We start from the raw sequence: 85,915 nt of genomic DNA, 5'->3' as shown, positions 1-85,915 counted from the left end.
CATTCGCTCGACTTGCATGTATTAGGCACGCCGCCAGCGTTCATCCTGAGCCAGGATCAAACTCTCCAATAAAGTTAGTTTGTCTAGCATCTAAAAATAAAAATTGACGTTTCACGTTGTTTGTTTCGTTTAGTTTTCAAAGTTCAACATCGCGTTTCAGCGACTTTCATAATATATCATAGTATATTATTTTCGTCAACAAGTTTTTTTCGATAACTTGTATCTCTCATTTGCTGACTCTGCCTATTATATACACTTCCCTATTGCTATGCAAGTATTATTATAAAAAAATAAGAGGGGGAGAAATCCCCACTCTTATTCTTCAGAAGAAACCTCTTCGCTAATTTCTTCTTCTTCATCCTTTTGTGCTTTTGCTACTGTCGCTACCTCTTGCTCATCCCCTAATCGAATTAGACGAACACCTTGTGTATTACGCCCCATTTGAGAGATTTGATCAACTGGCATACGAATAATAACACCCGCTACTGTAATTAACATAATGTCTTCTTCACCTGTTACAGACTTAACCGCTACTAATTTACCGTTCTTGTCTGTAATGTTACAAGTCTTCAGACCTTTACCACCACGACTCTGTAGTCGATACTCTTCAACCGGCGTACGCTTACCATACCCGTTCTTCGTTACGATTAAGACATTCGTATCCTCTTCAACAATTTCCATACCTACTACTTGGTCCTCTTCGCCTAGTGTAATAGCTTTTACACCAGCTGCATTACGGCCCATAGAACGTACATCCTGTTCATTGAAGCGAATTAACATACCATTGCTGGTCCCTACGATAATATCTTTATCACCAGATGTTAAACGTACAGAAATTAATTCATCTTCTTCACGAAGCGAAATTGCAATTAAACCGTTCGTACGTATATTTGCAAATGATGAGAGCGGCGTTCTCTTAGAAATACCTTGTTTCGTTGTAAAGAATAAGAACTGGTCGTCACCAAATTCACGAATTGGAATAATAGCGTTGATCCACTCACCCTTATCTACCCCTAATAGATTAATAATCGGTATGCCTTTTGCTGTACGACTATACTCTGGAATTTCATATCCTTTTGTACGGTATACTTTACCCTTGTTTGTGAAGAATAAAATATGATCATGAGTAGACGTTGTTAATAAATGTTCAACAAAGTCATCATCATTCGTACCCATTCCTTGTACACCACGTCCCCCACGGTTCTGTGTTTTGTACGTAGAAGCCGGTAACCTCTTAATATAACCATTATGAGTAAGTGTAATTGCGATATTTTGTTCTGGGATTAAATCTTCATCCTCTATAGCTTCCATACCGCCAATTGTAATTTCTGTTCTTCTCTTATCATTAAAACGTTCTTTTACTTCAGCTAATTCCTCGCGAATAATTTCAAGAACTTTTTCTTCGTCTGCTAAAATTGCTTTTAACTCTGCAATTAGCTTCATTAAGTCTTGATATTCTTGTTCAATTTTTTCACGTTCTAATCCGGTTAAACGTTGCAAACGCATATCTAAAATCGCTTGCGCTTGTTTCTCACTTAAGCCGAAACGTTCCATTAAACCTTGTTTTGCAATATCAGCTGTTTTGGAACTACGGATTAAAGTAATAACTTCATCAAGATGATCTAAAGCAATTCGTAATCCCTCTAAAATATGAGCACGCGCTTCTGCTTTCTCTAATTCATAAGCAGTACGTCTACGAATTACTACCTTTTGATGCTCTAAATAATAATATAGATTTTGTTTTAAATTTAGGACTTGTGGCTCTCCATTTACTAGAGACAACATATTAATACCGAAACTTGTTTGAAGTGCTGTATGCTTATATAGATTATTTAATAGTACATTGGCATTGGCATCACGACGTACTTCCATAACAATACGCATACCATTTCGATCCGATTCATCGCGTAAATCTGTAATGCCTTCAATTTTCTTATCACGAACTAATTCTGCAATCTTTTCAATTAATCGCGCCTTATTAACTTGATAAGGTAGTTCTGTTACGATAATAGATTGTTTACCATTTGCTCTCTCTTCAATTTCAACTTTAGCACGAAGTATAATAGAACCGCGACCCGTTTCGTAAGCTCTTCGAATTCCACTTCGCCCTAAGATTAAACCTGATGTTGGGAAGTCTGGCCCGGGAATATATTCCATTAATTCCGCGATAGTGATATCTGGGTTATGACTTAATGCCAACACACCATCAATTACTTCTCCAAGTTGATGCGGTGGAATATTTGTTGCCATACCTACCGCAATACCCGTTGTACCATTTACTAATAAGTTAGGGAAACGCGCTGGTAATACAACTGGTTCCCTTTCAGAACCATCGTAGTTATCTTGATAATCAATTGTATTCTTTGTAATATCACGTATTAATTCCATAGAAATCTTAGACATTCTTGCTTCTGTATAACGCATTGCTGCAGCTGAATCTCCATCAACAGAACCGAAATTACCATGTCCATCAACAAGCATGTAACGTTGACTAAAATCTTGCGCCATACGTACCATTGTTTCATAAACAGCTGAATCACCGTGCGGGTGATACTTACCAATTACTTCGCCGACAATACGTGCCGACTTCTTATATGCTTTATCAGCTGTAATTCCTAAATCATTCATCGCATATAAAACCCTACGATGAACTGGTTTTAATCCATCACGAACATCTGGTAATGCACGAGATACGATAACACTCATTGCGTAATCTAAAAATGAGGTACGCATTTCATGACTAATATTAATTTCTCGAATTCGTGCTTGTTGTTGATTGTCTGACATCAACGAGCACCTCCTCTTACATTTCCGTTACACATACATTGATTTATATGTAGAAGACAGGAATACTTAGATTCCTGTCATTACTCACTTAAATATCAAGGTTTTTCACGTATTTTGCATTTTCTTGGATAAAGTTACGACGCGGCTCTACTTTATCACCCATTAAAATTTCAAATGTTTCATCCGCTTCAATTGCATCTTGAAGGGAAACTTGAAGTAACGAACGTACTTCTGGGTCCATTGTCGTCTCCCACAGCTGGGTTGGATTCATTTCCCCTAAACCTTTATAACGCTGAATCCCAGGCTTAGGTTGAGTTGGTAATTCAGCTAGTATTTTTTCAAGTTCTTTATTATTGTAAGCATATTGAATTTTTTTACCTTGCTGTACTTTAAACAATGGTGGTTGCGCAATATATATATAACCACACTCAATTATTTGACGCATATAACGATAGAAGAACGTTAATAATAGGGTACGAATATGTGCACCATCCACGTCCGCATCTGTCATAATAATAATTTTATGATAACGGGCCTTCTCAATATCGAAATCCCCACCAATATTTGTACCGATTGCTGTAATAATTGTACGCACTTCATCATTAGATAAAATTTTATCTAATCGCGCCTTTTCAACGTTAATAATTTTACCTTTAAGTGGTAAAATCGCTTGAAAATGACGGTCACGCCCTTGTTTCGCAGATCCGCCGGCAGAGTCACCCTCTACGATGTAAATTTCACTGATTGCTGGATCTTTCGAAGAACAATCCGCTAATTTACCTGGTAAACTCGAAACTTCTAACGCACTCTTTCTACGTGTCAATTCACGAGCCTTTTTAGCGGCTACGCGCGCGCGCGCTGCCATAGTCCCTTTATCTATAATTTTACGTGCAACATTGGGGTTTTCCAGTAAGAACTTTTCAAAGGCCTCTGAGAATACAGATTCTGTAATCGTTCTCGCTTCACTATTTCCAAGTTTCGTCTTCGTTTGCCCTTCAAATTGTGGATTTGGATGTTTAATTGATACGATTGCTGTTAAGCCTTCACGAACATCTTCACCAGTTAAATTACTATCCGCATCTTTTAAAATGTTATTTTTACGACCATAATCGTTGATTACACGTGTTAGGGCAGTTTTAAATCCTACCTCATGTGTACCACCTTCATACGTATGAATATTATTTGTAAATGAGTAAATATGATTTGTATATCCTTCGTTATATTGAAGCGCAACTTCAACCTGAATTCCATCTTTTGAACCTTCAACATATACAGGCTCTTCATGGATTGGTTGTTTTGAACGATTTAAATGTTCCACATAAGATTTAATTCCACCTTCGTAATGGAATTCTTTCTTTTGCTTATGTTCACGCTTATCTTCAATTGTTAATTTAATATTACGATTTAAAAACGCCAACTCACGCATACGAGTAGCTAATGTATCAAATTCGTATTCTGTCGTCTCTGTAAAAATTTCTGCATCTGGCTTAAAGCGTGTGATCGTTCCTGTATGATCGGTTTCACCTATTACTTTTAAATCCGCAGCCGGGATCCCACGTTCATATTTTTGATAGTGTATTTTTCCATCTCGATGTACAAATACCTCTAATTCTGTTGATAAAGCATTTACAACAGATGCACCAACACCATGCAAACCACCAGAAACTTTATAACCGCCACCGCCAAATTTACCACCAGCATGGAGTACCGTCATAATAACTTCTACAGCAGGACGTCCCATTTTTTCTTGTATACCTACAGGAATACCACGGCCGTCATCTGTTACAACAATACTATTATCTTCTTCAATACTGACATTAATTTCATCACAATATCCTGCTAAAGCTTCGTCAATACTGTTATCAACAATTTCCCATACAAGATGATGAAGACCTTTTCCACTTGTAGAACCGATATACATACCAGGACGCTTTCGAACTGCCTCCAGTCCTTCTAACACCTGAATCTGACTTTCATCATATGCGTTTTCCTGCATTTGTTTTTGTTCCATTGACACAAAGATCACCTACTTTTCCATTTAAACAGAAATTATTTTCTGTCTATTTCACAATCTACCGTGCCGTTCGTTACATGAATTGTTTTCGCTTCTTTCAATGTTTCGTGTTCAATTCCGTCGACACTCGTCGTGGTCACAAATGTTTGTACTTTTCCTTGAATTGTATTTAAAAGATGTGATTGACGATAATCATCTAGTTCTGATAACACATCATCTAATAAAAGGATTGGATATTCCTTAACCTCTGAATAAATTAATTCAATTTCAGCTAATTTTAGGGACAGTGCGGTTGTTCGTTGTTGCCCTTGTGAACCAAAGACCTGAACATTTTTACCATTAACGAAGAATTGTAAATCATCACGATGAGGACCAATTAAAGTTGTACCACGGAAAATTTCACGTTGTTTCACAGATTGAAAACTTTCATAGTATACTTCTTTTATTTTCGACAAATCCATTGATTCTGATACATCTACACTTGGTTTATAGATGATTTCTAACTCCTCTAATCCTCTGCTAATTCCCCGGTGAATTGGAGCAGCCCATTCTTGTAGTAAATGCAAAAACTCAAAACGTTTTCGCAAAATTTTCGCACCATGCTCAATAAGTTGAAGTGTAAATACATCCAACATCGTTTCCTCATTTTTACTATTCCCTTGCATCTTCTTAAGTAAATGATTTCGTTGCATGAGTACCTTTTGATATTGACTTAATTCATACAAATAGACAGGAGCTATTTGTCCAAGTTCCATATCTAAAAAGCGTCTTCGTACTTGAGGGCTTCCTTTTACAAGGTTTAAATCTTCTGGGGCAAACATAACAACATTCATTTCACCAATATACTGGCTCAATTTTTGCTGTTCTAACTGATTTAACTTTGCCTTTTTACCTTTTTTTGAAATGTTTAATTCTAAGGATAAAGAACTATTTCGCCTTTGTAATCTACCTTTTATATTACCATAATCCTCATCCCAACGAATGAGTTCACGATCGTTCGAAGTTCTATGGGATTTCGCCATCGCCAATACATAAATAGCTTCCATTAGATTCGTTTTCCCTTGCGCATTTTCACCAATAATTACATTGACTTTATCCTCAAAGGAAAGCTCTAAATGCTCATAATTGCGATAGTTTTTTAATTGTATTTCTGTAATAAACAAAGGGATCCCCCTTTATGCCTGAACTTGGAAAGTTCCGCTTCCCGGAATTTCAACAATATCATTTGCATATAGCTTTCGGCCTCTTCTATTTTCAAGTTCTTGATTCACGTATACTTCATATTCTTGTAAGAACCATTTCACAGCGCCACCTGTATCAATTACATCAGCTAACTTTAAAAATTGTCCTAGTGTAATGTATTCTGTTGAAATCTTAATAAGTTTCATAAAATCGCTCACTTTCTGAAAGTGTTCATTCTTTCATTGTACTAAATAAACTAGCATTAGGAAAGTAATACCCTACAAATCAAATAGGGGTCACTAGTACCTTTACACTAGCAACCCTCAGCCCTTACTTAGTAAGTACGTACCGGTAAAATTAATTGAATGATGGAATCATCATTCACTGTGCGAATTAAAAACGGTCTCATCGCTCCAGTAAAACTAACTTTAATTTCTGTACTGTCTAAAGCTTTTAATGCGTCCATCATATATTTTGCACTAAAAGATATTTTTAATTCTTCTCCATCTACATTTTCACATTGAACCTCTTCTACTACTTTTCCGATTTCTGGTGCATTCGAAGAAATCTCTAACATCTGTTGTTCTAATGTTGATAATTTAACAACGTTGTTACGACCGTCTCTTGCTAATAGCGACGCACGATCAATTGCTTGTAAAAATTCTTTTGTATTTACAAAGATATCAGTCTTACTCTCGGCTGGAATTAAACGCGTTGTATCTGGATAATTCCCTTCTAACAATCTTGAGAAGAATAATAAATGTTTTGTACGGAATAATACTTGATACTCCGTAATAACGATATCTACCATTTCTTCAGATTCATCTAGAATTTTACTTAATTCACTTAAGCTCTTACCAGGAATAACGACATTCGCTTGAAATTCATCGGCAATATTATACCCTTCGATTTTTGCTTTACGAAGTGCTAGCCTGTGACTATCTGTTGCAATGCAAGTTAATTCGCTGTTATATACTTTCCAGTTTACACCTGTCAAGATCGGCCTTGTTTCAGAAGTTGAAACTGCAAATACAGTTTGCCTGATCATGTGTTTAAGTAAATCTGTTGGAATCTTAAATACATGATGTTCTTCAATCTGTGGCAATAACGGATATTCAGCAGAATCTAAACCATTTAAATTAAACTCTGATTTTCCAGATTTTATTTTTGTCATAAAATGATTTTCCACAGAAATTTCAACAATTTCTTTAGGCAATTTTTTTACGATCTCACTAAAATATTTTGCTTGTAAAACAATACTTCCTGATTGTTCGATTTCAACAATTTCTTTTCCAGCATCTTCGACTGGGATAAATGATTCGATAGAGATGTCTGCATCACTACCTGTTAAGGTAACTCCTTCTTCAGTTGCTACAACTTTAATTCCTGTAAGAATTGGAATTGTTGTACGAGAAGAAACTGCCTTCATTACATCTTGTACGCTTCTTACAAGATAGTCTTTTTGTATTGTAAAACGCATAACGAAAAACCTCCGGTAAGTATAAGATTTTATTTATTTAATAAAGATAAAAAAGTAGTAGTAATAGTAATAGGGCTTGTGGATATGTGGATAACCCTGTTTAAAGATGTAAAAACAGTCTATCTATATGTGGATAGACTGTGTGTAAAATAAGCTAAGTTATTCACACTATTCAGCTACTACTATTTTAAAATATCCTTAATTTCTTCAACGTGTTTCTGTAATTGAGTATCCGTTTTTAATAGTTTCGAAATTTTTTCGTGAGCATGGATTACTGTTGTATGATCGCGGCCACCAAATTCTTCACCTATTTTTGGCAAAGATGAGTCCGTAAGTTCACGTGATAAATACATCGCAATTTGGCGAGGGAATGCAACGGATTTTGTCCGTTTTTTTGCTTTGAAATCTTCTAACTTTACTTGATAGACGCCTCCAACAGCCTTTTGAATATCAGAAATAGCAATAATTCTAGGTATAGAGTTTGGAATAATATTTTTAAGCGCTTCAGCCGCTAAATCAGCATTCATATCTTTATTAATTAAAGATGAATAAGCTACAACTCGAATAAGTGCACCTTCTAGTTCACGAATGTTTGAATCGATTTGATTTGCGATATAAAGCATAACTTCATTTGGTATATCAAGACCTTCTGCTTTTGCTTTTTTACGTAAAATTGCGATTCTAGTTTCTAGATCTGGTGGTGTAATGTCCGTAATTAACCCCCATTCAAAGCGAGAACGAAGGCGATCTTCTAAAGTTGGGATTTCTTTTGGTGGTCTATCGCTTGAAATCACAATTTGTTTACTTTCTTCATGTAACGCATTAAATGTATGGAAAAACTCTTCCTGTGTTTGTTCTTTTCCAGCAAGAAATTGAATATCATCTATCAATAAGACATCTACATTACGATATTTATTACGAAAATCGACAGCTTTATTATCACGAATTGAGTTAATAAATTCATTTGTAAATTTTTCAGATGATAAATATACAACTTTTGCATTCGGGTTGTGTTCAATTACATAATGCCCAATTGCGTGCATTAAATGTGTTTTTCCAAGTCCAACGCCCCCGTAAATAAAGAGCGGATTATAGGCTTTAGCTGGTGCCTCAGCTACAGCTAAAGAAGCAGCATGTGCAAAACGATTACCAGAGCCAATAACAAATGTATCAAATGTATATTTTGGGTTTAACATGCTCTGTGGTAAGTGATTAGACTCATCATGTGCGTGTTTTTGCTTAACAGAAGGGAGATCTATGTCCTCTTCTGCCTGACTTTGGGGAATGATAAAACGAATAGCTAGTTTTGCACCTGTTAAATCATAAAGTGTTTCGGAGATTAGTTCCGAATAATGAGATTCTAGCCAGTCACGAGCAAATTCATTTGGAGCTGTAATAGTTAATACATCTTTTTTCAAGTTATGAGCAGTTGTTGATTTTAACCAGGTTTCATAACTTGGCTTGCTTACCTTTTTTTCTAATTCTTTTAAGGCACTATTCCATAAATCAGAGATATTTTCCAAAGGTGTCCCTCCTTTACAAAGATGGTAAAAGAATAAGGTTGCGCAACAATTGTACAACCTATAAATATTTTTAATGCATATTTATACGAAACGTATTTTAAAATATAAAAACGTCGTTAGTATCCGAGATAGAGTTTTCGACAAAAAAACAAATGTGGACAACTATTTACCCACATGTGATTTAAACTATCCACATGTTATACACAAATTGTGGATAAAATAAAGGTGTGAAAAACTTATTCAAAGTGAAAACACAACTATAATATCAAAAAAAAGCAGCTATAGCAATGAATTTAAGAAAGTTATCCACAAAATCAATACCTTGTGGAATAAACTTGTCCACAATACGATATACTGTGTAAAAGTAAAAAAAGAGTTTGTGGACAAAAAAAAGAGAAAAAATATTTATCCACAAGGAAATATAGGGACTGTGAAAAAGTGTGTGAATAGGTTAAAAATGAATATTTGATGAAAATTTCGAGAACCATTGACATTTTCCTATTTGATTTACTATAATTTATTAGACTGTCTTTAACAGATATTCCTCAGGGAGGTGTCATATAATGAAAAGAACTTACCAACCAAATAAACGTAAGCGCAGCAAAGTACATGGTTTCCGCAGCCGTATGAGCACAGCAAACGGACGTAAAGTGCTAGCAGCTCGTCGTCGTAAAGGAAGAAAAGTATTATCTGCGTAGACCACTGATCGTTCAGTGGTCTTTTTTTCTAATAATAATGAGTTTCCGCTGATGAAATACAGGAGTGTCAATTGATATGAAGAAAAAAAATCGTATAAAAAAGAATGATGAATTCCAGGCTGTTTTCCAAAAAGGACAATCGAATGCCAATCGCCAGTTTGTTGTATACAAATTAGATAAAGAAAAACAGCCGCATTTTCGCATTGGTCTTTCTGTTAGTAAGAAAATAGGAAATGCAGTAGTTCGTAATCGAATTAAGCGTATGATTCGCCAATCGATTATAGAATTAAAAGATGAGATAGATTCTGGAAAAGATTTTGTTATAATAGCAAGGAAGCCTTGTGCAGAGATGACATATGAAGAGTTAAAGAAAAGCTTAATTCATGTCTTTAAACGCTCTGGTATGAAAAGAATGAAAAGTAGCGTAAGGAAATGAATTACACTATATACATACCGAAACAAGGAGGAGCAGGCTTTGAAAAAGAAAATAGGTTTATTAGCCATGGTTATTATGTTAATGGCAATTGCTACCGGCTGTAGTGAAACAAATCAGCCGATTACACCGAAAAGCACTGGGATTTGGAATGAATATTTCGTATACCCGCTTTCTCAGTTAATCACGTATTTTGCAAATTTATTTGGTAGTAATTACGGTTTAGCAATCGTTGTTACAACTCTTATCATTCGTTTTGCATTATTACCATTAATGATTAAACAAACGAAGAGTACGAAAGCAATGCAGGCGTTACAACCAGAAATGGTGAGATTAAAAGAAAAGTACAGCTCAAAAGATCAAGCAACACAACAAAAATTACAACAAGAAATGATGCAGTTGTATCAAAAAAATGGAGTAAATCCATTAGCAGGATGTTTACCAATATTTGTTCAGATGCCTATCCTATTTGCTTTTTATCATGCGATTATGAGAACGGCAGAAATTAGTAAACATACATTTTTATGGTTTGATTTAGGACAGGCAGATCCTTACTATATCCTTCCAATTGTTGCGGCTATTACGACTTTTATTCAGCAAAAGCTTGCAATGGCAGGAACGGCTGGACAAAATCCGCAAATGGCAATGATGATTTGGCTTATGCCAATTATGATTTTAGTCTTTGCAATTAACTTCCCAGCAGCACTATCATTGTACTGGGTAGTTGGTAATATCTTTGGTATCGCTCAAATGTATATGATCAAAGGGCCTGAAATTAAGGCTAGTAAGGCAGGAGGATCAAGCAAGTGAGTATAATTACTGCTAAAGGACAAACAGTCGAGCTGGCAGTACAAGATGCTTTAAGACAATTAAATGCTTCGAAAGATCGAGTAGATATAAATATTATCGATGAGGGTAAGAGGGGATTCCTAGGTTTATTTGGGAATCGTCCCGCTGTAGTAGAAGTTGTATTGAAAAAAGATCCAATCCAAGAATGTGAAGAATATTTAAAAAATGTTATTCGAAATATGGGTGTGGAAGTTGAGATTAGAAAAATTGTAAAAGGACGCGAAGTTGAATTTACAATTTCTGGTGAAAATATCGGTATTTTAATTGGTAAAAGAGGTAATACGTTGAATTCTTTACAGTATTTAACAAAACTTGTTGCGAATCGTAATACAAAGCAATATATTGGTATTACACTGGATGCTGAAAACTATCGTAGTAAAAGAAAAAATACGTTAGAATCTCTTTCTTATCGATTAGCAAAACAAGTAGTGAGTACGAAAAAAAGAGTTGTTCTAGAACCAATGCCTTCTTTCGAACGAAAAATTATTCATCAAGCATTATCTAATCATCAAAATATTATTACAACTTCTGAAGGGAAAGAACCACATCGGTATGTTGTAATATCTTCCAAGTGACCGGTTACTCAATTGAGTGCCGGTTTTTTTGAGGAGAAAATAAATGTGGATAACTAAAAAACACTAAACTTATCCACTGTGAATAAGTTTAGTGCTTTTTACATAAGGACATAATAAAATGAGTTATTATTCTTTTGTAGATAGGTTCGTTATGGTATCCTAATAATTTAGTGACGGAAAAAATTCATGTTGAAATAGAGATAAATAAGCAAGTGAGGTGAAAGGACATGGAATTTGATACAATTGCCGCAATTTCCACAGCACTTGGGGAAGGTGCAATTGCCATTGTTCGAGTAAGTGGGGATGATGCGATTGAGAAAGTCGATCGTATTTTTAAAGGGAAGGATTTAACACAGGTTTCTTCCCATACAATTCATTATGGTCATATTGTCGATTTAGATACAAATCAAGTTATTGAAGAGGTTATGGTGTCCATTATGCGTGCACCAAGGACTTTTACGCGTGAAAATATAGTAGAAATTAACTGTCATGGTGGACTTGTTTCGGTAAATAAAGTATTACAGCTTATTTTAGCACAAGGAGTACGACTGGCAGAGCCTGGTGAATTTACAAAACGTGCTTTTTTAAATGGACGTATTGATTTGTCACAGGCAGAAGCTGTTATGGACTTAATCCGTGCGAAAACAGATCGTGCTATGAACGTAGCGATTAACCAAATGGAAGGAAGATTATCTAAATTAATCGGCCGTCTGCGTCAAGAAATATTAGAAATATTAGCTCATATTGAGGTGAATATAGATTACCCGGAATATGATGATGTAGAAGAGATGACGCATAATATTTTAATTGAGAAGGCTACACATGTCCGTGCTGAAATTAAAAAGATATTAGAAACATCGAAGCAAGGAAAGATTTTACGTGAAGGGATTTCTACCGCGATTATCGGTAGACCTAACGTTGGGAAATCATCGCTATTAAATAGTCTTGTTCAGGAGAAAAAGGCAATTGTAACTGATATTGCAGGAACAACTCGTGATGTTATTGAAGAGTACGTTAATGTGCGTGGTGTACCACTTAAACTTATAGATACAGCCGGAATTCGTGAAACGGAAGATGTTGTTGAACGAATTGGTGTAGAGCGTTCGAAAGAAATGATGAGCCAAGCAGACTTAGTGTTAATTGTAGTGAACTATAGCGAGGCTTTAACAAATGAAGATGAGGATCTATTCCGTGCCGTACAAGGAAAAGATTTCATTGTCATTGTAAATAAGACAGATTTACCGCAAGAAATTGATATGGAACGTGTTACAGATTTAGCGGTAGGCAATCGTGTTATTACAACATCTTTAATTGAGGAGCAAGGAATAGATGAGCTTGAAAAGGCAATAGCTGATTTATTCTTTGAAGGAACAATTGATTCTGCGGATATGACATACGTGTCTAATGCGAGACATATCGGATTATTAACCCAAGCAGGAAAAACAATTAATGATGCAATTGAAGCGATAGAAAATAGTGTTCCGATTGATATGGTTCAAATTGATTTAACAAGAACGTGGGAAATACTTGGTGAAATTACTGGTGATACTGTCCATGAAAGCTTAATTGACCAATTGTTCTCTCAATTTTGTTTAGGAAAATAAAGTGAAACTTTAATCAGAGATGCTTTAGTAAGATAGAGGTTATTAGGAGGAATAAACAATGGGATACAATGCCGGTTCATACGATGTCATAGTAATCGGTGCAGGCCATGCAGGATGTGAAGCTGGTCTTGCGGCAGCACGAATGGGCTCAAAAACATTAATGTTAACAATTAACTTAGATATGGTAGCGTTCATGCCATGCAACCCTTCTGTTGGTGGACCAGCAAAAGGGATTGTTGTTCGTGAAATTGATGCATTAGGCGGAGAAATGGGACGCAATATTGATAAAACACATATTCAAATGCGTATGTTAAATACGGGTAAAGGACCAGCTGTACGCGCGCTTCGTGCACAGGCTGATAAATTCTCTTACCAGCATGAGTTAAAGAAAACAATTGAAGAAACACCAAACTTAACGTTGTTTCAAGGTCTGGTAGAGCGTTTAATTGTTGAAGATGGTGTATGTAAAGGGGTAATTACACAAGCTGGTGCTGAATACACAGCGAAAACAGTTGTAATTACAACTGGAACATTTTTACGTGGTGAGATTATTATGGGAGATTTAAAATATTCAAGTGGTCCAAATAATCAGCAACCATCTATTACATTATCTGAACACTTAGAGGAACTTGGTTTTGATCTTGTTAGATTTAAAACAGGTACACCTCCGCGTGTAAACAGTAATACGATTGATTATAGTAAAACAGAAATTCAACCAGGTGATGATAAGCCACGTGCTTTCTCTTTTGAAACGACAAAATTTATTATGGATCAAATTCCATGTTGGTTAACGTATACAAGTACAGAAACACATCGTTTAATAGATGAAAACTTACATCGCTCAGCTATGTATTCTGGTATGATTAAAGGAACAGGGCCTAGATATTGCCCTTCAATTGAAGACAAGGTAGTAAGATTTAATGATAAACCACGTCATCAAATTTTCTTAGAGCCAGAAGGACGTAATACGCAAGAAGTATATGTACAAGGCTTATCGACGAGCTTACCAGAAGATGTACAGCGTGCAATGCTTAGAACAATTCCTGGCCTGGAAAATGTCGAAATGATGCGTACGGGTTATGCAATTGAATATGATGCAATTGTACCAACTCAGCTATGGCCAACACTTGAAACGAAAAAAATTAAAAATTTATATACAGCAGGACAAATTAATGGAACTTCTGGTTACGAAGAAGCGGCAGGACAAGGGCTTATGGCTGGAATTAATGCGGCGTGTCGTTCTTTAGGTAAAAAAGAAGTTATTTTAGGTCGCGCTGATGCATATATTGGTGTCTTAATTGATGATCTTGTAACAAAAGGTACAAATGAACCATACCGTTTATTAACGTCTCGTGCAGAATATCGTTTATTATTACGCCATGATAATGCAGATCTTCGTCTAACTGAGGTTGGGCGTGAAATTGGTTTAATTAAAGAAGATCGTTATGAGAGATTTACAAATAAAAAACTACAAATTGATCAGGAAAAGGAACGGTTAGAGAGTATTTTTATTAAACCGCGTCCTGAAGTTCAAGAATTAATTCGTAGTATTGGTGGAAGCGAATTGAAAGATGGAATACGTGCAAGTGATTTATTACGTCGTCCAGAGATGACATATGAGCATATTCATCTTTTAGTACCAAGTGAATTAGAATTAAATGATGAAATTACAGAACAAGTTGAAATTCAGATTAAGTACGAAGGATATATCGAGAAATCTTTACAGCAAGTAGAACGTATGAAGAAAATGGAAAACAAAAAAATCCCTGTAAATATTGATTATGATGCGATTTCTGGACTTGCATCAGAAGCTAGACAGAAATTGAAAGATGTTCGTCCGCTTTCGATGGGGCAAGCTTCACGTATTTCTGGCGTAAATCCAGCTGATGTTTCCATTTTGCTTATTTACATTGAACAAGGAAAAATTGCACGAGTATCGAACCAATAACATAGTAAGGAGATATTGCTAGATGAACATAGAACAATTTCAATCTATGCTAGAAGAGAAGGGTATTTCCCTCTCTTCTAGACAGTTAGAGCAGTTCAAAATCTACTTTGAAACGTTAGTAGAGTGGAATGAAAAAATGAACTTAACGGCTATTACGGAGAAAGAAGAAGTATACTTAAAACACTTTTTTGATTCTGTTACAGCGGCTTTTTATTATGATTTTTCGAAACCATTTTCTATTTGTGATGTTGGAGCCGGAGCCGGATTCCCAAGTATCCCTTTAAAGATCTGTTTCCCGCACTTAAAAGTAACGATTGTGGATTCATTACAAAAACGTATTAATTTCTTAAATAACTTAGCGCAAAAGTTAGAATTAAGTGATGTTGCATTTTGTCATGATCGTGCTGAAACATTTGGAAAAAAAGAAGGTGTACGTGAAGCATACGATATTGTAATGGCACGTGCAGTTGCACGTCTTTCTGTATTAAGTGAGCTATGTTTACCACTTGTAAAAGTAGGGGGAACATTCATTGCAATGAAAGGTGCAGCGGCGAACGAAGAAATCGAAAATGGCAAATATGCTTTAGAGGTACTTGGCGGAGAATTAAAAGAAATGTCTACGTTCCAATTACCGTTTGAAGAAAGTGAGCGTAACATTTTATTAATCGAGAAAAAGCGCAAGACACCAAAGAAATATCCACGCAAACCGGGAACGCCCAATAAATTGCCTATTGAAAAATAAATCTTATTAGACGTAAGATTAAATTATATAAATGAAAGCGTAAATGTTTCATAGGAAACATTTTATGTAGAATAGTCAATAGGCCTAAAAGGTGGTGGAATATGTATGAAAAATACGTTTTCTCGTTTATTTGGCTTTGGAGATAAAGAGAGCGAATTCGAATTACAAGACGAAAGCCATGAAGAAATAGATAAAAAGGTATATGAAGAAATACAGGAAATTCCGATAGTAAACATTACCCCTAACCGTTATCAACCACGAACAGTTTTTGACGATGCACGTATTGATGAGCTAGCGTTAACGATCCGTACACATGGGCTTATCCAGCCGATTGTTGTGAGACAGTATGAGGATGATAAGTACGAGATTATTGCCGGGGAAAGGCGTTTCCGCGCAGCAACAAAGTTAGGGTGGGAAAAAGTTCCTGCAATAATAAAGAATTTAAATGATACTGAGACAGCTTCTGTAGCGTTAATTGAAAATTTGCAACGTGAGGAATTAACAGCAATTGAGGAAGCTGTGGCATATCAAAAGCTGATTGAGTTACATAATTTAACACAAGAAGCATTGGCACAACGACTTGGAAAAGGACAATCGACAGTCGCAAATAAATTGCGATTATTAAAGTTGCCTGAAGAAATCAAAAGTAAATTATTAGAAAAAAGTATTACAGAACGGCATGCTCGCGCCCTTATTCCTTTGAAAAATGAGGAATTACAACTGAAGGTTTTACAAGAGATTGTGGAGAAGCAATTGAATGTAAAGCAAACAGAAGAGCGAATTGCAAAGTTACTAGAAGAAGTAAAACCAAAGCGCAAAGCGAAGCAAAAAGCAGTAAGTCGAGATGCGAGAATTGCTATGAACACAATTAGACAATCATTACAAATGGTTACTAACAGTGGTTTGAATGTTAATTCTGCGGAAGAAGAGTTTGATGAATACTATCAAATTACGATTAAAATTCCGAAGAAAAAATAGTTACGTGCTAGAGACCTTATCCTATTGGAGAGGTCTCTTTTACTATATTTTCTTGTTAAAGCAAGAAGGAGTTTAGAAATAAATTTTGAAGTTTAATAAGGACGTAAAAGAAAAACTTTTATTTCATGTTACAATAAACGTAATTGTTTCTAGAATAAGAAAGAAAGGTTGAAAGTAGGTGACATCATGGGAAAAATCATTGCTATTGCTAATCAAAAAGGCGGTGTTGGAAAAACAACAACATCCGTTAATTTAGGGGCTGGATTGGCACAAGTAGGAAAAAAAGTCCTTCTCGTAGATATTGATGCTCAAGGAAATGCAACGACTGGTGTAGGAATTGAAAAGTCTGAATTAGATCAATGTATTTATAATGTTCTTGTAGAAGATGCAGATGTTCAAGGCGTTATACGGAAAACCGCAACTGAAAACTTAGATGTTCTACCCGCTACAATTCAATTGGCTGGTGCTGAAATTGAATTGGTACCAACCATTTCCCGGGAAGTACGCTTGCAAAGAGCATTACAACCAATTCGTGATGAATATGAGTATATTATTATTGACTGTCCCCCATCCTTAGGATTATTAACGATTAATGCATTAACAGCAGCAGATTCTGTTATTATTCCTGTACAGTGTGAATATTACGCGCTGGAAGGGTTAAGTCAGCTATTAAATACAGTTCGACTTGTGCAAAAGCATTTAAATAAAAATTTAGCAATTCAAGGTGTATTGTTAACGATGTTGGATGCTCGTACAAATTTAGGAATTCAAGTTATAGATGAAGTGAAAAAATACTTTAGGGATAAAGTATATCGTTCGATTATTCCTCGTAATGTTCGCTTAAGTGAGGCACCAAGTCATGGAAAACCAATTATGCAGTATGACGCTAAATCAAGAGGAGCAGAAGTATATTTAGATTTAGCAGAGGAAGTGATTGCAGGTGGCTAAGGGATTAGGAAGAGGAATCAATGTGTTTTTTCCAGATTTAGATGTGAAAGAAGAAGAAACAATTCAGGAGATTATAGTAACTGAATTAAGGCCGAATCCATATCAACCACGTAAACATTTCAATAAAGAAGCGATTCAGGAATTAGCGGCTTCTATTAAAGAGCACGGTATATTGCAACCGTTAATTGCTCGAAAGAGTATTAAAGGATATGAAATAGTTGCAGGTGAAAGAAGATATCGTGCTGCTAAAGAGGCCGGACTTGAGAAAGTGCCTGCTGTCGTAAGGCAATTAAATGAGCAGCAAATGATGGAATTTGCTTTGCTTGAAAACTTACAACGAGAAGATTTAAATCCTATGGAAGAGGCAATGGCATATCAGATGTTAATGAACGAGCTAAATGTAACACAAGAACAATTAGCAAAACGTCTTGGTAAAAGCAGACCTTATATCGCAAATTATACTCGATTGTTAAGCCTCCCTTCATTCGTTCAAGATATGATTGCAAACGGTCAGCTTTCAATGGCTCATGGAAGAACTTTACTTACAATAAAAGATGAAGAACAGTTGAAATCTTTATTGAAGCGAATTGAAAAAGAAGGACTGAATGTTCGCCAATTGGAACAAATTGTTCAGGAAATTAATCAACGTGTTTCACGTGAAACACAACAAGTGAAAAAAGAAAGAAATATATTTTTTGTAGAGCGTGAAACGTTTTTAAGAGAAAAGTTTGGTACGGATGTAAAGATCAAAGAAACGAAAAAAGAAAAAGGTAAAATCGAAATCGAATTTTTTAATAAAGAAGATTTAAATCGAATTTTAGAATTATTATCAAAGGGAAATTAAAAAGCAAACCATCTTATTGTTTATAGATGGTTTGCTTTTTTTAATGCAGATAATTTTTGGTCTGTTTCTTTTATACTTTGTGCAATTACATCAGCCATCTTCATGACTAAACTTAGTCTTGTATTTTGAAGCACGAAAAACTCCATGAAACCATTTAAATTTACGATGCCATGAATATGCAAATCACCAATTTCAGGTAAGTTCTTATTCATCGCAGCTCCAGGTTTACTGGGGCCCTTTCCGGTAGTTATAGAACCGATACTTTGAGATTTTCCTAAACATGCATCAACAGCAATAATAAATGAAGTAGGGTTTTCTTCCTGAATATTTTGAATTTTTTCTTCTAAATTTAGTGCATGTATTGGTTCGTCTAGTGTGCCGAATACTTGAAGGTTTTTGATTTCAATTTGTTCTAGTTTAGTGCCAACTAATGGACCAAGTGCATCACCGGTAGAACGGTCCGTTCCGATACAAACAAGAATGAGTGGCATATTAGTCTTAATGGGAATATGGGAAAGTAAGAAATTACTGATTGTCTCGGAGGCTTCTAAGTCATGATGCATAACATTTTGAGTTTCTTTTTCAAAAAAAGGTAAGCGAAAACTTCTAATATTCATGAAGAACCCATCCTTTTAATAAATTTTCACAATATGTTATATGGTGTGTGAAATGGAAAATTATAAGTGCATACTTTTTGCAAACTGTGAATGAAAACGGAAATAATAGTACTAGTATATATATATTCGTTTCATTTTATACCTGAATGGAAGTTAACAAATGGAATTAAAGTCATAAATTTTTTTCAGAAATCAGAGAGAGTTCTGATACAATAATAAGGATAACTAAAAAGAAATTTTAGCTGGAGAGGTAGAGGGACATGGATTTAGCGTTGAAATGGTTTGAGTCCGTTGATTGGACGAATATAGGTGTGAAATCACTAAAAATAATCGTTATTTTAATACTTGGTGCAATCGTTGTGCGAGTTGCAAGAGCAATTGTACGAAATGCGTTTCGTATGGGAAGCCGTTCGCCGATTCAAATTTCAGAACGTCGTACAGTTACGGTAGCGAAGTTGCTTGAAAATATTGTGGCATACGTTGTTATGTTCATTATGTTAATTGCGATTTTGGGTGTGTTTGATATTAATGCGTCAGGTCTATTAGCCGGTGCTGGGGTAATTGGTTTAGCAGTCGGTTTTGGTGCACAAAGTTTAGTTAAAGATGTTATTACAGGATTATTTATTTTGTTAGAGGATCAATTTTCAGTAGGTGATTATGTAAGAATAGGTCAATTTGAAGGAACTGTTTTGGAAATCGGACTGCGCACAACGAAGATGAAAAGCTGGACAGGTGAAATTCATATAATACCAAATGGTAGTATTGTACAAGTAACGAACTTTTCCGTTAGTAATAGTGTAGCATTTGTTGATGTATCTATTTCTTATGAAAGTGATATAGTACGAGCGGAGCAAGTTATTGAAGATTTATTAGTGGAATTACCAGAAAAATATGAGAAAATGGTAACAACACCTCAATTGCTAGGTGTTCAAACATTGGCAGCGTCTGAAGTTGTATTACGTGTTATTGCTGAAGTTGAGCCGATGCAGCATGCAGTTATTGCGAGGGCTCTTCGCAAAGAGATTAAAAATCGTCTTGATTTACATGGGATTGAAATTCCATACCCACGTATGGTTTTATATAGTCGCGAAGAATTAGTTAGTGAAAAAGCAATTTAATAGTGGGAGGGATTTAGAGAATGGAGCAAAAGCAATATAACTTGTACGATGTTGTGGAAATGAAGAAAGCCCATCCATGCGGTGAAAATCGCTGGAAGATTATTCGTATGGGAATGGATATCCGCGTTAAGTGCGAGGGGTGTGACCATTCGGTAATGATTCCTCGAAGAGAGTTTGATCGCAAGGTGAAAAAAATACTTGTGAAGCATGAAGAATAGTGAAAAAGCAACGGCTGCGGTAGACAGCCGTTGCTTTTTTTCATTTGGTGGAAACTTGTCATTTTTTTCGTTACTATCTATAATGATGAAAGATTGAGACATAGGAGTGAAAAATATGGGATTAACGGCTGGGATTGTTGGATTACCTAACGTAGGGAAGTCCACTTTATTTAATGCAATTACACAAGCAGGAGCAGAATCTGCGAACTATCCATTCTGTACAATCGATCCAAACGTAGGGATTGTAGAAGTACCTGATGAGCGTTTAAATAAATTAACGGAATTAGTAGAACCGAAAAAAACTGTTCCGACTGTATTCGAATTTACTGATATCGCAGGTATCGTAAAAGGTGCGAGTAAAGGTGAAGGGTTAGGAAATAAATTCTTATCTCACATTCGTCAAGTAGATGCAATTTGCCAAGTTGTTCGTTGTTTTGAAGATGAAAATATTACGCACGTTTCAGGAAAAGTAGATCCAATTGATGACATTGAAACAATCAACTTAGAGCTAATCTTAGCGGATTTGGAATCTGTTGATAAACGTATCGAACGAGTTGCGAAGTTAGCAAGACAAAAAGATAAAGAAGCTGTATATGAGCATGAAATTTTAGTTCGTTTAAAAGAAGCTTTTGAAGAGGGAAAACCAGCTCGTACTGTTGAATTTACAGAAGAGCAAATGAAGATTGTTAAAGGCCTTCATTTACTTACAACGAAAGAAATGCTATACGTAGCAAACGTAAGTGAAGATGATATTATGGATCCTTCTGAAAATAAATATGTACAAATGGTAAAAGAATTTGCAGCAAATGAAAATTCACAAGTAATTGTTGTATGTGCAAAAATCGAATCAGAAATTGCTGAGTTAGATGAGGAAGAGAAGAAAGTATTCCTTGAAGAACTAGGTATTGAAGAATCTGGTTTAGATCAATTAATTCGTGCTGCATATGACTTGTTAGGACTTGCTACTTACTTCACAGCTGGTGTGCAAGAAGTACGTGCATGGACGTTTAAACAAGGTATGAAAGCACCACAATGTGCTGGTGTTATTCATACGGACTTTGAGCGTGGATTTATTCGTGCGGAAACAGTTTCTTATGCTGATTTAATGACAAATGGCTCTATGACAGCTGCAAAAGAAGCTGGTAAAGTACGTTTAGAAGGAAAAGAGTATATCGTAAAAGACGGAGATGTTATGCACTTCCGTTTTAATGTGTAATAACGATATTTCCTAGGAAAAATAAAGATATGAACTTGGCAAATATATGATATGTTTGCCAAGCTTTTTATTTATCGGTTAGTTGATTCATCTAACTTACTATGATATAATCTAAACTCGTGAGTAATTACTATATAATTAATTGCTCCTTGCCCATTATGGGCCGTTTAGACCAAAAGGAGGTGAAAGTGTAATGAGAAAGTACGAAATTATGTACATCATTCGTCCTGGCGTTGAAGAAGAAGCTCAAAAAGCTTTAGTTGAACGTTTCGCAGGTGTTTTAACAAACAATGGTGCAGAAATCATTAACACAAAAGAGTGGGGTAAGCGTCGTTTAGCTTACGAAATCAACGACTTACGTGAAGGTTTCTACATGATCTTAAACGTGAACTCTAACGCAGAAGCGATTAACGAATTCGACCGTTTAGCTAAGATCAACGAAGATATCCTTCGTCATATCGTTGTTAAAGAAGAAGAAAAATAATTAAGATATATAGGGAGAGTGGTTCGATTGATGAATCGTGTTATCCTCGTTGGTCGCTTAACTAAGGACCCTGACTTACGTTACACGCCTAATGGTGTTGCGGTAGCTACTTTTACGTTAGCTGTGAATCGCGCATTTGCGAATCAACAAGGTGAGCGTGAAGCTGACTTTATTAATTGTGTAATATGGCGTAAACAAGCAGAAAACGTGGCAAATTATTTGAAAAAAGGTAGCTTAGCAGGCGTAGATGGACGTCTTCAAACTCGTAATTACGATGGACAAGATGGTAAACGTGTATATGTAACAGAAGTTCTTGCGGAGAGCGTACAATTTTTAGAGCCGCGTAATGGCGGTGGGGAGCAACGAGGTTCGTTCAATCAGCAACCATCAGGAGCTGGTTACGGTAACCAAGGCTCTAACCCATTTGATCAGTCTAGTAATCCGGGTAACTCAGGTAACACTGGTAACTCTGGATTTACAAAGAATGATGATCCATTTTCGAATGTTGGTCAACCGATTGACATTTCGGACGACGATTTACCATTTTAATGGTATGAATCGGTTATTTTTAACAAAGAATGGAGGGAATAGACATGGCAGGACGCAAAGGTGGACGTGCGAAACGTCGTAAGGTGTGTTTCTTCACATCTAACGGCATCACTCGCATTGACTATAAAGATGTTGATTTATTAAAACGTTTCGTTTCTGAGCGTGGTAAAATTTTACCTCGTCGTGTAACAGGAACAAGCGCAAAATACCAACGCAAACTTACAGTTGCAATTAAACGTGCTCGTCAAATGGCACTTTTACCATATGTTGGTGAATAATAGCGTATGAAATGCACAGTAGAGTCGGACTCTACTGTGCATTTTGCTATGCTTTTCTTTTTTGAGAGAGAGGTTGGATGATGAAAAACACGAAATTTATTACTGAAGGTGCAGCGTTATTGGCTATATATGCCATTTTGTTACTTATATCTAGGTATGTTCCAATTTTAGGTACAATGGTAACGTTTGTGCTGCCGTTACCATTTATATTATTAACAGTAAGACATAAACTATCTAATATGCTTGTGATTTTTGTAGCGGCACTTTTTATTACAGTTATTGTGAGTCAGCCGATTAGTCTCATAAAGACGGTGATGTTTGGATTAATAGGCGTTGTATTAGGATATATGTATAAAAAAGGGAAAAAACCAGTGGAGATATTGATAGCTGGAACGCTTGCGTATTTAATTGGTATAATGCTCATTTATGTTGGAAGTATAAAGTTTTTCAACATAGATTTAATGAAGCAAATGCAAAATATGTTTAGTGAAAGTATGGTGCAAAGTGAAAAGATAGCAAATGCTGCTGGTATGCCAGTTAGTAAGGAACAAAAAGAGTTGTTTGCACAAATGAATGATATATTACAAACGTTATTTCCAAGTATACTTGTGCTAGTTTCTGTATGTTTTTCTTGGATCACAGTGCTAATATCCGGTAGTGTTTTGAGAAAGTTAAAGCACGACGTTACACCTTGGCCTAAATTTAAAGATATACAATTGCCAAAGAGTATTGTCTGGTATTACGTCATATTTATTTTGTTAGCAACTTTTCTAAAAGTAGAACCAACATCATATTTACATATGGTATTTTCTAACCTATATGTAATCTTTGCTTTGCTGCTCGTATTGCAAGGATTAACGTTTATCACCTTTTTAGCACACAGAAAAGGTTTTACTAGAGGTATTCCTATTATTAGTTTTATTGTATGTATGTTTATTCCAATGCTGTTTCCTCTTGTGACAATCTTAGGTATAATTGATTTAGGGATTTCATTGCGTTCTAAAATAGGGGAATAAAATAATATTCCTTACACTATTTTAATTTGTTTAACTAACTGGAAGGTGAGTTAGTTTTACTTTATAGGAGTTGTATACATGCCTGAATTTTATAAGAAACAGTGGTTTTTATATCCTGTTTACGTATTGGCATTTTTTGTGTTGGTGCTAATCTCGATTCTCTGTTATTTCCACTTAATCATGGGGATATCTTCCTTTTTTATTTTTAGCATCGTTTTCTTTTTAGTTATACGATTTGAACTTACCTTTCAAAGGAACTTTGAAAAGTATACGACAGATATGATTACTAGGGTAAAAAAAGTGAGTAACGAAGCATTCAACCAGATGCCAATCGGTATATTGTTATACAATAAGGAGTATGGGATTGATTGGGCAAATCCTTACTTGTCTTCATGCTTGGGGCAACATGCATTAGCTGGGTGGCATCTGTACGATGTATCAGAAACATTACTCCTTTTTATTAAAGGAGAGACTTCTGATGATATAGTATCTTTAAATAGTCGAAAGTTCCGTGTGTTTGTAAGGAAAGAAGAAAAACTAATTTATTTTTTTGATGTAACTGAGCAAACAGAGATTGAAAAAATGTATGAGGATCAGCGCACTGTTTTAGCTGTTATTTATTTAGATAATTACGATGAAGTTACACAAGGGTTAGATGATCAATTACGTACGAATATAACAAGTCTTGTGACGTCACGTCTAAATGAATGGGCCGTTAAGTATGGTGCATATTTGAAACGTGCATCTTCAGAAAGATTCTTCGTTGTACTAAATGAAAGTATTTTAGCGCAAATGGAGAAAGGGAAATTTAGTATTTTGGATCAAGTGCGTGAAGAAACATCAAAAAGGAATATACCACTTACATTAAGTGTTGGTGTTGGATCAGGTGATTTACCTTTATCAGAGCTTGGAGCGATGGCTCAATCTGGTTTAGACCTTGCGTTAGGAAGAGGAGGAGACCAAGTAGCTATTAAACAAGCGACGGGTAAAGTTAAGTTTTACGGTGGTAAGACGAATCCGGTTGAAAAGCGTACTCGTGTACGTGCTAGAGTTATTTCGCATGCATTAAAGGATTTAGTATTAGAAAGCAGTAATGTCATTATAATGGGGCATAGAGCTCCTGATATGGATGCGATTGGTGCAGCGATTGGTATTTTAAAGGTAGCTCAATTAAATGAGCGCAAAGGATATATTGTATTAGATGAAAATGATTCTGATAAAGGAATCAAACGTTTGATGGATAAAGTGAAACAAAATGAAGAGTTATGGTCACACTTTATTACACCAGGGCAAGCGATGGAATTTGCAAATGACGATTCATTACTTGTTGTTGTTGACACGCATAAACCTTCAATGGTGATGGAGGAAAAACTGTTACATAAGATTGAAAATGTAGTAGTTATTGACCATCATCGCCGTGGAGAAGATTTCATTGAGGACCCATTGCTTGTTTATATGGAGCCATACGCTTCTTCAACGGCAGAGCTTGTTACAGAATTACTTGAGTATCAACCTAAAAATTTAAAGATGACAATGTTAGAAGCAACAGCATTGTTAGCTGGTATTATTGTTGATACGAAAAGTTTTACATTCCGTACAGGCGCTCGCACATTTGATGCCGCTTCTTATTTACGCTCGCATGGCGCAGACACTGTACTTGTACAAGAACTTTTAAAAGAAGATATGGGTCAGTATTTACGAGTTGCAAAAGCCATTAAAAATGCGTACATTTATAAAAATGGAATTGCGATTGCTAAAGTTGATGGTGATGAATATTATGACCAAGTACTTATTGCACAATCAGCAGACACATTATTGACAATGACAGGTATCATTGCATCGTTTGTTATTGCAAAACGTGGAGAAAATTTCATTGGAATTAGTGGTAGATCTTTAGGTGAATTGAATGTACAGCTAATTATGGAGAATTTAGGAGGTGGCGGGCATTTAACAAATGCAGCCACACAAATGAAAAATGTTACAGTAGATGAAGCAGAGGAGAAGCTTCGATTTGTTATTGATGACTATTTACAGGGAGGCACACAATCATGAAAGTAATTTTTCTAAAAGACGTAAAAGGTAAAGGTAAAAAAGGAGAAATAAAAAACGTACCAGACGGTTATGCAAATAATTTCTTACTAAAACAAGGGTTAGCTGCCGAAGCGACAAACAGCAGTATGAAAACTTTGGATGCTCAAAAGCGTAAAGAGGAAAAAGATGCAGCAGCAGAGCTTGAAAATGCAAAACAATTAAAAGAAACATTAGAGAAATTAACTGTAGAATTAAAGGCGAAATCTGGAGAAGGTGGCCGTTTATTTGGTTCTATTACAAGCAAACAAATTGTAGATGCAATGCAAAAATCACACAAGATTAAACTTGATAAACGTAAATTTGAAATGGACGATGCAATACGTGCATTAGGTTATACAAACGTCACTGTAAAATTGCATCCGCAAGTAACAGCGGCAGTAAAAGTTCATGTTAGTGAACAATAAAAATAAATTAAGCAAGGAGGATTGCGCATGAGTGATGTACTGGCTGATCGTACCCCTCCGCATAATATAGAAGCAGAGCAGGCGGTTTTAGGGGCTATATTGATTGATCAAGATGCATTAACGTCAGCATCAGAGCTGTTGCTACCTGACTCGTTCTATCGAACGAAACATCAAAAGATTTTTGAAGTCATGCTTGGGTTGTCTGATAAGGGAGAACCAATCGACTTAGTAATAATGACATCAGCGATGGCTGATCAAGGGTTACTAGAAGAAGTTGGTGGGGTTTCTTATCTAGCAGAATTAGCAGAAGTTGTTCCAACAGCTGCAAACGTAGAATATTATGCACGCATCATCGCTGAAAAGGCACTTTTACGTCGTTTAATTCGAACGGCGACTCATATTGTATCGGATGGATACGAGCGAGAAGATGATGTGGACGGCCTTTTAAATGAGGCTGAGAAAAAAATATTAGAAGTATCACATCAAACAAATGCAAAAGCATTCCAAAACATTAAAGATGTTCTTGTAGATGCTTATGATAAAATTGAACTTTTGCATAATCAAAAAGGTGAAGTTACCGGGATACCAACTGGATTTACTGAATTAGATAAGATGACCGCGGGTTTTCAGCGAAATGATTTAATCATCGTAGCAGCGCGTCCGTCGGTGGGGAAAACTGCATTTTCATTAAATATCGCACAAAACGTAGCGACGAAAACGGATGAAAATGTAGCGATTTTTAGTTTGGAGATGGGCTCTGATCAGCTTGTTATGCGTATGCTTTGTGCAGAAGGAAATATTGATGCGCAAAGACTCCGTACCGGTTCATTAACTTCTGATGATTGGGCGAAATTAACAATGGCGATGGGTAGCCTTTCTAATGCTGGTATATATATTGATGATACACCAGGGATTAAAGTAAATGAAATTCGAGCAAAATGTCGTAGATTAAAGCAAGAACAAGGTCTTGGGATGGTTTTGATTGACTATTTACAGCTTATTCAAGGAAGTGGGAAATCAGGAGAAAACCGTCAGCAGGAAGTATCTGAGATTTCTCGTACATTAAAAGGGATTGCACGTGAATTGCAAGTACCTGTTATCGCCTTGTCACAGTTATCTCGTGGTGTAGAATCTCGTCAAGATAAACGTCCGATGATGTCTGACATTCGTGAATCAGGAAGTATCGAGCAGGATGCTGACATTGTAGCCTTCCTATATCGTGAAGATTACTATGATCGTGAAACAGAAAATAAAAATACAATTGAAATTATCATTGCAAAACAACGTAATGGTCCGGTAGGTTCAGTAGAGCTTGCGTTTGTTAAGGAATTTAATAAATTCGTCAACTTAGAACGCCGTTTTGAGGGTGGACATGCACCGCACGCATAAAGGCAGTATAAAAAAGAAACACATTTCTTATAATAAGATGTGTTTCTTTTTTTTTATATGAAAGATAGGGCTTTCATAAGGTGAATATGTAATTCTTACGAACGAAAACGTTTTTCGATAAAAAAATGTTCGCTTTTTGGTTGACTTCTCTTTCTGTTTTGGTACAATTATATTGTTTGAATAGATCGTTTGAAAATTGCGGAGGTGCTTTAATAATGTCTTCAGTAGTAGTTGTAGGAACACAATGGGGCGACGAAGGAAAAGGTAAAATCACTGATTTTCTTTCTGAGCATGCGGAAGTAGTTGCAAGATATCAAGGTGGAAATAACGCGGGACATACAATTGTTTTCGGCGGAGTTAAATATAAATTACACTTAATTCCATCTGGTATTTTCTATAAAGAGAAAATTTGTGTAATCGGAAACGGCTTAGTAGTAGATCCGAAAGCATTACTTGAAGAGTTAAAATATTTACATGATCGTGGTGTAAGTACTGATAATTTACGTGTAAGTAACCGTGCGCACGTTATCTTACCTTATCACTTAAAACAAGATGAGTTAGAAGAAGCGAGTAAAGGTGATAACAAAATCGGTACAACGAAAAAAGGTATCGGTCCTGCATATATGGATAAAGCTGCTCGTATCGGTATCCGTATGGCTGATCTTTTAGACCGTGAAGCATTTAAAGAGAAGCTTGAGCGCAATTTAGTAGAAAAAAATCGTTTATTTGAAAAAATGTACGATACAGAAGGTTTCAGCGTAGAAGAAATCTTTGAAGAGTACTTCGAATATGGACAACAAATCGCACAATATGTATGCGACACATCTGTTGTATTAAATGATGCACTAGATAACAATCACCGTGTATTATTTGAAGGTGCACAAGGTGTTATGCTTGATATTGACCACGGTACGTACCCATTCGTTACATCTTCTAACCCGATTGCTGGTGGTGTAACAGTTGGAACTGGAGTTGGTCCTGCGAAAGTTACTCGCGTTGTAGGTGTATGTAAAGCATATACAAGCCGTGTTGGTGACGGTCCATTTCCTACTGAACTTAATGATGAAATTGGTCATCAAATTCGTGAAGTTGGTCGTGAATATGGAACAACAACTGGTCGTCCGCGCCGCGTAGGTTGGTTCGATAGTGTTGTTGTAAGACATGCACGTCGCGTTAGTGGTTTAACAGATTTATCATTAAACTCTATCGATGTATTAACAGGTATTCCAACTCTTAAAATCTGTGTTGCTTACAAATATAACGGAGAAGTTTTAGATGAAGTTCCAGCAAACTTAAACATTTTAGCGAAATGTGAGCCTGTATATGAAGAGCTTCCAGGTTGGACAGAAGATGTTACTGCTGTGAAATCATTGGATGAACTTCCTGAAAATGCAAGAAAATACATAGAGCGTGTTTCTGAATTAACAGGAATCCAATTATCTATGTTCTCGGTTGGACCAGATCGTAATCAAACAAATATCGTTCGTAATGTATACGAAGCTTAATTGATATAAGAAATTGATTTTTTTAAGAAAAAACTCATGTTTTCATGAGTTTTTTCTTATCTTTTATAAAAAAATAAAAAAAGGTATTGCAAAAACAAAGGATAACATGTTATGATATGTCTTGTCGTCACGAAAATATGACGTTGGTGAGTATGAGCCATTAGCTCAGTTGGTAGAGCATCTGACTTTTAATCAGAGGGTCGAAGGTTCGAATCCTTCATGGCTCACCATTTTATTTTTCGTGGCCCGTTGGTCAAGTGGTTAAGACACCGCCCTTTCACGGCGGTAACACGGGTTCGAATCCCGTACGGGTCATGTTTTTTTATGTTCATTTTTGGTCCCGTGGTGTAGTGGTTAACATGCCTGCCTGTCACGCAGGAGATCGCCGGTTCGACCCCGGTCGGGACCGCCACTTTTGTTTATACCACCATTAGTGGTTTTATATATAGTTTTGGCTCGGTAGCTCAGTCGGTAGAGCAGAGGACTGAAAATCCTCGTGTCGGCGGTTCGATTCCGTCCCGAGCCACTCTCAGGATATTAAGTGGGCCCACTTAATATCCTTTTTATTTATGTAATTTTACAAAATTGAGTAGTTATTTTAAAATAGAATGAGGAGCCTCTAGCAGTTGAAGCTAGAGGTTTTTCTATAGATCGTATAAGATTCCATGTAAAAGTGGATCGTATATGAGTCTATGAGAATAGAGGAGAAAATAATTAAACAGAGGGCGCGGTCATATAGGGACATACTATATAAGCGTCAATGTGTTTAGGGATGATTGACCATATTTTTATAAGGAGGAAATAGGCGATGATGGGAAAGAAAATTTTAGTAGTTGATGATGAAAAGCCGATTGCGGATATTTTGAAGTTCAACCTAGAAAAAGAAGGTTTTGAAATTGTAATGGCGCATGATGGTGATGAGGCGATTGCAAAAGCAAATGAAGAACAGCCAGATATGGTTTTATTAGATATTATGTTACCGGGAAAAGACGGTTTAGAGGTATGTCGTGAAATACGTAAAAGCTCAGAAATGCCAATTATTATGCTTACAGCAAAAGACTCTGAAATTGATAAAGTATTAGGGCTTGAGCTTGGGGCAGATGATTATGTAACGAAGCCATTTAGTACGAGGGAGTTACTTGCTCGTGTGAAAGCGAATTTACGTCGCCATCAGCAGGGTGGTGCTGCAGAGAAAGAAGAAAATACCGAAATGGTTATTGGACCAATCGTTATCAATTCGAACGCTTATAGTGTAACGAAGCGTGAAGAAAGCATTGAGCTTACACATCGTGAATTTGAATTACTACATTATTTAGCGAAGCATTTAGGTCAAGTTATGACTCGTGAACATTTATTACAAACAGTTTGGGGTTATGATTATTTTGGAGATGTACGTACAGTAGACGTAACGGTACGTCGTTTACGCGAAAAAATTGAAGATAATCCAAGTCATCCTACTTTAATTGTAACTAGACGTGGGGTAGGGTATTACTTGCGTGACCCAGAACAGGAATAGTATATGAAGAAAGTTGGTTTTTTTCAATCTATTCATTTAAAATTTGTGCTCATATATATGCTGTTAATATTAATAGCAATGCAAGTAATTGGTGTATATTTCGTCAGGGAATTAGAAAAAAGCCTTGTAAAAGGCTTTCAAGATTCCTTAACGCAGCAAACAAACTTACTTTCTTATAACCTGAAGCAAGAGTTTGTAAAAGAACGTCCTAAAACAGAATCAGTAGATAAAGCTATTAATGATTCGATTCAAAAATTCGCGTCAGATCGTAAGAGAGATATTCAAGAAGTAAGTGTAATTGATTCTACTAAAAAATTAATGGCAATTTCAGACGCGTCTAAGCAAAACAAGGTAGGACGAACGTCAGCAGACACAGCTGTACAACGGGTAATGGTACAAAAAAAACCAGAGTCAAAGGTTGAGAAAGACGTGAAAACGGGTCATCGGGTTCAAGTGATGATTACTCCTATTCTAAAAGAGCAAGAAGGAGAGGTACTTGGCGTCATTCGTATTGTTGCATCTATGGAAGATGTGTATAAACAAATGAAGGATATAAACCAAATTTTCGCGACAGGGACAGTAATTGCTTTATTAGTAACAGCTGTACTTGGAATTTTATTGGCTCAAACAATCACGAGACCAATTTCAGATATGCGAAGACAAGCAATTGAAATGGCGAAAGGAAATTATTCGCGAAAAGTAAAGGTGCATAGTCATGATGAGATTGGACAATTAGCATTATCTTTTAATAATTTATCTAAAAAATTACAACAAGCTCGTTCCTCCACAGAAAGTGAAAGACGAAAATTATCATCCGTTTTATCACATATGACAGATGGAGTAATTGCTACTGATCGAAAAGGCGACATCATTTTATTAAATGATCCTGCGGAAAAAATGTTAAATGTTTCGCGTGAAACGGCACTAGATCAATCAGTCTTAGAAGTGTTAGGGATACAAGAAGAATTTACGTTGGATCATTTATATGAAGAACCTGATTCAGTTTTATTAGATTTTAGTACGAGAAATGAACCATATATTTTACGTGCTAGTTTCTCTGTCATTCAAAAAGAAACAGGGAAGGCAAATGGTTTAATTGCTGTATTATATGATGTAACGGAGCAGGAGCGTATAGAGCGAGAACGTCGTGAGTTTGTTGCAAACGTATCTCATGAGCTAAGAACACCGTTAACAACGATGCGCAGTTACTTAGAAGCACTTACGGATGGTGCATGGCAAGATCCGAATATCGCACCGCAATTTTTAACGGTTACACAAGAAGAAACAGAAAGAATGATCAGACTTGTAAATGCATTGTTACAACTATCTAAACTAGATAGTACTGAACATCGTTTAATGAAGGAGTTTGTCGACTTTACTGATTTCTTCAATAATGTTATCGATCGTTTTGAAATGTCTAAAGAGCAAAATGTAAGTTTCAAACGATCCTTCTCTAAGAAATCTCGATTTATTGATATGGATGCGGACAAAATTACACAAGTTTTATATAACATTATTTCCAATGCATTAAAGTATTCGCCAGAAGGTGGTACAGTAACATATCGCCTGCGTGATCGTGGTGAGTTATTAGAGATTAGTGTGAGTGATCAAGGAATGGGAATCCCGAAGGAAAATGTAGATAAAATATTTGAACGTTTTTACCGTGTAGATAAAGCTCGCTCAAGGCAAATGGGTGGTACAGGTCTTGGATTAGCCATTGCGAAAGAAATGATTGAGGCACATGGCGGCTCGATTTGGGCGAAAAGTGAAGAAGGAAAAGGGACAACTATTTATTTCACACTGCCAATGGCGGCGGATGAAGAGGACGATTGGGAATGAGCATGGAAAACTTTAAAACGATAGTTCTAATTAATTTAGTTGTTATTAGCCTATTTCTTACTTTTAACTTATGGACATATGTTCCTGATTCTAATTCGATACAAAATGCAAAATTTGTTCAAGGGAATGAAGAGATAAATCCAATAAAACTTTCGGAGGTTGTTCACCCATCTTCTGTCATTGTTCATAAAGAGAAAAATCATTATGTGAGTGAAAACAAGAATAATGTGGATTTAATTTATAGAATTCTTGAAAATGGAGAGTTATATGATTTTAGGGAAATAACAGGGACAGTTCCTAAAGGTGATTTTCTTTCGTATGTACATGGAGAAGAAAAAATCGAATTTGTTTTTCCTACAAACATTCCACTGGGTACGATTAAAAGTATGTTTAATTGTAAAGATAAAAACATAGAAGATAATAGGAGTTTCAATCGTATTATAATTGATCCTTCTCGAAGTAAGGACCAAGAAATTAAAATTAGTTTTGTTTCCTATGATACTTATCCTTATCGTAAAATATATCAAGCAAAATTGAGTGGTGTTGATGTAAAGGATGTTATAAATGCTCAAAATCAACTTATAACAGTAGCGAGACCGTATTTTGAATATCAAATAAGTGATAGAAAAAAACTTTACTTACCAGATGGAATTACGGAAATAAGTGAGGTAGAGTATTTTGGATCTAGGTTAGAAGAGGATACATTTAAAAATGCATTATTTAGTGATCCGCGTTATTTAAGTCCTATTTCTGAGAAATCAAAGGAAACATTTACAGATGGTATACGTTCTATGGAAATTGATCAGTCAAATGCAATGTTGAAATACAAAAACTCTGCTGTACACAGTGATGAATCTATGGATAATGCAACACTTTTACAAAAAAGTTTTGACTTTGTAAGTGGACATAGTGGTGCCTTAAGACTCTATCGTTTTGATTATATTAATAAGGGGAAAACGTCTTTCCGTTTATATGAGGATGGGTTACCTGTATTTAATAGCGATGGAATGGCAGAATTAAAGCAAGCATGGGGTTCAGGTGAAATCATGCAGTATGAAAGATCTCTTTTTGATCCAAGTTTCAAATTACCTAGTAAACAACTAACAACTTCTCTCGCATCGGGTCAGACCGTGATGGCATCATTAGAGAATAATCCGCAAATTGATAAAAATTTAATTCAGGATGTTGGAATTGGTTATAAGTTATCATTGGAAGATTCCATCAACGAAGGAAAAAACGTTATTTTAAAGCCGATATGGTATGTAAAATGTGAAGAAAATGGTAAGCAACAAATATTTGAATGGAGTGAGGAGGGACTAAATGGATTGGGATCGAATTAAAACCATATTTATTGTGACCTTTTTTGTTTTAGACCTCTTTCTTATCTTTCAGTTCATTCAAAAGCAAGATAGTAATCAATTGGAACTTGTGACGGAAACGAAAATCGATCAACAATTAAGGGCTGGAAAGATTACTATGGGGAACTTTCCTAAAGAACCGAAAAAAGAGTCATTTATAATGGCAAAAAATAAGGGTTTCAAAGAAGATGATGTGCAGTCTTTAAAAAACCAGACAGCACATGTGCAAGACGAATACCAAATAGAAAGTAAATTAAAAGAGCCTTTTTTAAATACGAAATCATTGTCAAAAGATAAGTATAATGATTTTTTGAAAAACTACGTGCTTGACGGACAGAAGTACGAGTTCGGGGCAATGAAAGACTCCAAAATTTATTTCTTCCAAAAGTATAAGGATAAACCGATTTTTTACAACAATCATGCAATGATTGTTGTAGATTTGAATGAAAAAAATGAGCTTGTTTCGTATACACAAACAATGTTAACGGATTTGAAGGAAATGGGCGAAAGCGAAAAGACGAAAGAACAAGAAATTATCACTGCTCAAACAGCTTTAGAAAATATATATTTGAAAAATAAAATTGCAGAAAATACGCACGTGAAAGAGGCGCAGATTGGATATGCGACTCTTGCGGAGTCTTCTTCTAATATACAAGTGCTTGCTCCAACATGGAACTTAAAGACAGAACAGAAAAAGGATTTTTTTGTGAATGCAATTGAAGGGCAAGTTATGGAATTAGGGGAAACTCAAGTGCCGGAAGAACATAATGGAGTGAGAAAGAATGAGTATGCATTTTAGTGTACTTGCAAGTGGAAGTACAGGGAATATGCTATATGTAGGAACAGATGAAAAAAACCTGCTCGTCGATGCAGGTTTAAGTGGTAAAGCTACAGAGGCTTTATTTAAACAAGCTGAACTGAATATAAATGACATATCAGGTATTCTTGTAACACATGAGCATAGTGACCATATTAAAGGATTAGGTGTATTGGCGCGTAAATATGATTTACCTGTTTATGCGAACGAGAAAACATGGAATGCAATGGAACATTTAATAGGTAATATCCCAACTGATCAAAAATTCATTTTCTCAGTAGGAGACGTGAAAACATTTGGGGATATTGAAGTTGAATCATTTGGTGTTTCTCACGATGCGGCAGAACCGATGTTTTACGCTTTTCATAACAATAATAGAAAGTTAGCTCTTATTACAGATACGGGCTACGTAAGTGACCGTATGAAAGGTGTTATTAAGGGAGCGAATGCTTTCGTATTTGAAAGCAATCATGATGTGGAAATGCTTCGTATGGGACGCTATCCATGGAGCATTAAGCGACGTATTTTAAGCGACGTTGGCCACGTTTGTAATGAGGACGCTGCATTAGCGATGGCTGATGTTATTACAGACGAGACAAAACACATTTATTTAGCGCATTTAAGCTTAGATAATAACATGAAAGAATTAGCGCGTATGTCTGTATCACAAGTATTAGAAGAAAAAGGTTTTGGGGTTGGAGAATCCTTTGAAATACATGATACAGATCAAAAAATACCTACGAAAATTCAATACGTATAATTCTTCATTTTAGTAAATAATAAAGGTGAATATAGTTGTTTTCAGGAAGATAGGTGAACAAATATGTCCTTTATTGATGAAGAAAAATATCGTATTAAACGCGCAGGGAAAAAGAAACATAAAGGTATTTTCATTTCTAGCATAGCGGGAACAATTGTAGGGGCTTCATTATTTGCATTTGGAGCTCCTTTATTTTCAAATCATGCAGGTAAGCTTCCACAAGCTGAAGCAAGTGAAAAAAATATGGCTGAAGCCCAAAGTGGAAATGGTCCTGTTAAACAGATTAGCTTTGTAGACGCTGTTGATCGTGCCTCAGAGGCTGTTGTTGGTGTTATTAATATTCAACGAGATGATTTTTCAGAGGCTGATTCGGAAGCTGGTACAGGCTCTGGTGTGATTTATAAGAGAACAGATGGACATGCGTATATTGTAACGAATAACCACGTTGTTGCTGGGGCGAATCGTATTGAAGTGAGCTTAAGTGACGGTAAGAAAATTCCAGGTAAAGTATTAGGAACCGATGTAGTCACGGATTTAGCGGTACTCGAAATAGATGCGAAGCATGTGAAGAAAGTGATTGAAATTGGCGACTCTAATACCGTTCGTAGAGGAGAACCAGTTATTGCGATTGGAAATCCACTTGGGTTACAATTTTCCGGAACTGTCACACAAGGTATTATTTCGGCTAATGAGCGTATTGTTCCTGTAGATTTAGATCAAGATGGACATTACGATTGGCAAGTAGAAGTATTGCAAACAGATGCGGCAATTAATCCAGGTAATAGTGGTGGAGCGCTTGTAAATGTAGCGGGACAATTAATAGGTATTAACTCAATGAAAATTGCAGCAAAAGAAGTAGAGGGAATTGGACTAGCTATTCCAGTTACGAGAGCTGTTCCTATTATGAATGAACTAGAAAAGTACGGTAAAGTAAGAAGACCTTACGTTGGGATTGAACTAAGATCATTAAATGAGATTCCGAGTTACTATTGGTCAAAAACGTTACACTTACCAGGTAACGTAACAGAAGGAGTTTGCATTTTAGATGTGAAAAGTCCTTCGCCAGGTACGGATGCGGGTCTTAGAGAACATGATGTTATTGTGGCGGTAGATGGAAAAGTGGTGCACGATATTATTGAGTTCCGCACGGCCTTATATAATAAAAAAATTAATGATGAAATGACTCTTACGTTTTATCGTGGTACAAAACGAGCGACAACAACGGTGAAATTAGGCATTCAAAAGTATTAAAAACAGGAGGGCCTACCTCCTGTTTTCTATTGTAGAAAAGTGAGGTGAAGAATATGAATTTACCTTGTTGTTTAGAACATGTTGAATTAGCATTAGATATCATTGTGGATGAGTGTGAAGTCGCACCGGTTATTAACAATGTGGATAACTCTGAAGAAGAGAAAAAAACATGTGAATTTTGTCAAAACGAGGCGACATATGTTGTATCGAACACAGATTCTCACACAATATGTGGGTAACATTTGTGGATATGTGGATAAGTCCTGTGGATAACGTGTTTGTAAGGTGGGGAATAGATGTGAATATCTCGATTATTTCAATCGGAAAATTAAAAGAAAAATACTTAAAACAAGGTATAGCAGAATACTTAAAACGATTATCTTCTTACGCAAAAGTAGAAGTAATTGAATTGCCAGATGAAAAGGCACCAGAAAATTTAAGTGCAGCAGAAATGTTAATTGTAAAAGAAAAAGAAGGTATACGTATACTGGATAAAATTTCTGATGATACGCACGTCATTGCATTAGCGATAGAAGGAAAACAAAAATCATCAGAAGAATTTGCAGCAAGTATAGATCGCCTTGCTACATATGGAAAGAGCAAAATCACATTTGTAATTGGTGGATCACTGGGGCTTAGTTCTGAAGTAATGAAGCGTTCAAACGAATCTCTTTCTTTCTCAAAGATGACATTACCACATCAATTAATGCGATTAGTATTGCTTGAGCAAGTGTATAGAGCGTTTCGTATTAATCGCGGTGAACCGTATCATAAATAGTGGGTAATAATTGAAAGTTAATAATGCCCTATTTATTAAAATAAATTATAATTGGTTGTATATGTAATAAAAATATGATCAAAAAATTAGCACTTATCTTTACAGGATAGAGTGCTTTTTTCTATATGTAATTCATTATTTTAGATTTAGTCGATACATAATTAAAAGGGGAGATGTAAGTATTTGGTGAAATAAAGCATAATCAATATAGGAAAAAAGAAGTATTAGATGTAATTAGGGGGGCTTAACATAGTTAGGGGAAATATGAAAAAAGTACTTATATCATTACTAAAAAATCCATTATTAATAATTGGGTACTGGATTTTTTGTTATGAGTTAGCTTTGTTATGTATGTATGGGAGAATGAATAATAATATTTATATTCTGTTACTATGTGTAGTATTTTTAATCCTTATCATTATAGTTACTACAATTAAAGTTATAAAAAATGGGGAACATGAATCGTCCAAATTAATAAATATAAAAGGATGGAAATATTGTTCCGTTATCATCATTATTTTTATAACGTTTTTTTATGGGATGAAAATTTATAAAAGTGCAACAAATTATGGTGGTAGACTAGCATGGTTTATAGAAAGCATAAAACATGAAAGATCAGTTGAACTTGAGCGTGATAATATATATAAATATGGTGTAGAGGGTATTTTTGAAGATATAAATAAAAAATATACTTTGCCAAAGAAGTTATATATTTCAGATGGTTTTACATTAGAATTCAACTCAGATGGAACAATAACCTCATTTGATACCTTTCTTTATGGGAAAAATGCTGCTGGAAAAGAGGAAAGTTATTTAATATCTTATAATAAAAACAAATCAAAAGATATTTTTATAAGACTATATGGGCATGTTAATGCTGATTATAATGAAGATAAATTAGTAAAACCTTTAATTGAAACGGTTCAGGCCATCCCAGTTAAACAAATTGTTAGTAAGTGGAATGAAAATCAGTATGGGCTAATTTACTATGGGAAAAGGAATTGGGGTTATAATACAGCAGGAATTATTAATATTAATAAAGATGGGAAATTAGAGAAGTTAAAAGAAGCAAAATCCGAAATAATTGGATATACGGTATCTATATTTATCCCTGGAAAAGAGAAGGAGATAGTACCTGCTAGATATAATCTACTAGGTAATTCCGATTGGAGTAAGGAAAGTAGTTCTAAAAAGGAAAAGAAGGATGTAACTAATAATAATGAGCAATTTTACTTTTCAAAAGAAGTGGGTTATAAACTAACTGTTATAGATAAAGCATTAGGGAGTACCTTTTATTCACTAAGCAAGACAATTGATGGTGGGGAAACATGGGGAGTTATAAATGAAGACCCGTTTAATGAAGCGGTTGGTAGTGCATCAGGAATTATCTTTTTTAATGAGAAGCTCGGATTTTTAAGGGCAGCCAGGCCCTCAGGAACTGAAGGGGGACTATACCGTACAGATGATGGGGGTAAAACCTTTAAAAAGGTGAGCTATACGAATCATGAGGTGAAGCTAGAAAGTGGACAATTAATAAATCCATTTGATTTTCCTAATATGCCTTATGAGAAGGATGGAGTTTTTAACATGCTAGTGGGTCAAGGAGAAGATGGAGATTACAATGGTAATAGTAGTATACTTTATCAATCCAAAGATCAAGGTGAAACATGGGAATATGTAAAAGAGGTTAAAGGTAATTAATAGTGGGAAGACCATTGGACAAAAATCACCGATGGTCTTTTAAATATTAATAGATGGTATGTAGATTTCCTAAAATAAGTATGTTTCTATTTCTAAAAAAGTATGCTGTAATATGAAGAGGAAAAAGTATAAGTAGTCAGAGAAGTGAGGAATTAAAGGTGAAGAAGTTTAAAAAGTTTTACTTAGAGATTACGAGCGTATGTAATCTTGCGTGCAGCTTTTGTCCGCCGACGGAAAGGCAGAAGCAATTCATTTCTGTGGAGGATTTTGCTAAAAGATTAGACCAAATTAAACCTCATACAGACTATATTTATTTGCACGTGAAGGGTGAGCCGTTGCTCCATCCGAAAATAGATCAACTATTAGATTTAAGCCATGAAAAAGGATTTAAAGTTAATATTACAACGAACGGAACGTTAATTAATAAAAGAAGGCATAGACTGTTAAATAAGCCTGCTTTAAGACAAATGAATTTTTCACTGCACAGTTTTGATGGACACCCAGGATCGCAAGATAAAGAGGGCTATGTAAGGAGTATACTTTCTTTCATTAGAGAAGCGACGAGTCAATCGGATTTAATTGTTTCGCTAAGGTTATGGAATTTAACTCAGGATAACAAAACGAATCTTGAAATTCAGCGGAATAGAGATTTATTATCTATTATCGAAAAAGAGTTTGATCTTTCTTATAACATTGAAGAGAAGCTCACGCCAGGAAAAGGTATAAAAATTGCGGAACGTGTATTTATTAATCAAGATTATGAATTCCAGTGGCCGGCATTACATGAAGAAGAGGATGATGGAAAAGGTTTCTGTCATGGACTTCGTAATCAGGCTGGAATCTTAGCGAACGGAACTGTTATTCCTTGCTGTTTAGATGGTGAGGGGATTATTAACCTTGGAAATATTAATAATGATTCATTCTCTAATATTATTGAAGGCGATAGAGCGCAAAATATTGTAGATGGATTTTCAAAAAGGGTTGCAGTAGAAGAACTGTGTAGAAAGTGCGGATACCGCAAAAGATTTGGAAAGTAAATATAGAATAAGCCCTCATAAAACGAGGGCTTATTTTTATTCTTGATAAGAGTGCTCTAGTTCATCAATTAAGGAACCGACGTAAGAAACAGCTTTACGGATTGCATCTGGTTTTGACATATCGACTCCAGCGTGTTTCATTAATTCGAGTGGTTTCATCGTACCGCCTGCGCGGAGTACGTTGAGCCAGCGATCAACAGCAGGCTGTCCCTCTTCCTTAATCATTTGGGCTACAGCGGTAGATGCAGTTAGGCCTGCTGAATATGTGTAAGAATATAAGCCCATGTAATAGTGAGGTTGACGCATCCATGTTAAACCGGCACCTTCATCGATTTCTACTGAATCTCCCCAGAATGTAGAAAGGACATTTGTTTTTATTTCAGTTAAAGTGGTGGCTGTAAGTGCTTGTCCTTCCTCTGCTATGGCATATACTCTTCTCTGATATTCTCCTTCAAGTAAATGAGTAACAAAGTTATGGTAGTACGTGCCGAGTAGTTGCAGAATAACCCATCTGCGCATTCTCTTGTCTTCCGTTGTCGCAAGTAAATGCTGAGCTAATAGTAATTCATTCATCGTTGATGGAGCTTCAACAAAGTACATAGATGGACGCACATTCATAATACGCTGATTTTTATTTGCTAAATAAAAATGACCAGCATGTCCAAATTCATGAGCTAATGTGAAACACCCGCGCATCGTACCCTGCCATGTAATTAAAATATAAGGGTGAGAACCGTATGGGCTAGAGCAGAAGGCACCTGTTGATTTTCCAACGTTATCTGCAAGGTCTACCCATCTTTCTTTGAAGCCCTTTTCGATAATGGAACTATATTCATTTCCTAATACTTTTAAAGAATCTTGAATGAGTTTGCCAGCTTCTTCGTAAGTGATTGTTGGATTAAATTCAGGATCTAACGGTGCATGTAAATCGCAGAAGAGCATTTGATCGAGACCTAATACTTTCTTTTTTAAATCTGCAAAACGGCGCATATGAGGCGCTAATTCATTATAAATAATATTTAGTTGGTTGTTATACATTTCAAGTGGAACTTTTTGAGGCTCTAAAAGCATATGAGTAGCGGATTCATATTTGCGTAAACGCGAAAGTGTCACTTGTTTTTTTACTTCAGTAGCATATGTTGTTGCAACTGTATTTTTATATCGTTGCAATGTGGAAACAAATGATGAATATGCCTTTCTACGTAAATATGCGCTTGGAGAAAATTCATATTTGCTTTCAAATAATGCAAATGATACAGGCAAATCATTTCCCTGTTCATCTTGTATAGGAGGGAAATCCATATCGGCTAATTTAGTCATGCCATAAATTTTGTAGGGGGAACTATGAACTTCGCCGAGTGCAGCAAGAGCTTCTTCTGTTTCAGGTGAGAGAGTGTGCTGCCTCTTTTTAAGTATTTCTAGTAACGATTTACGGAAAGGTTCGAGCTTTGTTTCCGCAGTTAAATATTTTTCAATTGTTCCTTCTTCAAATGAGAGAATTTCGTTATAAATAAAGGATAGTGCAGTATGTACTTGCGTCCCTAAAGCGGAAATTTTGGAAGAGTTCGCTTGAATAACTGGATCTGTACGATCAGCGGATTCTTTTAAATATGCATATGTGTTGAGTTTTGTTAACTTCATTAAAAGCTCTTCTTCTAAAAGTAGGCAATTTAATAAGGTAGCGGGGCCAGTGTGTAATTGTCCTTTAAATGCATCAAGTTTTTTTATATCGTCTGTTAATACACTTAGTGCAGTTCCCCACTCTTTGTCAGATTCGTATAAATCAGAAAGATCCCATGTCAATTCAGTTGAGACTTCTGCGCGAATAAGGCGTTTCTCAATTACATTTTTCATTTGTTATATCCCCCTTATTATAAGTATCTAAAAATATAATACTAGAAAATTCAATTAAATGAAAATATTTAACATTTTTATACATGAAAAAGAAGGACAAGCATTTTTATGCTTGTCCTTCGAGTTAAATTTAAGAATTAATATACTTTATCGCCGTTGAAAATAGAGTTTTTCACGACTACATAATCTACAGTGCGAATTGCGTCTAATTTTGTTCCGCCAGCGTAAGAAATAGAAGACTGAAGATCTTGCTCCATTTCGATTAAAGTGTCTTCTAAAGAACCTTTATGCTCAACGAACATTTTCTTACCTTCAACGTTTTTTTTCTCACCTTTTTGGAATTCAGAAGCTGAACCGAAGTACTCTTTATAAAGTTTGCCATCTTTTTCAATTGTTTCCCCTGGAGACTCTTCATGACCAGCGAATAGAGAACCGACCATAACCATAGTCGCTCCAAATCGAATAGATTTAGCTACGTCGCCATGTGTACGAATACCACCGTCAGCGATAATTGGCTTACTTGCAGCTTTTGCACACCAGCGAAGTGCAGCTAGCTGCCAACCACCAGTCCCAAAGCCTGTTTTAATTTTAGTAATACAAACTTTACCAGGTCCAATACCAACTTTTGTTGCGTCAGCACCAGCGTTTTCTAATTCTCTTACCGCTTCTGGAGTTCCAACGTTTCCAGCGATAACGAAGCTTTCTGGTAAATGTTTTTTAATATGTTGAATCATATTGATCACAGCATTAGAATGACCGTGTGCGATATCGATTGTAATGTATTCAGGTGAAAGTTGCTCAGCAGCTAATTGTTGTACGAATTCATACTCGTCTTCTTTAACACCAACACTGATTGAAGCAATTAATCCACGTGATTGCATATCTCTAATGAATGAGATGCGTTTCTCTGGTTGGAAACGATGCATAATATAGAAGTAATTATTTTCAGCTAAATAAGTTGCGATTCTTTCGTCAATAATCGTTTGCATATTTGCAGGTACGACAGGTAATTTAAATTTATGTTTTCCTAAAGTGACAGTTGTATCACACTCAGATCGGCTATTTACAATACATTTTGCAGGAATTAATTGAATATCTTCATAGTCAAATACGTTTTCCATCATTTGCACCCCTAAAATACGAATATTTTACATAGTTTACTTAAAAATGTTCGTCCAAATGATAATTTACAGTATTTTTAGTAATAAGTCAAAGGTTTTAATGTTTAATTTTAAAAAATAAAGTTTATTTAATGTTTTTGGATTTATATGGATATAATATATTTTAATGTATAATTGATTAATGTAGAATTATGTAGGGAGAATAATAGATAAATATATTAATTTAGGAGAGATTTTATGGGACGATTAGTGTATATGGATTGGCTACGTGTATTAGCGACAATTGCGGTCGTTACAATTCACGTTGCTGCTGGTTATGTTTCTACGTTAGATTCAAATAACGTGTCGCGTTGGCTGGCTGGTAATTTTTACGATTCACTTTCGCGTGCTAGTGTACCAATTTTTGTAATGATTAGTGGAGCCCTATTATTAAAGGGAACAAAAGATACTTCTATTGGGGAATTTTTAAGGAAACGTGCAAGTAAAGTGATTATACCTTTTATAGGTTGGAGTGCTATATTTTACATCTATGGGGCTTGCGTAGGATATTTTCCGGCTTCTTTAAAGCAAGGGATAAAGTACTTTTTAACAAATAGTATCGGGTTACATCTATGGTTCTTATATATGATTGTAGGAATATATTTAATCGCACCTTTACTGAAAGTATTTGTGAAAAATGCTAAGAAGAGAGAGATAGAATATTTTTTAATTTTATGGCTATATGCATCTGTTATAGTTAAACTAGTAAACTATTATTATCCTATCAACTTTAATATTGAATTATTTTATGTTACAAATTATGTAGGATATTTTCTACTTGGTTATTACTTATCAAATTATGATATTGCGAAAAAATGGCGGAATATTTCTTATATTGGGGGAGTTGTAGGATGCATTGGTACATTCTTTATTACATACCATTATACATTGAAAGCAAATGGACAGCTGGATCAATATTGGTATGAATATTTTGCACCAGGTGTTGTACTTATGGCAATTGGGTTATTTGTCTTTTTCAGATATGCTTTCCAAAATTCAGAAAGACAATTACCATTTTTATTACGTGGTATAAATCAAGCGAGTCTTGGAATTTATATTCTTCACTTTTTCTTATTAAATAACTTTTTGTACAAAGTTTTCCCTAAGGTGAATGCACATGTACATGCAATATTAGCAATACCTATCAATGTAATTATTACAATCGTCCTTAGTCTGGTAATAACTTTAGTACTACAAAGAATACCAGTTGTAAAAAGGTTAGTTCCATAAAGATATTTCTTCTATAAAAATAAATGTATAAGAATATTTTTTAATACTTTATGGGTGAGGCAGACTTAATAATAAGTCTGCTTTTTATTGTTTTATTTCAAAAAAAAGAATATAAAGGGTTATACTTAGGGTAAGATGGTATTTTAGCGAACTACAAATATTGGTTTAATATATTATCTCAGTATAATTGAACGCAGGGTATAAAAAATATAATTATTAAATACAGAATAAAATGAGGTTATTACATGAGTAAAAGAAGTTTTACTGATTATGCATTAAGTAAGGAAATTGTAAGAGCACTTACTGGTTTAGGATATGAACATCCAACGGAAGTGCAAGGAGAGGTTATTCCAGTTGCCTTGCAAAAGAAAGACCTTGTCGTGAAATCACAGACTGGAAGTGGAAAAACCGCTTCATTTGGCATACCACTTTGTGAAATGGTGGAGTGGGAAGAGAATAAGCCACAAGCTTTAGTTTTAACACCGACGAGAGAGCTTGCTGTGCAAGTAAAAGAAGATATTACGAATATAGGCCGCTTCAAAAGAATTAAGGCTGCTGCGGTTTATGGTAAATCTCCATTTGCACGTCAAAAATTAGAGTTAAAGCAAAAGACACATATTGTAGTTGGGACTCCTGGCCGTGTGTTAGATCACATTGAAAAAGGTACCCTTTCTTTAGATTGTTTGAAGTACTTAGTTATTGATGAAGCAGATGAAATGCTAAATATGGGCTTTATCGATCAAGTAGAGGCAATTATTGACGAATTACCTAAAAAACGAATGACAATGCTATTTTCAGCAACGCTTCCGGAAGATGTTGAAAAGTTATCTCGTACGTATATGGATTCGCCGACTCATATTGAAATTAAGGCTGCTGGGATTACAACAGACAAAATTGAACATACCCTTTTTGAGGCGAGAGAAGAGGATAAACTTTCACTGCTTAAAGATGTAACAACGATTGAGAATCCAGATAGTTGTATTATTTTTTGCCGTACTCAAGAAAATGTAGATCACGTATTTAAACAGTTAAAGCGCGTTAACTATCCTTGTGACAAAATACATGGTGGTATGGTACAAGAAGATCGTTTTGAAGTTATGGACGATTTTAGAAAAGGAAGGTTCCGTTATTTAGTAGCGACAGATGTAGCTGCTAGAGGAATTGATATTGATAATATTACACATGTTATTAACTATGATATTCCATTAGAAAAAGAAAGTTATGTACATCGTACGGGAAGAACAGGACGAGCTGGTAATAACGGAAAAGCTATTACATTCATAACGCCGTATGAAAATAGATTTTTAGAAGAGATTGAGGAGTACATCGGCTTTGAAATTCCAAAGGCACTTGCACCTTCAAAAGAAGAAGTTATGAAAGGGAAAGCGGTATTTGAGGAAAAAATACATGCTAAACCAATTATAAAAAAAGATAAAAACGCAGACCTAAATAAAGGGATTATGAAACTGTACTTTAATGGCGGGAAGAAAAAGAAAATTAGAGCGGTAGATTTCGTCGGTACAATTGCTAAAATTAAAGGTGTTACAGCAGCAGATATTGGCATTATTACAATACAAGACAATGTTTCTTACGTTGAAATATTAAATGGAAAAGGACCACTTGTTTTAAAAGTCATGAAAAACACAACGATTAAAGGGAAACAATTAAAGGTTCATGAAGCAATTAAGTAAACAAAAAACTATCCACTTTAACAGGTGGATAGTTTTTTATTTACAATTCTTTTAGATCATCAACTAGTTTCTCCGCTAAACGTCTATACATATTACTCATAGTCACGAAGGATGTTAGTAATAAAAACTTTTCTAGCTTTGGATCTTCTAAGGAAGAAACCTTGTTTACTTCGGCAACACGGTTATTTACGTCTTGTTTAAAGCTGTCGACATTGGTTTCAGTAAGAGCAAGATAATCTTTATATAGAGTATTTAATTCGAATGTATCATCATTTATTAACGGTTCATTTATATTTTCTAAGGAGCTTTTTATATCATTAATGGAAAGGGCCCCTTTTAATTGATAAATTAAGCTGATTAAAATCATATGCTCTTTTGAGTATTTTTTATTTTTGATAGGGATGAATAATTTCCCTTTTGCGTAATTGTTAATCATTGTTTTTGTTAATACTTTTTCATCATCAGTTCTCGTTGTATCCGCATAAGTATTCTCAAATAGTTGGACGACTTGGTCTACATATAAGTCGACATTTGGGATATCCTCAAGTTTAATACTTTTTTCTAAATGTAATGATTCAAGTAATTTATTTATATTTTCCACGTAGAACCCCTCACTTTTATAACTTAGTGGAACTTAATGTTTAGTATATCTTTAAATATGGTATTACGAAACAAATGAATTGTAAATGTTGACCCGTGTAAATAATGTGTATATAATTACATGTAGTTATGAAAACTACATGTAATTATATGAGGGGTGTTTATATGAATGTTTATGTAAGAGAACCGGTTAATGCATTTACTCACTTAGGAGGAGCTGTATTATCATTTATTGCATTATTAGCTATGCTTGTGAAAGTTTCTGTTAAGATGCCATCTGTTGCTGCAATTACAGCTGTTATTTTATTTGGTATCGGGATGATGGTCCTTTATATGGCGTCAGCTGTGTATCATAGTGTTGTAGCGAGTGAACGTGTTATTTATTTTTTTAGAAAGCTAGATCATTCTATGATTTTTATATTAATTGCAGGTACATATGCACCCTTTTGCTTAATTACATTAAATTCGGCAAATGGTTTACTATTATTTTGTTTGGTTTATGCAACTGCGATTTGTGGTATTGTTTTTAAAATGTTTTGGTTTAATTGTCCAAGATGGTTATCGACAGCAATTTATCTTCTGATGGGTTGGTTAATTGTTCTATTCTTTGCACCGCTAGCTGAGAATTTAAGTACAGGAGGTATTATTTTCTTAGTACTTGGAGGCATTTTTTATACAATTGGTGGGTTTATTTATGGTGCGAAGCCAAAATGGTTGGAGTTTAAATATATGGGACACCATGAAATTTTTCATGTTTTTGTATTGTTAGGTAGTCTTGCGCATTTTCTAAGTGTATATTGTTACGTAATTTGATCAAAAAACGCCACGCGATGTCTGTTATGTGGCGTTTTTTTATTACCGGATTGGAATCGGGCATTGTACAAAATAAGTATGGGATAAAATGTAAGTTTCTGTGCTCGCATAATAAACATATGATAAGAAATATATGATATACTTTGAGAAGTTTATAATGAATGAAATATGGAGGACTATAATTATGGCAATACTTGTAACAGGTGGAGCAGGATATATTGGTAGTCATACATGCGTAGAATTACTAAAAAACGGTTACGAAATTATAGTAGTAGATAATCTTTCGAATAGCTCAGTAGAGTCTATAAATCGAGTGAAAGAGATAACAGGAAAACAGTTTAAGTTTTATAAAGAAGATATTTTAAATCGCGAATCACTTGATACAATTTTTGAAGAAAATACAATTGAAGCTGTTATTCACTTTGCAGGCTTTAAGGCTGTAGGGGAATCAGTAGCAATCCCATTAACGTATTATCATAACAACATTACAAGCACATTAGTGCTATGTGAAGTGATGCAGAAGCATAATGTGAAGAAGATGATCTTCAGTTCGTCTGCAACAGTGTATGGTATCCCAGAAACATCACCAATTACGGAGGAGTTTCCATTAAGTGCAACAAATCCATATGGTCAAACAAAATTAATGATTGAACAAATTATGCGTGATGTAGCATTTGCAGATGCAGAATGGAGTATTGCATTACTTCGCTATTTCAACCCGTTTGGTGCACATGAGAGTGGACGTATCGGAGAAGATCCAAATGGAATTCCAAATAACTTAATGCCATATGTAACACAAGTAGCGGTAGGTAAGTTAAAAGAATTAAGTGTATTTGGAAATGACTATCCAACAAAAGATGGTACGGGTGTCCGTGATTATATTCATGTTGTAGACTTAGCAAATGGACATGTAAAGGCACTTGAAAAGGTACTTGGCACTACTGGGATAGATGCATACAATCTCGGTACAGGTACTGGTTATAGTGTATTAGAAATGGTTGAAGCATTTGAAAAAGTTTCAGGCAAGGAAGTTCCTTATAAAATTACGGAGCGTCGTCCTGGTGATGTTGCAGTATGTTTTGCAGATGCATCAAAAGCGAAGCGTGAATTAGGATGGGAAGCAAAACGCGGATTAGAAGAGATGTGTGCAGACTCTTGGAGATGGCAATCAAATAACAAAAATGGCTATCTAGAAGTTTAATAAACAGATAAAAAAATGACCTCTTGCTTATGCAAAGGTCATTTTTTTATCTGTTTATTTTCCATTAAGTTTATTGGCCACTTTAGTAAAGAAAGTTCGCTGTTTCATAGAAATGTTTGACTGACAAAATGTATAGTGGTCAATATCTTTAATATAAGTAAAGAGTCTAGAAATAGCATATAAGAATGTAATAGAAGATCCGAGTGCAAAACTAATACCGTAACCATTGAATCCAAATGGAAGTAGAAGAAGACTTAATAACAGGTTTGCAGAAAAGAACAGGGCTGATGTTCGAAATGCCCCTTTACGATCTTCAAAATATAAGAGTAGTAACGTGATAACAAGGACCATTCCGTTTGCATAAGCACCAATTATAGTTAGCTGCAAAATAGAGTATTCAAGTGTCACGTTCCCAGATTGTGAACTAAACATCCATATTATAAAAATAATAAGTAAAGAAAAAATACCTTGATTACGAAGTATGCGTTCCATTTCTTGCTTTAGGACAAAGTTCATTGATTCTTTTAATTGTAAAATTGTATTTAATGTTGCCCCATTGTTAACTGAACCGAAGAACTTCTTATACCGTTCATAAAACCTTGTTTCAATGGATACTACGAAGAAAATATAGGTTGGGATAATGCTTAAATAAGCCCAGAAAACAGAGGTATCATACATTTGATGATAAATAAACGTGTTTTCAATATTTCCTCGCCCTTCTCCGAACCAAATAACAAAGTTACATACCCAAATGCCAATATTGTAAAGTAGGCTCGACCAAAATAGTTCTGGATATTTATCTAAATAAGAAAGAAAGGTAAATTGTTCAGTAGCATCACTATTTGGAAACATGCGTACAATAACTATACTTAACCACACTAATGTAATGAAAGTCCCGATTGTAAAAGCAATTAAAAGCAATAAGGAAAATCCATGTTCTAGTCCAAGTGTGGGATGCCAGTAAGCGATAAGCGCAATTCCAGATAAGGAGAAAATTGAACCAATTAAAAATGCAAAAGCGATGGACTGATAATCTTTAGCTGCTGTTAAATAAATGGATTTATTCCTACAATTAATCCGAATGATATTTATGATAAATAGCAATTGTTTGGAATAAGAGACTATCAAGATTGACTATGACAGTTTAGGTCAGTAATCCGATTATCTTATAAAGATAAATGTATTACTGACCGGCCCTTTTTATATAATAGGGGGACTTAATGAATTCGAACGAGCTGTTTATGGTATACTGTGTTACCTTCTTGGCTTGAATATGGTGGTAAGCTTCGCCCAAAGCAATTTGCAATAATGTTGGAATGATCGTTATATGAATTCGAATTTCATATAAATCTACAGTGTCATCTAAATCGGCGTAAAAAACGGCAAGATTATTACTGTCGAGAGAATAGGGGAAGCTCGCTTCTACATTTTCTCCAATCAGTACGGGAAGTTTTACAGGAGTGGAATAAGTAGACCAATCCCATACTTCAATAGTTATGTGATGTGGATAGTATTTATCCAGGTTCACAATGTTAACTACAGCAGAAACAGTATTAGTTTCTTTCGTTAAAACACCAGTTGAATGAACTACATATCGGGGAATTCCATGATGAAGCATATACATCTTACCTTTCTAAAAAGATTAATATGAATTTAAAATATTTTATGTGAAGGATCAATAGAATGAACTAGTATAAATGAATCATTCTATTGATTTTCATAGAAATCAAAGAGAATAATTTGAAAATCATCCCGGGTCTTGTCTTGTTGTTAGAGTGCGTTTATAATCAAGTAATCCTAGTAGCTTTTTGATAGGATTATTTTTTGTTGAAAGCGCTTTTAATTCAGGGTGTTGTTAGAGTAATACTTTTACTTTCGAATACGGAAAAGCTGAATGGGAGTAAATAAGAAATAATATTGCTATATAGCAGTTATTAAAGAGATTTTCACTTTATTTTTTAAGGTAGGAAGTCTGACTTATTCAGATTAAAAATTATGTATGTAGTTTTAAATAGGAAGAAAAATAATAAAGTATCACTTTATATTGTGGGGAGGTTAAAAGTGTGAAAGGGAAAGATTTTCACACGAATATATATGGGTTACGTAGGATTATTACTTTCAGGTGCAGCTTTATTTTTAAATAGCCTTGTCATATTAGGCAAAGTAGAGATGAAAAGTGCAGGTGTCTTTAATTTATTTGTGGGGGCATTACAAATTATCATTCCGTTCTATTTGATTATGATTTCTGATCAAAGTAATTGGACGGTATATTCATATGCAGCTACTTTTTTATTTGGTTTAACTTATTTATATGTAGGCATTACTTTTATTAAAGGAATGGATAGTAGTGGACTAGGCTGGTTCTGTATTTGGGTAGCAATTATTGCTTTATTCTATATGGTTGTTTCATTTGTTCAATTCCATGATGTTGTTAATGCGTTAACATGGTTTATGTGGGCATTACTTTGGTATTTATTCTTTGTATTAAATGCACAAAAAAAGAATATCAATCAATATCTTGGCAGAATTGCCTTTGTACAATCATGGGTAACATTGACGTTGCCTTCACTCTTTTATTTTATGGGAGTATGGGGAGAGGGATTCGTATATGAACTATGGGTTTATGTATCAGTAATTTCTATTTTATATTGCTGCTATTGTATTTTTAAATATCGAGTACGTTAAAGTATCGTATGTAAGAAAGCATGGAATCTTGATGATGATTCCATGCTTTTTATTTATATTTATATTTATGTTTATAATTAAGGTAGTATTTTACAAAATAGGGGATGATGAAAGTGAAAAAAGTGTTGGTTCTAGGGGGAACAAGGTTTTTTGGTAAGCAATTAGTAGAAGCGCTTTTACAAGAGGGGCACGATATAACAATTGCAACACGAGGATTTACGGAGGATTCTTTTGGGGATACGGTAAAAAGAATTGTAGTAGATAGAGAAGACGAGAAATTACTGGAAGAGCGCTTAGAAGGTAAAAGCTATGATATTGTATACGATAACTTATGCTATAGCCCGAACGCCGCGAAAATTATATGTAAAGTATTACGTGGTAGAGTGAAAAAATATGTTATGACATCCTCAATGGCGGTATATGAGCCTGCATTAAACTTGCAAGAAGAAGACTTCAACCCGTATGAATATTCGATTACGTATGGAGATAGAGGGAATTTCACTTATAGTGAGGGAAAGAGATTAGCGGAAGCAGTGTTGTTTCAACAGGCAACATTCCCAGTCGTTGCGGTAAGATTTCCCGTCGTTATTGGAGAAAATGATTATACGAAGAGATTACAATTTTACGTTGAAAATGTTGTGAAACAAGAGTGTATTGTTGTCTATCATGTAGATGGACAGTTGTCGTTCATACATGAAAAAGAAGCAGGAGAGTTTTTAGCATGGTGCGGAATGGAAAATATAGAAGGTCCAATTAATGCTTGTAGTAACGGAGCGATTTCCATGGGAGAAGTTATTCGTTTCATAGAAGAAAACAGTGGGACAAAAGCTCTTATTCAAGAAGCGGGAGAGAATATAGCACCTTATAATGAAATAACTAATTGTACGTTACATAATAGAAAGGCTCGCGAATTAGGATTTCCGTTCCGAGAATTAAATACAGAAATAAAAAATGTTTTACAGCATTACATAAATATACTGAAATAATCATAAATCCCCCGGTGGCAATCCGGGGGATTCTGGAGGATTTCGACAATACTAGTTTTACATTACCAAATTTACCTTACATGCATGATGAATGCTAATGTATCACACCAATGTATGGATCTAGTTCATCATAGTCATATGAAATTACCTCCTTTCCACCCAAAAAGTTGGTCTAGGTAAAAATAATTTACTTAAGTCAAAAAAACACCTGTTTTTTTGGAAGTCAACAAAAATTCTAAAAATTTTCTGAAAAATATTACGATAAAAGTAACACTTCCACTTTCATTTGTGACTCTTATCCTTTTTGCTTATACTGTAAAGTAGTAGTGTCTTGTTGAGATAGAAGGAGATTGTTTATGAGCAAAACGAAACAATTAATAGAGGAAGCAAGTAATTTTATTACCGTTTGCTATAAGGAACTTAATAAAGAGCAATTAATAAAAGAGCGTATGAAAGAAATTTTAATAGAGATAGAAAAGACTGGAACGTATGAGCATACATTTGAAGAGCTTGTTCATGGATCACGAATGGCATGGCGTAATAGTAATAGATGCATTGGGAGATTGTTTTGGAGTAAGATGCACATATTAGATGCGCGTGAAGTAAATGATGAGGAAGGTGTATATAATGCATTAATTCATCATATTAAATATGCGACGAATGATGGGAAAGTTAAACCGACAATTACGATTTTTAAGCAATATCAAGGTGAAAAGAATAATATACGACTCTATAATCATCAATTAATTCGATATGCAGGATACAAAACGGAAATGGGAGTGATTGGTGACTCAAACTCCGCCGCATTTACTGATTTATGTCAAGGTCTTGGGTGGCAAGGAGAAGGTACACATTTTGACGTATTACCGCTTGTATTTTCTGTTGATGGAAAAGATCCTGTATATAAAGAAATTCCTAAAAAAGAAGTGAAAGAGGTACCAATTGAACATCCAGAGTACCCAATTTCATCACTAGAAGTAAAATGGTATGGGGTACCGATGATTTCAGATATGCGTTTAGAGATTGGCGGTATTTCTTATACAGCAGCCCCGTTTAATGGATGGTATATGGGGACTGAAATTGGTGCTCGTAATTTAGCGGATCATGACCGTTATAATTTGCTTCCAGCAGTTGCAGAGATGATGAATTTAGATACTTCCAGAAATAGTACGTTATGGAAAGATAAAGCGTTAATTGAGTTAAATATAGCTGTTTTACATTCTTTCAAAAAACAAGGGGTTAGCATTGTAGATCACCATACTGCCGCCCAGCAATTTCAGCAGTTTGAGAAGCAAGAAGTTGCTTGTGGACGGGTTGTAACTGGCAACTGGGTATGGTTAATTCCTCCGTTATCACCTGCTACAACTCATATTTATCATAAACCGTATCCGAATGACATTATTTCTCCTAATTTCTTCCATGATTAGTTTGTAATATAAAGGTATCAATCGTGAAATTTAAATTTTTTTTAATTCCTATTAGATAGCAGTTGGAAGCCTTTACTTCTAGCTCTTTTAGCACGACCTTTTTTGAAACGGTCAGTTCCTTGTGTTATAATCAAATTTCTGTTTCGAAGACCTTATAGAAATATAAGGTCTTTTGTTTTGCGTTTTTATGTAAGAGGAATAGAATATTCTTTTAAAATAAAAAGGATTTAGCATATTTTTAGGGACAACATAAGTGTGTGTGAAATCACTAAAACATTATATGTATATAATTATTGTGTGTGGAATATAAACAATAAAACATAATGAAGTTGTTTTTTTAGATTGCTGAGGAAGGAGGAAGGTAAATGAGGATGAAGAGTCAAAAAACTGATTGGCCTGTATTTCTTATTAGTGGTGGCTCACTTTTATTATTTGTAATCGCGGTTTTCTTAAATAAAGGTTACGTAGAGAGAGTCATTAATAGCAGTTTTGCATTTTCAATTAAATATTTTGGTGCTTTTTGGCAGGTTTTATTAATTGGTACATTTGTCGTTGCAATGGGTATGGCCTTTTCAAAATATGGGAGGGTTAAACTCGGGGGGCTAGATAAGCCTGAGATTAGTACGGCGAAATGGTTAGCAATTATTATGGCTACGCTACTTGCTGGCGGTGGTGTTTTCTGGGCAGCAGCAGAGCCGATGTATCATTTTATGACGGTTCCGCCAATACATGAAGGTGTATCTGCTGGAACGCAAGAAGCAGTTATGCCTGCTTTAGCACAAAGTTATATGCACTGGGGTTTCTTAGCATGGACGATTTTAGGGACAATTAGTGCAGTAGTTATGATGTATGGGCATTATCATAAAGGTATGCCGTTAAAACCTCGAACGCTTTTATATCCTATTTTTGGGGAGAAATTGCGAAAGAGTTTTCTTGGAACGATGATTGATGTATTTGCAATTATTGCGGTAGCAGCAGGAACAATTGGTCCAATCGGATTTTTAGGACTACAAGCAAGTTATGGCTTTCAAGCATTGTTTGGAATTCCTGATGTGTTTACTACTCAATTAGCAATTATTATTTGTGTAGTAGCCGTTTCTACTATATCTGCGGTAACGGGAATTGATAAAGGGATTCAAATTATAAGTAATTTAAATGTTAGACTAGCAATTTTGTTAATGGCATTCGTATTATTATTTGGACCAGGTGGATTTATTATTGATTCATTTGTTTCTTCGTTTGGATTTTATATACATGAATTTATTCCAATAAGCACATATCGTGGTGATACAGGTTGGTTAGGGTCATGGACAATCTTCTTCTGGGGATGGTTTATTGGATATGGACCGATGATGGCAATTTTAGTGAGCCGAATTTCAAGAGGAAGAACAATTCGAGAAATAATCGTTGCAATTGGAATTATCGCACCTATTATTACAACGTTTTGGTTTACTATACTGGGCGGATCTGGTGTGTTTTATGAATTAATGAAGCCAGGCTCTATCTCGGTGGCATTAAGTGAATCTGGTATGCCAGCAGCTATGATTGCAATTACGCAGCAGTTGCCACTTTCTAATATTGTTGGACCGGCATTTCTTTTATTAACAATTTTATTTGTAGTGACAACAGGAGATTCAATGGCCTATTCCATTTCAATGGCAGTGACCGGAGATGGAAATCCTAGAATTAGCTTGCGAATTTTTTGGTCGCTTATTATGGGCGCAGTTGCAGCAATTCTTTTATATATGGGTGAGGGAAGTATTAATGCACTACAATCCTTTATTGTAGTGACGGCTGTTCCTGTATCAATTTTATTATTCCCGATGCTATGGTTAGCTCCTAAAGTTGCAGGGGAATTAGCATTAAAGCAAGGAATTGTAGAAGAAAAAGATAAAACAGCTTTCTTATTCCAGAAAGCTAGTAAATCAAAGTAAATAATAAACAAACATTGAAAAGAGGAAGCATCTTAAGTGAGATGCTTCCTCTTTTATGCTTAATCTAACACTTTTCCCTTTGTTTCTGGTACACATAATAGCATCGTAATCAATCCGATTGGATAGATGATAAAAATTAGGGACAATGGACAATGCTCCAGGTAGATTGCCACCCGTGGCGAGTAATCCGATAATAACCGGTCCAAATCCAGCTAATCCACACCCTGTGCCGAAAATAAAGTTTTCCGCTGTGGAGCGAGCTTCGGCAGGATAGTTTTATGTGTAAAATATTTCAAAAAACATTTCATTCTTCTTGACGCACGCTTCATTATTTTCCCATAATAAAACTAACTAATATAAAAAGGAATGAATCACAGATGCTAAATTTAGTACTTATGATGATTGAACGCGTCGGACTTATTGTTATTTTAGGATTTTTACTTTCTCATATTAAAACGTTCCGGCGTCTTCTTCATAAGCAAGACGGATATGTAGATAAGTTTAAGCTTATTTGTATTTTTTCAGTGTTTACAATTGTGAGCAATTACACAGGGGTTGAAATAGCAGGAAATACTATTATGAATGAAAATTGGTTACAAGGCGTTTCATCATCCAGCACAATTGCGAATACACGAATCATGGGTGTGGGAATTAGTGGGTTGCTAGGTGGGCCTATCGTCGGAATTGGAGTAGGTTCTATTGCGGGTATTCATCGTTATATGCTTGGCGGGACGACGGCAGTAAGTTGTGCAATCTCATCAATTTTGGCTGGGATTATAACAGGTTATATTGGATACATCTTCAAAAAATATAACCGTACTATTACACCTAAATTTTCTGCGGTTTTAAGTGTTTTTATCGTTACTTTAGAAATGCTTATGATTCTATTAATTATAGAAGATGGACTTAGTGTTGTGAAAACAATTGCGCTACCGATGATTCTTGTAAATAGTTTTGGCAGTTTCATTTTACTTTCGATGATACTAGCTATTTTACGACAAGAAGAAAACGCAAAAGCTTTGCAAACGCATAAAGTATTACGAATTGCTGATAAGACGTTACCATATTTCCGCCAAGGGTTAACAGAAGAGTCTTGTAAACATGTGGCACAAATTATTCACCGCTTTACGGGAACGGATGCGGTATCCTTAACAGATACAGAGAAAATCTTAGCTCACGTTGGATTAGCATCAGATCATCATATTCCTTCACACAGTTTAATAACAGGTTTATCAAAAGAAGTATTAAAAACAGGGGAAATAATGAAGGCGAAATCACGTGAGATTATTAATTGTCAACATGAAGGGTGTCCATTACAAGCGGCAGTTGTTATTCCATTAACTTCACATGGAAATACGATAGGAACATTAAAACTTTATTTTAAAAACTCTAATCAATTAAGTCGTGTTGAAGAAGAGTTAGCGGAAGGGCTGGCGAAAATATTCTCCACACAGCTTGAGTTAGGTGAAGCCGAGTTACAAAGTAAGTTATTGCAAGATGCCGAAATAAAAGCGCTGCAAGCACAAATCAATCCGCATTTTTTATTTAATGCAATTAATACAGTATCAGCTTTATGCCGAACAGATGTAGAGAAAGCGAGAAAATTATTATTGCAGCTTAGCGTGTATTTTCGTTGTAATTTGCAAGGGGCACGACAATTACTTATTCCATTAGAACAAGAGTTGAATCATGTACATGCATATTTATCGTTAGAGCAAGCGAGATTTCCGAATAAGTATGAAGTGAAGATGTACATTGAAGAGGCACTAAAGGTGACTTTAGTTCCACCATTTGTGCTTCAGCTATTAGTTGAAAATGCATTGCGCCATGCTTTTCCGAAAAAGCAGCCAGTGTGCCAAGTCGAGGTACATGTGTTTGAAAAAGAAGGGATGGTTCACTTTGCAGTGAAAGATAATGGGAAAGGAATTGAGAGCGAACGTCTAGAGCAATTAGGAAAAATGGTAGTTCCATCAAAGAAAGGGACGGGAACAGCTTTATATAATATTAATGAACGACTTATCGGGTTATTTGGGAAAGAGATAATGCTTCAAATTGAAAGTGAATTAGAGCAAGGGACAAAGATCCTCTTTGTAATTCCGAAAAAAGTAGAGGAGGAAAAACGGAGTGTTAAAAGTATTAGTAGTTGATGATGAAATGTTAGCGCGGGATGAATTGAAATATTTATTAGAACAAACAAAAGAAGTAGAGATAATTGGTGAGGCGGATTGTGTAGAGGATGCATTAGAAGAGTTAATGAAAAACAAACCAGATATTATTTTTCTAGATATTCAGTTATCTGATGATAACGGATTTGAAATTGCAAATATATTAAAGAAAATGAAAAACCCACCTTCAATTGTGTTTGCTACTGCATATGATCAATATGCGCTGCAAGCATTTGAAGTAGATGCATTAGATTACATTTTAAAGCCATTTGATGAAGAACGTATCGTACAGACATTAAAGAAATATAAAAAACAAAAGCAAATAAAGTTAGAAACAAAGCAAGATGTAAAGAGTGTAGATGTAACGACCGAGATGCATAAATTAGCATTACCAATTGAGGAATCAATTGTACTTGTTAATATTGAAGATATTATTTATGTAGGGCTTGTAGATGGGAAAGTAACTGTAAAAACAATGAAAGAAACATATGTAACACATGATACGCTTGTCATTTTGGAAAAGAAATTACCACAAACAATTTTTATGCGTGTTCATCGTAGTTTCGTTGCTAATATTAATCATATTTCTGAGATACAGCCGTGGTTTAATTCGACTTATAATTTAATTATGAAAGAGGGATCCAAAGTCCCGGTTAGCCGTACATATGCAAAAGAACTTAAAAAGCTGCTTCGTATTTAAGAAGCAGCTTTTGTATTTCACCGTATGATTTTTGTAATTGGCTGTTTATATTTGACACCCCATTATGTAAACGCTTACTTATGCGTTTGTATCCTATAAAATAAAGGTACCAAATCAAAAGAGGTGGCCAAAATGAGCACAAAAAAAGTATATGGTTTTCTATCACAAATATTCGTTTTTTCAGCTATTATGTTAGTTTCTAATATTATCTCAACCCATTTACCAATTCCGATGCCTTCATCAGTAATCGGGTTAGTAGTTTTATTTAGTTTATTATGTTTAAAGGTTATTAAATTGGAGCAAGTTGAATCACTCGGAACAGCTTTAACAGGTATTATCGGATTCCTTTTTGTCCCATCAGGTATTTCAATTATTAACTCTCTTGGTGTAATGAGCCAATATTTCGTACAAATTCTAACCGTAATCGTTGTCGCAACAATTATTTTACTTGCTGTAACGGGTTTATTTGCACAATTGATTTTAGGTAAAGATGACAAAGAAACAAAAGATACAAAAGAGTTGAAAGTTGTAAACAAAGGAAGCAAACACGGAAAAGTCGCGTAACTATTTTAGACCATACATGGTTAGGAGGTAATGAACATGACAAGCACAATGACTCCATATTTCGGAATCGTCGTTTCATTAATTGCATACGGAATCGGAACATTTTTATTCAAACACTCAAAAGGATTCTTCTTATTTACACCACTATTCGTAGCAATGGTATTAGGGATTGTATTTTTAAAGGTAGGTAACTTTACCTTTGAGGAATATAATACGGGCGGAAAGATGATTAGTTTCTTCTTAGAGCCAGCAACAATCGCATTTGCAATTCCATTATATAAACAAGTTGATAAGTTAAAAAAATATTGGTGGCAAATTTTATCGGCTATCGTGGTTGGATCTATTTGTTCAGTGGTTGTTGTGTTCATTGTCGCAAAAGCAATTGGTTTAGATACAGCTGTAATGAACTCAATGTTACCGCAGGCAGCAACAACAGCAATTGCATTACCAATATCTGAAAGTATCGGTGGTATTCCAGCAATTACATCATTTGCAGTTATCTTTAACGCAGTTATCGTATACGCATTAGGAGCTTTATTCTTAAAAACATTTAGAGTTAAACATCCGATTGCTAAAGGTTTAGCGCTTGGGACAGCAGGACATGCGTTAGGGGTTGCAGTAGGTATCGAAATGGGTGAAGTAGAAGCAGCTATGGCCAGTATCGCTGTGACAGTAGTTGGTGTCGTAACAGTGGTGGTTATTCCAATGTTCATGCCGTTTATTGGATGATAAAACTTACTTGAAAAAATATAAAAGCAAGCTATTTGTAGGACGGATTTCTACTGATAGCTTGCTTTTTATGTTACAGTAATGGTAAGACCTATTCTTAGGGGAATAAAAGTTTCCTTAAATCTTCATTAATACTGTGTATAATGCGTTTTGAAATAGGTCATTGTATTGTAAAATAAGAAGTAACATAATATATTAGCACAATTAACGGGCGGTTAGGGTTGAAGATAAATTGCTCGCAATGGCTTTAATATTAAAGGATAATTATAAGTAGAGAATAGAGAGAGAGCTACTTGTTAAAGTTTTACTTTATAGGACAGGAGAGAGTACTCGCCGATTATGCAAATAAAAAACCTGTTTCAAAGCAAAGGATTTCAGAGGTTAATCGTATTAGTATTACTTGCTCTCATATTGTATGGGATGCAAAGTATGTTAAATTTAATTTTAATTACGTTTATGTTGACGTATTTAATGGATCGATTCCAGAAGTTTATTTCTCGTAAATTAGATCATTTTATGCCAATTAATCGAAAAATTATTATAGCGCTTTTATATGTAATGTTAGTGGCGGGAATTGCCATTACGCTATTTAAATATTTACCGGTATTAACAATACAAATTTCACAATTGATTTATCAATTCAATGTATTTTTAAGAAATCCACCTGATAGTGAATTAATTAAGTATGCAGTTAATGCTGTTAATCATATGGAGCTTTCTAAATATATAGGGCAAGGCGTTGACATTTTGTATAAATCTATTACGAATGTTGGGAAATTTGGCCTTCAAGTTTTACTTTCTGTAATTTTAAGCTTGTTTTTCTTACTTGAAAAAGCACGTATCGTTGCTTTTACTTCGAAATTTAAAGAAAGTCGACTTGCAATTTTCTATAACGAAATAGAGTATTTCGGAAAGAAATTTGCACGTTCATTCGGAAAAGTAATCGAAGCACAATTTTTAATTGCAATTGTTAACTGTGTTTTATCTGTTATTGCACTATGGATATTAGGATTCCCGCAATTACTAGGTTTAGCGTTAATGATTTTCTTACTTGGTTTAATTCCAGTCGCAGGTGTTATCATTTCGTTATTCCCACTTTGTATGATTGCTTACAATATCGGCGGTATTATGTATGTCGTTTATATTGTAGTTATCGTAACAGTAATTCATGCGCTTGAAAGTTATGTATTAAATCCGAAGTTTATGTCACAAAAAACAAATTTACCAATTTTCTACACATTTATGGTATTAATTTTCTCTGAACACTTTTTAGGTGTATGGGGGCTTATTATCGGTATCCCAATCTTCATATTCTTATTAGATGTTTTAGATGTGACGAGTGATGAAACTGAGAAGGATTTTTCTGAAAAATAAAGTAAAGAAAAAGCATCGATATTCGATGCTTTTTCTTTTATAACTTATGGTATCTTATGACATACTGTAAGAAGAATATACAATTGGGGTGAAATAATGGCTATAAATGAAAAGAAGGAATTAGCTACATTTGCTGGAGGGTGTTTTTGGTGTATGGTTTCGCCATTTGAAGAGATGGAAGGAATTATACAAGTTGTTTCAGGCTATACAGGTGGTCATAAAGAGAATCCAACGTATAAAGAAGTATGCTCGGAAACTACTGGGCATTATGAAGTAGTACAAATTACATTTGATGCAAATAAAATGCCGTATGAAGAGTTATTAAATATATATTGGAGACAAATTGATCCGACCGATATTGGAGGACAATTCCACGATCGTGGACAGTCATACGAAACGGTAATTTTTTATCATAATGAAGAACAACATAAACAAGCAGAAGCTTCAAAAGAAGAGCTTGCGATGAGTGGACGCTTTTCAAAGCCAATTGCTACAAAAATATTGCCGGCTGCTACGTTTTATCCAGCTGAAGAATATCATCAAGGGTATCATAAGAAAAATACATTCCGTTATGAGCTATACCGTAAAGGCTCAGGTCGTGATGCCTTCATTAAAAATCATTGGCCAAAGGACAATGCTCATTTAAAAGAAAGATTAAATGAGATGCAATTTTATGTAACACAGGAAAATGGGACAGAACCGCCATTTCGAAATGAGTATTGGAATCATAAAGAAGAGGGTTTATATGTAGATATCGTTTCGGGTGAACCGTTATTTACTTCTTTCGATAAATTCGATAGTGGATGCGGATGGCCAAGTTTTACGAAACCAGTTATGTCAGCTAGTGTGGAAGAAAAAATGGATGTTAGCCATAATATGACGCGTACGGAAGTGAGAAGTAAGACAGGGGACTCACATCTTGGGCATGTATTTCCAGATGGCCCAGGACCAAATGGCCTGCGTTATTGTATTAATTCAGCAGCTCTTCGTTTTATTCTAAAAGAAAATTTAGAAAAAGAAGGATATGGTGATTTCCTAACCCTGTTTGGAAATAAAAAATAACCTCGCTAATTGCGAGGTTATTTTTTTACTTTGCTTTTTTCTTTTTAAATTTGCTTAATGCTTCATAAACGATTGGTACGATAAGAAGTGTTAACAATGTTGAACTTGTTAATCCACCGATTACTGTTACGCCAAGTCCTTTAGAAATTAAGCCGCTACCTTCAAATCCTAATGCAAGTGGGATAAGAGCCCCAATTGTTGCAATTGCAGTCATTAAGATAGGACGCAGGCGTGTTACACCAGCTTCTAATAATGCTTCACGTGTTGATAGGCCGTCATTTTCTTTATGAATAACGCGGTCAATAAGCACGATTGCGTTCGTTACAACGATACCAATTAGCATAAGAGCCCCAATCATCGCAGATACACTTAACGTTTCGCCAGAGATTAATAAGGCAACGAGTGCACCAATGATTGTGAATGGTAGCGAGAATAAAATTGCGAATGGTGCAAGGGCACCGCCAAATGTAACAACAAGAACGAAGTATACAATGGCAATCGCAGCTAACATTGCTAAGCCGAGTTGTTTGAATGATTCTTGAATATCTTGTGTAACACCGCCCATAGAAACATCTACACCAGAAGGAAGATCCATTTTATCTACTTCTTTTTGGACTGCAGAAGATGCTTTTGAAACATCATCAGATGTTAATTTCGCACTTACTTCTGCATAAACACGGCCATCACGATGTGTTACTGTGTTAGAAGTTTCATCTTCTTTTACAGTCATAACATCTTTAACAGCAACCTCATTACCAAGTGGTGTTGTAATTTTACGATTTGTTAGGTCATCAATTGTTTCATAAGTTTGTTTTTCAGCTTCTACATATACATTTATATCTTTACCGTCTTTTTTAATTGTTGTTAGAACAGGGCGATCATGTTGATTCGAAAGTCCCATTCCAATTTGAGCAGCAGTTAGCCCCATTTTACTTAACTTTTCTTGATCTGCGACTAAAGTGTACTCTGCATATGTTTTTGCAATACTAGAGTCTACGTCTTTTAAGTCTTTATTTTTTTTCATGATATTTTGAATGTCTTTAACGACAGGCTTAATTTCTTCAGAGCTATCTCCATAAACGTATAGTTTAATTTCATTACTACCGCCACTTGCTCCGAAATCTTGGTTTTTCCATTCGCCTTTTCCAGACATCTTTTGTAAATCTTTAACGACTTGTTCTTTCTCTTTTTCAAAGTTTTTCGTATCGTTATCATATTGAACGAAGAACATTGCTTGATTTGTTTGACCAGGGCTCATTGGGTTTTCGCCACCTAATGAGAATTGAATCGTTTTGACGTCTTTTTTATCTTGGAAATGCTTTTCAGCTTTCGTTGCAATTTTTTCAACGTCGTCTAACGTTTGACCTGGCTCAGGTTTGTATGTTGCAATAATCATTTTTTCTTCTTCAGATGGTAAGAAGCTGACACCGATAATTGGTACAAGTGCAAGGCTGCCTACTAATAGAAGGACTGCGATACTTGATGTAATAATTTTATGGTTTAGCGCCCATTCAAGTATACGTTTATATCCGTTTGCTAACTTGCTTGGTTTTTCCTCATGATATACTTCTTTTTCTCTCATGCTTTCCTTCTTGAATAAGGAATGTGCTAGCATCGGCACAATTGTAACTGCCACAAGTAAGGAAGCAAGTAGGGCAAAAACAATTGTTAAAGCAAATGGTAAGAACATTTCACCAATCATACCTTTTACAAGTCCAAGAGGTAAAAATACAGCAATTGTTACAATTGTAGAAGACATAATTGGGATAAACATTTCTTTCGTGGCTTCACGAATTAAATCTTTCCCACGCAATTTCTCTTCTGATAATGACATACGTCGGTAAATATTTTCAATAACAACAATTGAGTCATCGACAACGCGTCCAATAGCAACTGTCATTGCTCCAAGTGTCATAATGTTAAGGGTAATATCCATTTGTTTTATTACTAGAACTGCAATTAATAAAGAAAGTGGTATAGAAACGACAGAGATTATTGTTGTTCGAATGTTTCGTAGGAACAACATAATGATAACAATCGCAAAGATAGCACCAAAGATTGCTTTGCTAAGCATTGTTTCGACTGATTTCTCAATAGGTGCACCTTGGTCAAAGGTTGAAATAATCTCTAAGTCTTTATATTTTTTCTCAAGGTCCTTCACTTTATCTTTAACTGCATTTACAACATCAACTGTATTCGCATCAGCGGCCTTCACAATTTGAATTCCGATTGCTTCTTTTCCATTTGTTCGAGAAATAGACTCTGCTTTCCCGACTTCTTTAATATCAGCAATTTCTTCTAATGTAACCGTTGGTATGCCATTCATAGCAGCTGGATTCATCTGTGGTGTTTGTGCTCCAGCACCAGTGTTTTGGCTACCTTGCCCATTCGGTGATGAAGGGATAGCTGGGATTTTTAATTCTTTTAATGCTTTAATTGTTGTAATATTACCGTCAACAACAACTGATTTTTCCGTATCTTTAAATGTATATAAGCCAAGTGGTAAAGATACGTCCGAACCTTTAATAATGTTTTTTACAGTATCTTCACTTAAACCTAATTCTTTCATCTTATCCTTCTTGAAGACAAGTTGTACTTCATCTACTTGTTGACCTGTGATTTGAACAGATGCGACACCATCAAGTCCTTTTAATCCCGGAACAACATTTTTTTCTACATTTTCTGTTAAGGCAGCTAAAGATTCATTTTTACTCGCTACGCTTAATGAAATAACAGGAAAGGCATTAAAGTTTACTCGTGAGACTTTCGGGTCTTTCACACCTTCTGGCAGTTTCACGTTTGCGAGCGCTTCTTTAATTTCTGTTTCGGCTTTTTCCATATTTTTATCAAAATCATATTCTACTTGAATAGAAGATGCGTTTTGAAAAGATGAGGAACTAACAACGTTTACACCGCTTAAATTTTGCAGTTGCTCTTCCATTGGTTTTGAAATTTTATCAGCTACTTCTTCTGGTGTAGCACCAGGATAAACCGTAGTTACTGTTACAATAGGCGTTGTAATATCAGGAATTGTTTCTAACTTCATATTCATCCCAGAATAAATGCCTGCAATGGTAACAATAATGGTTAGTAGCCAAACTGCGAACTTATTTTTTAACGAGAAATTGATGATTTTGTTCATGTTTGCGCTCCCTTTTCATTGTATTGACCAATCGGTCAGTCTAATACATAATATAACTGACCGATTGGTCAGTCGTCAATGAAAAGAGATGGTATAATAAAATCAAACTGTAAGTAGTCGGTTTCCTATTCTTTCTGATCATTGGCTTTTACTAACCGGATTTTACAGATGGAAAGGCTTCTATATAAACCATTTACTCCATTAAATTTTAGATGAGAAGTTTTATTTTCAGTTAATGTGGAATAAAATCAAGTTTGAATTTACATAAGATGCGAGATTAAATTTAGGAGAGAAAATATGAAAGAAAAAGAGCGCTTAATTATAGAGATGGCTATGAAGTTATTTGCAACTAAGGGTGTAAATGCAACGTCAGTACAAGAAATCGTAACCGCATGTGGTATATCAAAAGGAGCTTTTTATTTATATTTCAAGTCAAAAGATGAGCTATTATTGGCCACACTTCGATATTATTATGACAAAATCCAAAAGAAAATGCTGGATATTGAAAAAGAATCTTTATTACCACGCGAAAAATTTGAAAAACAATTATATTGTCAGTTTACTGATGTGCAAAAACATAAAGAATTTATTATTATGCATGCAAGAGAAAATGCAATTCCGCTTAATAAAGAAGTAGAAGAGTTTATGATGAGGATGAAATTAGAGTCTCATGCATTTTATCGGAATAGCTTACTGTCTATTTATGGTGACAAAGTCAGTCCATATTTATTAGATTTGGTAATTATGGTAGAAGGGATATGCCACGGTTATTTACAATTAATTATTTTAAATGCACCGGAAATTGATTTATCCTATGTTTCGACCTTTATTTTACAGAGGATAGATAATTTAGTAGAGGGGCTTCTAGCATCTTCTGAAGAGCCTGTTCTGCATGAAGAAAGGCTTGGAGAATTTCTTTGTAGTTCCGAGCTTATTAAGGAACAGGTGAAGGAACATTTTCTAAGTGAAATTATTGTATTTAAACGAACATTAGCTGATCAATTAGAAAATGATGAGTTACTTGTAACTTTAGATGTTTTAGAAGCAGAAATGAGATTGCAAGACCCAAGGGTTCCAGTCATTAGAGGTATGCTTGCTAATTTAGCGGTATATCCTGGTTTAAATGAGTTTCGATTAAGGCTTACGGCATACTATAATATAAAAAATCCTTGCATATAGAACGCAAGGATTTTCTATTATAATTAAGAATTATTTTGTGACCATTCTTCAACATTCCAAGTTTTTGTAATCCAGCCTTCATAAAATTCTGGTTCGTGACATACAAGAAGGATTGTCCCTTTATATGCCTTCAGAGCTTTTTGAAGTTCTTCCTTTGCTGTAACATCAAGGTGGTTTGTTGGCTCATCGAATAATATCCAGTTACTTTCTTCACCCATTAGCTTACATAAACGAACTTTTGCTTGTTCGCCACCACTTAATTGATTTAGCGGACGAGAGATATGCTCATTTTTTAATCCACATTTCGCTAACATTGCACGAACCTGATGTTGGTCCATGCTAGGGAATGTGTTCCAAACGTCATCAATTGGTGTTATATTATCAGCTTTTACTTCTTGCTCGAAGTATGCAGGCTCTAAGAAGTCACCAAGACTTGTTTTACCGCTTAAAGGTTTAATTTTTCCTAAAATCGTTTTTAGTAATGTTGATTTACCAACACCATTACAACCAACGATGGCAATTTTTTCACCGCGTTCAATTGTCATTGTTAGTTTTGGTAATAACGGATGTGTATATCCGATTTCTACATCTTCACCTTCAAAGACAAAACGACTACTTGCACGAGATTCCTTAAATGAGAATTCTGGCTTAATTGCTGTTTCAGGGCGATCAATACGCTCCATGCGATCAAGTTGCTTTTGACGACTTTTTGCACGACCCGTTGTTGAATAACGAGCCTTGTTCTTTGCAATAAAGTCTTCCTGCTTTTTAATAAACTCTTTTTGTTTTTCATAAGCATTTATATGTTGATTTTTATTAATTTCGGCTAACTCTAGGAATTTTTCGTATGTCGCTGTATAGCGCGTCATTTTTGTAAATTCTAGATGGAAAATAACATCAACGCATTTGTTCATAAATTCCGTATCATGAGAAATTAATAAGAATGCATGTGGATATTCTTTTAAATAATTCGTTAACCAATGAATATGTTCAACGTCTAAATAGTTAGTAGGCTCATCGAGTAATAACACTTCTGGTTGCTCAAGTAATAGCTTTGCAAGCAATACTTTTGTACGTTGCCCACCACTTAGTGCTGAAACATCACGATCTAAACCGATTGCATCAATTCCAAGACCTCTTGCTGCCTCTTCAATTTTCATATCTAGTAAATAGAAACCACCTGCTTCGAGAGCATCTTGTATTTCCGCCATCTCCTCAAGAAGTGCCTCTAATTCTTCTGGTGTTGCAGTTCCCATTTTTTCTGCAACTTCATTTAAAGCTTTTTCTTTTTCAAATAAAGGTAAAAACGCGTCAGCTAATACATCACGAATTGTACGACCAGGTGTTAAAATTGTATGCTGGTCTAAGTAACTGTAATTTGTACCAGGTGTCCATTCTACGCGGCCCTCATCATGGATAAGTTGACCAGTAATAATATTCATAAATGTTGATTTACCAACACCGTTTGCACCGACTAATCCAACATGTTCTCCTGCTAGTAAACGCATGGATACATCTTTAAATAATGTGCGATCGCCAAATGTATGGCCTAATTTTTCGACTGTTAATAAGCTCATTGTGTCCTCCGTCCAATTCAAAATAGTGTCTTGAATCATGATACTAAATTATTGAGTATAATGCTATCCTTTCAAAATGTATCTTTTTGTAAGAATATGATTGTATTTTTTGGGGAAAAGGTTATAATATTATTTGAACAGTGGTCAATTAAATTGTGAGGTATGAAAAATGTCGCCAAGAAGGGCAGTTAAACAAGAATTAACGAGAGAAATGATTATGAATGTAGCAAGGGGCCTATTTATAGCACAAGGGTATCAGCATACTTCAATGCGTAAAATCGCAACAGAACTAGGGTATAGCCATGGTGCCATCTATTATCATTTTAAAAACAAAGCAGAGCTTTTCTATGCGATGGTAGAGCAAGATTTTCAATTGCTAAATCAAAAATTAGATGAGATTAATGATCAAAATTTACCACAAGAGGAACAATTGAAAGCTGTTTTATTTGGTTTTATTGAATTTGGTTTGCAAAATCAAAGTCATTATGAAATCATGTTTTTAATTAGAGATGATGAGTTAAAAGAATGTTTAGCAGATGGCCCAAATGTTAGTTACGAAAAATTTGCTACTGTTGTATCTTCTTTGTGTAATGAGAAGGTAAATGTAATGACAATATGGTCTGTTTTTCTATCATTACATGGGTTTGTGGCACACTATTGTGGGAATGATCAAACATTTGAAGAAGTAAAAGGATTAGCTAAAGTACACGTGGAGTTTATTTCAAAATCGCTTCTTATGTAAGTGATTTTCTTTTTAATATTAATTGAACAGCGGTTAATTAATTTAGGGGGGATTTATAATGAAAAAAGCTTTAGTGCTAGGAGCATCTGGATCAATGGGGTATGCAATTGTAAAAGAATTATGTAACAGAGGAATTCATGTAGTGGCCTTTGCGCGGAATAAAGAGAAATTAGAGATATTATTTTCTGGAGAAGAAAATGTGAAAGTTGTAGCCGGAGATGTATTTATACAGGAGGATATAATGGAAGGTGCGAAAGGCGTTGATATTATATTTCATGCTGTAAACATTCCATATTCAGATTGGGAGAAGAAGCAACCAAAATTATTAAAAAATATATTAGAAGTAGCAAGGTATTACGACAGTAAGTTAGGGATAGTTGATAATATTTATGCGTATGGGAGGCAAGGGGAAGAACCTGTAGCGGAAGAAGTTAAAAAGGCACCACATACGAAGAAAGGGAAAATTCGGTTACAACTAGAAATGATGGCAAAACAGGCTCGTGTACAAATGTTTATTGCACATTTCCCTGATTTTTATGGTCCAAATGCAGAAAGTACACTTGTTCATCATACTTTAAATGGGGTACTTGCAAATAAGTTATCAAGCTTTGTTGGAGATAAAAAGATTGCTCGTGAATATATTTTTACACCAGATGGTGCAAAAGCAATGATTGAATTAGCCTTACGTGATGAGGCCTATGGACAAAATTGGAACATACCGGGTTATGGTGTCATTACAGGTGAAGAGATGATTCAACATATACAAGAATTAACGGGATATACAAAACCAGTAATGACAGTAAAAAAAGGTATGATAAATTTAATTGGACTATTTGATAAGCAGATGAAAGAATTTGTGGAAATGCTATATTTGACAGAAAATCCTGTTGTATTAAGCGGAGAGAAATATGAGAGGTATATTGGGAATATACCAAAAACTTCTTATTATAATGGGCTAAAAGAAACGATTATATCTATGCAAAATAAAGGTGTGTAAATGTTAGTATATAAAAAAAGTTACTTCTGTGGATAGAAATAACTTTTTTATATTACGCTTTTTGTTTGACTTCACTAACCTTCTTTTCAGCTACAATAAAATGTGGTCTACGTTTCGTTTCATAATAAATGCGACCGATGTATTCACCCATAACACCTAGGAAAATGAGTTGAATACCACCAATAAATAATATAGCAGAAATTAAAGTGAAGTATCCTGGGACTTCAACACCACCAACAATAATTTGAATAAATGTAGTAATTACGTATAAAATCCCTAAAATAGTTGTTAATAATCCAAGATATATAGATAGTCTTAATGGTTTATTATTGAATGAGATAACACCATCTATTCCGTAATTTAACAATTTAGAAAAAGTCCACTTACTTTCTCCATCAGAACGTAATACATTTTCATATCCAATAATTAATTCATTAAATCCAATCCAGGAGAATAAACCTTTTGAGAAGCGATTGTATTCGCTTAAAGATAATAGAGAATCAACAGCTCTTCTACTTAAAAGTCTAAAATCTCCAATGCCGTCTACTAGTTCAATATCTACAAACTTATTCATCACTTTATAGTATAGACGAGAAACGAAAGAGCGAACGGGTGAATCACCTGTTCTTGTTCTTTTTGCAATAACTTGGTCGTAACCTTCGTTATATCCTTCTAACATTTCTTTTATTAGTGTAGGAGGATGTTGCAAATCGGCGTCCATAATAACAACTGCATCACCTGTAGCGTATTTTAAACCAGCTAACATAGCGGCTTCTTTGCCGAAATTCCGACTAAATGATATATAATGAACAGCTGAATCTGAATTTGCCAAATCACGTAGAATATTTAATGTATTATCTTTACTACCATCATTTACAAAAACAAATTCATAATCGGTAGTTAATTTATGAATTTCAAGAGAAGTCTCTGAATAAAAGGCTCGAAGCATCTTTTCTTCATTGTAGCATGGTACGACTATTGAAAGAGTCATTTTTGACCCTCCTTGTTTATAATGTTTAAAACGTTATTTAATATTTTTTATGAAGCTATCCGCTTTGGATAGCTTCATGATTTATTGAGTGCTCATTTCTGCTTTTTAAAAGGTAATTTTCGGCGTCCTTTTTGATTTGTAAAAACTAGTAAGGCTACACAAATAATTAGTGAAATAATTGATATAATCATACCTAATTTAAAGTAAGGTGTAACATAAGTCATTTCGATTACATGTGCTCCTTTTGTAATCGGGACGCCAATAAAGGCAGAATTTGCTTTCGTGAATTCTGTTTCTTTTCCATCAACTTTTATAGTCCAACCTTTACTATATGGAACAGATAAATATAGTAATCCATCTTTTTTTGAGTTGATTTCACCTTTTAAATAGTTGTTTTTATAATAAATATTTTGAAGTCTATTTTCAGTTAGTTTTTCTGTTTCTTTTTGTACACCTTCGTAATTTACGATATTTGCTTGTAAGTCTTCAAGTTCGTATTCACCTGGTGCATCAATAGAAATAGTTAGTTGGTCTGGATGATCGTCTTTACCTAAATTATAAACAAATCTTTCTAAAGGATATGAGTATGCACCAGTGTCTTCACCTTTCCCCATATCTTTCCCGTTAACTACTGCATGGAATGAACCTTTATTTTTTATCTTTAATTCTACAATTAAATCTCCAGGAGTATTAGGATAATTTATAGGTACGATCATATTTCCATTGCCATGGACAATGAGTTTATTATTCTCTTTTTCCATATTTTCTAGTTGTACTTCTTCCATTTTGATAGATACCGCTTTTGAATTAAGGTTCTTTTTATCAAAATGAGTTAATGAAAAGTCTTTTACATTATTAACGACTACAGCATGTAATAATAATTGGTCACGTTGAGCGAAGTTTAATTTAGAAAATTCTTCTTCACTTATACCAGAATCATATACATACCCTAACGGTAAAGCATAGTCATTTTTGTAAATATTATACGGCCCTACTTGTTTTAATAGTTTATATCCATATGGGATATTTTTTTGATCTGTATCAGCACTTAGTACGCGATATTTTACACCTAACATATTTTCAAGTAGTAGTCGACTATCAACTTGGAAGAACATCGAAGGAGTGTCGAACCCTTGGAATACGTTGTATTTATTTTTCATAAAGTCATGAACATAATAATTAATCAGGCTTTGGTACGTACTTGTACCATGATAACCTTGTAGCATTGGTGTGTTATGGGCGCTACCTGGGTTAAGAATACGATAAAAGTCTTTATCATATTCTTGTATATAACGAATGGCAGCAATCTCATCTTTGTTATCATAGCCAGATACATGTAAAGCTTCTTTTGTAGCATTGCTTTGTCCGAAAGCTGTACTAAGTATATTATTAGCATACATGTAATTCATGGAAATTGTACTAACGAGTACGTTCACTACAACTAAAAATTGTATGAAAGGTTTAGAAAGATAACGCCATAAACATACTGTAATGACAGAAAGAACGATAGTTCCGATTAAAATATTGTCAACTGCCTGTAAAGGTTTATCACTTACATTTATATTTACTTTTCTATAAAATGCATAAATGAATAATCCTATTGATACTAATGAACTCATTATATAAAGTAATTTATGCTCTTTCTTATGAACAATCATCCAATCTAAGATGTATGCTATAGTTTGAGCAATTACAAATACAAATAAATAAAGCCATCTATATTGCATTGCTGAGAAACCATTAAATACAGAGTATGTATACGGAAGCATAAACAGAATGAACATGAAAAATGTAAAGAGTACCTTATTTTTAACAAGTTTATCACGTATAAACATTCCAAATATGATTAGGAATAAAATTAAAGCTGGTAAAGCTAATTGATGATTTTCAGCATCATATACGAAGAAGATAGTTTCCATTAGATCTTTATAAAATTTATCTTCAAAGAATAACGGTATATCAAATTTCTTTGTTAACCGATCCGCACTAAATACCGCATTGACTGATGGGATAAAGCAAACTGCAGCCAAGCCAAGTGATAGACCGTATAATAATCCAATTTTAATATAATAAGCTAGAAAAGAGGCGATTGTTTTATTTTGCTGTGTGGCAAAGTATTGGAAAAATGCATAAATGAAAATGAAAATACTTGTGATAAAAGCAAAATAAAAGTTCGATGCTAACATTAAAGTAGCAGCTACTAGGAAAAGTCCACGTTTCTTTTCTATAATATATTTATCAAGTCCCCATATTACTAATGGTAAAAATACGATGGCATCAGCCATGAAATCCCAAAGTAATGAATGGCGCATAAAAGTAATACATCCACCATATATAATAGCAGCAATAAAAGATGAGAAGACTGTTTTATTATGATAACGTAAAGAACCATACATGAATAACATAGCTAAAAAGTTTTTTAAAATACTCATGTATAATTTCATATCATAGATTTGTTCAATGTTTAATTTAGGAAGTAACAGCGTAATCCAGAAGAACGGCGCTGTACTGTAATAATAACTAAACTCTCCAAATAAATCTCCACCTAATCCATAATCAAAAGACCAAAAAAGATTACCATCTTTAAAGGCATGTTGCAGGAGAAATGTAAAGAAACCAAATTGGCTTAATGCATCACCTGTACCAGAAAAGATTTGATTAGATGTTAAAAAGAAATAATGAAAAGCAAAAGCACACAATAATAATATCGGAATAATCATTATAGTTTTCTTTGAGAAAATCTTATTGTTCGGCTTTATGCTCATAAAAATTTATAATCCTCCTTTGAAAGTTGTTACATATAAAAACACACCGATTATAAAGGTGTGTTTTTTAGTTTTAGCATAAAAAAATATATATTTTTGTTGTATCATATATATTTTACAAGCATTGAATTTCATAGTTTACTTGTAATTTAGTATAAAGCATTCTCAGAAAGTAAGTCAATTTGACATGGAATATATAGCATTTTTTAACCACTGAAAAGTCGAGAATAATGAAGTGCAGTCTTCAGAGTTTATGTTCTGTAAATGATGGTATATAAAAAGCCAAAAGCTTTTCCATTTTTAATAGGAAAAGCTTTTGGCTTTTAAGCATTTTTACGAACTAATTTTTTATTTACAAATCCTAAAATTAACCCGCGTATTTGTGGATCAATTGCAAGGCCAATAATACCGTACAATATACCAGTAAGTGTTAGAGCTACCAGTGGTGGTAAGTTAATTAATACTGTGCGGTATAGGGCGTAACTGATTATAAATGCTAGTGTATTAAATACAATCCCTTTGAATAGTAATGTAAATCCTTTACGAACGAATAAAGTAAACCCGATTAATAAAGTAACCTCAGTAATGATAGCAGCCACAGCAGCTCCCATCATTCCAAATTGGCCACCTAATACGATGTAACTTATGATGGCAACAGCCAATCCAATTCCCATCGTTGTCGCACGCTTCCACTGTTGACCAATTGTTGTTAAATTATCAGCAAGTGGATAGTTGATGGATTGTAAAATGACCATAAAGGCTAAAATTGCAAGAGCATCACCAGCTGGTGCATATTCTTCACCTAATAAAGTAACAATCCAAAAGCTTGGATCAGCGATAAATGGAATGGAGATTCCCATTCCTAAGAAAGACATAAGTTTTAATTCGAACTGAGATAGTTTTCTATGTTCATCAATATTCTTTTCATTTCCAAAAGCAAATAATTTTGGATAAAAGGCCGCTGCAATTACACCGGGTATTTGATAAAGTACAGCAGGTATTTTCGATGCAGCGCCAAAGAATCCAACTTGCTCATATGTTGAAACTTTTTGTAATATAATGGGCCCTAACTGTGGTAAAAGCATAATGATGATCCCATTGATTGTGAAAATAAGCAGTTGATCTAAAATACCTTTGTCCCAGCCTTTATGAACTGTTGTATAGCGAATTACCATTATAAAGGCGATGACTCCTGTTACAAGACTAGATATCCCGTACATGGCAGCGACCATCATAAGTGACCATTTAAATGACATTCCTAGTAGAAGCGCAGCTGCGGCTGTCACGCCTTGTAGTACAGAAATAATCGCTGTAAATTGCATACGTTCTGTTACTTGGAAATAAGCCATTCCAACACCTTGTAAAGTCGCTCCAAACATGGTCGGTAGCACAACCCAATATACCATCGCACGTAAGTAAGCATCAGCATAGAAGAACTGAGCAAAAATAGCGAAGAGCACAGAAATTACGATAGCTAATACTAAACGAATACGTAAATAACTACTTATTAATACGCTAATGTTAGCATCGCTTCTCGTTCCTTCACGCATAAATGTATGTGTCAAACCTGCATCTGTAAAATAACAAATAACAGCGGAAACTGCTAATGCAGTTGTAAACATGCCATACTCACCTGGAGAAACGTATCTTGCAAAGAGAATGGTCGCAATAGCAAGTACAAAACGAACAGTAATATTTCCTACAAAGAGGTAGGATGCGTTTTTAAGAATTTTATTTGTTTTCATGGAACAAGACCTTTCTATTTTTCAGGACGCACTTCATCCTATTTGTAAATTTGATTTGTTTACGGAAAGTATGTTTAAAAGCGTATGCTTTATTTAAGAAAACATAAACTTTATTCGTACAAACCAAAGCATTGCGTATAGTTTTTTGCTTCGTTTTCCATTTTTTGAATAAATTTTGCGACAATATTTATTTATATCGCTCTTGATTAGTTGAACTTGTGATTTATCTAATTTAGAGTTTCCCTTAATGTATATACAAGCGTTGTTAATGACTGTATATGGGAATAAATAAGTTTCAAGGATTTCAATAAGTTCTGTAGAATCATTCACGATTAAGTCTTTTGACTTATTATGAACCCAATCTTTCATTCGATTAAATATTTCTAATTCTTTTGTTGTTTTTAATTCATAATCTTTATACTTTGAAGAAAGATTTCCTTCTGATAAGATTCGATAATATGTTAAATATTCATCTACATAGCATACATTTGTTACACTCATTAATTTAAATAGAAATTCTAAGTCTTCTCCCCAGCTACATCCTGGTGTGAAACGAATGTTATGATCCATCACGGTAGATTTTTTGAAAATCCAAGTGCTCGTCTGAGCAACAACTTGATGTGTTAAGAAAGCTTTTGTCATATCACCTTTAATAAAGTTTGTCGTATGCTCAACTTTTTCCCCAGTCTCTTCGTAAAAGTTCATATAGCCGCAATAACAAGCGTTCATGTTGTTTTTATGCATACTTTCAATTTGTTTTTCTATTTTTGTTGGATGCCATAAATCATCACTATCAAGAAAAGCAACATATTCTCCGCTAGCATTTTCAATTCCTGTATTACGAGCAACTGAAACGCCTTGATTTTCTTGTGGGACATATTTTAATTGTCCCGGATATTTCTGTTCAAGATTTTTTACAATAGAAGATGATTGATCTTTACTCCCGTCATCTACAATTACAATTTCAATATTTTTATATGTTTGATTTAGTATTGATTCCATCGTCTCTTCGATGTATTTTTCCGCATTATACAGCGGGATAACAACTGAAACGATTTGTTTTTGTTCCATCATATAATTATTATCTCCTCAAATTTTTTATGTTTTACACTTATATATAAGCCTTTTAAAGGGAAGATGATTACAAGAACATCTGTATAAGTTTACCGCATATAAACTTTGTAAATCAACTTTCTATTGTGGTACCTCGTATAATTAGAAAGAAATAATTTGAAATGATAAAAGCCCCTTAATTTTTCAAGCGAAATTAAGGAGCTTTAACATATTAGTATTTAGTTAGGAAGTTATTCTTTATCTGTTATCTTTAACTTTTGTTTTAATAATGCATAATCTTGCGTTAAGGTTACAAGTTGATGGTGTAATTTGGAGATTTTTCTCGTCAGGTCAAAAATTAAGATAAAACAGAATAATAGTCCGAATAAGAATAAAATGGACGGAGGATATTCTACTTTTAATAGTTTTCCAATCCAATTTATAATTTTATCCGTAGAACTTAAAATAGCCATTGCAATACAAACGAAAATCCATAAAATAGCATATTTTGTTTCTAAAGTCCCACGACGAATGGAATTAATAATTAAGAAGAATAGTAATAAAATAAAGATAAATGAAAAGGTAATTATATGCATTTATTATCAACCTTTCACGATTTTTTGCATCAATATAGCAAGACTTACCTTAACCATGTAATATGCAGATTTAAGGGGAGTGATGGAAGATTGTCCACCTTGTCGCTCTTGCATATTTACAGATATTTCATTAATGCGAAGTTTTTTCTTTTTTAAATGAATAAGGACTTCTGGTTCTGGATAATCTTTTGGATAATTGTGTGCAAAAATCTTAATTACTTCTCGATTGATAGCACGATACCCAGAAGTTGGATCCATAAATGTTTGTTTTGTTAGTACTTTCAATAGAGCAGTAAAATAAAAAATACCGATTCTTCGGGAAATACTACCTTTATATGCTGTTTTTTCTGTAAAACGTGAACCCAGCACCATATCGCATTGATCCTCGGCAATAGGCTGTATGATTTTGTATAAATCATCAGGATTATGTTGTCCATCAGCATCGAACTGAATCGCAATATCATATCCGTTCTCATAAGCGTATTTATATCCAGTTTGTACAGCTGAACCGATACCTAGATTATATGGTAAATTAACAAGATGAACAGGGAAATCTTTTACGATTTGAGCTGTTTTATCTTTTGATCCATCATTAATAACGCAAATGCTTAATGCTGTAAAATGCTGTTTTAGTTCTAATAATCTTGTTAATGTATCTGCAATTGCTTCTTCCTCGTTATACGCTGGAATAATAATTAACGTTTTTGGTATTGAAATTGGTACCTCAATAGACATTACCGCACCATCCCTTATATACTTAATCATATTATGGTCATTTTTAAACGAACATTATTTAATATACCATTAATAGTATAACAAAATAAAGGAAAAGCTGATGGGTGATTTTAGGAAACAGGCATCGAATAAAAATGCTAAGGCGTAACACTTTATTATAATAAAAAATACATGCAAGGAAGAAAAAACCTGTGCATGTATAAGATAAAATTTTAATGTTACATATTCCAAGGCTTACTTAAAGTTAACACTTCAGCCATTTCTGTACTTTTCAAACGTCCTTTTTTTCTATTTTCTGCACGCTCTGAACCAGTTGTATGTAGCCAATGTTCTTCCTCTGTTTCAGGAATTACTTGTGGTACAGATGAAGGTTTTCCGTCTTTTAATGCGACAAATGTAATAAAACACGTTGCGGCCATTCTACGCTCGCCTGCTAGTAGATCCTCTGCAATTACTTTTACGAAAACTTCCATTGAAGATTTTCCTGTATAACATACGAATGCTTCATAACAAACAGAATCTGCTTGGTGAATTGGAGTTAAAAAATCAACGGAATCGATAGATGCTGTTACGCAATGTTTGCGGCTATGTCTTGCAGCTGCAATTGAAGCGATACTATCAATTTCTGCTAATAATTTCCCCCCAAAAAGTGTTTGGTGATTATTTAAATCGTTAGGAAAAACACGTGTTGTTTTAATTGCTTTTGATTCTCGCATGAATTTCTTTTCCATATATTCATCCCCTATTTTCTGTTTTCAATCAGAGTGACATGTGTAAGTGGAGTACTCATATTAGATATTTAATGAAGTAAAGTGTTCCAAAAGAGGATTATCCCGCTATTTGCGGGCTAATAGTCAGTGGAGGATGAACAAAACCCCCGCAGATTAAAGTTTCACTTTATTGAAATTTCTGTATTTGTATTCATGTAACTGAAAGAAAATTTATCGTATATAAAATGTAGTGTAAAAGAGGATTCGCTTACATTGCAAGTGAAAAAGTAATGACTATGTATTTGTCATAGAAATTCCCTATTAACCTTGTGCCTATTCATGATAAAATCGTTTTGTTATGAATGGAAATAGAGGTGCAATGGACATATGAATCATATAAAAACAAATTTTTCGTCTTTCTTCAGTAAAATAATGATAGGTGCGATGCTCGCATTTTTTGTCTATAGTTGTTGGTCGGCTTTTGAAACAAGTAAGCAATTTTTTGGGGGAAGTACAACAAGTATAACAATCGTATTAGTGATTTTTGTTATTCTTATTTTGTTAGTAGCATCAATTTTGCAATATCGTTTTACAGATAAACAATTTCTTATTTTTCTTATAAGCATATCTATAGTTGTAAGACTTATCACAGTTCTATTTGTAGATGTTCCAATGATAGGTGATATGAAAGCTATGTATGAGTCTGCAAAGCAGATTGCAATTGGCAATAATATAGAGAATGTAGCACAGTTACCTTTTATTATTTATGAATCGATCATCATTCGTATATTTGGTGATACGGTATTTGCTTTACAACTATTTAATATTTTATTTTGTACAGGAACTGCATTTTTCATTTATCGCATTGCGTCAATGGTCTTTGGAGAAGAGTGTGGTCGTGTTGCATCAATGTTTTACGCTTTATATATTCCAAATATATTTATGAGTTCTGTATTAACGGCGGAATCACTCGCAATATTTTTATGTTATTGTGCTTGTTACATATTTTTATATAAGGGATTAGATCATCCTTATATGTGGGTAATTTCAGCCGTTTTATTTGCGCTTAGCAATATGATTTTCCCAATGGGGTTATTTTTACCTATTTTTATAGCTGTATATGTGCTGTTAATTGAATTATTTCAATCAGCAACGAAACAAAAATTACTATTAAAAATGATAGGACTACTTATTCTGTTTTATAGTACTCATTTTGGTGTGAGCTATGGTATCAAGATGATGGGAATGTCACAGTATACGATTTCTAATCAGACTTATGTTCAATCTGTTTTAATTGGAAAAAGTCAAAATGAAGAAAAAACATCCAAAAATCAAAGTGTAAAAGAGCACATTGATCAAGAGTTAAAAGAAATGGAAGTAGAAAGGTTTAAACTGTTAAAACCAGTTATTAACCAGCTTTCAGACGAGGGAATAAATTCTATTATTTTTAAATGTGAAAAGCTTATATATATAGCGGTGACATTATTTATGTCCATAGCTTTATTACATTTTCTAATTAAGAAACAGCAAAATGAAGGATATATGTTGTTTGTATTATTAATTACCGGATATGTATCGTTAAGGCTCTTTCAAGTAGATATGGCATATTATAATATTATTATGCCAGCTTTGTTTATTTTACAAAGCTTTGGTGTTTATATGAGTTATTTTTATTGCCAAAAAATATTTTTCAGAAAATAAAAGAATCCATTTTGGATTCTTTTTTTGTAGATGGATGATAAGGATGAATACAAAGTGGGGATGAAGAATCTCCACTTTGTATCGGTTTGCCTTATCGGTTTAGTTCTAGTTGTAAATTATCCGCTGTTAAGGCCATTTTCGAGGAATCGTCTTGAATACTCTTCATTACTTGTGAAATAGTTTCTAATTCATTTTCAATTTTTTTATTTTGTTCTTTAGAGTTAGACATATCTTTTACGATTTCTTGGAAATATTGATCTGTCGCATGCATACTATCTGTACCTTCAGATACGAGAGAGCTTATTTGTTCCACGGAAGAAGAGACGTGTATAATTTGTTCATTAGTTTTTTCAACGAGTTTTGTAACGTTGGAAATTGATTCTTTCGTTTGCTCTGATAACTTTCGGATTTCTCCCGCTACGACTGAAAAACCTTTACCAAATTCGCCAGCACGTGCAGATTCAATAGCAGCATTTAATGCTAGTAAATTTGTTTGCTCGGCGATTGATTTTACAATATCAATGATTTCGTTAATTTTGTTAGAAATATCAAGAAGTTCACGAGTATCAGTAATGATAGTTTCCATATTCGTTTGTTTTGCAGATTTAATTGTTCTTTTCCTTTATTGGCCTTTTCTTCTGATGTCGTAGCTAATGATGTACCTGTTTTGGCAATTCCTACGATACTTTCTGATTTAGATGTTAACTGTTGAATAGAAGAGCTTGTTTTTTCAGATACTGCCGCTAGTTCTGTTGCAATATGTGTAATCGTCATAGATGTCAGTTCTTTTTCTTTTTCATGTTCTTTTTGGATTTTTTCATATTCGGATTCATAAGCTGCAATAACAAGTTCTTGTTCTAATATGAATAATTTATTTATTACGTTTATAGAATAAGAAAAATCGTCTATCGTTGAAATTTTCGTTTGCAAAATCTTCATGATGGAGCGGAATAATTCTTGATAAGCAGCAGTATACCATTTTCTATGTAAACCAATTTGTACGTGCCTTTTTGCAATTCTAACACGTTGTTCAATAAAATCTTCATTCATATTCCCGCTGAACAATTCTTTAATATGTGTCTTTAAAGTTTGTTTTAATTTGGGAATAGAGCTGTAGCGTTCAATAACAGCAATTAAATTAGGTTGTTTTGTGATGTTGGTGTAGAATTTTTCTGTTATCCAATCTATTTCCTCATAAATAAATGGCTGTAATACTTTAACAATTTGTAAATCTTCCTTTGAAATATGTAGCATATCCATTTGAGTTTTTAGTTCAGAATTAGCAGGCACGTTAAATATGATTTTTTGGTCTTTGCTTAATTCAATTATACTGGTGTTTGTTTTATTTTTTTAAAAAACCCCAAGCATCATTCTTCCCCCTGTTTATAAAGCGTTTTCATTTTTTGTTCTAATGTAATTATATATTTTTATATACAATTACTCTATAGTATATGGAATTGTATATAAATTAAGAGAATTCTATGTAGAATTCTCTTAATGGCCTTTATTAATTTTTGCATGTGTTTTAAAGAAAACTGGGAAATGTACATTATATATTACGGTGACCACACGAATAACGAATGTTATTAATAAACAAACATAGAAAGCTAATACGTGTGCCCCCATTGCATGTGTAATTAAGAAACTAACTGCTCCTAAAATAGAAGCAATTGCATATATCTCTTTTCGGAATACATACGGGATATCTTGAGCGCAAATGTCACGTAAAATACCGCCCCCAATACCTGTAATAACTCCCATTGAAACGACTAAAAACGAGGCGTCAACGTGATGTGACATTGCTGCATTTGCACCAATAGCTGTAAATACACCTAAACCAACAGCATCAGAAAGCATAATAACAACTTGAAGTTTATTGATGCGCTCAAAAAACATACATGTGAATAATGCTGATAGTACACTTACGAAAAAGTAAATGGGTTTTACAAATGCGACAGGAGGCAGGTTACCAATCATAATATCACGAATAATACCGCCGCCGAGCGCAGTAGCTACAGCTAAACAAAGGACACCAAATAAATCTAGATCTTTTTTCAAACCAACTAATGTACCAGAAATGGCAGCGGCGATAATGCCAAGAAACGTAAATATATCGATTAATAACATGGCTTTAATTCCTTCCTCTTAAAGATGTTCCAGAGAAAAAATATACACTAAAGTTTTGGAAATAACAATTACTTTTCGCTACATGTAGAAAAATGGATGAAATAGCTAAAGAAAGCGTTTGAAAATGCTTGATAAGTAGCAATAAAGTAAAGCGGAAAAGTGTGGAAAGATTAATAGTATAGTTTTTTGATGTAGCTTAGTTGGAGGGATGGTACAATAAGAGAAGTCCGCTTTGTACATTTGTATAAAATGATAAAAAAATATTTCTGTACGGTCGAAAATAAGTGCATATGTGTTAGATAGTTTTTATAGGGATGGGGAAGGATAGCTAAAGGACAATGTTTTCGGTTACTAATAATGCTGGATTTGACTAGTTTCGGCATGAAAAATAGTTCTCAATTTAAATATGAGTTATGTTATAATTGCTAGGTGTGTTTAAACAGTAGAAAACTATGATTAAAAGATAATGTAAAGATTTTTTATGGAGGTCTTGGAATGTTAGCAAATCAAGCTAGGGTTAGATTTGAGCATTTTTTGCTCTTTTTTATTATTTTACAGCCTGTTTTAGATTTATTAACGTCTCTTAGCATCGTTTTATTAAAGTCAAATGCCACTGTTGGAATTTTGGTAAGATTTCTTATTATGGCTGTTGGTGGTATTTACATTTTAATTCAGGCAAAAGAGAAGGAAAATAGGAAGTTTTTAATTTACTTAATACTATTAGCAGTAGTTTTAGGGATAGGGTTTATTAATAATAAACTAGTTAAGAATCCTATTGTACTTGGTGAAGAAGTTAAGTTTGTTGCGAAGGCATTATATATATATATTATGCTAGGATCATACATTTTAGCTTTAAAATCATTGAAAAAGAAAGTAAATATTAGTGACAAAGTCAGAAATAGTATTGTGTATTCAACATTAATCATTAACGCTATTATGGTTATTTCTATTTCGACATCTACAGACTTTGGTAGTTATCAATGGATGAAAGTTGGTTCCCGAGGGTGGTTCTATGCAGGTAATGAACTAGGGTCAATCTTAGCTATTATTTTCCCTATCGTGGTACTATATTCTATTCAAAAAACAAAGAGCGTGAAACACGTTTTATATTGGATTCCATCGCTTTTAATGATTTACTCGTTAATTCAAGTTGGTACGAAAGTAGGGATGGGCTCAATTGGTGCTACGTTAGCAGCAGCAATCGGGATTATCGTACTACAATTATTATTTGATAGAAGAAATCCAAACAAAAAGTCTCTTGTACTTAATGGATTAATTGCTATTGTCCTATTAGCTGGTGTTGTCGGAACGTTTAAAATGACGCCATTAGCACAAAATATGGGTATTCATAACAACTATTTATCAGAACAAAATGTAGCGCAGCAAGGTCAAAAAGAAAAAGAAATTAAAGAGAAAATTAAAAAAGAAGAAAAACAACATAAAGTTGAGAAACCAGAAGAAAAGGCGAAGGTAGAAGCGGAAGTTAAGAAAGAGCTTGAGAAAGAGCAAAAGAAAGAAAATCAAGAAAATCTTATTTTCAGTGGACGTCAAGTATATGAAGAGAGACATAAGCAGTTCTTTAAAGAAGCGCCAATGTCACAAAAGTTATTAGGAATGGGTTATGCAGGTAACTATAAATATAATGAACAAAAGCAGCCAGATCCGAAGCTAATCGAAATGGACTTCCATGATTGGTTTTATGATTTCGGAATTATTGGTTTTGCGTTAATGATGATTCCATTTATTTATTACGGCGTAAGAATCCTACTAGCATTTGTTACAAGATTTAAGGAAATATTTAATGTGAAATATGGAATGATTACAGCAAGCTTAGTATTAGCATTAGGTATTGCATATATTGCAGGACATATTTTGACAGCACCAGGAGTAGGGATTTACTTTGTAGTGGTGTTAGCTTATCTAATCGTAGATCTAGAAATTGAATGATAAAAATAAAAGCTAACTTTTGTTAGCTTTTATTTTTTAGTACAGTAAAATAAAGATAGATGGAAATGTAGCGAGGATTTAAAGGAGGAAAAAATATGAGGATATTGCATATGAATGCAGGAGCAGAAGATGGTGGAGGAAAAACACATATTATTTCACTGCTTGATCAGTTTCCGGATGGTGAAGTAGAATTAGCAGTATTTGAAGATGGAATTGTTGCGAAAGAAGCAAGAGAGCTAGGAATAAAAGTTCATGTATTTTCACAAAAATCTCGCTATGATTTATCCATTTTAAAGAACATAAGTGAATTCATTAATAAAGAAAAATTTGATGTAGTTCATACACACGGTCCTAGGGCGAATTTCTTTGTTTCTCTAATGAAGAAGAAATTCGCGGCAAAATGGGTAACGACAATTCATAGTGATCCATTTCAAGACTTTACTAAACAAGGCTTAAAAGGCTGGATTTTTACTAAGTTAAATTTGAAATCTTTAAAAAATATAGATTTATTTTTTGTTGTAACGAATAGGTTGAAAAAAAGCTTAGCGGCATTAGGTATTTCAAATGAAAAGATGCATGTTATTTATAACGGGATTGAATATGATCAGGAAAAAGCAGATGGCTATAATAAAAAGGAAATGTTTAATATTGACGAAGATGTGTTTACGGCAATCCAAGTAGCGCGTCTGCATCCTGTTAAAGGACATGAAGTTTTATTCGATGCGTTACAACAAACGAAATTGGAAAAAATTAAAGTGTTATTAGTTGGTGATGGGCCGTTAGAAGGAGAACTAAAGGCATTAGCTACTGAAAAAGGGATTAATGATAAAGTTGAATTTTTAGGGCATCGTCAAGATGTGAAACAATTATTTGCTTCATCACATGTCAATTTGTTAACTTCCCATAGCGAAGGATTTCCATTAGTTTTATTAGAAGCGGCAAATCAACGTGTACCATCAATTGTGACTAGAGCAGGAGAAATCGAACCGTTAATTGCAGATGAAACTTATGGATGGATTGTACCAACTGGTGATGGCAAGGCATTGGCATCGGCATTAGAAGAGGCGTATGACAAGTGGAAAACTGGAGAGTTATCAGTAATGGGCAAGCATATTTATGAGCATGCTACTATGAACTTCTCACTTCAAAAATTATATGAAGATACGAAAGAAACATATAAGCAATT

73 protein-coding genes, 4 tRNA genes, 1 rRNA gene and 4 pseudogenes (1 of these 82 running past the window's edge) are annotated in these 85,915 nt (G+C 34.5%); 56 read left to right on the top strand and 26 right to left on the bottom strand.

The genetic code is table 11. From position 1 onward, the window contains the following. The 7 genes from MR071_RS09515 to dnaA form a co-directional block, all read right to left on the bottom strand. A 16S ribosomal RNA gene (locus MR071_RS09515) occupies nt 1-72 on the bottom strand; the annotation flags it as partial. 243 nt (nt 73-315) lie between these two features. After that, a complete protein-coding gene (gyrA, locus tag MR071_RS09510) occupies nt 316-2,787 on the bottom strand; it encodes a DNA gyrase subunit A (RefSeq protein WP_105587928.1) in 2,472 nt (823 codons plus the stop codon). Nucleotides 2,788-2,875: 88 nt separating this feature from the next. Beyond that, nucleotides 2,876-4,798 (bottom strand): DNA topoisomerase (ATP-hydrolyzing) subunit B, encoded by a 1,923-nt coding sequence (gyrB, locus tag MR071_RS09505; protein ID WP_105587929.1) that lies wholly within the window; start codon nt 4,796-4,798, stop codon nt 2,876-2,878. 38 nt (nt 4,799-4,836) lie between these two features. Then, on the bottom strand, nt 4,837-5,964 hold the full coding sequence (gene recF / locus MR071_RS09500) for a DNA replication/repair protein RecF (protein WP_105587930.1): 1,128 nt from the start codon (nt 5,962-5,964) through the stop codon (nt 4,837-4,839). A 12-nt stretch (nt 5,965-5,976) separates the two neighbouring features. Continuing rightward, complete coding sequence (gene yaaA, locus MR071_RS09495; protein ID WP_002016484.1) at nt 5,977-6,189, bottom strand: S4 domain-containing protein YaaA; 213 nt, start codon at nt 6,187-6,189, stop codon at nt 5,977-5,979. A 128-nt stretch (nt 6,190-6,317) separates the two neighbouring features. Continuing rightward, nucleotides 6,318-7,463: a DNA polymerase III subunit beta gene (gene dnaN / locus MR071_RS09490; protein WP_105587931.1), complete on the bottom strand. Its 1,146-nt coding sequence runs from the start codon at nt 7,461-7,463 to the stop codon at nt 6,318-6,320. A gap of 182 nt (nt 7,464-7,645) precedes the next feature. After that, nucleotides 7,646-8,986 (bottom strand): chromosomal replication initiator protein DnaA, encoded by a 1,341-nt coding sequence (dnaA, locus tag MR071_RS09485; RefSeq protein WP_105587932.1) that lies wholly within the window; start codon nt 8,984-8,986, stop codon nt 7,646-7,648. 563 nt (nt 8,987-9,549) lie between these two features. Here dnaA and rpmH point away from each other — a divergent pair. From rpmH to spo0J, 10 genes are all read left to right on the top strand, one after another. Beyond that, complete coding sequence (gene rpmH / locus MR071_RS09480) at nt 9,550-9,684, top strand: 50S ribosomal protein L34 (protein WP_000831901.1); 135 nt, start codon at nt 9,550-9,552, stop codon at nt 9,682-9,684. Nucleotides 9,685-9,760: 76 nt separating this feature from the next. Then, nucleotides 9,761-10,120, top strand: a complete 360-nt coding sequence (gene rnpA / locus MR071_RS09475) for a ribonuclease P protein component (RefSeq protein ID WP_242235810.1) — start codon at nt 9,761-9,763, stop codon at nt 10,118-10,120. A 39-nt stretch (nt 10,121-10,159) separates the two neighbouring features. Next, nucleotides 10,160-10,927 carry a YidC family membrane integrase SpoIIIJ gene (spoIIIJ, locus tag MR071_RS09470; protein WP_105587934.1) on the top strand — a complete coding sequence of 256 codons (768 nt, stop codon included), beginning with the start codon at nt 10,160-10,162 and terminating at the stop codon, nt 10,925-10,927. Then, a complete protein-coding gene (jag, locus tag MR071_RS09465) occupies nt 10,924-11,541 on the top strand; it encodes an RNA-binding cell elongation regulator Jag/EloR (RefSeq protein ID WP_242235808.1) in 618 nt (205 codons plus the stop codon). Before spoIIIJ ends, jag begins: the two co-directional genes overlap by 4 nt. A gap of 227 nt (nt 11,542-11,768) precedes the next feature. Continuing rightward, nucleotides 11,769-13,145 carry a tRNA uridine-5-carboxymethylaminomethyl(34) synthesis GTPase MnmE gene (gene mnmE / locus MR071_RS09460; protein ID WP_105587936.1) on the top strand — a complete coding sequence of 459 codons (1,377 nt, stop codon included), beginning with the start codon at nt 11,769-11,771 and terminating at the stop codon, nt 13,143-13,145. Between the two features lie 58 nt (nt 13,146-13,203). After that, the gene (gene mnmG, locus MR071_RS09455; RefSeq protein WP_105587937.1) at nt 13,204-15,093 is read left to right on the top strand and encodes a tRNA uridine-5-carboxymethylaminomethyl(34) synthesis enzyme MnmG; all 1,890 of its coding nucleotides are present in this window, start codon (nt 13,204-13,206) and stop codon (nt 15,091-15,093) included. A gap of 22 nt (nt 15,094-15,115) precedes the next feature. Continuing rightward, nucleotides 15,116-15,835, top strand: coding sequence for a 16S rRNA (guanine(527)-N(7))-methyltransferase RsmG (rsmG, locus tag MR071_RS09450; RefSeq protein ID WP_105587938.1), 720 nt, complete (start codon nt 15,116-15,118; stop codon nt 15,833-15,835). Between the two features lie 105 nt (nt 15,836-15,940). Then, nucleotides 15,941-16,813 carry a nucleoid occlusion protein gene (gene noc / locus MR071_RS09445; protein WP_105587939.1) on the top strand — a complete coding sequence of 291 codons (873 nt, stop codon included), beginning with the start codon at nt 15,941-15,943 and terminating at the stop codon, nt 16,811-16,813. A 186-nt stretch (nt 16,814-16,999) separates the two neighbouring features. Next, on the top strand, nt 17,000-17,761 hold the full coding sequence (soj, locus tag MR071_RS09440) for a sporulation initiation inhibitor protein Soj (RefSeq protein ID WP_002113231.1): 762 nt from the start codon (nt 17,000-17,002) through the stop codon (nt 17,759-17,761). Then, nucleotides 17,754-18,605: a stage 0 sporulation protein Spo0J gene (gene spo0J / locus MR071_RS09435; protein ID WP_171902578.1), complete on the top strand. Its 852-nt coding sequence runs from the start codon at nt 17,754-17,756 to the stop codon at nt 18,603-18,605. Before soj ends, spo0J begins: the two co-directional genes overlap by 8 nt. Before the next feature lie 20 nt (nt 18,606-18,625). Here spo0J and yyaC read toward each other — a convergent pair whose 3' ends face one another. After that, nucleotides 18,626-19,222 carry a spore protease YyaC gene (yyaC, locus tag MR071_RS09430; protein ID WP_242235806.1) on the bottom strand — a complete coding sequence of 199 codons (597 nt, stop codon included), beginning with the start codon at nt 19,220-19,222 and terminating at the stop codon, nt 18,626-18,628. Between the two features lie 260 nt (nt 19,223-19,482). Here yyaC and MR071_RS09425 point away from each other — a divergent pair, with 260 nt between their 5' ends. The 25 genes from MR071_RS09425 (at nt 19,483) to MR071_RS09305 (ending at nt 40,547) form a co-directional block, all read left to right on the top strand. Further along, complete coding sequence (locus MR071_RS09425; RefSeq protein WP_105587941.1) at nt 19,483-20,340, top strand: mechanosensitive ion channel family protein; 858 nt, start codon at nt 19,483-19,485, stop codon at nt 20,338-20,340. Nucleotides 20,341-20,360: 20 nt separating this feature from the next. Then, nucleotides 20,361-20,558 (top strand): DUF951 domain-containing protein, encoded by a 198-nt coding sequence (locus MR071_RS09420; protein WP_000436054.1) that lies wholly within the window; start codon nt 20,361-20,363, stop codon nt 20,556-20,558. 115 nt (nt 20,559-20,673) lie between these two features. Next, entirely contained in the window at nt 20,674-21,774 is a 1,101-nt protein-coding gene (ychF, locus tag MR071_RS09415) for a redox-regulated ATPase YchF (protein ID WP_098889019.1), read from the top strand. A 193-nt stretch (nt 21,775-21,967) separates the two neighbouring features. Next, nucleotides 21,968-22,258, top strand: coding sequence for a 30S ribosomal protein S6 (gene rpsF / locus MR071_RS09410; protein WP_001233781.1), 291 nt, complete (start codon nt 21,968-21,970; stop codon nt 22,256-22,258). 27 nt (nt 22,259-22,285) lie between these two features. Next, complete coding sequence (gene ssb, locus MR071_RS09405; protein WP_105587942.1) at nt 22,286-22,807, top strand: single-stranded DNA-binding protein; 522 nt, start codon at nt 22,286-22,288, stop codon at nt 22,805-22,807. 44 nt (nt 22,808-22,851) lie between these two features. Next, nucleotides 22,852-23,085 (top strand): 30S ribosomal protein S18, encoded by a 234-nt coding sequence (gene rpsR / locus MR071_RS09400; protein ID WP_000918874.1) that lies wholly within the window; start codon nt 22,852-22,854, stop codon nt 23,083-23,085. 80 nt (nt 23,086-23,165) lie between these two features. Beyond that, nucleotides 23,166-24,101, top strand: a complete 936-nt coding sequence (locus MR071_RS09395; RefSeq protein WP_242235804.1) for a YybS family protein — start codon at nt 23,166-23,168, stop codon at nt 24,099-24,101. Nucleotides 24,102-24,179: 78 nt separating this feature from the next. Then, nucleotides 24,180-26,153, top strand: coding sequence for a DHH family phosphoesterase (locus MR071_RS09390; protein WP_105587944.1), 1,974 nt, complete (start codon nt 24,180-24,182; stop codon nt 26,151-26,153). Further along, nucleotides 26,150-26,596: a 50S ribosomal protein L9 gene (gene rplI, locus MR071_RS09385; RefSeq protein WP_193657955.1), complete on the top strand. Its 447-nt coding sequence runs from the start codon at nt 26,150-26,152 to the stop codon at nt 26,594-26,596. Before MR071_RS09390 ends, rplI begins: the two co-directional genes overlap by 4 nt. 27 nt (nt 26,597-26,623) lie before the next feature. Continuing rightward, nucleotides 26,624-27,985, top strand: a complete 1,362-nt coding sequence (gene dnaB / locus MR071_RS09380; protein WP_105587946.1) for a replicative DNA helicase — start codon at nt 26,624-26,626, stop codon at nt 27,983-27,985. Nucleotides 27,986-28,200: 215 nt separating this feature from the next. After that, on the top strand, nt 28,201-29,490 hold the full coding sequence (locus tag MR071_RS09375) for an adenylosuccinate synthase (protein WP_242235801.1): 1,290 nt from the start codon (nt 28,201-28,203) through the stop codon (nt 29,488-29,490). Nucleotides 29,491-29,644: 154 nt separating this feature from the next. Further along, nucleotides 29,645-29,720 (top strand) — tRNA-Lys (locus tag MR071_RS09370). Nucleotides 29,721-29,733: 13 nt separating this feature from the next. Further along, nucleotides 29,734-29,805 (top strand) — tRNA-Glu (locus tag MR071_RS09365). Nucleotides 29,806-29,826: 21 nt separating this feature from the next. Next, nucleotides 29,827-29,902 (top strand) — tRNA-Asp (locus MR071_RS09360). A gap of 41 nt (nt 29,903-29,943) precedes the next feature. Beyond that, nucleotides 29,944-30,016 (top strand) — tRNA-Phe (locus MR071_RS09355). A 282-nt stretch (nt 30,017-30,298) separates the two neighbouring features. Next, nucleotides 30,299-31,006: a cell wall metabolism DNA-binding response regulator WalR gene (gene walR / locus MR071_RS09350; RefSeq protein WP_105586717.1), complete on the top strand. Its 708-nt coding sequence runs from the start codon at nt 30,299-30,301 to the stop codon at nt 31,004-31,006. Nucleotides 31,007-31,009: 3 nt separating this feature from the next. Next, nucleotides 31,010-32,845, top strand: coding sequence for a cell wall metabolism sensor histidine kinase WalK (walK, locus tag MR071_RS09345; RefSeq protein ID WP_105586718.1), 1,836 nt, complete (start codon nt 31,010-31,012; stop codon nt 32,843-32,845). Beyond that, nucleotides 32,842-34,185, top strand: a complete 1,344-nt coding sequence (locus tag MR071_RS09340) for a YycH family regulatory protein (protein ID WP_242235800.1) — start codon at nt 32,842-32,844, stop codon at nt 34,183-34,185. The genes walK and MR071_RS09340 overlap by 4 nt, the downstream gene beginning before the upstream one ends. Beyond that, on the top strand, nt 34,166-35,002 hold the full coding sequence (locus MR071_RS09335; RefSeq protein WP_105586720.1) for a two-component system regulatory protein YycI: 837 nt from the start codon (nt 34,166-34,168) through the stop codon (nt 35,000-35,002). Before MR071_RS09340 ends, MR071_RS09335 begins: the two co-directional genes overlap by 20 nt. Then, the gene (locus tag MR071_RS09330) at nt 34,986-35,780 is read left to right on the top strand and encodes an MBL fold metallo-hydrolase (RefSeq protein WP_242235799.1); all 795 of its coding nucleotides are present in this window, start codon (nt 34,986-34,988) and stop codon (nt 35,778-35,780) included. The genes MR071_RS09335 and MR071_RS09330 overlap by 17 nt, the downstream gene beginning before the upstream one ends. Before the next feature lie 63 nt (nt 35,781-35,843). Continuing rightward, on the top strand, nt 35,844-37,031 hold the full coding sequence (locus MR071_RS09325) for a S1C family serine protease (RefSeq protein WP_242235796.1): 1,188 nt from the start codon (nt 35,844-35,846) through the stop codon (nt 37,029-37,031). Nucleotides 37,032-37,084: 53 nt separating this feature from the next. Continuing rightward, nucleotides 37,085-37,270, top strand: a complete 186-nt coding sequence (locus tag MR071_RS09320) for a CxxH/CxxC protein (RefSeq protein ID WP_001052825.1) — start codon at nt 37,085-37,087, stop codon at nt 37,268-37,270. A 59-nt stretch (nt 37,271-37,329) separates the two neighbouring features. Beyond that, nucleotides 37,330-37,809, top strand: a complete 480-nt coding sequence (gene rlmH / locus MR071_RS09315; RefSeq protein ID WP_002123590.1) for a 23S rRNA (pseudouridine(1915)-N(3))-methyltransferase RlmH — start codon at nt 37,330-37,332, stop codon at nt 37,807-37,809. Between the two features lie 264 nt (nt 37,810-38,073). Next, nucleotides 38,074-39,510, top strand: coding sequence for a WD40/YVTN/BNR-like repeat-containing protein (locus MR071_RS09310; protein ID WP_105586723.1), 1,437 nt, complete (start codon nt 38,074-38,076; stop codon nt 39,508-39,510). A 158-nt stretch (nt 39,511-39,668) separates the two neighbouring features. After that, nucleotides 39,669-40,547, top strand: coding sequence for a radical SAM/SPASM domain-containing protein (locus MR071_RS09305; RefSeq protein WP_105586724.1), 879 nt, complete (start codon nt 39,669-39,671; stop codon nt 40,545-40,547). A gap of 36 nt (nt 40,548-40,583) precedes the next feature. On the opposite strand, the gene pepF is transcribed toward MR071_RS09305, so the two are convergent. Both pepF and guaC read right to left on the bottom strand, forming a co-directional pair. Next, nucleotides 40,584-42,401: an oligoendopeptidase F gene (gene pepF, locus MR071_RS09300; protein WP_105586725.1), complete on the bottom strand. Its 1,818-nt coding sequence runs from the start codon at nt 42,399-42,401 to the stop codon at nt 40,584-40,586. A gap of 137 nt (nt 42,402-42,538) precedes the next feature. Then, nucleotides 42,539-43,522, bottom strand: coding sequence for a GMP reductase (guaC, locus tag MR071_RS09295; protein ID WP_002068771.1), 984 nt, complete (start codon nt 43,520-43,522; stop codon nt 42,539-42,541). Nucleotides 43,523-43,759: 237 nt separating this feature from the next. Here guaC and MR071_RS09290 point away from each other — a divergent pair, with 237 nt between their 5' ends. Continuing rightward, nucleotides 43,760-44,791 (top strand): acyltransferase, encoded by a 1,032-nt coding sequence (locus MR071_RS09290; protein WP_105586726.1) that lies wholly within the window; start codon nt 43,760-43,762, stop codon nt 44,789-44,791. 245 nt (nt 44,792-45,036) lie between these two features. Further along, the gene (locus MR071_RS09285; protein WP_242235794.1) at nt 45,037-46,482 is read left to right on the top strand and encodes a DEAD/DEAH box helicase; all 1,446 of its coding nucleotides are present in this window, start codon (nt 45,037-45,039) and stop codon (nt 46,480-46,482) included. Between the two features lie 40 nt (nt 46,483-46,522). Here the strand turns inward: MR071_RS09285 and MR071_RS09280 are convergent, their stop codons facing one another. Next, a complete protein-coding gene (locus MR071_RS09280; protein ID WP_105586728.1) occupies nt 46,523-47,083 on the bottom strand; it encodes a DUF1836 domain-containing protein in 561 nt (186 codons plus the stop codon). A 164-nt stretch (nt 47,084-47,247) separates the two neighbouring features. Here MR071_RS09280 and trhA point away from each other — a divergent pair, with 164 nt between their 5' ends. After that, on the top strand, nt 47,248-47,895 hold the full coding sequence (gene trhA, locus MR071_RS09275) for a PAQR family membrane homeostasis protein TrhA (protein ID WP_105586729.1): 648 nt from the start codon (nt 47,248-47,250) through the stop codon (nt 47,893-47,895). Nucleotides 47,896-48,079: 184 nt separating this feature from the next. After that, a complete protein-coding gene (gene galE, locus MR071_RS09270; RefSeq protein ID WP_242235792.1) occupies nt 48,080-49,096 on the top strand; it encodes a UDP-glucose 4-epimerase GalE in 1,017 nt (338 codons plus the stop codon). Between the two features lie 54 nt (nt 49,097-49,150). On the opposite strand, the pseudogene pelG reads toward galE, so the two are convergent. Both pelG and MR071_RS09260 read right to left on the bottom strand, forming a co-directional pair. Next, nucleotides 49,151-50,197 (bottom strand): annotated as a pseudogene (pelG, locus tag MR071_RS09265) (exopolysaccharide Pel transporter PelG); the annotation flags it as partial. A gap of 116 nt (nt 50,198-50,313) precedes the next feature. Continuing rightward, a pseudogene (locus tag MR071_RS09260) lies at nt 50,314-50,714 on the bottom strand (hypothetical protein). A gap of 476 nt (nt 50,715-51,190) precedes the next feature. Between MR071_RS09260 and MR071_RS09255 the strand changes: the two are divergent. The 4 genes from MR071_RS09255 to MR071_RS09240 all read left to right on the top strand — a co-directional run bounded on the left by MR071_RS09255 (nt 51,191) and on the right by MR071_RS09240 (nt 56,128). Beyond that, complete coding sequence (locus MR071_RS09255; protein ID WP_219921034.1) at nt 51,191-51,781, top strand: AmiS/UreI family transporter; 591 nt, start codon at nt 51,191-51,193, stop codon at nt 51,779-51,781. Nucleotides 51,782-51,888: 107 nt separating this feature from the next. Further along, nucleotides 51,889-52,767: an NAD-dependent epimerase/dehydratase family protein gene (locus MR071_RS09250; protein ID WP_242235790.1), complete on the top strand. Its 879-nt coding sequence runs from the start codon at nt 51,889-51,891 to the stop codon at nt 52,765-52,767. A 356-nt stretch (nt 52,768-53,123) separates the two neighbouring features. Beyond that, nucleotides 53,124-54,194 carry a nitric oxide synthase oxygenase gene (locus tag MR071_RS09245; RefSeq protein ID WP_242235789.1) on the top strand — a complete coding sequence of 357 codons (1,071 nt, stop codon included), beginning with the start codon at nt 53,124-53,126 and terminating at the stop codon, nt 54,192-54,194. 365 nt (nt 54,195-54,559) lie between these two features. Continuing rightward, nucleotides 54,560-56,128 carry a BCCT family transporter gene (locus MR071_RS09240; RefSeq protein WP_105586733.1) on the top strand — a complete coding sequence of 523 codons (1,569 nt, stop codon included), beginning with the start codon at nt 54,560-54,562 and terminating at the stop codon, nt 56,126-56,128. Between the two features lie 59 nt (nt 56,129-56,187). Here MR071_RS09240 and MR071_RS09235 read toward each other — a convergent pair. After that, a pseudogene (locus tag MR071_RS09235) lies at nt 56,188-56,404 on the bottom strand (MFS transporter); the annotation flags it as partial. Between the two features lie 101 nt (nt 56,405-56,505). Between MR071_RS09235 and MR071_RS09230 the strand changes: the two are divergent. The 7 genes and pseudogenes from MR071_RS09230 to msrB all read left to right on the top strand — a co-directional run bounded on the left by MR071_RS09230 (nt 56,506) and on the right by msrB (nt 62,722). Beyond that, nucleotides 56,506-58,275, top strand: coding sequence for a sensor histidine kinase (locus MR071_RS09230; RefSeq protein ID WP_105586734.1), 1,770 nt, complete (start codon nt 56,506-56,508; stop codon nt 58,273-58,275). After that, entirely contained in the window at nt 58,253-58,993 is a 741-nt protein-coding gene (locus MR071_RS09225) for a LytR/AlgR family response regulator transcription factor (protein WP_105586735.1), read from the top strand. The genes MR071_RS09230 and MR071_RS09225 overlap by 23 nt, the downstream gene beginning before the upstream one ends. Before the next feature lie 132 nt (nt 58,994-59,125). After that, a complete protein-coding gene (gene lrgA, locus MR071_RS09220) occupies nt 59,126-59,557 on the top strand; it encodes an antiholin-like murein hydrolase modulator LrgA (RefSeq protein ID WP_242235785.1) in 432 nt (143 codons plus the stop codon). Nucleotides 59,558-59,593: 36 nt separating this feature from the next. Further along, nucleotides 59,594-60,286 carry an antiholin-like protein LrgB gene (gene lrgB, locus MR071_RS09215; protein ID WP_002113184.1) on the top strand — a complete coding sequence of 231 codons (693 nt, stop codon included), beginning with the start codon at nt 59,594-59,596 and terminating at the stop codon, nt 60,284-60,286. Nucleotides 60,287-60,625: 339 nt separating this feature from the next. Then, nucleotides 60,626-61,660: an AI-2E family transporter gene (locus MR071_RS09210; RefSeq protein ID WP_242235783.1), complete on the top strand. Its 1,035-nt coding sequence runs from the start codon at nt 60,626-60,628 to the stop codon at nt 61,658-61,660. A gap of 96 nt (nt 61,661-61,756) precedes the next feature. Then, a pseudogene (msrA, locus tag MR071_RS09205) lies at nt 61,757-62,224 on the top strand (peptide-methionine (S)-S-oxide reductase MsrA); the annotation flags it as partial. Between the two features lie 45 nt (nt 62,225-62,269). After that, entirely contained in the window at nt 62,270-62,722 is a 453-nt protein-coding gene (gene msrB / locus MR071_RS09200; protein ID WP_258166035.1) for a peptide-methionine (R)-S-oxide reductase MsrB, read from the top strand. Between the two features lie 25 nt (nt 62,723-62,747). Here the strand turns inward: msrB and MR071_RS09195 are convergent, their stop codons facing one another. Further along, entirely contained in the window at nt 62,748-65,864 is a 3,117-nt protein-coding gene (locus MR071_RS09195) for an efflux RND transporter permease subunit (RefSeq protein ID WP_242235780.1), read from the bottom strand. A 297-nt stretch (nt 65,865-66,161) separates the two neighbouring features. Between MR071_RS09195 and MR071_RS09190 the strand changes: the two genes are divergently transcribed. After that, a complete protein-coding gene (locus tag MR071_RS09190; protein ID WP_105586739.1) occupies nt 66,162-67,043 on the top strand; it encodes a TetR/AcrR family transcriptional regulator in 882 nt (293 codons plus the stop codon). 23 nt (nt 67,044-67,066) lie between these two features. Here the strand turns inward: MR071_RS09190 and MR071_RS09185 are convergent, their stop codons facing one another. Then, a complete protein-coding gene (locus MR071_RS09185) occupies nt 67,067-68,620 on the bottom strand; it encodes an ABC-F family ATP-binding cassette domain-containing protein (protein ID WP_105586740.1) in 1,554 nt (517 codons plus the stop codon). A gap of 169 nt (nt 68,621-68,789) precedes the next feature. Here MR071_RS09185 and MR071_RS09180 point away from each other — a divergent pair, with 169 nt between their 5' ends. After that, entirely contained in the window at nt 68,790-69,362 is a 573-nt protein-coding gene (locus tag MR071_RS09180; RefSeq protein ID WP_105586741.1) for a TetR/AcrR family transcriptional regulator, read from the top strand. A 58-nt stretch (nt 69,363-69,420) separates the two neighbouring features. After that, on the top strand, nt 69,421-70,359 hold the full coding sequence (locus MR071_RS09175; protein WP_105586742.1) for an SDR family NAD(P)-dependent oxidoreductase: 939 nt from the start codon (nt 69,421-69,423) through the stop codon (nt 70,357-70,359). Nucleotides 70,360-70,411: 52 nt separating this feature from the next. On the opposite strand, the gene MR071_RS09170 is transcribed toward MR071_RS09175, so the two are convergent. From MR071_RS09170 to MR071_RS09140, 7 genes are all read right to left on the bottom strand, one after another. Beyond that, entirely contained in the window at nt 70,412-71,350 is a 939-nt protein-coding gene (locus tag MR071_RS09170; RefSeq protein WP_105586743.1) for a glycosyltransferase family 2 protein, read from the bottom strand. Nucleotides 71,351-71,442: 92 nt separating this feature from the next. Continuing rightward, nucleotides 71,443-74,115 carry a YfhO family protein gene (locus MR071_RS09165; RefSeq protein ID WP_242235779.1) on the bottom strand — a complete coding sequence of 891 codons (2,673 nt, stop codon included), beginning with the start codon at nt 74,113-74,115 and terminating at the stop codon, nt 71,443-71,445. Between the two features lie 323 nt (nt 74,116-74,438). Next, a complete protein-coding gene (locus tag MR071_RS09160; RefSeq protein WP_105586745.1) occupies nt 74,439-75,860 on the bottom strand; it encodes an oligosaccharide flippase family protein in 1,422 nt (473 codons plus the stop codon). A 93-nt stretch (nt 75,861-75,953) separates the two neighbouring features. Further along, nucleotides 75,954-76,934 carry a glycosyltransferase family 2 protein gene (locus tag MR071_RS09155; protein WP_105586746.1) on the bottom strand — a complete coding sequence of 327 codons (981 nt, stop codon included), beginning with the start codon at nt 76,932-76,934 and terminating at the stop codon, nt 75,954-75,956. A gap of 230 nt (nt 76,935-77,164) precedes the next feature. Beyond that, nucleotides 77,165-77,509: a DUF2304 domain-containing protein gene (locus MR071_RS09150; RefSeq protein ID WP_002174456.1), complete on the bottom strand. Its 345-nt coding sequence runs from the start codon at nt 77,507-77,509 to the stop codon at nt 77,165-77,167. A gap of 6 nt (nt 77,510-77,515) precedes the next feature. Continuing rightward, nucleotides 77,516-78,244, bottom strand: a complete 729-nt coding sequence (locus MR071_RS09145; protein ID WP_000021472.1) for a glycosyltransferase family 2 protein — start codon at nt 78,242-78,244, stop codon at nt 77,516-77,518. A 218-nt stretch (nt 78,245-78,462) separates the two neighbouring features. Then, nucleotides 78,463-78,975: an acyl-CoA thioesterase gene (locus MR071_RS09140; protein ID WP_105586747.1), complete on the bottom strand. Its 513-nt coding sequence runs from the start codon at nt 78,973-78,975 to the stop codon at nt 78,463-78,465. A gap of 366 nt (nt 78,976-79,341) precedes the next feature. Here MR071_RS09140 and MR071_RS09135 point away from each other — a divergent pair, with 366 nt between their 5' ends. Continuing rightward, complete coding sequence (locus tag MR071_RS09135) at nt 79,342-80,655, top strand: ArnT family glycosyltransferase (RefSeq protein WP_242235777.1); 1,314 nt, start codon at nt 79,342-79,344, stop codon at nt 80,653-80,655. Between the two features lie 91 nt (nt 80,656-80,746). Here the strand turns inward: MR071_RS09135 and MR071_RS25780 are convergent, their stop codons facing one another. From MR071_RS25780 to MR071_RS09120, 3 genes are all read right to left on the bottom strand, one after another. Next, nucleotides 80,747-81,241 (bottom strand): methyl-accepting chemotaxis protein, encoded by a 495-nt coding sequence (locus MR071_RS25780; protein WP_255833591.1) that lies wholly within the window; start codon nt 81,239-81,241, stop codon nt 80,747-80,749. Beyond that, a complete protein-coding gene (locus MR071_RS25775) occupies nt 81,166-81,909 on the bottom strand; it encodes a protoglobin domain-containing protein (RefSeq protein WP_242235774.1) in 744 nt (247 codons plus the stop codon). The genes MR071_RS25780 and MR071_RS25775 overlap by 76 nt, the downstream gene beginning before the upstream one ends. A 240-nt stretch (nt 81,910-82,149) precedes the next feature. Next, complete coding sequence (locus tag MR071_RS09120) at nt 82,150-82,782, bottom strand: trimeric intracellular cation channel family protein (RefSeq protein WP_000924380.1); 633 nt, start codon at nt 82,780-82,782, stop codon at nt 82,150-82,152. Nucleotides 82,783-83,277: 495 nt separating this feature from the next. On the opposite strand from MR071_RS09120, the gene MR071_RS09115 reads away from it, so the two are divergent. Both MR071_RS09115 and MR071_RS09110 read left to right on the top strand, forming a co-directional pair. Then, nucleotides 83,278-84,729, top strand: a complete 1,452-nt coding sequence (locus MR071_RS09115; RefSeq protein ID WP_242235772.1) for an O-antigen ligase family protein — start codon at nt 83,278-83,280, stop codon at nt 84,727-84,729. Between the two features lie 95 nt (nt 84,730-84,824). Next, nucleotides 84,825-85,915, top strand: the 5' portion of a protein-coding gene (locus MR071_RS09110) for a glycosyltransferase family 4 protein (protein WP_105586750.1). The gene runs 19 nt beyond the window's last position; the window shows 1,091 of its 1,110 coding nt (coding positions 1-1,091); it begins with the start codon at nt 84,825-84,827; its stop codon lies beyond the right edge, outside the window.

This window comes from Bacillus cereus group sp. BfR-BA-01316 (genome assembly GCF_022664195.1).
Lineage (GTDB): Bacteria > Bacillota > Bacilli > Bacillales > Bacillaceae_G > Bacillus_A.
Note: the sequence above shows the minus strand (reverse complement) of the source record. Positions and strands in the feature narration are given on the sequence as shown.

Bases quoted from the DNA above. Each gene is read 5' to 3' on its own strand.
- gyrA (WP_105587928.1), bottom strand. From the start codon at position 2,787: ATGTCAGACAATCAACAACAAGCACGAATTCGAGAAATTAATATTAGT.
- gyrB (WP_105587929.1), bottom strand. From the start codon at position 4,798: ATGGAACAAAAACAAATGCAGGAAAACGCATATGATGAAAGTCAGATT.
- yaaA (WP_002016484.1), bottom strand. From the start codon at position 6,189: ATGAAACTTATTAAGATTTCAACAGAATACATTACACTAGGACAATTT.
- dnaN (WP_105587931.1), bottom strand. From the start codon at position 7,463: ATGCGTTTTACAATACAAAAAGACTATCTTGTAAGAAGCGTACAAGAT.
- rpmH (WP_000831901.1), top strand. From the start codon at position 9,550: ATGAAAAGAACTTACCAACCAAATAAACGTAAGCGCAGCAAAGTACAT.
- rnpA (WP_242235810.1), top strand. From the start codon at position 9,761: ATGAAGAAAAAAAATCGTATAAAAAAGAATGATGAATTCCAGGCTGTT.
- mnmE (WP_105587936.1), top strand. From the start codon at position 11,769: ATGGAATTTGATACAATTGCCGCAATTTCCACAGCACTTGGGGAAGGT.
- mnmG (WP_105587937.1), top strand. From the start codon at position 13,204: ATGGGATACAATGCCGGTTCATACGATGTCATAGTAATCGGTGCAGGC.
- rsmG (WP_105587938.1), top strand. From the start codon at position 15,116: ATGAACATAGAACAATTTCAATCTATGCTAGAAGAGAAGGGTATTTCC.
- noc (WP_105587939.1), top strand. From the start codon at position 15,941: ATGAAAAATACGTTTTCTCGTTTATTTGGCTTTGGAGATAAAGAGAGC.
- soj (WP_002113231.1), top strand. From the start codon at position 17,000: ATGGGAAAAATCATTGCTATTGCTAATCAAAAAGGCGGTGTTGGAAAA.
- yyaC (WP_242235806.1), bottom strand. From the start codon at position 19,222: ATGAATATTAGAAGTTTTCGCTTACCTTTTTTTGAAAAAGAAACTCAA.
- MR071_RS09425 (WP_105587941.1), top strand. From the start codon at position 19,483: ATGGATTTAGCGTTGAAATGGTTTGAGTCCGTTGATTGGACGAATATA.
- MR071_RS09420 (WP_000436054.1), top strand. From the start codon at position 20,361: ATGGAGCAAAAGCAATATAACTTGTACGATGTTGTGGAAATGAAGAAA.
- ychF (WP_098889019.1), top strand. From the start codon at position 20,674: ATGGGATTAACGGCTGGGATTGTTGGATTACCTAACGTAGGGAAGTCC.
- rpsF (WP_001233781.1), top strand. From the start codon at position 21,968: ATGAGAAAGTACGAAATTATGTACATCATTCGTCCTGGCGTTGAAGAA.
- rpsR (WP_000918874.1), top strand. From the start codon at position 22,852: ATGGCAGGACGCAAAGGTGGACGTGCGAAACGTCGTAAGGTGTGTTTC.
- MR071_RS09395 (WP_242235804.1), top strand. From the start codon at position 23,166: ATGAAAAACACGAAATTTATTACTGAAGGTGCAGCGTTATTGGCTATA.
- MR071_RS09390 (WP_105587944.1), top strand. From the start codon at position 24,180: ATGCCTGAATTTTATAAGAAACAGTGGTTTTTATATCCTGTTTACGTA.
- rplI (WP_193657955.1), top strand. From the start codon at position 26,150: ATGAAAGTAATTTTTCTAAAAGACGTAAAAGGTAAAGGTAAAAAAGGA.
- dnaB (WP_105587946.1), top strand. From the start codon at position 26,624: ATGAGTGATGTACTGGCTGATCGTACCCCTCCGCATAATATAGAAGCA.
- MR071_RS09375 (WP_242235801.1), top strand. From the start codon at position 28,201: ATGTCTTCAGTAGTAGTTGTAGGAACACAATGGGGCGACGAAGGAAAA.
- walR (WP_105586717.1), top strand. From the start codon at position 30,299: ATGATGGGAAAGAAAATTTTAGTAGTTGATGATGAAAAGCCGATTGCG.
- walK (WP_105586718.1), top strand. From the start codon at position 31,010: ATGAAGAAAGTTGGTTTTTTTCAATCTATTCATTTAAAATTTGTGCTC.
- MR071_RS09340 (WP_242235800.1), top strand. From the start codon at position 32,842: ATGAGCATGGAAAACTTTAAAACGATAGTTCTAATTAATTTAGTTGTT.
- MR071_RS09335 (WP_105586720.1), top strand. From the start codon at position 34,166: ATGGATTGGGATCGAATTAAAACCATATTTATTGTGACCTTTTTTGTT.
- MR071_RS09330 (WP_242235799.1), top strand. From the start codon at position 34,986: ATGAGTATGCATTTTAGTGTACTTGCAAGTGGAAGTACAGGGAATATG.
- MR071_RS09325 (WP_242235796.1), top strand. From the start codon at position 35,844: ATGTCCTTTATTGATGAAGAAAAATATCGTATTAAACGCGCAGGGAAA.
- MR071_RS09320 (WP_001052825.1), top strand. From the start codon at position 37,085: ATGAATTTACCTTGTTGTTTAGAACATGTTGAATTAGCATTAGATATC.
- MR071_RS09310 (WP_105586723.1), top strand. From the start codon at position 38,074: ATGAAAAAAGTACTTATATCATTACTAAAAAATCCATTATTAATAATT.
- pepF (WP_105586725.1), bottom strand. From the start codon at position 42,401: ATGAAAAATGTAATTGAGAAACGCCTTATTCGCGCAGAAGTCTCAACT.
- guaC (WP_002068771.1), bottom strand. From the start codon at position 43,522: ATGGAAAACGTATTTGACTATGAAGATATTCAATTAATTCCTGCAAAA.
- MR071_RS09290 (WP_105586726.1), top strand. From the start codon at position 43,760: ATGGGACGATTAGTGTATATGGATTGGCTACGTGTATTAGCGACAATT.
- MR071_RS09285 (WP_242235794.1), top strand. From the start codon at position 45,037: ATGAGTAAAAGAAGTTTTACTGATTATGCATTAAGTAAGGAAATTGTA.
- trhA (WP_105586729.1), top strand. From the start codon at position 47,248: ATGAATGTTTATGTAAGAGAACCGGTTAATGCATTTACTCACTTAGGA.
- galE (WP_242235792.1), top strand. From the start codon at position 48,080: ATGGCAATACTTGTAACAGGTGGAGCAGGATATATTGGTAGTCATACA.
- MR071_RS09255 (WP_219921034.1), top strand. From the start codon at position 51,191: ATGGGTTACGTAGGATTATTACTTTCAGGTGCAGCTTTATTTTTAAAT.
- MR071_RS09250 (WP_242235790.1), top strand. From the start codon at position 51,889: ATGAAAGTGAAAAAAGTGTTGGTTCTAGGGGGAACAAGGTTTTTTGGT.
- MR071_RS09245 (WP_242235789.1), top strand. From the start codon at position 53,124: ATGAGCAAAACGAAACAATTAATAGAGGAAGCAAGTAATTTTATTACC.
- MR071_RS09240 (WP_105586733.1), top strand. From the start codon at position 54,560: ATGAGGATGAAGAGTCAAAAAACTGATTGGCCTGTATTTCTTATTAGT.
- MR071_RS09230 (WP_105586734.1), top strand. From the start codon at position 56,506: ATGCTAAATTTAGTACTTATGATGATTGAACGCGTCGGACTTATTGTT.
- lrgA (WP_242235785.1), top strand. From the start codon at position 59,126: ATGAGCACAAAAAAAGTATATGGTTTTCTATCACAAATATTCGTTTTT.
- lrgB (WP_002113184.1), top strand. From the start codon at position 59,594: ATGACAAGCACAATGACTCCATATTTCGGAATCGTCGTTTCATTAATT.
- MR071_RS09210 (WP_242235783.1), top strand. From the start codon at position 60,626: ATGCAAATAAAAAACCTGTTTCAAAGCAAAGGATTTCAGAGGTTAATC.
- MR071_RS09195 (WP_242235780.1), bottom strand. From the start codon at position 65,864: ATGAACAAAATCATCAATTTCTCGTTAAAAAATAAGTTCGCAGTTTGG.
- MR071_RS09190 (WP_105586739.1), top strand. From the start codon at position 66,162: ATGAAAGAAAAAGAGCGCTTAATTATAGAGATGGCTATGAAGTTATTT.
- MR071_RS09185 (WP_105586740.1), bottom strand. From the start codon at position 68,620: ATGAGCTTATTAACAGTCGAAAAATTAGGCCATACATTTGGCGATCGC.
- MR071_RS09180 (WP_105586741.1), top strand. From the start codon at position 68,790: ATGTCGCCAAGAAGGGCAGTTAAACAAGAATTAACGAGAGAAATGATT.
- MR071_RS09175 (WP_105586742.1), top strand. From the start codon at position 69,421: ATGAAAAAAGCTTTAGTGCTAGGAGCATCTGGATCAATGGGGTATGCA.
- MR071_RS09170 (WP_105586743.1), bottom strand. From the start codon at position 71,350: ATGACTCTTTCAATAGTCGTACCATGCTACAATGAAGAAAAGATGCTT.
- MR071_RS09165 (WP_242235779.1), bottom strand. From the start codon at position 74,115: ATGAGCATAAAGCCGAACAATAAGATTTTCTCAAAGAAAACTATAATG.
- MR071_RS09160 (WP_105586745.1), bottom strand. From the start codon at position 75,860: ATGAAAACAAATAAAATTCTTAAAAACGCATCCTACCTCTTTGTAGGA.
- MR071_RS09155 (WP_105586746.1), bottom strand. From the start codon at position 76,934: ATGATGGAACAAAAACAAATCGTTTCAGTTGTTATCCCGCTGTATAAT.
- MR071_RS09150 (WP_002174456.1), bottom strand. From the start codon at position 77,509: ATGCATATAATTACCTTTTCATTTATCTTTATTTTATTACTATTCTTC.
- MR071_RS09145 (WP_000021472.1), bottom strand. From the start codon at position 78,244: ATGTCTATTGAGGTACCAATTTCAATACCAAAAACGTTAATTATTATT.
- MR071_RS09140 (WP_105586747.1), bottom strand. From the start codon at position 78,975: ATGGAAAAGAAATTCATGCGAGAATCAAAAGCAATTAAAACAACACGT.
- MR071_RS09135 (WP_242235777.1), top strand. From the start codon at position 79,342: ATGAATCATATAAAAACAAATTTTTCGTCTTTCTTCAGTAAAATAATG.
- MR071_RS25780 (WP_255833591.1), bottom strand. From the start codon at position 81,241: ATGGAAACTATCATTACTGATACTCGTGAACTTCTTGATATTTCTAAC.
- MR071_RS25775 (WP_242235774.1), bottom strand. From the start codon at position 81,909: ATGCTACATATTTCAAAGGAAGATTTACAAATTGTTAAAGTATTACAG.
- MR071_RS09120 (WP_000924380.1), bottom strand. From the start codon at position 82,782: ATGTTATTAATCGATATATTTACGTTTCTTGGCATTATCGCCGCTGCC.
- MR071_RS09115 (WP_242235772.1), top strand. From the start codon at position 83,278: ATGTTAGCAAATCAAGCTAGGGTTAGATTTGAGCATTTTTTGCTCTTT.